Origin of the sequence: uncultured Sulfitobacter sp., assembly GCF_947502895.1 — a bacterium.
Lineage (GTDB): Bacteria > Pseudomonadota > Alphaproteobacteria > Rhodobacterales > Rhodobacteraceae > Sulfitobacter.
In genome coordinates this window covers 229,039-340,957 of sequence record NZ_CANNBM010000003.1, presented here as the reverse complement: position 1 = coordinate 340,957, position 111,919 = coordinate 229,039, and the positions used below count along the sequence as shown (strand labels likewise).

115 protein-coding genes (2 of these 115 running past the window's edge) are annotated in these 111,919 nt (G+C 58.6%); 72 read left to right on the top strand and 43 right to left on the bottom strand.

Annotation, left to right across the window (positions count from 1 at the left end; genetic code table 11):
- Nucleotides 1-1,213, top strand: the 3' portion of a protein-coding gene (locus tag Q0903_RS14705) for a chloride channel protein (protein ID WP_299416684.1). 479 nt of this gene lie to the left of the window's left edge; the window shows 1,213 of its 1,692 coding nt (coding positions 480-1,692); the start codon falls outside the window, past its left edge; it ends in the stop codon at nt 1,211-1,213.
- Between the two features lie 31 nt (nt 1,214-1,244).
- Here the strand turns inward: Q0903_RS14705 and Q0903_RS14700 are convergent, their stop codons facing one another.
- From Q0903_RS14700 to cobT, 3 genes are read right to left on the bottom strand one after another with little or no spacing between them, the layout of a single operon-like run.
- A complete protein-coding gene (locus Q0903_RS14700; RefSeq protein ID WP_299023867.1) occupies nt 1,245-1,589 on the bottom strand; it encodes a DUF427 domain-containing protein in 345 nt (114 codons plus the stop codon).
- Between the two features lie 36 nt (nt 1,590-1,625).
- Nucleotides 1,626-3,416, bottom strand: a complete 1,791-nt coding sequence (locus Q0903_RS14695) for an aminopeptidase P family protein (protein WP_299416681.1) — start codon at nt 3,414-3,416, stop codon at nt 1,626-1,628.
- A 46-nt stretch (nt 3,417-3,462) separates the two neighbouring features.
- Complete coding sequence (cobT, locus tag Q0903_RS14690; protein ID WP_299023865.1) at nt 3,463-5,337, bottom strand: cobaltochelatase subunit CobT; 1,875 nt, start codon at nt 5,335-5,337, stop codon at nt 3,463-3,465.
- A gap of 83 nt (nt 5,338-5,420) precedes the next feature.
- On the opposite strand from cobT, the gene Q0903_RS14685 reads away from it, so the two are divergent.
- Together Q0903_RS14685 and Q0903_RS14680 are read left to right on the top strand one after the other, a co-directional pair.
- Nucleotides 5,421-5,657: a hypothetical protein gene (locus Q0903_RS14685; RefSeq protein ID WP_299416679.1), complete on the top strand. Its 237-nt coding sequence runs from the start codon at nt 5,421-5,423 to the stop codon at nt 5,655-5,657.
- A gap of 1 nt (nt 5,658) precedes the next feature.
- Complete coding sequence (locus tag Q0903_RS14680; protein WP_299023864.1) at nt 5,659-5,916, top strand: hypothetical protein; 258 nt, start codon at nt 5,659-5,661, stop codon at nt 5,914-5,916.
- A 78-nt stretch (nt 5,917-5,994) separates the two neighbouring features.
- On the opposite strand, the gene cobS is transcribed toward Q0903_RS14680, so the two are convergent.
- Nucleotides 5,995-6,981, bottom strand: a complete 987-nt coding sequence (gene cobS / locus Q0903_RS14675) for a cobaltochelatase subunit CobS (protein WP_299023863.1) — start codon at nt 6,979-6,981, stop codon at nt 5,995-5,997.
- Between the two features lie 175 nt (nt 6,982-7,156).
- On the bottom strand, nt 7,157-7,783 hold the full coding sequence (locus Q0903_RS14670; RefSeq protein WP_299023862.1) for a J domain-containing protein: 627 nt from the start codon (nt 7,781-7,783) through the stop codon (nt 7,157-7,159).
- A gap of 94 nt (nt 7,784-7,877) precedes the next feature.
- Here Q0903_RS14670 and Q0903_RS14665 point away from each other — a divergent pair, with 94 nt between their 5' ends.
- Entirely contained in the window at nt 7,878-8,135 is a 258-nt protein-coding gene (locus Q0903_RS14665; RefSeq protein ID WP_299023861.1) for a BolA family protein, read from the top strand.
- Here Q0903_RS14665 and Q0903_RS14660 read toward each other — a convergent pair.
- The 4 genes from Q0903_RS14660 to Q0903_RS14645 all read right to left on the bottom strand — a co-directional run bounded on the left by Q0903_RS14660 (nt 8,132) and on the right by Q0903_RS14645 (nt 11,019).
- Complete coding sequence (locus Q0903_RS14660; RefSeq protein ID WP_299416676.1) at nt 8,132-8,641, bottom strand: hypothetical protein; 510 nt, start codon at nt 8,639-8,641, stop codon at nt 8,132-8,134. The genes Q0903_RS14665 and Q0903_RS14660 overlap by 4 nt on opposite strands.
- A 169-nt stretch (nt 8,642-8,810) precedes the next feature.
- Nucleotides 8,811-9,290 (bottom strand): thioesterase family protein, encoded by a 480-nt coding sequence (locus tag Q0903_RS14655; protein WP_299023859.1) that lies wholly within the window; start codon nt 9,288-9,290, stop codon nt 8,811-8,813.
- An 85-nt stretch (nt 9,291-9,375) separates the two neighbouring features.
- Nucleotides 9,376-10,179 carry a hypothetical protein gene (locus tag Q0903_RS14650; RefSeq protein WP_299416674.1) on the bottom strand — a complete coding sequence of 268 codons (804 nt, stop codon included), beginning with the start codon at nt 10,177-10,179 and terminating at the stop codon, nt 9,376-9,378.
- Between the two features lie 159 nt (nt 10,180-10,338).
- Nucleotides 10,339-11,019, bottom strand: coding sequence for a YafY family protein (locus Q0903_RS14645; RefSeq protein WP_299416672.1), 681 nt, complete (start codon nt 11,017-11,019; stop codon nt 10,339-10,341).
- A gap of 80 nt (nt 11,020-11,099) precedes the next feature.
- Here Q0903_RS14645 and Q0903_RS14640 point away from each other — a divergent pair, with 80 nt between their 5' ends.
- On the top strand, nt 11,100-11,561 hold the full coding sequence (locus Q0903_RS14640) for a hypothetical protein (protein WP_299416670.1): 462 nt from the start codon (nt 11,100-11,102) through the stop codon (nt 11,559-11,561).
- A 13-nt stretch (nt 11,562-11,574) separates the two neighbouring features.
- Here the strand turns inward: Q0903_RS14640 and Q0903_RS14635 are convergent, their stop codons facing one another.
- Nucleotides 11,575-12,318: a hypothetical protein gene (locus Q0903_RS14635; protein WP_299416668.1), complete on the bottom strand. Its 744-nt coding sequence runs from the start codon at nt 12,316-12,318 to the stop codon at nt 11,575-11,577.
- A 58-nt stretch (nt 12,319-12,376) separates the two neighbouring features.
- Nucleotides 12,377-13,888, bottom strand: a complete 1,512-nt coding sequence (gene gatB, locus Q0903_RS14630; protein ID WP_299416666.1) for an Asp-tRNA(Asn)/Glu-tRNA(Gln) amidotransferase subunit GatB — start codon at nt 13,886-13,888, stop codon at nt 12,377-12,379.
- Nucleotides 13,889-14,076: 188 nt separating this feature from the next.
- On the opposite strand from gatB, the gene Q0903_RS14625 reads away from it, so the two are divergent.
- Together Q0903_RS14625 and Q0903_RS14620 are read left to right on the top strand one after the other, a co-directional pair.
- Complete coding sequence (locus tag Q0903_RS14625; protein WP_299416664.1) at nt 14,077-15,207, top strand: twin-arginine translocation pathway signal protein; 1,131 nt, start codon at nt 14,077-14,079, stop codon at nt 15,205-15,207.
- 8 nt (nt 15,208-15,215) lie between these two features.
- Nucleotides 15,216-15,656 (top strand): MarR family transcriptional regulator, encoded by a 441-nt coding sequence (locus tag Q0903_RS14620; RefSeq protein WP_299416662.1) that lies wholly within the window; start codon nt 15,216-15,218, stop codon nt 15,654-15,656.
- Nucleotides 15,657-15,705: 49 nt separating this feature from the next.
- Here Q0903_RS14620 and Q0903_RS14615 read toward each other — a convergent pair whose 3' ends face one another.
- Nucleotides 15,706-17,259 carry an AMP-binding protein gene (locus Q0903_RS14615; RefSeq protein ID WP_299416660.1) on the bottom strand — a complete coding sequence of 518 codons (1,554 nt, stop codon included), beginning with the start codon at nt 17,257-17,259 and terminating at the stop codon, nt 15,706-15,708.
- 60 nt (nt 17,260-17,319) lie between these two features.
- On the bottom strand, nt 17,320-18,723 hold the full coding sequence (locus Q0903_RS14610; RefSeq protein WP_299416658.1) for a hypothetical protein: 1,404 nt from the start codon (nt 18,721-18,723) through the stop codon (nt 17,320-17,322).
- Between the two features lie 277 nt (nt 18,724-19,000).
- Between Q0903_RS14610 and Q0903_RS14605 the strand changes: the two genes are divergently transcribed.
- A complete protein-coding gene (locus Q0903_RS14605; protein ID WP_366141505.1) occupies nt 19,001-19,873 on the top strand; it encodes a transglycosylase SLT domain-containing protein in 873 nt (290 codons plus the stop codon).
- Between the two features lie 56 nt (nt 19,874-19,929).
- On the opposite strand, the gene Q0903_RS14600 is transcribed toward Q0903_RS14605, so the two are convergent.
- The 4 genes from Q0903_RS14600 to pepN are packed head-to-tail and all read right to left on the bottom strand — an operon-like array spanning nt 19,930 to nt 24,194.
- Entirely contained in the window at nt 19,930-20,364 is a 435-nt protein-coding gene (locus Q0903_RS14600; protein WP_299416656.1) for a hypothetical protein, read from the bottom strand.
- Nucleotides 20,361-20,891: a hypothetical protein gene (locus Q0903_RS14595; RefSeq protein WP_299023848.1), complete on the bottom strand. Its 531-nt coding sequence runs from the start codon at nt 20,889-20,891 to the stop codon at nt 20,361-20,363. Before Q0903_RS14595 ends, Q0903_RS14600 begins: the two co-directional genes overlap by 4 nt.
- 7 nt (nt 20,892-20,898) lie before the next feature.
- Nucleotides 20,899-21,636: an SDR family oxidoreductase gene (locus Q0903_RS14590; RefSeq protein WP_299416654.1), complete on the bottom strand. Its 738-nt coding sequence runs from the start codon at nt 21,634-21,636 to the stop codon at nt 20,899-20,901.
- Nucleotides 21,633-24,194 (bottom strand): aminopeptidase N, encoded by a 2,562-nt coding sequence (pepN, locus tag Q0903_RS14585; RefSeq protein WP_299416652.1) that lies wholly within the window; start codon nt 24,192-24,194, stop codon nt 21,633-21,635. Before pepN ends, Q0903_RS14590 begins: the two co-directional genes overlap by 4 nt.
- 97 nt (nt 24,195-24,291) lie before the next feature.
- Between pepN and Q0903_RS14580 the strand changes: the two genes are divergently transcribed.
- The 4 genes from Q0903_RS14580 to Q0903_RS14565 all read left to right on the top strand — a co-directional run bounded on the left by Q0903_RS14580 (nt 24,292) and on the right by Q0903_RS14565 (nt 26,311).
- A complete protein-coding gene (locus Q0903_RS14580; protein WP_299416650.1) occupies nt 24,292-24,540 on the top strand; it encodes a hypothetical protein in 249 nt (82 codons plus the stop codon).
- 86 nt (nt 24,541-24,626) lie between these two features.
- On the top strand, nt 24,627-24,779 hold the full coding sequence (locus Q0903_RS14575; protein ID WP_299416648.1) for a DUF2256 domain-containing protein: 153 nt from the start codon (nt 24,627-24,629) through the stop codon (nt 24,777-24,779).
- A 207-nt stretch (nt 24,780-24,986) separates the two neighbouring features.
- Complete coding sequence (locus Q0903_RS14570; RefSeq protein ID WP_299023843.1) at nt 24,987-25,412, top strand: heme-binding protein; 426 nt, start codon at nt 24,987-24,989, stop codon at nt 25,410-25,412.
- Nucleotides 25,413-25,531: 119 nt separating this feature from the next.
- Nucleotides 25,532-26,311: a gamma-glutamyl-gamma-aminobutyrate hydrolase family protein gene (locus Q0903_RS14565; protein WP_299023842.1), complete on the top strand. Its 780-nt coding sequence runs from the start codon at nt 25,532-25,534 to the stop codon at nt 26,309-26,311.
- A gap of 50 nt (nt 26,312-26,361) precedes the next feature.
- On the opposite strand, the gene Q0903_RS14560 is transcribed toward Q0903_RS14565, so the two are convergent.
- Nucleotides 26,362-27,114 carry an SDR family oxidoreductase gene (locus tag Q0903_RS14560; protein ID WP_299416645.1) on the bottom strand — a complete coding sequence of 251 codons (753 nt, stop codon included), beginning with the start codon at nt 27,112-27,114 and terminating at the stop codon, nt 26,362-26,364.
- Between the two features lie 329 nt (nt 27,115-27,443).
- Between Q0903_RS14560 and Q0903_RS14555 the strand changes: the two genes are divergently transcribed.
- From Q0903_RS14555 to Q0903_RS14540, 4 genes are all read left to right on the top strand, one after another.
- Complete coding sequence (locus Q0903_RS14555) at nt 27,444-29,021, top strand: Re/Si-specific NAD(P)(+) transhydrogenase subunit alpha (RefSeq protein WP_299023840.1); 1,578 nt, start codon at nt 27,444-27,446, stop codon at nt 29,019-29,021.
- A gap of 12 nt (nt 29,022-29,033) precedes the next feature.
- Complete coding sequence (locus tag Q0903_RS14550; protein ID WP_299023839.1) at nt 29,034-30,530, top strand: NAD(P)(+) transhydrogenase (Re/Si-specific) subunit beta; 1,497 nt, start codon at nt 29,034-29,036, stop codon at nt 30,528-30,530.
- A 213-nt stretch (nt 30,531-30,743) separates the two neighbouring features.
- Nucleotides 30,744-31,214, top strand: a complete 471-nt coding sequence (locus tag Q0903_RS14545) for a hypothetical protein (RefSeq protein WP_299416643.1) — start codon at nt 30,744-30,746, stop codon at nt 31,212-31,214.
- A 278-nt stretch (nt 31,215-31,492) separates the two neighbouring features.
- Nucleotides 31,493-32,782 carry a DUF3422 domain-containing protein gene (locus Q0903_RS14540; RefSeq protein ID WP_299023837.1) on the top strand — a complete coding sequence of 430 codons (1,290 nt, stop codon included), beginning with the start codon at nt 31,493-31,495 and terminating at the stop codon, nt 32,780-32,782.
- A gap of 144 nt (nt 32,783-32,926) precedes the next feature.
- On the opposite strand, the gene Q0903_RS14535 is transcribed toward Q0903_RS14540, so the two are convergent.
- The 3 genes from Q0903_RS14535 to Q0903_RS14525 form a co-directional block, all read right to left on the bottom strand.
- On the bottom strand, nt 32,927-33,907 hold the full coding sequence (locus Q0903_RS14535; RefSeq protein ID WP_299023836.1) for an ABC transporter permease: 981 nt from the start codon (nt 33,905-33,907) through the stop codon (nt 32,927-32,929).
- Complete coding sequence (locus Q0903_RS14530) at nt 33,900-34,967, bottom strand: ABC transporter permease (RefSeq protein ID WP_299023835.1); 1,068 nt, start codon at nt 34,965-34,967, stop codon at nt 33,900-33,902. The genes Q0903_RS14535 and Q0903_RS14530 overlap by 8 nt, the downstream gene beginning before the upstream one ends.
- A gap of 106 nt (nt 34,968-35,073) precedes the next feature.
- A complete protein-coding gene (locus tag Q0903_RS14525) occupies nt 35,074-36,795 on the bottom strand; it encodes a peptide ABC transporter substrate-binding protein (protein WP_299416640.1) in 1,722 nt (573 codons plus the stop codon).
- 352 nt (nt 36,796-37,147) lie between these two features.
- Here Q0903_RS14525 and Q0903_RS14520 point away from each other — a divergent pair, with 352 nt between their 5' ends.
- From Q0903_RS14520 to Q0903_RS14495, 6 genes are all read left to right on the top strand, one after another.
- The gene (locus Q0903_RS14520) at nt 37,148-38,983 is read left to right on the top strand and encodes an ABC transporter ATP-binding protein (protein ID WP_299023833.1); all 1,836 of its coding nucleotides are present in this window, start codon (nt 37,148-37,150) and stop codon (nt 38,981-38,983) included.
- A 2-nt stretch (nt 38,984-38,985) separates the two neighbouring features.
- On the top strand, nt 38,986-39,696 hold the full coding sequence (locus tag Q0903_RS14515; protein WP_299416638.1) for an SDR family oxidoreductase: 711 nt from the start codon (nt 38,986-38,988) through the stop codon (nt 39,694-39,696).
- Nucleotides 39,693-40,856: an acetylornithine deacetylase gene (gene argE, locus Q0903_RS14510; RefSeq protein WP_299416636.1), complete on the top strand. Its 1,164-nt coding sequence runs from the start codon at nt 39,693-39,695 to the stop codon at nt 40,854-40,856. The genes Q0903_RS14515 and argE overlap by 4 nt, the downstream gene beginning before the upstream one ends.
- Nucleotides 40,857-40,881: 25 nt before the next feature.
- Nucleotides 40,882-42,231, top strand: a complete 1,350-nt coding sequence (locus Q0903_RS14505) for an FAD-binding oxidoreductase (protein WP_299027590.1) — start codon at nt 40,882-40,884, stop codon at nt 42,229-42,231.
- Nucleotides 42,232-42,243: 12 nt separating this feature from the next.
- Nucleotides 42,244-43,410 (top strand): M20 aminoacylase family protein, encoded by a 1,167-nt coding sequence (locus tag Q0903_RS14500; RefSeq protein ID WP_299416634.1) that lies wholly within the window; start codon nt 42,244-42,246, stop codon nt 43,408-43,410.
- A gap of 68 nt (nt 43,411-43,478) precedes the next feature.
- A complete protein-coding gene (locus Q0903_RS14495) occupies nt 43,479-44,642 on the top strand; it encodes a M20 aminoacylase family protein (RefSeq protein ID WP_299416632.1) in 1,164 nt (387 codons plus the stop codon).
- Between the two features lie 132 nt (nt 44,643-44,774).
- On the opposite strand, the gene Q0903_RS14490 is transcribed toward Q0903_RS14495, so the two are convergent.
- Genes Q0903_RS14490 through moaA form a run of 3 tightly spaced genes read right to left on the bottom strand, consistent with a single transcriptional unit; the run spans nt 44,775 to nt 48,097 of the window.
- Nucleotides 44,775-45,809 (bottom strand): glycosyltransferase family 4 protein, encoded by a 1,035-nt coding sequence (locus Q0903_RS14490; protein WP_299023828.1) that lies wholly within the window; start codon nt 45,807-45,809, stop codon nt 44,775-44,777.
- The gene (locus Q0903_RS14485; RefSeq protein WP_299416629.1) at nt 45,806-47,083 is read right to left on the bottom strand and encodes a 3-deoxy-D-manno-octulosonic acid transferase; all 1,278 of its coding nucleotides are present in this window, start codon (nt 47,081-47,083) and stop codon (nt 45,806-45,808) included. The genes Q0903_RS14490 and Q0903_RS14485 overlap by 4 nt, the downstream gene beginning before the upstream one ends.
- Before the next feature lie 6 nt (nt 47,084-47,089).
- Nucleotides 47,090-48,097: a GTP 3',8-cyclase MoaA gene (moaA, locus tag Q0903_RS14480; RefSeq protein WP_299023826.1), complete on the bottom strand. Its 1,008-nt coding sequence runs from the start codon at nt 48,095-48,097 to the stop codon at nt 47,090-47,092.
- Between the two features lie 87 nt (nt 48,098-48,184).
- Here moaA and Q0903_RS14475 point away from each other — a divergent pair, with 87 nt between their 5' ends.
- Nucleotides 48,185-48,748 (top strand): hypothetical protein, encoded by a 564-nt coding sequence (locus tag Q0903_RS14475; protein ID WP_299416626.1) that lies wholly within the window; start codon nt 48,185-48,187, stop codon nt 48,746-48,748.
- 92 nt (nt 48,749-48,840) lie between these two features.
- Here Q0903_RS14475 and Q0903_RS14470 read toward each other — a convergent pair whose 3' ends face one another.
- Genes Q0903_RS14470 through glmU form a run of 4 tightly spaced genes read right to left on the bottom strand, consistent with a single transcriptional unit; the run spans nt 48,841 to nt 53,243 of the window.
- Nucleotides 48,841-49,518, bottom strand: a complete 678-nt coding sequence (locus tag Q0903_RS14470) for a DNA alkylation repair protein (RefSeq protein WP_299416623.1) — start codon at nt 49,516-49,518, stop codon at nt 48,841-48,843.
- The gene (locus tag Q0903_RS14465) at nt 49,511-50,068 is read right to left on the bottom strand and encodes a pyridoxamine 5'-phosphate oxidase family protein (protein ID WP_299023823.1); all 558 of its coding nucleotides are present in this window, start codon (nt 50,066-50,068) and stop codon (nt 49,511-49,513) included. The genes Q0903_RS14470 and Q0903_RS14465 overlap by 8 nt, the downstream gene beginning before the upstream one ends.
- Nucleotides 50,068-51,888: a glutamine--fructose-6-phosphate transaminase (isomerizing) gene (glmS, locus tag Q0903_RS14460; protein ID WP_299416619.1), complete on the bottom strand. Its 1,821-nt coding sequence runs from the start codon at nt 51,886-51,888 to the stop codon at nt 50,068-50,070. Before glmS ends, Q0903_RS14465 begins: the two co-directional genes overlap by 1 nt.
- A 2-nt stretch (nt 51,889-51,890) precedes the next feature.
- Complete coding sequence (gene glmU, locus Q0903_RS14455) at nt 51,891-53,243, bottom strand: bifunctional UDP-N-acetylglucosamine diphosphorylase/glucosamine-1-phosphate N-acetyltransferase GlmU (RefSeq protein ID WP_299416617.1); 1,353 nt, start codon at nt 53,241-53,243, stop codon at nt 51,891-51,893.
- Between the two features lie 145 nt (nt 53,244-53,388).
- Here glmU and Q0903_RS14450 point away from each other — a divergent pair, with 145 nt between their 5' ends.
- From Q0903_RS14450 to Q0903_RS14265, 38 genes are all read left to right on the top strand, one after another.
- Nucleotides 53,389-54,060 carry an HAD-IA family hydrolase gene (locus Q0903_RS14450; RefSeq protein WP_299416614.1) on the top strand — a complete coding sequence of 224 codons (672 nt, stop codon included), beginning with the start codon at nt 53,389-53,391 and terminating at the stop codon, nt 54,058-54,060.
- Nucleotides 54,061-54,063: 3 nt separating this feature from the next.
- Nucleotides 54,064-55,263 (top strand): DegT/DnrJ/EryC1/StrS family aminotransferase, encoded by a 1,200-nt coding sequence (locus tag Q0903_RS14445; protein WP_299023819.1) that lies wholly within the window; start codon nt 54,064-54,066, stop codon nt 55,261-55,263.
- A 178-nt stretch (nt 55,264-55,441) separates the two neighbouring features.
- Nucleotides 55,442-56,605: an acyl-CoA dehydrogenase family protein gene (locus Q0903_RS14440; RefSeq protein WP_299023817.1), complete on the top strand. Its 1,164-nt coding sequence runs from the start codon at nt 55,442-55,444 to the stop codon at nt 56,603-56,605.
- Between the two features lie 25 nt (nt 56,606-56,630).
- Complete coding sequence (locus Q0903_RS14435; protein WP_299416610.1) at nt 56,631-58,148, top strand: AMP-binding protein; 1,518 nt, start codon at nt 56,631-56,633, stop codon at nt 58,146-58,148.
- Entirely contained in the window at nt 58,145-58,588 is a 444-nt protein-coding gene (locus Q0903_RS14430) for a hypothetical protein (protein ID WP_299416607.1), read from the top strand. The genes Q0903_RS14435 and Q0903_RS14430 overlap by 4 nt, the downstream gene beginning before the upstream one ends.
- A complete protein-coding gene (locus tag Q0903_RS14425; RefSeq protein ID WP_299416604.1) occupies nt 58,585-60,189 on the top strand; it encodes a carboxyl transferase domain-containing protein in 1,605 nt (534 codons plus the stop codon). Before Q0903_RS14430 ends, Q0903_RS14425 begins: the two co-directional genes overlap by 4 nt.
- 75 nt (nt 60,190-60,264) lie before the next feature.
- Nucleotides 60,265-60,693 (top strand): ASCH domain-containing protein, encoded by a 429-nt coding sequence (locus Q0903_RS14420; RefSeq protein ID WP_299023810.1) that lies wholly within the window; start codon nt 60,265-60,267, stop codon nt 60,691-60,693.
- 76 nt (nt 60,694-60,769) lie between these two features.
- The gene (locus tag Q0903_RS14415) at nt 60,770-62,713 is read left to right on the top strand and encodes a biotin carboxylase N-terminal domain-containing protein (protein ID WP_299416601.1); all 1,944 of its coding nucleotides are present in this window, start codon (nt 60,770-60,772) and stop codon (nt 62,711-62,713) included.
- Nucleotides 62,710-63,366 carry a glutathione S-transferase family protein gene (locus Q0903_RS14410; protein ID WP_299416598.1) on the top strand — a complete coding sequence of 219 codons (657 nt, stop codon included), beginning with the start codon at nt 62,710-62,712 and terminating at the stop codon, nt 63,364-63,366. The genes Q0903_RS14415 and Q0903_RS14410 overlap by 4 nt, the downstream gene beginning before the upstream one ends.
- Before the next feature lie 87 nt (nt 63,367-63,453).
- The gene (locus Q0903_RS14405; protein ID WP_299023807.1) at nt 63,454-64,308 is read left to right on the top strand and encodes a hydroxymethylglutaryl-CoA lyase; all 855 of its coding nucleotides are present in this window, start codon (nt 63,454-63,456) and stop codon (nt 64,306-64,308) included.
- A gap of 58 nt (nt 64,309-64,366) precedes the next feature.
- Entirely contained in the window at nt 64,367-65,149 is a 783-nt protein-coding gene (locus tag Q0903_RS14400; protein WP_299416595.1) for a crotonase/enoyl-CoA hydratase family protein, read from the top strand.
- A gap of 120 nt (nt 65,150-65,269) precedes the next feature.
- The gene (locus Q0903_RS14395; protein WP_299416593.1) at nt 65,270-66,124 is read left to right on the top strand and encodes a class I SAM-dependent methyltransferase; all 855 of its coding nucleotides are present in this window, start codon (nt 65,270-65,272) and stop codon (nt 66,122-66,124) included.
- Between the two features lie 305 nt (nt 66,125-66,429).
- Nucleotides 66,430-66,795, top strand: a complete 366-nt coding sequence (locus Q0903_RS14390) for an NADH-quinone oxidoreductase subunit A (RefSeq protein ID WP_299023804.1) — start codon at nt 66,430-66,432, stop codon at nt 66,793-66,795.
- Nucleotides 66,786-67,325: an NADH-quinone oxidoreductase subunit B gene (locus Q0903_RS14385; protein ID WP_299023802.1), complete on the top strand. Its 540-nt coding sequence runs from the start codon at nt 66,786-66,788 to the stop codon at nt 67,323-67,325. Before Q0903_RS14390 ends, Q0903_RS14385 begins: the two co-directional genes overlap by 10 nt.
- A gap of 40 nt (nt 67,326-67,365) precedes the next feature.
- Entirely contained in the window at nt 67,366-67,974 is a 609-nt protein-coding gene (locus Q0903_RS14380; RefSeq protein WP_299023800.1) for an NADH-quinone oxidoreductase subunit C, read from the top strand.
- Nucleotides 67,975-68,074: 100 nt separating this feature from the next.
- A complete protein-coding gene (locus tag Q0903_RS14375) occupies nt 68,075-69,298 on the top strand; it encodes an NADH-quinone oxidoreductase subunit D (protein ID WP_299416589.1) in 1,224 nt (407 codons plus the stop codon).
- Entirely contained in the window at nt 69,295-69,555 is a 261-nt protein-coding gene (locus tag Q0903_RS14370) for a hypothetical protein (RefSeq protein ID WP_299023796.1), read from the top strand. Before Q0903_RS14375 ends, Q0903_RS14370 begins: the two co-directional genes overlap by 4 nt.
- Nucleotides 69,556-69,573: 18 nt before the next feature.
- Complete coding sequence (locus tag Q0903_RS14365) at nt 69,574-70,779, top strand: NADH-quinone oxidoreductase subunit E (RefSeq protein ID WP_299416586.1); 1,206 nt, start codon at nt 69,574-69,576, stop codon at nt 70,777-70,779.
- A gap of 34 nt (nt 70,780-70,813) precedes the next feature.
- Entirely contained in the window at nt 70,814-71,731 is a 918-nt protein-coding gene (locus Q0903_RS14360) for an endonuclease (RefSeq protein WP_299416584.1), read from the top strand.
- Between the two features lie 15 nt (nt 71,732-71,746).
- Nucleotides 71,747-71,971, top strand: a complete 225-nt coding sequence (locus Q0903_RS14355) for a DUF5337 family protein (RefSeq protein ID WP_299416582.1) — start codon at nt 71,747-71,749, stop codon at nt 71,969-71,971.
- Nucleotides 71,972-71,976: 5 nt separating this feature from the next.
- Nucleotides 71,977-73,275, top strand: a complete 1,299-nt coding sequence (gene nuoF, locus Q0903_RS14350) for an NADH-quinone oxidoreductase subunit NuoF (protein ID WP_299027588.1) — start codon at nt 71,977-71,979, stop codon at nt 73,273-73,275.
- Nucleotides 73,276-73,286: 11 nt separating this feature from the next.
- Complete coding sequence (locus tag Q0903_RS14345; protein WP_299023789.1) at nt 73,287-73,694, top strand: MAPEG family protein; 408 nt, start codon at nt 73,287-73,289, stop codon at nt 73,692-73,694.
- Nucleotides 73,695-73,780: 86 nt separating this feature from the next.
- Nucleotides 73,781-74,020: a hypothetical protein gene (locus Q0903_RS14340; protein WP_299023787.1), complete on the top strand. Its 240-nt coding sequence runs from the start codon at nt 73,781-73,783 to the stop codon at nt 74,018-74,020.
- Nucleotides 74,017-74,445 (top strand): hypothetical protein, encoded by a 429-nt coding sequence (locus Q0903_RS14335; RefSeq protein ID WP_299416580.1) that lies wholly within the window; start codon nt 74,017-74,019, stop codon nt 74,443-74,445. Before Q0903_RS14340 ends, Q0903_RS14335 begins: the two co-directional genes overlap by 4 nt.
- 113 nt (nt 74,446-74,558) lie before the next feature.
- A complete protein-coding gene (locus Q0903_RS14330; protein WP_299416578.1) occupies nt 74,559-74,960 on the top strand; it encodes a DUF5333 domain-containing protein in 402 nt (133 codons plus the stop codon).
- Nucleotides 74,961-74,964: 4 nt separating this feature from the next.
- Nucleotides 74,965-76,980, top strand: coding sequence for an NADH-quinone oxidoreductase subunit NuoG (nuoG, locus tag Q0903_RS14325; protein WP_299416575.1), 2,016 nt, complete (start codon nt 74,965-74,967; stop codon nt 76,978-76,980).
- A gap of 23 nt (nt 76,981-77,003) precedes the next feature.
- Nucleotides 77,004-77,360, top strand: a complete 357-nt coding sequence (locus Q0903_RS14320) for a hypothetical protein (protein WP_299416791.1) — start codon at nt 77,004-77,006, stop codon at nt 77,358-77,360.
- Between the two features lie 6 nt (nt 77,361-77,366).
- A complete protein-coding gene (nuoH, locus tag Q0903_RS14315; protein ID WP_299023780.1) occupies nt 77,367-78,407 on the top strand; it encodes an NADH-quinone oxidoreductase subunit NuoH in 1,041 nt (346 codons plus the stop codon).
- Between the two features lies 1 nt (nt 78,408).
- On the top strand, nt 78,409-78,897 hold the full coding sequence (gene nuoI, locus Q0903_RS14310; RefSeq protein ID WP_299023778.1) for an NADH-quinone oxidoreductase subunit NuoI: 489 nt from the start codon (nt 78,409-78,411) through the stop codon (nt 78,895-78,897).
- Nucleotides 78,894-79,307 carry a carboxymuconolactone decarboxylase family protein gene (locus tag Q0903_RS14305; protein ID WP_299023776.1) on the top strand — a complete coding sequence of 138 codons (414 nt, stop codon included), beginning with the start codon at nt 78,894-78,896 and terminating at the stop codon, nt 79,305-79,307. The genes nuoI and Q0903_RS14305 overlap by 4 nt, the downstream gene beginning before the upstream one ends.
- The gene (locus Q0903_RS14300; RefSeq protein ID WP_299023774.1) at nt 79,304-79,906 is read left to right on the top strand and encodes an NADH-quinone oxidoreductase subunit J; all 603 of its coding nucleotides are present in this window, start codon (nt 79,304-79,306) and stop codon (nt 79,904-79,906) included. Before Q0903_RS14305 ends, Q0903_RS14300 begins: the two co-directional genes overlap by 4 nt.
- 201 nt (nt 79,907-80,107) lie before the next feature.
- Nucleotides 80,108-80,419 (top strand): NADH-quinone oxidoreductase subunit NuoK, encoded by a 312-nt coding sequence (gene nuoK / locus Q0903_RS14295; protein ID WP_299023772.1) that lies wholly within the window; start codon nt 80,108-80,110, stop codon nt 80,417-80,419.
- A gap of 4 nt (nt 80,420-80,423) precedes the next feature.
- Nucleotides 80,424-82,538 (top strand): NADH-quinone oxidoreductase subunit L, encoded by a 2,115-nt coding sequence (gene nuoL, locus Q0903_RS14290; protein WP_299416571.1) that lies wholly within the window; start codon nt 80,424-80,426, stop codon nt 82,536-82,538.
- Complete coding sequence (locus Q0903_RS14285) at nt 82,538-84,100, top strand: NADH-quinone oxidoreductase subunit M (protein ID WP_299416568.1); 1,563 nt, start codon at nt 82,538-82,540, stop codon at nt 84,098-84,100. The genes nuoL and Q0903_RS14285 overlap by 1 nt, the downstream gene beginning before the upstream one ends.
- A 10-nt stretch (nt 84,101-84,110) precedes the next feature.
- Nucleotides 84,111-85,550, top strand: a complete 1,440-nt coding sequence (gene nuoN, locus Q0903_RS14280; RefSeq protein WP_299416565.1) for an NADH-quinone oxidoreductase subunit NuoN — start codon at nt 84,111-84,113, stop codon at nt 85,548-85,550.
- Between the two features lie 8 nt (nt 85,551-85,558).
- Entirely contained in the window at nt 85,559-86,293 is a 735-nt protein-coding gene (locus Q0903_RS14275) for a biotin--[acetyl-CoA-carboxylase] ligase (RefSeq protein WP_299416563.1), read from the top strand.
- Nucleotides 86,294-86,313: 20 nt separating this feature from the next.
- The gene (locus Q0903_RS14270; protein WP_299416561.1) at nt 86,314-87,087 is read left to right on the top strand and encodes a type III pantothenate kinase; all 774 of its coding nucleotides are present in this window, start codon (nt 86,314-86,316) and stop codon (nt 87,085-87,087) included.
- A 2-nt stretch (nt 87,088-87,089) separates the two neighbouring features.
- Complete coding sequence (locus Q0903_RS14265; protein ID WP_299416559.1) at nt 87,090-88,757, top strand: ribonuclease J; 1,668 nt, start codon at nt 87,090-87,092, stop codon at nt 88,755-88,757.
- A 119-nt stretch (nt 88,758-88,876) separates the two neighbouring features.
- Here Q0903_RS14265 and Q0903_RS14260 read toward each other — a convergent pair whose 3' ends face one another.
- The 4 genes from Q0903_RS14260 to Q0903_RS14245 form a co-directional block, all read right to left on the bottom strand.
- Entirely contained in the window at nt 88,877-90,541 is a 1,665-nt protein-coding gene (locus Q0903_RS14260; protein ID WP_299416557.1) for a DEAD/DEAH box helicase, read from the bottom strand.
- Between the two features lie 124 nt (nt 90,542-90,665).
- On the bottom strand, nt 90,666-91,616 hold the full coding sequence (locus Q0903_RS14255; protein WP_299416554.1) for a glycosyltransferase family 2 protein: 951 nt from the start codon (nt 91,614-91,616) through the stop codon (nt 90,666-90,668).
- Nucleotide 91,617: 1 nt separating this feature from the next.
- On the bottom strand, nt 91,618-93,237 hold the full coding sequence (locus Q0903_RS14250) for a peptide chain release factor 3 (protein WP_299416552.1): 1,620 nt from the start codon (nt 93,235-93,237) through the stop codon (nt 91,618-91,620).
- 102 nt (nt 93,238-93,339) lie between these two features.
- Entirely contained in the window at nt 93,340-94,347 is a 1,008-nt protein-coding gene (locus Q0903_RS14245) for a Hint domain-containing protein (protein ID WP_299416550.1), read from the bottom strand.
- A 147-nt stretch (nt 94,348-94,494) separates the two neighbouring features.
- On the opposite strand from Q0903_RS14245, the gene Q0903_RS14240 reads away from it, so the two are divergent.
- The 6 genes from Q0903_RS14240 to Q0903_RS14215 all read left to right on the top strand — a co-directional run bounded on the left by Q0903_RS14240 (nt 94,495) and on the right by Q0903_RS14215 (nt 99,684).
- A complete protein-coding gene (locus tag Q0903_RS14240; RefSeq protein WP_299416547.1) occupies nt 94,495-95,274 on the top strand; it encodes an SDR family oxidoreductase in 780 nt (259 codons plus the stop codon).
- Nucleotides 95,274-96,395, top strand: coding sequence for a hypothetical protein (locus tag Q0903_RS14235; RefSeq protein WP_299416544.1), 1,122 nt, complete (start codon nt 95,274-95,276; stop codon nt 96,393-96,395). Before Q0903_RS14240 ends, Q0903_RS14235 begins: the two co-directional genes overlap by 1 nt.
- 96 nt (nt 96,396-96,491) lie before the next feature.
- Nucleotides 96,492-97,847, top strand: a complete 1,356-nt coding sequence (locus Q0903_RS14230; protein WP_299416541.1) for a sodium:proline symporter — start codon at nt 96,492-96,494, stop codon at nt 97,845-97,847.
- Nucleotides 97,848-97,885: 38 nt separating this feature from the next.
- Nucleotides 97,886-98,971: an ABC transporter ATP-binding protein gene (locus Q0903_RS14225; protein WP_299416539.1), complete on the top strand. Its 1,086-nt coding sequence runs from the start codon at nt 97,886-97,888 to the stop codon at nt 98,969-98,971.
- 12 nt (nt 98,972-98,983) lie between these two features.
- Nucleotides 98,984-99,331, top strand: a complete 348-nt coding sequence (locus tag Q0903_RS14220; RefSeq protein ID WP_299416536.1) for a Lin0512 family protein — start codon at nt 98,984-98,986, stop codon at nt 99,329-99,331.
- On the top strand, nt 99,328-99,684 hold the full coding sequence (locus Q0903_RS14215; protein ID WP_299416533.1) for a Lin0512 family protein: 357 nt from the start codon (nt 99,328-99,330) through the stop codon (nt 99,682-99,684). The genes Q0903_RS14220 and Q0903_RS14215 overlap by 4 nt, the downstream gene beginning before the upstream one ends.
- On the opposite strand, the gene Q0903_RS14210 is transcribed toward Q0903_RS14215, so the two are convergent.
- Complete coding sequence (locus tag Q0903_RS14210) at nt 99,681-100,346, bottom strand: YafY family protein (RefSeq protein ID WP_299416531.1); 666 nt, start codon at nt 100,344-100,346, stop codon at nt 99,681-99,683. The genes Q0903_RS14215 and Q0903_RS14210 overlap by 4 nt on opposite strands.
- A 177-nt stretch (nt 100,347-100,523) precedes the next feature.
- Here Q0903_RS14210 and tatA point away from each other — a divergent pair, with 177 nt between their 5' ends.
- The 4 genes from tatA to Q0903_RS14190 are packed head-to-tail and all read left to right on the top strand — an operon-like array spanning nt 100,524 to nt 102,984.
- The gene (gene tatA / locus Q0903_RS14205) at nt 100,524-100,745 is read left to right on the top strand and encodes a twin-arginine translocase TatA/TatE family subunit (RefSeq protein WP_299023739.1); all 222 of its coding nucleotides are present in this window, start codon (nt 100,524-100,526) and stop codon (nt 100,743-100,745) included.
- Between the two features lie 6 nt (nt 100,746-100,751).
- The gene (gene tatB / locus Q0903_RS14200; RefSeq protein ID WP_299416528.1) at nt 100,752-101,219 is read left to right on the top strand and encodes a Sec-independent protein translocase protein TatB; all 468 of its coding nucleotides are present in this window, start codon (nt 100,752-100,754) and stop codon (nt 101,217-101,219) included.
- Nucleotides 101,216-102,142: a twin-arginine translocase subunit TatC gene (gene tatC / locus Q0903_RS14195; protein WP_299416525.1), complete on the top strand. Its 927-nt coding sequence runs from the start codon at nt 101,216-101,218 to the stop codon at nt 102,140-102,142. The genes tatB and tatC overlap by 4 nt, the downstream gene beginning before the upstream one ends.
- Complete coding sequence (locus Q0903_RS14190) at nt 102,139-102,984, top strand: ATP-binding protein (RefSeq protein WP_299416523.1); 846 nt, start codon at nt 102,139-102,141, stop codon at nt 102,982-102,984. The genes tatC and Q0903_RS14190 overlap by 4 nt, the downstream gene beginning before the upstream one ends.
- 78 nt (nt 102,985-103,062) lie before the next feature.
- Here the strand turns inward: Q0903_RS14190 and Q0903_RS14185 are convergent, their stop codons facing one another.
- The 10 genes from Q0903_RS14185 to radA form a co-directional block, all read right to left on the bottom strand.
- On the bottom strand, nt 103,063-104,313 hold the full coding sequence (locus Q0903_RS14185) for a LysM peptidoglycan-binding domain-containing protein (RefSeq protein WP_299416520.1): 1,251 nt from the start codon (nt 104,311-104,313) through the stop codon (nt 103,063-103,065).
- A 60-nt stretch (nt 104,314-104,373) separates the two neighbouring features.
- On the bottom strand, nt 104,374-105,036 hold the full coding sequence (locus Q0903_RS14180; RefSeq protein WP_299416516.1) for a protein-L-isoaspartate(D-aspartate) O-methyltransferase: 663 nt from the start codon (nt 105,034-105,036) through the stop codon (nt 104,374-104,376).
- On the bottom strand, nt 105,033-105,818 hold the full coding sequence (gene surE / locus Q0903_RS14175; protein WP_299416513.1) for a 5'/3'-nucleotidase SurE: 786 nt from the start codon (nt 105,816-105,818) through the stop codon (nt 105,033-105,035). Before surE ends, Q0903_RS14180 begins: the two co-directional genes overlap by 4 nt.
- A 60-nt stretch (nt 105,819-105,878) precedes the next feature.
- Nucleotides 105,879-106,523 carry an SDR family oxidoreductase gene (locus Q0903_RS14170; protein ID WP_299416511.1) on the bottom strand — a complete coding sequence of 215 codons (645 nt, stop codon included), beginning with the start codon at nt 106,521-106,523 and terminating at the stop codon, nt 105,879-105,881.
- Between the two features lie 42 nt (nt 106,524-106,565).
- Nucleotides 106,566-106,832: a type II secretion system protein N gene (locus Q0903_RS14165; RefSeq protein WP_299023720.1), complete on the bottom strand. Its 267-nt coding sequence runs from the start codon at nt 106,830-106,832 to the stop codon at nt 106,566-106,568.
- A 113-nt stretch (nt 106,833-106,945) separates the two neighbouring features.
- A complete protein-coding gene (locus Q0903_RS14160) occupies nt 106,946-107,338 on the bottom strand; it encodes a hypothetical protein (protein ID WP_299416508.1) in 393 nt (130 codons plus the stop codon).
- 44 nt (nt 107,339-107,382) lie between these two features.
- Nucleotides 107,383-107,919 carry a histidine phosphatase family protein gene (locus tag Q0903_RS14155; protein WP_299416505.1) on the bottom strand — a complete coding sequence of 179 codons (537 nt, stop codon included), beginning with the start codon at nt 107,917-107,919 and terminating at the stop codon, nt 107,383-107,385.
- Between the two features lie 41 nt (nt 107,920-107,960).
- The gene (gene purF, locus Q0903_RS14150; protein ID WP_299416790.1) at nt 107,961-109,445 is read right to left on the bottom strand and encodes an amidophosphoribosyltransferase; all 1,485 of its coding nucleotides are present in this window, start codon (nt 109,443-109,445) and stop codon (nt 107,961-107,963) included.
- 222 nt (nt 109,446-109,667) lie between these two features.
- Nucleotides 109,668-110,225: a CvpA family protein gene (locus tag Q0903_RS14145; protein WP_299023715.1), complete on the bottom strand. Its 558-nt coding sequence runs from the start codon at nt 110,223-110,225 to the stop codon at nt 109,668-109,670.
- 25 nt (nt 110,226-110,250) lie between these two features.
- Nucleotides 110,251-111,618 carry a DNA repair protein RadA gene (gene radA, locus Q0903_RS14140; RefSeq protein ID WP_299023714.1) on the bottom strand — a complete coding sequence of 456 codons (1,368 nt, stop codon included), beginning with the start codon at nt 111,616-111,618 and terminating at the stop codon, nt 110,251-110,253.
- A 61-nt stretch (nt 111,619-111,679) separates the two neighbouring features.
- Between radA and Q0903_RS14135 the strand changes: the two genes are divergently transcribed.
- Nucleotides 111,680-111,919 carry the 5' portion of an SH3 domain-containing protein gene (locus Q0903_RS14135; protein ID WP_299416502.1) on the top strand. It continues 225 nt past the right edge of the window, so the window shows 240 of its 465 coding nt (coding positions 1-240); it begins with the start codon at nt 111,680-111,682; its stop codon lies beyond the right edge, outside the window.

Sequence of the window (111,919 nt, the reverse complement as noted above, 5' to 3'; positions counted from 1 at the left end):
TGCTGCTGTGATCTCGACTTGGGTGAACAGGCGCATCAACGCAGACGGGATCACGGGCCGTGATCTGCTGGGCTGTGCAGTGGCTGCGGCAGTTTCGGCCAGCTTTAATGCGCCGATCGCGGGTGCGCTTTTCGCACTCGAAGTGGTACTGAGGCACTTTGCGGTTCATGCATTTGCGCCCATCGTGATTGCCAGCGCGGCGGGAACAGTGATCAACCGCATCGAATTCGGGGGTGTGACCGAATTCAAACTACCCACCCTGAACGAGCTTCAGTTCTATGTAGAGTTACCGGCATTTTTGCTTCTGGGTCTTACCTGCGGTGTGGTGGCAGTTGTTTTGATGCGGGCTGTGTTCTGGGCCGAGGATATTGGCAACCATTTGCAGTCCTTTCTGAAATTACCGCGCTATTTTCGCCCGATGGTCGCGGGCGCGCTGCTGGGTATCATAGCCCTTTGGTTTCCACATATTATTGGCGTGGGTTACGAGACGACCTCGCTGGCCTTAACCGGGGAATTGGCGCTGCACGAGGCCACGGTCTTTGCGGTGCTAAAGGTCCTTGCCGTTGCAATAACGCTGGGTGGCCGTATGGGCGGTGGCGTGTTCTCGCCCTCGCTGATGATCGGTGCGCTTGTGGGGCTCTCCTTCGGTCTGATTGCGACGGGCATTTTTCCCGAGGTTTCGGGGTCCACCTCACTCTATGCGCTTGCAGGGATGGGCGCAGTGGCAGCGGCTGTGCTCGGCGCGCCCATCTCGACGACATTGATTGTGTTTGAGCTGACGGGCGACTGGCAGACAGGTTTGGCCGTTATGGTGGCGGTCAGCATGTCAACGGCACTGGCTTCGCGTCTGGTCGACCGCAGCTTCTTTCTGACCCAGATTGAGCGGCGGGGCATTCACCTTGCCGCTGGGCCGCAGGCTTACCTTCTGGCGATGTTCACCGCCGCCAAAACCATGCGCACAGCAGATCATCCGCGCGCGGCAGATGATGAGAGATGTTGGGAAATGATTGGCGAAGGTCTCTACATTGATGGTGCAGCCACGCTTGAAACGGCGATCCCGATTTTCGAGAAAACGGGCGTGCAATTCCTGCCTGTTGTAACACTATCTGCAGATGCGGCCCCGCCCGAACTGTTGGGTGCGTTGTTCCATGTGGATGCTCTGCGTGCATACAACCGCGCATTGGCGGCCACCGCAGCAGAAGAGCACTCCTGAGCGGCTGACGCCAGCCTCGGGTTCGCTGCCCTTAGATTTTTTCGATTGTGACTTCTTCGACGCTGTGGAAGGCAAGGTGGTCTTTCAGCTGTGCAGCGGCATCATTCGGCGCCTCAAATGACCATACGACATTGTCGAGCGTTCTGCTTTTGGTCACCACACTGAAATACCGCGCATCGCCCTTGATAGGGCAGTGCGAAGTCTTGTCGCTGGGGTCAAGAAAGGCCATCGCGATGTCTTCGCGGGGGAAATAGACAACAGGCGCATTGTCGCCTTCGACCAGCTCCAGCGCATTGCTGCTTTCGCCCAAGACGGCGCCACCGGCACGGACGGTCCATGTATCCGCCGATGTATGGATTTTGATATTACCTATCATGGTGCGCTCCCCTTGAATGTCTTGCTCTGGTTGAGATCAAATTAGTGCAGTGGCGGCCAATAGCCACTCTTTCGCCGCGTCCGATACACGCGGGCCAATCTTTGCCGCAACCTCTGCGTGGTAGGTATTCAACCATGCACGCGCGTCAGGGTCCAGCATTTCGGGCACAATCAAGCGGCGGTCGATAGGCGCATAGGCCAGCGTACGCCATTCCAGCATGTCGCGGTGGGCATCACCGCCGTTCAGCGCGGGAGCGTCTTGCACGACCAGAAGGTTCTCCAGCCGGATGCCAAAAGCCCCTTCACGGTAATAACCTGGCTCATTGCTCAGGATCATGCCTGTTTCCAGCGGTACATGGCTGATGCGGCTCAACCGTTGGGGGCCTTCGTGGACGCTGAGATAGGCACCAACGCCATGACCCAACCCGTGGTCAAAGTCCTGTCCTGCCAGCCAGAGGGGCATACGCCCGATCGCTTCGATATGCGCACCGGCAAGACCGCGTGGCCAGCGCAGGCGGCTCATCGCGATCATGCCTGCTAAAACGCGGGTAAAGGCGGCGCAGGCTTCCGACGGGGGCGTGCCAATGGCAATTGTACGGGTGATATCAGTCGTGCCGTCCAGATACTGCCCGCCACTGTCGAGCACGATCAGGTGCCCGTCTTCCAGCGTCGTGTCTGTTTCCTCGGTCACGCGGTAGTGCATGATCGCCCCGTTGGGACCAGTGCCTGCGATTGTCTCAAAGCTTATATCCTGCAAGCCGTTGTCACGGCGGCGGAACTGCTCCAGTTGGCTGACCACTTGCGTTTCGGAAATGCTGCCAGGTGCTTGTGCATCCAACCAGCAAAGCATCTCGACCATAGCGGCGCCATCGCGCAGATGTGCTTGTGCAGCGCCTTCGATCTCTGCACCATTCTTGCACGCTTTGGGCAGCGCGCACGGCTCTGCGCCATGTGTTGCCCGCTCTCCCAGAGTGTCGGCAACAATTTGCGGCGCGGTCGATGCGTCGATGCGCACAGGCCCTTCCAATGCGCTCAGGGCTGACAAAAACGCCTCCTGAGGCTGCAGACGGACATCAGCGCCCAGATGCTCCTCCAACCCCTTGAACTTTTGCGGGGCGGCAAACAGATCAACCGAACCGTCGCTGTGCAATATGCCAAAACCCTGCAACACGGGGTTACGCTCTACATCGGCACCACGAATGTTGAGCAGCCAGCACAGGCTATCGGGCAGGGTGATAACCGCTGCACGCTCGCCTGCGTCGATCAGCGTCTGGGACAGGCGTGCGCGCTTGTCCTGATGACTTTCGCCCGCAAATTCTATGGGGTGAATTTTTGCAGGAGCCATGGGAGGAGCGGGCTGATCGTCCCAGATCGCATCGACTAGGTTGCTTGACTGGACCAGTTCGATCCCGCTGCCCGCCAGAGCGGCTGTGGTCTGGTTGATCTGGTCAACCGTATGTAGCCACGGGTCAAACCCGACCCGCCCGCCATCTGGCATCTGAGTGCGCAGCCATTGGGCCATAGAGATTTCGGGCCACGGAACAGGGGTAAATACATCAGCGACCTGCGCCTTAACCTGCGTACGGTAACGCCCGTCGATGAACACGCCCGCGATAGATGTCAGGACGACACAGAAACCCGCCGATCCGGTAAACCCGCTTAGCCACGCGAGCCGCGCATCACGCGCTGCAACGTATTCGCCTTGATGGGCATCTGCGCGCGGCACAATAAATCCGTCCAGCTTCGCCTGTGCAATCCCCGCCCGCAGCTGTTCCAGCCGCGGAGGGCCTTGCTCGGGTCGGGCCGTGACCTCAAATGACTGATACACCACGTCCCTCCTTCTTTATTTTTCTTTTAAACTCAATCCCGAACTCTCAGCTTGCGCGCTTCATTCCCAGAACACGCGCTCGCTTGCGCGGGTCACTGTCAAAGAGCGACGCAAGTTGTTCGGTCATCGCACCAGCGAGTTGCTCTACATCCGTAATCGTCACTGCGCGGTCGTAATAGCGGGTGACGTCATGGCCGATCCCGATCGCCAACAGCTCGACTGCCTTCTTCTTTTCAACCATCGCGATCACGTCGCGCAAATGCTTCTCCAGAAAGTTTGCGGGGTTCACCGACAAGGTGCTGTCGTCTACAGGGGCACCATCCGAGATCACCATGAGGATTTTGCGCGATTCCGAGCGGGCGGTCATGCGGCGGTGTGCCCATTCCAGCGCCTCGCCGTCGATGTTTTCTTTCAACAGGCCCTCTTTCATCATCAGCCCCAGATTGGGGCGGGCACGACGCCATGGGGCATCGGCGGATTTATAGATGATGTGTCGCAGATCGTTCAAACGGCCCGGACCGGTAGGGCGGCCATCGTTCAGCCATGCTTCACGCGCTTGGCCGCCTTTCCACGCGCGCGTGGTAAAGCCCAAGATTTCAACCTTCACATTGCAGCGCTCCAGCGTGCGGGCCAGTACATCGGCACAAATCGCAGCGATGGAAATCGGACGCCCGCGCATCGAACCCGAGTTGTCCAGCAACAGTGTCACAACAGTATCGCGGAACTCGGTATCCTTTTCGACCTTGAAGCTCAGCGGTGTCGTCGGGCTCGCCACAATCCGTGCCAGACGGCCGGCGTCCAGTGTGCCTTCCTCCAGATCGAACTCCCAGCTTCGGTTCTGTTGGGCTTGCAAGCGGCGTTGCAGTTTGTTGGCCAAGCGGCTTACCGCTCCTTTGAGTGGTTCAAGCTGCTGGTCCAGATAGGCACGCAGACGCTCAAGCTCAACAGGCTCGGCCAGCTCCTCGGCGCCTACGACCTCATCATGGTCCGCAAGATAAACGGTATAGTTCGGGTCCGCGTCCGAAACGGGTTGCGGGGCAGGCGGCTCCATCGGGGCTTCGCCTTCGGGCATTTCCGCCTCGTCGCCCATTTCCTGATCGGCCATCTCGTCCATCGAGACTTGCGCCTGTGAGGCATCCTGCTGCTCTTCCTGAGACTGCTCGGGAGAGGCGTCTGCGTCTTCCTCTTCCTGATCGTCGCTGCCTGTGCTGTCAGGATCATCCTGCTCTTCGCTGCCGTCTTCGGCCTCGTCTTCCTGATCTTCGTCCAGCCCGTCAGGATCATCGCCCAGCTGATCGGCATATCCCAGATCTGTGATGATCTGGCGGGCAAACTTGGCAAATGATGCCTGATCATCCAGCGCGTTTTCCAGATCATCCAGCGTGCCGCCGCACTGATCCTCGATATAGCCGCGCCACAGTTCCATTACGTTTTCCGCACCCGCTGGCATCTCCCGCCCAGTTGCCAGATGGCGGACGAGGTAGCCTGCTGCCACTGCCAGCGGTACATCCGATGCGGACTTCGCCTGATCATAGCCTTTGCGCAAGGCTTCGTGTTTGATCTTGGCGTCGATATTGCCTGCCGTGCCGGGCATGTCGCGGGCACCAACGGCCTCGCAGCGGGCCGTTTCCATTGCCTCGTAGAGATCGCGGGCCATCTCGCCTGTGGGTTGATAGCGCGCGTGCGTCTGACCGTTGTGATAGCGGCGGTTCAACGCCAGCGCATCAGCCGTGCCGCGTGCGAGCATCACCTCGTCGCGGGTCATGCGCCGGGTGACTTGCGGCAAACGCATGGCATCGCCCGACAGACCAGACGGATCGACCGAATAGCTAATCGTCAGATCGGGATCGTTCGCCATCACCTTTGAGGCTTCTGCTAGCGCCTTTTTGAACGCGTCTGCTGGATTGTCTGATGTGCTCATGGGGGGCCCTCGCGGCATAATTGTTGCATCACATTTCGCAGGTTTTGTAGGCAGGGTCAAAGGCCGGAGGAAAACAATCCGGAATGAATGCTGTCATGGGCAGTGTGCTTAGGCGCAAACAAGCGGTAGCTTCATCATGTGCTGCGGTGCAGAATAAGTTTCGGATTATTGAGTTGAATAAAAACAATAGCTTAAGCCAATGCGCCAGCCATTCGCCGAAAAAGATGGAACAGAAATGCGGTTGTCTTGTTGTGTATGCAGAGAGGGAAACGAAGCAGCAGTTGCTGAAGAGTTTTCCAAAAATTCCTAAAGGAGAGTAACATGACCGACCTTAAAATGAACACAGCCCGCGCAGTACTGATCGCAATGATTGCAGCAGCACCAATGTCCTTGGCCGCCCAGCCCGTAAGCGGTTCGCCCGAACAGTCTGTGCAAGAGCATCCTCGTGAAACAGCCGAGCCACGCGCGACGTTCAGTTCTTCCAATACCGAGCCGCTGTACGATTCCTTTGACAAAGCGGATGTCGTCGAGAGCCAGAAAGGCTCGCTGCATTCAGGCGATGCACGTAGCAAAGAATAAGCTGCTTTGATTACCAAAAAAGCCCCGGTTTTTACCGGGGCTTTTTATTTTGTACGGCCGCTTCATAGTCCGTTGGCTTTAGCCAAGACTGATACTTGCTGCGCTTTCTGGCAGCTCTTCATCAAACAGCCGCTGGTAGAACTCTGCTACCGTCTGGCGCTCAAGCTCATCACATTTGTTGAGGAAGCTAAGGCGGAAGGCATAGCCCACATTTTTGAAAATCTCGGCGTTTTGCGCCCATGCGATAACAGTACGCGGGGACATTACGGTAGAAAGATCACCGTTCATAAAGGCAGTGCGGGTCAGATCGGCCACTGTAACCATCTGTTTTACCGTCTTGCGCCCTTCGGCTGTGTTGAAATGCGGGTTCTTGGCCAGAACAATCGCGCTTTCTGCATCAATGCTGAGGTAGTTCAGCGTCGAGACAAGTGACCAGCGGTCCATCTGGCCTTGGTTGATCTGCTGGGTCCCGTGATACAGACCAGTTGTGTCGCCCAAGCCGACTGTGTTGGCTGTCGCAAAAATGCGGAAGTAAGGGTGCGGGGTGATCACTTTGTTCTGGTCCAGCAGTGTCAGCTTGCCGTCCACTTCCAGTACGCGCTGGATTACAAACATGACGTCTGCGCGGCCCGCGTCGTATTCATCGAATACAATTGCAGTCGGAGTGCGCAGCGCCCAAGGCAAAATACCCTCTTGAAAATCAGTAACTTGCTTGCCGTCGACCAGCTTGATTGCGTCTTTCCCGATCAGGTCGATCCGGCTGATGTGACTGTCGAGGTTTACGCGCACGGTGGGCCAGTTCAGGCGGCTTGCCACCTGTTCGATGTGCGTTGACTTGCCCGTACCGTGATAGCCCTGAACCATGACGCGGCGATTGTGCGAAAAGCCTGCGAGGATCGCAAGCGTGGTATCGGCGTCAAACTTATAAGTGCTGTCGAGTTCGGGGACACGGTCTGTGCGGTTCTCGAACCCTTTCACAGTCATGTCTGAATCGATGCCAAACACCTCACGGACAGAGATATCCTTTGTCGGGGTTGCGTTAAGGTCCAGTCCGCCGTCAGCCATGTGAAATCATCCTAAATCTATCTCTGCCCTTACGGGCGCATCTATCGCTCGGATGCAACATATAGCGGGGATGATCAAGGGGAAGGCCTAAAATGTGGCATCACATAAGGCCAGTTCAACAATCACCTGCTTTGTGCATTTCTCCATGTCGGCCCATGAAGGCCGCAGGGCATTTCTAATCCTTGAAATTCCGGCTGGATTTCAACTGGTCCCATGCCCAAACAACCTGCTGCAACTGCTCTTCCTGCGAGCGATCCCCGCCGTTCATGTCAGGATGAAGAACTTTGATCAAGCCTTTGTAAATCTTCCGGATTTCCGGCTTGGTCATATTGTCTTTCGCGTCCAGAATTTCTAGCGAGCGGCGCTCTGTTGGGGGCAGGCGGCGTCCTGCTTGGGGGCCTTTGCCTGGGTTCTGTGTTGCGTTGGCGCCCAGCACCTGATGCGGGTCCTCGATGCCCAGACGTGCCCATGCGCGGGCTTCGGGATCATTCATGGGTTTAGTGGGGCGGTCCCAGACTTTGTCCTCGGACAGCTTTGCATTCATCTCGGCTTCGGTGGTGCCGTGGAAGAAATTCCACTTGGTATTATACTCGCGCACGTGCGCCTGACAGAACCAGAAATAGTCGTCCAGCACATCGGGAGCCTTGGGCGCGCGGTACTTGCCCGCCTCTTCACACCCATCGTGATCGCACACGCGGGTCGACGTCTCAGAGGCACCGGACATGCCCCTGCGACCACGCGGATTTTTCTTCTTGGCGGAAGAGACAGACATATCAAAACCAAAGGGATCGTTTTTTTGCATGGGAACACCTTTCCGAGTCGAGGCGATCACTCTAAACGTGTGGCAGCGAGAGGGAAGGGGTGTGGCGAAAAAAAACGCCCCTGTTGGAGGGTTTATGGCTGTCAAAGACGAAATAGAGCAGGCGCTGAAGGCGGCGTTTGATGTAGAGATGCTGCGCGTGGAAGACGTGAGCGAAGCCCACCGCGGCCATGCAGGCTTTCGCGAAGGGGGCGAGACGCATTTTGATGTGGCGATCACTGCGCCCGATTTCGCGGGGCTGAGCCGTGTGGCAAAACACCGCGCCGTGCATAGCGCGTTGGGAGCCGAGCTTATCGGGCGAATCCACGCTCTGTCGCTGGATATAGCGCCTTAGGTCTTGGGGGGCTCTTCGGCAGTTTCTGCGTCGGGATCATCCTGATCGGGCGTTTCTGCGTCATGCTTGGCCGTCAGGTTACGGGCGCGGGCGAGGATACTTAGCGAAGCGCCGACAGAAGCATTTACCTGCGTGTCTTCAACGCCATTGTCAGCCAGTGGAGCGTTTGATGTATCATCAGTTTCATACGGCATTTCAATAGGTTGATCGTCGCTCTCTATCTGCTCGGCAGGGGCGGGCAGCAGCTCTGGCTGGAATTCGGAAGCGTCGCCTGCACGGGGGCGGCGAAAGACCAGAACATTGCGCCATTCGGTCGTGGAGCCTGCAATTCCCGAGCGTTCGAGCGAGGGCAAAGTCTCGGCGCGCTGGTACTCCCAACCATATCCGGCCATGCCGTTCATCAGCTCTTGCAAAGCATATGAAAACCGCGCCTCGGCACCGCGCACGCCTTTTCCCTTGATCCCTTTGGAGGGGGCGGGAACGACCTTGTATTCATAGCGGGGCATGGGCGGGCTCATCTGCTGGTTTGGGGTGTTCTAGCGTGCAGGACACTGAAAGGGAACAGGCGGAGTGCTGCGGATTTTATCGGGGGTGCTATGGGTACACCCTTTGTACACCCCCTGTGCACCGTGCGGTGTATCGGGGGCGGTTGCGCAGATGCGGACCAGGCGCAGGTTACTTTCGCACGATGCCAATCTTGCGGCCGGCACGTTCGGGCATTGGCAGATCTTTTTGCGTTTCTTTCATCGCTGCCAGTTTGCCCAGAATAGCCTCGGGCATGGGGGCCACTTTTGGTGTCTCGCCTGATTGGTCCACATGCAGTGTCAGCGCCTCGCCCGTCGCCGCACACCAGCCGTCCTCATGCCACAGCTCTTGAAAAATGTGAAATCGCTTGGCGTCAAAATCAATCAGATGGAAGGTGGAGGTGACGCGGTCGCCCTCGTGCAACTCGCGCAGGTAGCATATGTGGAATTCGGCCACATAGGTCGTACAGCCTGTGGCATCGCGGTAATCGGGACCAAACCCCAAAAGCGGATAGGCCTGATCGGCGCATTGATCCATCAGCACCGAATAATAGGCCATATTCAGGTGGCCGTTATAATCGATCCATTCAGGCAGAACTGTGAGGGTGGAGGAGCGGAAAATATTTGTCATCTCATTGGTCTATCATGTGATTTGAGGTTGGGCGAGATTGTATTCGCGCATCTGGCGCGCTGATTTCATTGAAAGGGCAGCACGGCTACCGTTCTGAAAAGACATGGCGATTGTCGGCAATTTCCTTGCGGAGCAGGTTTCTGGTTTTGTCGTCGATATCGGCCCCGTTGATGACGCGCATGGCGCGCACCATGCCTGACGACCAGCTTTTGTTGACGCTTTGCGGGATGGTGAACTGCGCCAACGCATCCGGGTCTATGCCACAATCCTGCACGATCTGCTGGGCTGGAAACAGCGGGGCCGATTCCATTGAATGGATGCGGATATCTTTGTCGGGGTGTGCTGATTGCAGGCCCGCCATATGTGCCGCGATGTCAAAATTGGCGGGCAGCGCATCTGTAAATATCTGGAGAGTATCGGTGTAACGGGTTTGTTTGACGGCCTGATTGTAAAGGCTTTTGACCCATTTTGAGGTGTCGCGTACAACAATGTGAAAGACGCATCTATGGGGTGCTAACACCTGCGCCAGCGCGTCCAGCGCATGGGGGAGTGCGGGAAACATGCCTGCATGTGCTGCAAATTGGCCCGGATGGGGGCCAGACAGGCCTTCGTCGGTGATCAGGACCGGCGTGTCGCTGCTGAGTGTGGCGAGGGGTTCTTCCAGTGCGGTTTCCAGATGTTGGCCCAAAACTGCCAGATCAATTCCTGTAAGGTAGTTCTGGCGGATGTAGCCATGCGCACGCATCAGCCCCTTGCGCTGTGGCCCGAAGGACATGCGGTTTATGACACGGACATGGGGCGATAGCCTGCTGTGGTTTAGCTCCAACGCTTTTTGAAAGGTGGTCGAGCCTGTTTTGGGCAGGCCGATGTGCACATGGAATGTTGCCATATCCGTCTCCTGACTGGTGCAACGCAGCTGTCGCAATCGGGTCGCACAATCAGGTTTGGTGGTCTGTTTGGGCGGGTTCACGGTAGACCAATTCGGACGGTGGATACAATCGGGCCTGCGGCGGCGCGTGGCATCAGCGCCACAGCCGCCGACGCGATGCTAGAACATTTTTTCTGCCGAGACTGCGGCGGCCTTTTCATGGGTTTCCCACTGCTCCAGCAGTGCGGCACCTTGGCCTGTGAATGTCGTGTCATGATCCCTGCAGCTGTTCATGCGGTCCAGCCTGAAATGCCGCAGCGCGTCGCGGAAGGTACACCACGCGGCCAGCATTGTATTATCGGCATAATAGATCACGGCGAGGGGCCAGATGATGCGGGTGCTGGTTTGCCCCGTGCCGTCTGTATACGTGATTTGCAAGGCGCGCTCGGCCTTGATGGCATCGCGGACAAGCGGTGTTGTGGGGTCGGGCGGCGTCCCCCAGTTGGAGACGACCAGTTGCTTGGTGCCGGGTGCGATGGCGCGCAACTTGCGTGCGGCGCGGCGGGCAGCCTGCAAAAGCGCGGGATCGCCTGTGCGCGCGATCATGGCGAGGCCAAGGGCGACTGCGTCCGCCTCGTCGGTATCAAGGTTGAGCGGCGGCAAATCGTAGCCTGCCCGCATGACATAGCCCACGCCAGCCTCGCCCAGAATGGGAATCTGGCGCGCTTGCAGGCTGGCAATGTCGCGGTAGATGGTGCGGGCAGAGACTTCGAGTGTTTCGGCGATCTGGGCCGCACGCAGGGGGGATTTTGCGTGGCGCAACATCTGGATGATCTCGAAGTAGCGGTTCGATTTTGACACGAGTTTCTATCCCTGCTGACATGCTGCTGTCAGTAGGGATGCGCTAGGTGAGGGCTCGTGTCAAATGAGGAGAGCATGAGATGACAGAGCTGGAGACGATTAACAGGGCCTTGGATACCTGCCGGTTCGAGACGGCATGGGCAGTGCGTGTCGAGTTGGCGGACCGCGATGATGCACGTGTGCGCGAAGCGGTGACAGCTGCGGTGGGCCTGCGGTATGGTGATTATCAGGGTGTGGCCTTTGAAGGCGCTACGGGCATGCAGTTTTTCCAGCCGCTAGAAGGGTCGGTGATGGGAGAGCAGCCCCACTATGACGGCGAGATGTGGGATTTCACGCGCACCGTTGAGATGCCTGTGCGGGTGCTGACTTTTTCAGTGCCGCGTGATGCGGCGCTGCTGGCCCGCGCGGTTGAGGCTGTGCGCCACAGCCACTCCTACGAGGAGCCTGTGATTACGGTGTCAGAGGTAATGGTCTGTCGTGCCGATGACAGCAATCAGCGTGATAACCCGAACCGATGGTGGAACCGCGGGTTCACTGAATAGGATTTAATGGCAGTCACAGCTGGATGTGAATGTGATCGTCATGGCGCGCTGCACGGCATCCTTGAAATCTGATCTTGTTTATCTGCGGCGCAAAGCGCTGCTTTAGATGTGGCTCGATAAAGAGTTTGCCGACCCGCGGATCGGCAGCAAGAAGGCGCAGGGAGGTCTCCATGCGTTGTGGGTCAAGCGCGAGGTCGGGCCAGAGCGGTTGCAGCCACGCCATATCCCAACGCAGCGTGAGCCTGTTGTCAGGGCAGGTGGTGGGGCCGTCCTGAAACGCGAAATAGCCAAGTGGCGCGCGTGTGGTCCGGTCAAGATAGCCTGCCTCATTGCGGTAATAAAAGGCGATGTCGGCCTTGCGGCCATCATGGTGTGACAGATGGGGGAGCAGGGGATACCCGTTGACGAAGGGAAAGTTCGCATCGAGGACAAGGGTCGTTGTGCCGTCAAACCGGCGGTTCATCTGCGACGCGTAATCGGTGAGAACCTCGGCCAGTTCCGGCGTGACATAGTGGCGGTTGAGCGCGCAATAGAGCGGTGATTGCATTTGAAGCGCCCCGCCCGCGAGGCACGGCAAAGGCACGCGACCTGTAAGGGGGGCGACCCACACCGCGCCCAGTGACAGGGCGAGGTAGGCCGCGCAAAACGCCAAAAAACGACGGCGAAACAACAGGGCTGCCAGCCATGCCAGCCCGCCCAGCTGCGTGATGAGCGTGAGCAGGATGATTGCCGTAAAGTGGCCTGCGATGCGGATCATGGGCAAGCGGAGAACGCGTCACGGCAGGGCAAGGATGCTGCTGCCGTGACGGGTGTCATCACTCGGCCAGTTTTTGCGCAACCAGCTGGTTCACGGCCTTGGGGTTGGCCTTGCCGCCTGTCGCTTTCATCACCTGACCGACAAACCAGCCAGCGAGTTTGGGATTCTCGCGGGCTTTGGCAACTTGGTCGGGGTTGGCGGCGATGATCTCGTCCACCGCAGCCTCGATTGCGCCTGTGTCGGTGACCTGTTTGAGGCCCTCGGTCTCGACGATCTCGGCGGGGTCGCGGCCTGTGGTGTAGGTGATCTCGAATACATCTTTGGCGATCTTGCCGCTGATGGCGTCCGATGCGATCAAATCGACGATGCCGCCCAGTTGTGCAGGCGTGACGGGCGAGGCAGAGATGTCTTTTTCGTCTTTCTTGAGACGGCCGAACAGCTCGTTAATCACCCAGTTGGCGGTCATTTTGCCGTCGCGCCCTTGGGCTGTTTCCTCAAAGTAGCTGGAGCTGTCCAGATCGGCGGTCAGCACGGATGCGTCATAGTCGGACAGGCCGAAATCATTGATGAAGCGTGCCTTTTTGGCGTCGGGCAGCTCGGGCAGGGTGGCCTGAATTTCGTCCACCCATGCTTGCTCAATCACCAGCGGCAGCAGGTCGGGATCGGGGAAGTAGCGGTAGTCATGCGCCTCTTCCTTGGAGCGCATGGAGCGTGTTTCCTGTTTGTCGGGGTCGAACAGGCGTGTTTCCTGCGTGACTTCACCGCCCCCTTCAACGATGGCGATCTGGCGCTTTGCCTCTACCTCGATCGCCTGCTGGATAAAGCGCATGGAGTTCATGTTCTTGATCTCGCAGCGGGTGCCGAGGTGGGAGAAGTCGCCTGTGGCTGCGTATTTCTCATACTGGCCGGGCGCGCAGATGGAGACGTTTACATCGGCGCGCATCGCACCCGACTGCATGTCGCCGTTGCACGTGCCCAGATAGCGCAGGATCTGGCGCAGTTTGCCGAGGTAGGCTGCCGCTTCTTCGGGACCACGAATGTCGGGACGGCTGACAATCTCCATCAGGGCGACGCCTGTGCGGTTCAGGTCAACAAAAGACATATTAGGGTCCATGTCGTGGATGGATTTACCTGCGTCCTGCTCGAGGTGGATACGCTCGACACCGACCAGACGTGCCGTGCCATCGCCCATTTCCACCAGCACTTCGCCTTCACCTACGATGGGGTGGTAAAGCTGGCTGATCTGGTAGCCCTGCGGCAGGTCGGGGTAGAAATAGTTTTTGCGGTCAAAAGCGGACCACAGGTTGATCTGCGCCTTGAGGCCAAGGCCCGTGCGCACAGCCTGTTCAACGCAGAATTCGTTGATAGTGGGCAGCATGCCGGGCATGGCCGCGTCCACAAATGCCACGTTGCTGTTCGGCTCCGCGCCGAATTTGGTGGAGGCGGCGGAGAAAAGCTTGGCGTTGGAGGAGACCTGCGCGTGGACCTCCATACCGATCACCAGTTCCCAGTCTTGCTTGGCCCCCGCAATCGTGCGGACTTTTGGAGTGTCATAGGTGAGGTCGAGCATGGGAACGCCTTTCGCTGGATGTTGGACAGGGTTTAGCGGGGCGGGTGGCGCGGTTCAAGAGGTGGTGTTGTCGTGCGATTTTGGGAGCGTGTCTGCAGAGCGTTCGATTGGTTTGTAGAATTCGGGTATTGACTTCGTTCGATCTCGAACGATATATAGTTCGATATCGAACGAAATGGAGGTATATCATGAAACGCAGACAGTTTTTGGGACTTATCGGGGGCGGAACGATTGTCGCTGCGGCGGGGGCGATCGGCATGGTTGCCACGCGCAGCACGCGCACGGCGCTTTTGCCGTGGGAAGCGGCTGGCGCGCAATATACGGACCTGCGCAAGCGTGCGCTGTCATGGGCGATCCTTGCACCTAACCCGCATAACCGTCAGCCGTGGCTGGTTGATCTGTCTGTCGCGGATCAGGCCACGCTGTATGTGGATACGGAAAAGATGTTGCCGCACACTGACCCGTTCAACCGCCAGATCACTATCGGGCTGGGTTGTTTCATCGAGATGGCGCGGCTTGCGGCGGCACAGGACGGCATTGCCATGACGGCAGAGCTGTTCCCCGAAGGATCGGACGCGGCGGCGCTGGACAATCGTCCTGTGGCAATCATGCGGTTTGAGGGAAAGGCCGAGGCGGACCCGCTATTTGTACAAGTGTTGACGCGCCGTTCGGTCAAGGAGCCATATGATACAGAAAGAACAGTACCGTCCGATGCCTTGCAAGCGGTGCTTGCCGCTGCTCGGCAGACCCGCGTTGACGGAAATATCGACCCTGACCACATCGTTGATATGCGGGCGTTGACCCGCGAGGCGCTGCGCATCGAGATCGAGACACCGCGCACCTATATAGAGAGTGTTGATCTGTTCCGTGTTGGCGCCAAAGAGGTAGACGCAAGCCCTGATGGCATTGATTTCACCGGCCCTATTTTTGAGTTGCTCAATGCAGCAGGGCAGATGAGCCGCGAAGCGCTGCTGGACACGTCCTCGGCTGCGTTTCGCGAGGGGCTGAAGGCGGTTTATGCCAATACGGACACGGCCATGGGGCATTTGTGGCAGGTGACGCGCGGCAATACCCGCGAGGATCAGATCGCCGCGGGGGCGGATTGGCTGCGCATCCATCTGGCGGCCACGGCGCAGGGGCTTGCGATGCAACCGCTGAGCCAAGCCTTGCAGGAATATCCCGAAATGGCAGAGATTTATGCCGATGTGCATGATCGGTTCGCGGCGGGCGGAGGAACGGTTCAAATGCTGGCGAGAATAGGTTATGCAGCTCCTGTCGCCCCAAGCCCGCGCTGGCCACTGGAGGCGAAACTTATCTGAGGTTCCAATTGGAAGATCGCCGCCCGCCCATTTTTCGCGTCTTTAACGAGATCGGTATTATCAGCCAGCTGTCGAACGCTGCGCTGGCGCGGCGGCTTCCGGATGGATTGCACCCCTCGCAGTTTGCCCTGTTGAGCAATCTGACGCGGTTGGGGGATGGCAAAACCCCCGCTGATCTGGCCCGAGCGTTTCAGGTGCCTAAAGCATCCATGACCAATACGCTGATGCAGTTGGAAAAGCGGGGTTTCATTACGGTGAATACCCATCCTGATGATATGCGTAAAAAGCAGGTTTTTGTGACGGAGGCGGGCCGCGCCGTGTTTTTGGAGGTCGTCTCCAAATCGGCGGGGCCGCTGATGGAGCTGACCAGTGATATTGAGGGACTGGAAGAGATTTTGCCCGTGCTGGAGGCTTTGCGCAAAAAACTGGACGAGAACCGCAACCTCTAGGGCGGGGTTGCCCGCGCGGCGCAAAGGCCACGCGGGGGAGGGAGCACCCTCAGCCCATCGCTTGGGCTTTGAGCACGCGGCGCAGGATTTTGCCGCTGGCGGATTTCGGGATTTCATCCACGAAGTTTACTTTGTGCACCTGTTTGTAGGACGACAGTGTTTTGGCGAGATGGGCCTTGATTTCATCCTCGCTGGGGGCGGGATCGGCCGCGACGACAAAGGCCACGGGCAATTCACCCGCCTCGTCATCGGGCAGGCCGATCACAGCGGCGTCAACAATACCGTCATGGGTGACGAGGGTGGCCTCAAGTTCCGCAGGGGCGACTTGGAAGCCTTTGAATTTGATCAATTCCTTGAGGCGATCAACGATATACATATAGCCTTCGTCGTCGATATAGGCGATGTCACCTGTCTTGAGCCAGCCGTCCGGCGTTAGCGTCTCGGCGGTGGCTTTCTCGTTGTTGAGATAGCCCTTCATCACTTGCGGCCCTTTGATCCAAAGCTCCCCCTCGGAGCCTGCGGGCAAGTCCTCGCCGCTGTCCGGGTCGACGATGCGGCATTGGGTGTTGGGAAGGGCCACGCCAGACGAGCCTGATTTGGGCTTCTCGAAGGGGGTCGTGTGGGACACGGGGCTGAGTTCGGTCATACCGAAGCCTTGCAGCGACGCGCAGTTGAGGCGTTTTGCCACGGCGTCCGCGATTTCGCCGCCCAAAGGCGCCGCGCCCGAGAAGATCTGTTCGATTGATGACAAATCATAGGTGTCGACGATGGGGTGTTTGGCCAGCGCAAGGGCCACAGGCGGGACGATCCACATCCGTCGCGCCTTGTGGTCTTGTGAGATCTTCAGGAAAAGCTCCAGATCAAAGCGCGGCATGGTAACCAGCGCGCCACCGCCAGCAAGGTGGACATTCATCAGCACGTTCATGCCGTAGATGTGGAAGAAGGGCAGGAAGGCGGCGGCGACTTCACCGTCGCGCAGATCGCCGCCGATGATGACCTGATCGACGTTCACAACCAGATTGCGGTGCGACAGCATCACGCCTTTGGGCAGACCTGTAGTGCCAGAGGAATAGGGCAGTACGACTGCGTGCTCGTCCAGATCAACGGGGACCTGTGTCTCGATCGGTGCGCCGTAATAGGCGCTGAGGGGTTCGGCCCCCTCGGCTGCGTCGCCCATAACCACCACGGGCTGGCCTGCCGCATCGGCTGCGGCGGCTTGTGCAGTGTCCAGAAACATCGGCACGGTAATCAGGATATCTGCCGCGCTGTCACGCAGCTGGTGGGCGACTTCGGATGCGGTATAGGTGGGATTGATTGTGGTGATCGTGCCGCCAGCCCATGCCACCGCATGAAACACCACGCAGTAGTGCGGAATGTTCGGCGACATCAGTGCTACGGTCTTGCCCGCGCCCATGCCGCGTGCCGTCAGCCCGCCTGCAAGGGATTTGACCTGCGTCATAAACTCGGCTGCGGTCATGGCATCGCCCGTCAGCCCGTCCGTCAGGACGACCGCGTCGGGGCGGGTAGTCAGATTTTCAAAAACGCGCTCGGTAATGGATTGGTCGCGCAGGGCAATATCTGCGGCGGCTGTGGGGTATGTCATGGTGGCTCCTCTCCCTGAGCGTGTGAACTTAGGCAGAGGGGGCGGGGGTGTCCAGAGCGGTCAGGAGGCTGTTGCGACCGGGCCTTGATCGGTAAATACGATCCGCTTGCCCTCGGAGATTTCGCGTTTGAACAGGCCTGCGATGATGCGCAGGGCATCGTCATATCCCGCAGCGGCAAAACGCTGGGCCGAGGCTACGCGCAGATTGTTGGCAAAGCCCTGTGCGGCATGTGCCCAGATCATCGGATGCAGCTCTGTCAGGTGTTCGCGTACGATCCAGTCGGCACAGGCAGCGATTTGGGCGCGGTTGGCATCGGCAGCGTCATCGCCCGAAAAGGCCTGACCCATGGTATTGGCGCAATAGGCGGCCAGCAGGTTGACGGTATGCGGCTCGGGGCGGTGGGTGACGATGTCGCGCAGGCCTTCGATAAAGAACGGCAGATCGAGACGGGCGCAGGCTGTATCATCAGCAGTTATCGCGTCGAACATCACCCATGTATAGCCACCAGCGCCCCAGATATGCTGGGTGCGCGCAGCGGTGCGGCGGGCTTCCAGCTCTAGCCCCTGATAGGTGCCATACCAGCGCGGCAGCATATGGGTGCCAAGTGCGCGCAGGGGGGCCGTGTTTTCAGGGTTGAGATCAATCAGCGCCTCGTACCTGTCGGCGACTGTTTGTGAATGGCCATCGGCGCTGCACAGCAACGCACATGTCGTTGAGGCCAGCAGGGCAGATCTGGCAGGCACACCGTCAAAGGTGCTGACGATTTCGCGGGCGCGCGAAAAATGCGCTTCAAAAGCCTCGCGGTTGCGGGGGGCAATCTCGACGTCCCAGCCTACACCGCGCCATGCCCACGCCATATCAATATGGGCCTGTGCGACAATACAGCCGATCACGTAGTCGTTTGCGTGCTCTGCCAGCACATATTCCAGGGCTTCGATCCCGCGCATCAGGGGCGCGTCCTGTGCCGGGACACGGTCCAGCAGGGCATGCTCGGCTGCGAGAACGACATCGGCGCGCGCGCCAAAGGTCATTAATTCGGCCACGCACATGCCACCGGGGGTCATCTGGTTGTTTGTATCTGCCGCCTTTACCAGCGCAGACAGTTCCTGCCAGTCTTCCTGACGGACCAGACGCAGGGCGCGGTTTTGGTGTTTGTCGCGTGTGCGTTCCTCACGCGTGGGATCAGGGCAGGGAATGGACAAGCTGGCGGACTTTGGTGCGCTGCTGAACGCCGCCGTGCGGCCATGGGAGTGTTGTTTGGATCGCGGCTGCGGCCTGTTCGCGGCGGGCGTGGCCAGCACGTTGGCCTGAGCGTCGTGCTGCGCAAGCTGTGGCACAATGGCTGGCGCATTTAGGGCTGCCGTTACCGGCGTATCTACATCGGGGCGGCTGTCTGGTTGCGCAGCGCGGACAGTTCGGCCAAGGCCGGGCAGTTTGCGAAACAGAGTGGACAGGTGTGTCATAGCGATCAATCCAATGTAGAATCCACAGGGGCTCAGTTCGGCTAATGTGCTGCGGCAATAGGGCGCGATCATGGCGCGCAGTGGGTGAAGTCGCGAATTTCGACAGGCTTCTGGCGCTGTAAACTGATTGAAATGCGGCGGATTGTTGCGTGTTCCAAGGGAATCTGGCGTTGATTGGCCCAGTGTGTCCGATTGCGTGACAATGGCCGGTGGGGGGCCAGCGATCGCATCTTGTCAGATGCGGCAGATCACGGTCATACTGCGAGCTATGACGGGGATGTTTACACAACTGCGCGCGGCGCAGATGGGTTTTGTTTGCGCGGCAGCACTGCTGGCGGGCACCACAGTCTATGCGCAGTCGACGCAAAGCGGCAGCATCGCCGCCCCTTTCGTTAGTGCGCCCGATACGCCTTTGGTGCCGAAAGATGGCGCCTTGACCAATGCGCCCGATGCGATTGCGCCTGATGCAAATACCGCGCTCGTACCTGATGCACCTGAAACGATTGCACCCGGCTTGGACAGTACGAGAGTTGCCTTGCTGACCCCTACGCCGGGTATTCCATTGCTGGATGGTTCAGCCTTTGACGTGCGCCCGCCTGCGCGGCGGGCAAATGTACCGCGTACAAGATGGCAGCACATGCAAGGTCATACGCTGTGGACCCGCGCGGCCCTGTCTGCGCTCAAGGATCACGGGAAGCCGCTGGTGGAGATGGTGCCGCGCGATATTGCCGATTGGTGCCCTGCCTATCCATCCAATGAGCCAAGCCAGCGGCGGGCGTTCTGGGTGGGATATATGTCGGCCTTGGCCAAGCACGAAAGTACTTACAAACCGTGGGCTGTCGGGGGCGGTGGCAAATGGTACGGGCTGCTGCAAATCCTGCCTGCGACGGCGCGGGGATACAAATGTAATGTCGGCACAGGTGAGGCGCTGAAAAACGGCGCGGCGAACCTGAGCTGTGGTGTACGGATTATGACCTACACGGTTCAGCGTGATGGCGTGATCCACGGCCGTGATCGCAAGTGGCGCGGTGTGAGTGCGGACTGGGGCCCGATGCGCAACCCTGCCAAGCGGCGCGATATGGCGGGTTGGCTCAAACGGCAGAGTTATTGCCAGCTTGTCGGCAACACGCGGCCGCGCGCACGGCCCTAGTAGGCGGGTCGCTTTCTGGCGCGTGCGGTTTGGGCATACGACAGCCTGTCTGCAGATTATCCCAGCAGCGAAAAGTGGTGGCGTCTGGTGGTCAGGCCTGCAGTGCGCGCGGCAGGTTCGAACTCGGTATGGGGGGGTGTTGCCGGATAAGGCACGCGAATTTTCACGCCTGAAGGGCGCACCACAGTCAGGCGTACCGACAGGTCCAGACGTGTGTCAAACCGCAGGTGGTCAATCTCGCTGATGGCGATATCGGCCTGCTGGCGGGGCGTTTGCCAGCGCATGTGGGTCGCATCCAGCGTAAAGGTCGCGCGCGGGTTCGTGACATAGTCATAGAGCGCGGGCAGGGTGAAAAGGCCTACCAGTGTCAGGATCACGGGCGAGGCTTCAACCAGCAGATAAGCGGTGAGCAGCAGCGCCCAGATGCCCGACAGCACAAGTGCAGTGGCAGGGCGGCGGCCTTGGCTTGTGTAGCTATAGGGATCGCTCATGCAGTGCGGAAAATGCGGGCCAGCGCGCCCATGGCATCGGCCTGTGCCGCACTTGGCATACCTTTCGTGCCTTGGGCGGTTATGTCACCCAGCACCGACATCATCTTTCCGAAGTACGGTCCGTGATCGAGCTGTTTGAGCCGCTTTGTCAGCCGTTCGAAAGCGGGCGTGGGGCCGCCGCCCTGATCCACCAGCCACGGGGCCAGAGCGCAATAATCAGCGACCCGCTGGTCGTCCAGCCCGAGATGTTTGCGCATGGACTGCTGGAGTGTGGCGTGGGGGTGTTCGGTATGTTCGTCCATCCGCGCAAAGGCGACGGCCATCGCTGCGAGACAAAGCTCGGGCGTGTGGATGCTGACGATGGAGTGGACATTGGGCTGGGCATGAAAGCCCACGCGTTTTGCAGCTGCGCGCACGGGGGCAGGTGCCTCTATCATTCCGCCAATCAGATAGGCACCGCGCTGAAGGCGGCGGTAGAGCAAAAAGCCAGCAAGCGCGGTTGCGGCCAGCAAAAGTATCGTAAGCATGCCGTGTCTACCTTCCGCCAGTCACATCAAGGGTCGAGCCTGTGACATAGCTTGCCTGATCGGACATGAGCCATAAGACGGCTTGGGCGACTTCGTCGGCACTGCCCGTGCGCTGCATGGGAACATTGGAGGCAAGGCGCGCGGCGCGATCGGGATCGCCGCCCTTGGCGTGGATTTGTGTATCAATCAGTCCCGGTGCAATGCCCATGACGCGCAGACCTGCTGCGGCAACTTCGTCGGACAGACCTTTGGTAAAGATATCCATCGCGGCTTTGGTGGCGGCATAATCGACGTATTGGTTGGCCGAGCCCAGCCGTGCGGCGGCGGAGGTGACGTTGATAATCACGCCCGAGCCGCGCGGCTCCATCCGCCGGACGGCGGCGGCGGCGACCAGCATTGCACCAATGACGTTCACATCAAACATCTCGCGCAGGCGCGCATGGGTCAAGTCGGCCACGCGGGTGGCAGGGGCCACGATGCCTGCGTTGTTGATTAGTGCGGCTAGCGGTCCTGTGGCGTCAACCCGCGCAAACACGGTTTCGATGGCCTTTGGATCGGCCACATCGGCCTGAATGATCTGCGCGCGCGCGCCGTGACCTATGCAAGCATTGGCGACGGCCTGCGCGCCTGCGGCATCGCTGTTGTAGGTCAGGATCAAGTCATAGCCGCGCTGGGCGGCGAGCGTGGCGCAAGCAGCGCCAATGCCGGCGGAAGCGCCGGTGATAAGGCAGAGGGGGCGTGTCATGGGGCAGCTATTCTCGTTAGCATTTCGGTTGTGTCGCGGCTTAGGTCGGGTGTGGAGAGGATACGCTGCACTTGTGTCAATATCATGTCACGGCGGGCGGGGTCATAGCGTTTCCATGTCTGGAAGGCGCTGCACATGCGCGCGGTGGTCTGCGGGTTCACGGGATCAAGTCTGATCAGCCAGTCGGCCAGCAGTTCGTAGCCCGCACCCGAGGCGTGGTGGAACCCTGCATGGTGCATGGCAAGACTGCCAAATACCGCGCGGAAACGGTTGGGGTTTTTCCAGTTGAAATCGGGGTGTTTGGTGAGGGTGGCGGCGACCTCGTGGGCATCCTCGGGATCGGCCTCGTTCACTTGCAGGCCGAACCATTTGTCCATCACCAGACGGTCGTCTTTCCACTGGGCCTCAAACGCCTTGAGGGCTGCCTCACCGCGTCCTGCGCGGATCAGATTGGCGAGGGCGGCGAGCTGTTGGGTCATGTTGTCGGCGTGGTCGTACTGCTCGGCGGCCAGTTTGCCCCCATCGACGCGGGTGAGCAGCGACAAGGCGGCATTTCCTAGCGCCCGCATGCCCGATTGTTCGGCATTGGGGGCATAAGCCTCGGTGACGAGATTGTCTTCATAAAGCTGCGGCAGCACATCCTGAAACTGCTGCACCATGGCGTCGCGCAGGGCTTCTAGCGTTGCATAGATGATATCGGGCTCTGGCACATGGCCTGCGTCATGCAGGGCGGTCGCAAGTTCCGACTGGGTGGGCAGGGCCATCATCAGGCGGCGGTAAGCCGGATCAAGGCTGGTATCATCGAGTACGCTTTGCAGTCCGCGCAGATAGGCAGGATCAGGGCGGGTGCCGTTGAGCATCATGTCTATCAGTGTGTTGCGGGCTAGCGTGCGCCCCGCCTCCCAACGGTTGAAGGGATCGGTGTCATAGGCCAGCAGATGCGCGTGATCGGCAGCGTGATCGAGCACCACAGGGGCAGAAAAGCCCCGCAGTATGGAGGCGGTGGGGCGCGCGGACAGACCCGTGAAGGTAAAGCTCTGGGTGGCTTGGGTCATCTCTAGAATGGTTGTGGGCGCAACCTCGCTGCCGTCTTTGCCCAGCAGACCCACGGCTATGGGGATGACATAGGGTTGCGGGGCGGGTGTGGCCGCGCTGGGCGGTGTGTGCTGCGTGAAGGTGAGCGTGAGCGTGTCACCTGCCCACGTCTCTTCGGCTTTCAGGCGGGGTGTGCCAGCTTGGGAGTACCAGCGTTTGAACTGTGTGAGGTCGCGGCCTGTAGTGTCCTCGAAGACCTTGAGCCAGTCCTCGATGGTTGCTGCATCGCCGTCATGGCGGTCGAAGTACAGTGTCACGGCCTGCGCATAGGCATCATCGCCGACGAGGGTTTTGAGCATACGGATGACTTCCGCGCCCTTCTCGTAGATGGTGGCGGTGTAGAAGTTGTTGATCTCCTGAAAACTCTCGGGGCGCACAGGGTGGGCCAGCGGGCCTTGGTCTTCGGCAAACTGGCGGCCGCGCAGATCAATCACATCGCCGATGCGTTTTACGGGGGCGCTGCGCATGTCGGAGGTGAACTGGCTGTCGCGGAAAACGGTCAACCCTTCCTTGAGGCACAGCTGGAACCAGTCACGGCAGGTGATGCGGTTGCCTGTCCAGTTGTGGAAGTATTCATGTGCAATGATCGCCTCGATCCGCTCGAAATTCGTATCGGTGGAGGTGGCCTGCGAAGCAAGTACGGCGGAGGAGTTGAAGATGTTAAGGCCCTTGTTCTCCATCGCGCCCATGTTGAAGTCATCGACGGCGACGATGTTGAACAGATCCAGATCGTATTCACGGCCGTATACGTCCTCGTCCCACTTCATACTGTCTTTGAGCGCCTGCATGCCAAATGCGCATTTTCCCTCGTCACCGGGGCGCACATAGAGGTTGAGCGCGACATCGCGCCCCGACATGGTGGTGAAACTGTCTGAATGGGCAACCAGATCTCCAGCGACCAGCGCAAAGAGGTAGGCGGGTTTGGGCCACGGGTCATGCCATTTGGCGAGATGCTTTTGCGTGACGACGGGATTACCATTGGAGAGCAAAACGGGATGGGGCCCTTCGATGGTGACGGTAAACACGCTCATCACATCGGGGCGGTCGGGATAGAAGGTGATCTTGCGAAAGCCCTCGGCCTCGCATTGGGTGCAATACATGCCGTTCGACATATAGAGCCCTTCGAGGGCTGTATTGTTTGCGGGGTCAATCTCGACCTCGGCCTCCCATGTGAAGGGGCCGTCGGGTACGGCGGTGCGCAGGCCCGTGGCGGTTACTTCGGGATCAACGGGCGTTTTGTCAATTTGTGCCCAGATCAGTTTCACGTTTTCGCCGTGCAGGAACATGGTTGGCACGGGTTCGTCGGGGTCTTTGACATAGGCAGGGTTTGGCACAAATCGGATGGTCGAGCGGACCCGCGTGGCATGGGGGTCGAGCGTGAAGTGCAACTCGACGCTTTCTACCGTCCAGGGAAATGGCGTGTAGTCGGAGAGGTAAACCGTTTGGGGGGCTGCGTCGCGCATCATTTCGCCTTTTTATGGAACCAATCTGGATAGCGGCACGTTAAGTCTGCAACAGCCCGCCTGCAAGCGGGGAGCAACGGATAAAGGAGAACAGATCATGTCTGCACCCGACACAAATATCGGTATTCAAGAGAAGCGTCACCGTCCCGCCCTGCTGGGGATCAAGGGTGCGATGCTGTTCGGCGCGCTTATGGTGATCGGTCTGCTAGGTCTAAATATGATGAACGCAGGCGATCCTGATGCCGTAACCAACACCGATCAGGCGGGAACGGCCGCCACTGCGGCGCAGACCGATGTTTATGAGCCCGGAACAAATTCATCCGCAACACCGCTCGCGACGGATTGATCGGTCAACACAGAAATTTCGATTTATCGGGGCGTCCTGCTGGGGCGCCCCTTTTTTGTGCGCGCAGCGGGGCTACGTAGGGCAAAATGGGAAAGCATGTAAAAAAGGGTGATTTGCCGCAGAAAGTCTGTGCGACCTGTGGCAAACCGTTTAGCTGGCGCAAGAAATGGGCGGCGGTTTGGGACGAGGTGCGCTATTGCTCGCAGCGATGCAAACGTGCGCGCGGCGCAGCGCAATAGCAGCTGTCTGTTGCCAGTGGCGCTGCTGCGTTGTTTAAGGTGCGCACGGTTTGGCAGGCGTTGTCTTTTCTATTCCAGAGAGTCGCGCCTGTTGACGGTGGTAAAGCCGAGGGGCCAGCCTTTCGGATAAAATGTAGAATTTGAGCCAGCAGAACAGGCAAACGTGCGTTTGTGCGGATGTCGTGCGGAATTGTAGAGGAAGAAAAGATGAGTGTTTCATTGAGAAAAGCGCGGTCGGTGATCCGTAAGACCTTGGAAAAAGGTGCCGAGCTGGAGCTTAAGCCGCTGTCGGTTGTTGTGCTGGATGCGGGCGGGCATGTGATCGCATTCGAGCGGCAGGACGGGGCAGCGCCCGGACGTTTTGCTATCGCGCATGGCAAGGCATACGGCGCTGTGATGCTAGGCATGGCAGGCACTGCACAGATGGCGCGTGCCGAGGCGCAGGCTTATTTTATGCAGTCGGTAAATGGCGTGTTCGGCGGGCAGGTCGTACCTGTGCCTGGGGGTGTTTTGCTGCGCACCGCCAAGGGGGCCGTGATCGGCGCTGTTGGCGTAACGGGTGATACCTCCGACAACGATGCGATTGCGGCCATGGCGGGCATCGAAGGCGCAGGCCTGATTGGTGAAATCTAAAGATTTGCCTGTTTAATATGCGTGCAGGCCCCAGCGGCGGGCCTGCATTACTTTGGGGTGTTGAGGCTGGGGCCGCTGCGCGCTAGCATCCACCCATCAATTTGTCGGGGAGTAGTGTAATGGGTCGGCCTGTGATTGGCATTATCGGCAACAGCTATCTGTTGAACGACCAGTATCCTGTGCATGCGGGCGGGGTCATGAACTCTACCGCTGTGGCGGAGGTGTCGGGCTGTATGCCGATGTTGGTGCCGTCGTGCCCTGATTTGGTGTCCGTCGGCGAGTTGATGGACTGTTGTGACGGTTTTCTGCTGACAGGTGGTCGGCCCAATGTGCATCCCGAGGAATACGGCGAGGCAGAAACGCCTGCACACGGCGAGTTTGACCGTGCGCGCGACAAGGTTGTGTTGGAACTGGTGCGCGCCTGTGTGGCAGTGGGCCAGCCCGTATTCGGCATTTGCCGCGGATTTCAGGAAGTGAATGTTGCCATGGGCGGCACGCTGTACCCCGAAATCCGCGATCTGCCAGGCCGGATGAACCACCGCATGCCACCCGATGGGACGATGGAAGAGAAATTCGAGCTGCGCCACGATGTACGATTTACAAAAGGCGGTGTGTTCCATGGTGTGATGGGCGCCGAGGTTGTGCGGACCAATACGTTGCATGGCCAAGGCATCAAAACCGCAGGCCAACGCATTGTTGTCGACGGCCATGCGGAGGACGGCACGCCAGAGGCGATTTATGTCGAGGGGGCTGCGGGTTTCACCCTCGCTGTGCAGTGGCACCCTGAATACGAGGCGGCGAAAGATCCTGTGTCGCGCCCGTTGTTCGAGGCATTCGGTGCTGCGGCACGCGACTGGGCCGCTGGCGCACGCCCTACGGCGGTAGCCCGCGCAGTATAGAGAGCAAAGCGGCGTGGGATGACCCCGCCGCTCTGCTGTGCGCTGGGCAGCTACATCATGCCGCCTGCGATTTCGATGCTTTGACCATTGATACTGCCCGAGCCTTCGCCAACCAGCCAAGCAGCAGCGGCCGAAACTTCATCCACTGTAATCAGGCGCTTGTGGCGGTTTGCCTTGACCATCATGTTACGCGCGTCTTCTTCGGAAATGCCTGCACGTTCCGAAATGGATTTGGTGTTGCGGGTCACGATAGGGGTGTCCACGTATCCGGGGCAGAGCGAATTAAAGGTATAGGGCTTGCCCATGTACTCCTCGCTTAGTGACCGGATGAGGCCGATCATCCCGTGTTTTGAGGCCGAATAACACGCAGCCCCCGGCAACCCTTTGAGCCCTGCCATGGAGGACACGGCAATCACGCGGCCCCAATCGGTGGTCTGCATGGATTTCAGGCTTTCGCGGATTGTAAGGAACGCGCCATCGAGATTGGTCGCCATCATGTCGCGCCAGAATGTCATGTCGGTTTTGTGCGCGGCTTTGCCTGTGGCGAGGCCCGCGTTCGGTACACAAATCTGGATCGGGCCATGCGCCTCGACGGCGGCCGCGATTTTGGCAATCACGTCTGCTTCGTTCTGCACATCCATCGCCAAGGGCGTCATTCCGTCTGTGGCCACCTCGTCGAGAACCTCTTGTCGGCGCCCAGTGATGGTGACGTGCGCGCCGCGCGCAACCAGCATTTGCGCGATAGCAAGGCCGATGCCTGTGCCGCCGCCCGTAATCAGTGCGTGTTTTTCCTGCAGTGTCATTTGTCTCTCTCCCTTATTTTAGAGTGTGAGTGTAGGCAGGGTGCTGGGCGGCGGATAGAGGGCGCGGTTTTAACGTCACGGCAGAGCGGGTGATTCTGTTTTGCGTGTGCGATGCAATGTTGCGTATGGAGTGGCGCGCGTGAAATATTGTTTCGATGCATTAAAGTGCATTAAATATAAGTTGTTTTCGTCGCATTGGTCAAAAAAGCTGCACAAGACTGCGCATTATGCAGGTGCAGCGCTTGTTTGTCGGGGACCTGCGCGCTAGGTCCAAGCATTATCTGCGACACGCCAGTTTCGGCACCAAACGCAATTTTGGGAGATTTTGAGTGAAGATCGGGACACCTAAAGAGGTATTCGAAGGCGAGCGCCGCGTGGCGATGACGCCTGACAGTGCGCTACAACTACAAAAACTGGGGCATGAGTGCCTGATCGAAGCGGGAGCGGGACATGCCTCCGGTTTTGATGATGCGGCCTATGCTGCGGCAGGCGTGGAGGTGGTGAAAACCGCCGCTGCCCTGTGGAAAGCGGCGGATGTGGTTGCCAAAGTGCGCGCCCCTGACGCTGGCGAGATGAAAAAGCTGCGCGAAGGCCAGACGCTTATCTCGTTCTTCAGCCCTGTTGCGGATGAAGCGCACATGCAGGCGGCTGCCAAAAAGGGCGCCACTGTTGTCGCGATGGAGATGATCCCGCGTATTTCGCGCGCGCAGAAAATGGACGCGCTGTCGTCGATGGCCAATATCGCAGGCTACCGCGCTGTTATTGAAGCTGGTAACAACTTTGGCCGTTTCTTTACGGGTCAGATTACGGCAGCGGGTAAAGTTCCGCCTGCAAAAGTGCTGGTGATCGGTGCGGGTGTTGCAGGTCTGGCAGCGATTGGTACGTCTACCTCGCTGGGCGCGATCACGCTGGCGTTTGACGTGCGCCCCGAAGTGGCCGAGCAGGTCGAAAGCATGGGTGCCGAATTCGTTTACCTCGATTTCGAGGAAGAGCAGCAGGACGGTGCGGTAACAGGCGGCTATGCCTCTGTGTCCTCTCCTGAATTCCGCGAGGCGCAGCTGGCCAAATTCCGCGAGTTGGCCCCGGAAGTCGATATCGTGATTTGTACCGCGTTGATCCCGAACCGCGAGGCACCAGAGCTGTGGACCGAAGATATGGTTGCGGCGATGAAATCCGGCTCGGTGATTGTGGATCTGGCGGCAGAGAAGGGTGGTAACTGTAAGCAGACGGTCATGGACGAAAAGATCGTCACCAAGAATGGTGTAACGATCATCGGTTATACCGATTTCCCCAGCCGGATGGGCGCGCAGGCCTCAACGCTGTACGCAACCAATATCCGTCATTTGATGACCGATCTGACACCTGAAAAAGACGGTGTTATAAACCACAACATGGAAGACGACGTCATCCGCGGGGCGACGATTGCCCACGCGAAAGAAGTCACCTTCCCGCCGCCACCCCCCAAGGTGAACGCGATTGCGCAGCAGAAAAACAAACCTGCCGCGCCCAAAGAGCTGACGCCGGAAGAAAAGCGCGCGGCCGAGACAGCTGCGTTTAAGGCACAGACGAAAAATCAAGTGATCCTGCTGGCTGTTGGTGGCGCGTTGCTGCTGTCGGTCGGGCTGATCGCACCAGCCAGCTTTATGCAGCACTTTATCGTGTTCATCCTGTCGGTGTTTATCGGATTTCAGGTCATCTGGGGCGTTGCGCACAGCCTGCACACTCCGCTGATGGCGGTGACCAATGCGATTTCGTCTATCGTTATCCTTGGCGCGCTGATCCAGATCGGGTCGAGTTCGTTTCTGATCACGCTGCTGGCGGCGCTGGGCATTTTCATGGCTTCCATCAACATCTTTGGCGGCTTCCTCGTGACACGGCGCATGCTCGCCATGTTCCAGAAATCTTAAAGGACAGGTCACATGGAATACGGATTTACAATTGCGGCCTATGCGGTTGCGGCGGTTCTTTTCATTTTGTCACTGGGCGGGCTTAGCGGTCAGGAAAGTGCAAAGCGTGCTGTTTGGTACGGTATCGTGGGCATGGCCATTGCGGTTGTCGCCACGCTGATCGGGCCTGGTCAGGGGTTGTGGCTGCTGTCGCTGATCCTGATCGCGGCGGGCGCGGCTGTTGGCTATCAGTTGGCCACCAAAGTGCAAATGACGCAGATGCCTGAACTGGTGGCAATTATGCACAGCCTTGTTGGTCTGGCTGCGGTATTTGTCGGGTTCAACGCGGATCTGATGATCAACGATATTGCAGGGCTTTACGAAGAGGCGGGTCAGGTCTTTGGCGCAGTCGGGCCGAATGGCTACACTGCCGTCGGTCTGCCTGCGGCGACCTATGAGGGATTGTCCTCGTTCGGGCAGCTCATCGCCAAGAAAACCGGGGTCGAGATCGGCATTTTGCGGGTCGAGCTGGTGCTGGGCATCTGGATTGGTGCTGTGACCTTTACGGGGTCCATCATCGCCTATGGCAAGCTGGCGGGTAAGGTAGACACATCGGCAGCCAAGCTGCCGGGTGGGCATCTGCTGAATGCCGGTGCTGCGGGTCTGTCGCTGCTGTTTGCGATTATGTATCTTTCGGGTGCAGGCAGCTGGACGCTGGTACTGCTGACACTGCTGGCGCTGTTTATCGGTTATCACCTGATCATGGGCATCGGCGGCGCGGATATGCCGGTGGTTGTATCCATGCTTAACAGCTATTCTGGCTGGGCTGCGGCGGCGATTGGTTTCAGCCTTGGCAACGATCTGTTGATCGTGGTTGGTGCGTTGGTCGGCTCGTCCGGTGCGATCCTGTCCTACATCATGTGTAAGGCGATGAACCGTTCGTTTGTCTCGGTCATTCTGGGTGGCTTTGGTGGCCCAGCAGGCGAGCAGATGGCCGTTGAGGGCGAGCAGATCGCCATCGAGGCCGATGGTGTGGCGCAGGCCTTGAACGAGGCCGATAGTGTCATCATCATCCCTGGCTATGGTATGGCTGTGGCGCAGGCGCAGTCAGCCGTCAGCGATCTGGTCAAAAAGCTGCGGGCGCAGGGCAAGAATGTGCGGTTTGCCATTCACCCTGTTGCGGGCCGTTTGCCTGGACACATGAACGTGCTGCTGGCCGAAGCCAAGGTGCCCTATGACATCGTGATGGAGATGGACGAGATCAACGATGACTTCCCCACCACCGACGTGGCGATTGTAATCGGGTCCAATGACATCGTGAACCCTGCCGCACAGGATGATCCTAACAGCCCCATCGCCGGCATGCCGGTTCTGGAGTGCTGGAAGGCCAAGCAGGTGTTCGTGTCCAAGCGCGGGCAGGGTACGGGATATTCCGGTATCGAGAACCCGCTATTCTTTAAAGAGAACACGCGCATGTTCTATGGGGATGCAAAAGCGTCGCTGGATAAGCTGCTGCCGATGATCGATTGATCTGCCATCGGGGCGATGCCCCGCCAAGGCATATGCAACGCAAGCGCCCTGCCAGAAATGGTGGGGCGTTTTGCATTTGTACGGGTGTTATTGGCGCTTCGTGAATGGCGTCTGCGCGCGAGGTTGGGCGTTCACGTATTGTGGCTGGTGAAGGCAGGGTGGCGCATGGCGTGGTGGTGACATCGATTCCATGCATATGAAGGACTGCATCACATGACACAAATTCTCACCAGTATCCCTGTCTGGGTTCCTCTCTTGTTTATTGGCCTTTTGGTTCTGGGACTGCGCGCACGGCACCGTCGCGTGATGCCTGTGATTGCAATGTATATGTTGCCGTTTCTGAGCCTGCTCAGTCTCGCCAGTATCGCCGCACTCCCTGCAGGAGGATGGATATGGGGGGTGTTTGCTATCGCGTTTTGTGCAGGAGGATGGTCGGGCTTTAACTGGCAGGGCAACTGGACTTTGTCGCGGGAGGGCAGCCGCATCGAAGTCGCGGGGGAGCCTGTGACCCTGTTTTTGTTAATGACCGTATTTCTGAGCAATTTTGTGCTGCGGTTTCTGGCTCAGGTTGCGCCTGCGGTTTTGGCGGCGTCGGCGTTTCAGGGGGTTTTTGGTTTCATTATCGGGTTTGTGTCGGGCGTTTTTCTGGGGCGGGCGTTGTGCGTTTACCGCACACAGGTTTGAAAATGCGTTTACCGCACACAGGTTTGAAAATGCGTGTACCGCACACGGGTACGCAAATTCAGGCTGCTGCTGTCGGGCCTGCGCGCGGTGCCAGCGGATCAAGGAGCAGAGGGTGGTCAGGGCGGTGGCTGATACAATTTTTGATGCGGGGCATTTCCGATAGGTGGAAAAGTATACCTGCGTACCCGTAACTTGTTTTCAACGCGGGCTATTCTACGTTGTGCAGCGGCTCGGTATTGGGCCAAAGAGGGGCAGGACGCCCGCAAAGGACAAGAGACATGGCCCCCATCACCGATCACCCGTTGCGTTATGCCCTGACGGGGGAATTACACGCCCGACCGTTTCCCAACATCAGATCACCGCAAGTCGTTTCGTTTCTGGCGATCAAACAGGCGGGGGATGCGGCGGCGCGGGACCGTGACCGCGGCGCGGACATGGAGCATCTGGTGGCATTGCTCAAGCATTATGGCGCGCCTTTACCGGACCGCGATGCAACGCATTATTACGGCGAGATGGGCAAATTCCATCTCAAATGGGAGCAGCACACCGAGTTTGTGACTTACACGGCCTTTAGCAGTGAATTGAGCGGACGACCGTTTGATCCTGCGGAGTTTGATGTTTTTCCGGCCCATTGGCTGGATGCGGCGCCGGGACAGCGGCTTACGTCGAGCTTGCTGCGCCTGATGCCGATGGCGCGCAAGTCCGAACCGATGCTGGAGCAACTGCGCGAATGGTTTGTTCCGGAGAGCCTAGCGGTGGGTCAGGTGCTGGACGGTGCCGCAGTGGTGGCCAGTGATTTCAGAATTGATCCTGCGGGGCACACGCGGTTTGCAGTCTTTGTGCCCGAGCAGACGGGCACGCGGCGCGTAGGGCGCATCATTCAGCGTCTTCTGGAGATCGAGACTTACAAGACAATGTCGATGCTGGGGTTTGCCCTGACGCGCGAGATTGGCGGGCAGGTCGGCGAAATGGATCGCCGGATCAGTGACCTGATGGCGAAGATGAGTGCGCAGGAGATGCGCCCCGAAGAAACGCTGAACGCGTTGTTGGACGTCTCGGTGGAATTGGAAAATGTGGTCGCCCAGACGTCGTTCCGGTTTGCGGGAACGGCGGCCTACAAGGCAATTGTGGACGAGCGGATTGCGGCGCTGCGCGAAGAGCGGTTCGAGGGGCGGCAGGGGTTTGGAGAGTTCATGATGCGCCGGTATGAGCCTGCAATGCGGACCGTGATTTCGATGGAGCGGCGTTTGGAGCGGATGTCGGCACGTGCGTTGCGGGCGTCAGACTTGTTGCGGACGCGTGTGGATGTGGAGCGATCGGCGCAGAACCAGTCGATCCTTGAGAGTATGGACACGCGGGCGGATTTGCAGCTGCGGCTGCAAAAGACGGTTGAGGGGTTGTCGGTGGTGGCGATCAGCTATTACGCTGTCTCGCTGGCGGGGTATTTGTTGTACCCGCTGGGCGAGGTCATGGGGGTGAGCAAGGGGCTGTTGACAGCTTTTGTGACACTTCCCGTTGTGCTGCTGGTGTGGGCGGCTGTGCGGCGATTGCGCCAGCACATTGAATAGTGGCTCCTCGCTGCCCTTCGGGCGCTCCTCGCTGTGCTGCGGCACTATTGTAGCTGCTTGCCTGCGGGGCTGCTGTGGGATTGAGTTTATTGGAAAAATAAAGAAAGGGACCGCGCGGCAAATGCTGCGCGGTCCGATTGTTTTTTAGCGTCCGCGGATGCGGGGGTCTAGCGCGTCACGCAGGCCGTCGCCGAGGTAATTCACGCTGAGCACGGTGAGCGAAATCAGGATGCCCGGTAGCAAGACCCGCTCGGGGTATTCCTGCATGCGGTCCACCGCGTCTGACAGCAGTTTGCCCCATGTGGGGAAATCCGACGGGAAGCCAACGCCCAGAAAGCTGAGAGCGGATTCTGTGATGATTGCGGTGGCGAGGCCCAGCGTCGCGGAGACCATGATAGGCGAGATCACGTTGGGCAACAGGTGACGGCGGATGATTTTGCCGCTGGTTGATCCGATGGAGCGGGCGGCGAGGATGAACTCGCGTTCTTTGAGCGCCAGAATATCGCCGCGCACGATGCGGGCCGTTTGCATCCATGAGGTGAGGGCGATCACCGACACGATGAGCACAAACATGCCTGCCTCGGGGGAGCCGAAGAATTTGGTGAGCGGTTGACGGAACAGGGTCACAGCCAGCAGCACCAGCGGCAGGATTGGCAGGGACAGAACCAGATCGGTAAAGCGCATCAGGATGAAATCGGCGCGCTTGAAGTAGCCTGCAGCGACACCGACAGCTGTTCCGATGAGCAAGGCGAGGATCATTGCAGACCAACCAACCGCCATCGAGACGCGGCCCCCGTATATCATTTGGGCAAGAATATCACGGCCCAGCTGGTCGGTCCCGAAGGGGTGTGCCCAGCCAGCCTTGACGCTATCATCCCAGAGCAATGTGTAGATCGGGCGCCAGTTTTTGTTGCGGATATCCAGTTTGGTCGGCTCTATATCCCACAGGTAGGGGCCCAGCAGGACACCCAATGTGATGAACATGAGGAAGCCGCCACCAAAGACTGCGCCTTTGTGTTTGCGGAACTGGTCCCAGACATCGCGCCATTGGCTGCGCGGTGGTTTGGAGGGTTCTTTGTCTTTGAGTGCGCCGAAAACTTCGACCTCGGAGGCTTGATCAGTCATAGCGGATCCTTGGGTCAAGCACGCCGTAGAGGATATCGGCGATGAGGTTGAACAGAACGATGAGGATGGCAAAGATGAAAGTGAGGGTCATCACCATCGGAAGATCGTTTGCAAACAGGGCAGTGAGCAGCAATTGGCCGATGCCGTTCACCTTGAACACGTTTTCAGTGATGATCGCGCCACCAAAGATGGCGGGCATTCCGAGGGCGATCACCGTCACAACAGGAATCATGGAGTTGCGCAGCACATGCACCATGACAACCACGCTTTCCTTGAGGCCTTTGGCGCGTGCGGTGCGGACGTAGTCCTGATTGAGGTTGTCGAGCATGGCAGAGCGCATGTAGCGGCTGATCTGGGCGGTGGTTTGCAGGGCCAGCACCATCACCGGCATGATCATTTGCAAGAATTGCGTTTTGAATGTCTCCCAGCTGTTGACGACCAGTGTGGTGTCATAGATCGACGGGAGCCAGCCCAGTGTGACGGAGAAGATAACGATGAGCAGGGGGCCTGTGAAAAAAGGCGGGATGGAGAAGCCGACCATCGTGATGAACGTGCCTGCCTGATCGAAAACCGAATAGTGGCGGTAGGCCGAATAGATGCCGATGGGAATAGCAATGAGGATACCGACCACATAGCTGAGGCCCACGACCCAGAGGGTTTGTGGCATGCGCTGGATCACGATATCCATCACCGGGCTACGGGTTTGCCAGCTGATGACGCGCTGGGTTTGCTCCAGTTGGCCTGTGACTGGATCAATGCTCATTGAAAGCTGGGTGTCGGGCAGCCAGCCGAACAGGAAGCTGTTGGCAGTCAGGTGGTCGATAAACACTGACGGCTCGACGATAAAGAACTGGTAGAGCCATTTGAGGTATTGGACGTGCACGGGTGCGCCGAGGCCGAGAGCCTCGCGCATTTTCTGCTTTACCTCCGGCGGAACCGTCAGCGGCACCTGCGCCATCGGATCACCGGGGGCGAGTTGCAGCAGCATAAAGATCACGAGGCTGATGAATAAAAGCGTCGGAACGGAGAGGACCAGTCGTCGGATGGTGAAATTCAGCATCTAGCGGCGCCTTTAGTTATCAGTCTGACAGAGAGGGAGTGGGCGGGGGGATGTACCCCCGCCCGCGTAGAACATCGGAGGGGCGGGGAGACCCCCGCCGCACCCTTTATTCCTTCATGCGGTACCAGTCGGCTGCATTCCACAGCTCGGAGTCCCATACGTTCAGCACAACGCCACCAAGGCTGTTGGAATGTGCGGAGACGCGGGCACGGTTGACCAGCGGCACGATTGTCATCGTGTCTTTTGTGATCATATCGTTCAGCTTACGGCCGATTTCGCCGCGCTTTTCGATGTCACCTGTTGCTGCCAGCTCGTCGAGCAGGGCGTCATAGGCTGGATCACAGAAGCGGTTGATGTTCTCACCCTGCCACTGGCTGGATGGCTTTGGCTCGTTGCCACAACGGTAGGCCGACAGATACGCCTGCGGGTCTGTGCCGTTGAAGGTGTTCGCATACATTTCTACGTCTGCGTAGAACTTCTGGAACGTATCGGGCGAACCTGGGTCACCGCCAAAGAACACGGAACCGTCGAGGTTGCGCAGCTCTGTCTCTACGCCGATCTGCTCCCACCAGTCTTTGATGAGCGCCTGGAAATCCTGACGTACAGCGTTTGTGGATGTCTGGTAGAGGATGGAGAGCTTGACGCCGTCTTTGTCGCGTACGCCGTCGCCATCGCTGTCAACCCAGCCAGCCTCGTCCAGCAGTGCTTTTGCACCGTCGAGGTCCTGTGTCAGGCACTCTGTATTGTCGGAGTTATAGAGTGCGGGTGCGGGCACGAGGTTACAGGTGGGCTTACCTGCTTTGCCGTAGCCTACTTCGGTCAGCAATTCACGGTCGATGGCCATCGACAATGCTTTGCGCACGTTGAAGTCGGAGAGGAAGGGGTGAGGCTCGGCCACGGTGGAGCGTGTCTCTGGTGGCAGATCGGGTGACGGGTTGGTCAGGTTCATTTCCAAACGCTCGACCAGCGGGCCGAAACCTGCAATCGCGACACCTTTGCCTGCTTCTTCCATTTTGGCGATTACGTCGGGCGCCAGCTGGAGGTTCCAAGCATAGTCAAACTCGCCTGTTTCCAGAACCGCACGGCCCGCAGCAGCCGCATCGCCGCCGCCTTTGAACGTCATCGTGGCGAAGGCAGGCTTGCCTTCATGGCGGAAGTTTTCGTTTGCAGCCAGCGTGATTACGTCATTCGGACGGAACTCGACAACCTTGAACGGGCCTGTGCCGACGGGGTTGAAGTTGGCGTCAGTACACTCGGGCGCGCGCGCGCCGAGGCATTCTGCGAACTGAGCGGCCTGAATGATGGGGCTTTCACCGCCAACGAAGGGGCCGTAGGGGTTTGGCTTGGGGCTGTCGAATGTGACTTTGACGGTCAGATCGTCAATCGCCTCAACGCTTTCAACACCGTCAAACTTGGCGCCCTGTGCGCAACCGCCTTCGGGGTGCATACAGTATTCGGCCGTGAATTTAACGTCAGCGGAGGTGAAAGGCGTGCCGTCAGACCATGTCAGGCCTTCGGAAATCTTCCATGTGATGCTGGTCAGATCCTCGGACACGCCGCCATTGGCGACTGTGGGGACTTCGTCAACCAGCCAAGGCACCATGGCACCTGTTTCGGTGTAGCGCGCGAGCGGCTCGATAATGAGCGAGGAGGATTCGACATCCTTGGTACCGCCCGACAGGAACGGGTTGAGGATGGAGGGCGCCTGCCAATACAGCACTTTTACATCGCCGTCGCGACCGCGTTCGCCGGAATGGCCATCCGCGAATGCAACGGGGGCAAATGCGCTAGTCGCAATCGCACCCATCAATAGGGTTCTCATTTTCATATCATACTCCTTGTTGGACACACTTTGCGGTGCCACGTGTTGGGTTGGGCTGTGCCCAGCCTCTTTTGTCGTTTCGGGATTTCGGAAATGTCGCCCACCGTTTCAACGCGTGGTTGCATACATCAGACAGCCTATCCGCACCCCCAAAGCGCATGTCCTTATCGAAACAGGTTTCTGGGGAAATGCAAGCCTGTTGAGCCTAGTTTTGTGCTGAAAATTCACCCGCTGTACTTTTTATCGGGGTGTGCTGTGACATCGGGCATCGGTCAGCGTTTGACGCGGCTGATGCTTGCGCATAGCCTGACGTCTGAGCCTGCCATGCGGTGGTAGGCTGGCACCTGAAAGGACCGTCATGCTTGATCATTCCACCAAAGCGCCCATTGCCCGTATTGATGGCCTGCGCGTTGAATTTCAGACAAAAGACGGCCCCGTTGTGGGGGTCGAGGATGTATCGTTCAACATCCACCCCGGAGAGACAGTCTGCGTGGTCGGGGAATCAGGCTCGGGCAAGTCGGTGTCGTCGTTGTCGCTGATGCGATTGGTGGAATTTGGTGGCGGCGAGATTGCGGCAGGCAAGCTGATGTTTGATCGCGGGCAGGGGGCTGCGGCAATTGATCTGGCTGACACAACCCAAGACGATATGCGCGGCATCCGCGGCAACGAGATCGGGATGATCTTTCAGGAGCCGATGACGGCGTTGAACCCTGTGTTCACCGTCGGCAAGCAGCTGACCGAAGGGTTGCGCCTGCACAAAAACATGAGCAAGGCCGATGCCGAGGCGCGTGCGCTGGAACTGATGACGCAGGTGCGTATTCCAGAGCCGAAAAAGCGCCTGACGCAATACCCGCACGAATTGTCCGGCGGGATGCGCCAGCGTGTGGTGATTGCCATGGCGCTGGCCTGTGAGCCGCGTCTGCTGATCGCGGACGAGCCGACAACGGCGCTGGACGTGACTATTCAGGCTGAAATTCTGGCGCTGATGGACCGTCTCAAGCGTGAGACAGGCACGGCGGTGATGTTCATCACGCATGACATGGCTGTGGTGGCACAGATGGCGGACCGTGTGGTCGTTATGTTCCGCGGTAACAAAGTAGAAGAAGGCACGGTTGAGGAAATCTTCGAGAATCCGCAGCACCCCTATACCAAGGCGCTGCTGGCCGCCGTGCCGAAACTGGGTGAGATGACGGGCAAGGACTATCCCGAACCGATGAAGCTGCTGGGCAGCGAGGACAAGCCCATTGTGCCGATCAAAGGCACAGAAGAGGTTCTGTTGACGGTCAACCACCTGACCACGCGTTTTGCCGTTACGGGCGGCTTGCTGCGCCGTACTGTGGCCAATGTTCATGCCGTGGAAGATTTGTCGTTTACCATCAACAAGGGCCAAACGCTTAGCCTTGTTGGCGAGAGTGGTTGCGGCAAATCCACGGCAGGGCGCTCCATCTTGCGCTTGGTAGAGCCAATGAGCGGTGAAGTGAATGTCGGCGGCAAAGATATCATGGCGCTGAACACCCAAGATCTGCGGACGGCACGTCTGGACATGCAGATGATCTTTCAAGATCCCTTTGCCTCCCTCAACCCGCAGATGAACCTGTCGGATCAGGTGGCCGAGCCTATCCACAACTACCAGACGCTCAAAGGCGCTGCTGTGGCCGAGCGGGTCGAGATGCTGTTTGACCGTGTGGAGTTGCCGCGTAGCTTTATGCGCCGCTTCCCGCATGAGCTGTCTGGCGGGCAGCGTCAGCGTGTGGCGATTGCGCGCGCGCTTGCGCTGAACCCCAAGCTGATCATCGCGGACGAAGCGGTGAGCGCGCTGGATGTGTCGGTGCAGGCGCAGGTGCTGAACCTGATGATGGAATTGCAGGCCGAGATGGAGCTTAGCTTTCTGTTTATCAGCCACGATATGGCTGTGGTGGAGCGGGTGAGCCATTATGTCGGCGTCATGTATCTGGGCCGCATCGTGGAGCTGGGGCCGCGCCGCGAGGTGTTCGAGAACCCCGCGCACCCTTACACCCAAGCCTTGATGAAGGCTGTGCCGATTGCCGATCCGCGCAAGCGCAAGGCGGAGAAGGATTTGAACTTCAAACCCATCCCGTCACCGATCCACCCCATCAGCTATGTGGCTGAGCCAAGCGTTTATCGCGATTTGGGCAAAGGGCATAAAGTGTTGATTACCGACAGCGGGTACTAGGCGTGACGCAAAGCGCGTCCAGAAAAGTTGCTCTTGTGACGGGTGCTGCGCGCGGCATCGGGCGCGCGATTGCAGCATCACTGTCTGCCGACTACGATGTAGCGATTACGCATCGAACAACCACGCCCGAGGCGCTATCGGATGGTATGATGGCGATCGAGGCTGATCTGCGCGATCCGCAAAGCTATGAGCGCATCATCAATGCTGTTATTGCGCGGTATGGCCGTCTTGATCTGATAGTGAACAACGCGGGCATCATCGCAGGCTCGCCAGTGGACAGCTTTGACCATGATGCTTTGCGCGCCAATTTCGACGTGAACGTGCTTGCCCCGCATGGGGTGTTGGCGGCGGCATTGCCACATCTGGGGCGCGGTGCCTGCGTGATCGGGATATCCTCGGTCAACGCTGTGTTGCCACCGAAAGGGGCGGCTATGTACGGGGCCAGCAAGGCAGCGCTTGATCTGTGGACCCGCGCGATGGCCAAGGAGTTGGGGCCGTGCGGTATTCGGGTAAATGCGGTAGCGCCAGGGGCGGTGAACATCCCCGAAGCGCCCCGCGATGCGGCCCTGACCCAAGCGTTTTTGGACATGACGGCCCTTGGCCAACTGGCCGAGCCATCAGATATTGCCGATGCCGTTTCATTTCTGGCAAGCGACAAAGCACGCGCCATTACCGGTGAAGTTCTCACCGTTTCAGGAGGATACCGACTGTGACCGACCGAATGACCCCGCTGGAATTGATGACCAAACTCATCAGCTTTCCCACTGTGTCGCGGGATACCAACATACCGCTGATCGACTGGGTTGAGGAATATCTGAACAGCCACGGCATTGCCGCGCACCGCTATGTCGATCCCGACCAGCCCAAGCATGCGCTCTTTGCCCATGTCGGGCCAGAGGTGGAAGGCGCGATTGTGCTGTCAGGCCATACGGATGTGGTGCCCGTGGACGGCCAGCCGTGGGACACCGACCCTTACGAGGTGGTCGAGAAAGACGGCAAATACTACGGGCGCGGCACCTGTGATATGAAAGGCTTTGACGCGCTGGCGCTTTGGGCGCTGGTGGAGGCGCATTATGCGGGTGTGAAACGCCCCTTGCAGATCGCGCTGAGCTTTGACGAGGAAGTAGGCTGCACCGGTGCACCACCGATGATTGCTGCGATGCAGGGTGTGGTGCCGAAAGGCAGTGCCGTTATCGTGGGCGAGCCGTCGGATATGCAGGCGGTGACTGGTCACAAGGGCGGCAGCGGCTTTCACACCCATGTTATCGGGTACGAGGTCCATTCCTCGCTGCTGCACACGGGTGTCAATGCGATCATGGCGGGGGCCAAGTTGATTGAATGGGCCAACGAGCAGAACACGCTGAACATGGCCGCCAAGCCCACAGACGTGGCCGCAATGTTCGATCCGCCCTTTACCACGGTGCATGTGGGCATGATCGAGGGTGGAACCGCCCATAACATCACCGCCAAGGATTGCATTTTCGGCATGGATTTCCGCGTGGTCCCGGGGGAGGACAAGGAAAAGTGGAAGATCGCCTATCTGGAGAAAGTGCGTGAGGTTGAAGCAGCGATGCAATCGGTAGTGGCTGATACGCGGATCGAGATTACGCCCAAGTTCGATGTGCCGCCCTTGCAGCCCGAGCAGGACGGCGAGGCAGAAACGCTGGTGCGCCAGATCACAGGCGACAATGCAAGCCACAAGGTCAGCTATGGCACCGAGGCGGGGCAGTTTCAGGATGCGGGGTACAGCGCCGTGATCTGTGGTCCGGGCAGTATTGCACAGGCGCACCAGCCTAACGAGTTCATTGAGATATCGCAGTTCAACGCCGGCCATGATTTCATGCGAAAACTGGTGGAGCGCCTGTCTTTGTGAGGACTGTACTGCGAGCATCGAGGCTATGATGAGCCGCGGATTTCCCATCAGCGTCGCCCAAGCGCCACGTTATCAAAGCGTGCTGCCCGAGGCCGCTGATCTGGTGGTGATAGGCGGCGGGATCATTGGTATTTGTACTGGGCTTTATGCCGCGCGTGGTGGTGCGCGTGTGGTGGTGCTGGAAAAAGGGCTGGTCGCAGCAGAGCAATCAAGCCGCAATTGGGGCTGGATACGCCAACAGGGGCGCGACCCTGCGGAGATGCCCATTATGGCAGAGGCGCAGCGCCTTTGGCAGGAGTTGTCACGCGAGACCAACGAAGAGATTGGCCTGACCCAAGCGGGTGTAACCTATCTGGCCCAGACCCCCGCCAAGCTGGAGAGTTTCGAGCGATGGTTGCCCCATGCCGCCGCCAACGGCGTCAACAGCCGGATGCTGAGCCAAGCCGAGATTGCCGTGATGTATCCCGGTCTGACGGATGCGCCCTTGGGCGCGCTGCATACCGCCAGCGATTATCGCGCAGAGCCTTGGGTGGCGGTGCCAGCCATGGCAGAAATTGCCGAGCGTGCGGGTGTGCAGATTATCGAGCATTGCGCGGTGCGCTGTCTGGATATTACGGATGGCAAAGTTGCAGGTGTTGTGACCGAAAAGGGGCGCATTGCCGCGCCGCGTGTGGTGCTGGCGGGCGGGGCGTGGTCGGCGCTGTTCTTGCGCAATCATGGCGTGGCGATGCCGCAGTTGTCCGTGCGCAGTCAGGTCGCCGCGACCGAGCCTGTGGCGGATGTGGGCCAAGCGGCGGGATCGGCCAAGCGTCTGGCCTTTCGGCGGCGCAGTGACGGGGGCTATACGCTGGCTCCTTCGGGTGCGCCTGATCTGTATGTCGGGCCTGATGCGTTTCGGGCGTTTCCGAAATACCTCAACCAGTTGAAGGCTGATCCGCTGGGCTGCATGCTGTATCCTGCCGCGCCCAAAGACTATCCCGATGCGTGGGGAACTGCGCGGCGCTGGCAGGCCGATGATGTTACCCCGTTTGAGCGGATGCGCGTGCTGGACCCCAAGCCAAGCCCCCAGCGGATTGCTAAACTGGCGCGCGATTTTGCCGCTATGTTCCCGCAGTTGGGACGGGTCAGGATCAAGGCTGCGTGGGCGGGGATGATAGATACCATGCCCGACATCGTGCCTGTGGTAGATTACGCGCCCATCGACGGCTTGATTATTGGCACAGGGATGAGCGGGCATGGCTTTGGCATCGGTCCTGCGATGGGCCGTGTGCTGGCGGATATGGCGGCAGGGCGCGGTGCGGGTTATGACCTGTCGCGCTTTCGACTGGGCCGATTTGCCGATGGAACAGAAATGGTCCCCGGACCGAACGTATAGGGAATGGAATAAATGCCGATCAAAAACCGTTTTGCCGAAATGCATCCCGAGATCACCGGATGGCGGCGGCACCTGCATCAATATCCCGAGCTGCAATTCGACGTGCATGAGACGGCGAAATTCGTAGAAGACAAGCTGCGCGGTTTTGGCATCACGGATATTACGACGGGTATCGGCCAGACGGGTGTTGTTGCCGTGATCGAGGGGCGGACAAATACATCGGGGCGCACCGTAGGTCTGCGTGCTGATATGGATGCTCTGCCGATTGAGGAGGCGACGGGGCTGGAGTATGCCTCCAAGAACCCCGGCAAGATGCACGCCTGCGGCCATGACGGGCATACGGCGATCCTGCTGGGCGCGGCGCAATATCTGGCAGAGACGCGCAATTTTGACGGGCGCGTTGTGCTGATCTTTCAACCCGCCGAAGAGGGCGGGGGTGGCGGTCTTGAAATGTGCAAGGACGGCCTGATGGAGCGTTGGAGCATCGACGAGGTCTACGGGCTGCACAATATGCCTGGTGCGGAGGTGGGCAGCTTTCACATCCGCGAGGGCGCGCTGCTTGCGGCCACGGATGAATTCGAGATCATCATTACAGGGCAGGGCGGCCATGCGGCGGCCCCGCATGAGGCGATTGACCCCAATCTGGCAGCTGCCCATGTGATCGTCGCCTTGCAGTCGATTGCATCGCGCAATGTGGACCCGTTGGCGCAGGTTGTTGTGTCGGTCTGTGTGCTGCGGTCGGACAGTGAGGCGTTCAACATCATTCCGCACCGTGTGACCATGCGTGGTACGGTGCGCACATTGGACAAGACTGTGCGCGATCTGGCGCAAAAACGGCTGGAAGAAATCGTTGATCTGACGGCCCGTGCCCATGGGTGTGTGGCGAAGGTGGATTATGATCGCGGCTATCCCGTAACCGTCAACCACGCGGACGAGACAGTCTATGCAGCCGATGCCGCCGAGGTGGTCAGCCCCGGTGTTGATCGCGCCACACCGCCCATAATGGCAGGTGAGGATTTTTCCTACATGCTCGAAGAGCGCCCTGGTGCCTATATCATGCTGGGCAATGGCGCCGGTGCGACCGTTCATCACCCCGAGTATAATTTCAACGACGACGCGATCCCTGCGGGATGTTCGTGGTTTGCCGAAGTGGTCGAGCGGCGGATGCCCACCGCGTAATGCCGCTTGGATATTGGCAGGCAATGCCCTAAATCCCTGTTATAAATGTTGCTTTTGAAGGAACGACAATGCCCGTAAAGAACCGATTTGCCGAATTGCACAGCGATATCACCGCATGGCGGCGCGACCTGCATGAACACCCCGAGATCTTGTTCGAGACGCACCGCACCTCTGCCACTGTAGCTGAAAAGCTGCGCTCGTTCGGCTGTGACGAAGTGGTCGAGGGGATTGGCCGTACCGGTGTTGTGGGGGTGATCAAGGGGGGCAGCGTGGCCTCTGGCAAGGTCGTGGGGCTGCGCGCGGATATGGATGCGCTGCCGATCCATGAGGAAACAGGGGTGGAATATGCCTCCAAGACCGATGGTGCGATGCATGCCTGCGGCCATGACGGGCACACGGCCATGCTGCTGGGGGCTGCGCAGTATCTGGCGGAGACGCGAAATTTTGACGGCACGGCTGTGGTGATTTTCCAGCCCGCCGAAGAAGGCGGCGGCGGCGGCAAAGAGATGTGTGATGACGGGATGATGGACCGTTGGGGCATTCAGGAAGTCTACGGCATGCACAATTGGCCCGGCATGTCCGAGGGCAGCTTTGCCATCCGCCCCGGCCCGTTTTTTGCCGCGACAGACCTGCTGGACATCGAGATCGAGGGATTGGGCGGCCATGCGGCCAAGCCCAACGAGACCGTCGATACCACTGTGATCGCCAGCCAGATTGTGACAGCCTTGCAGACCATAGTGAGCCGTAATGCCGATCCAGTGGGCAATATCGTGGTGTCGATCACCTCGTTCGAGACATCTTCCAACGCATATAATGTGATCCCGCAAAAGGTGCATCTGAAGGGCACTGTGCGGACGATGTCGCTGGAGCTGCGTGATCTGGCAGACAAGCGGGTGAACGAGATTTGCAGCGGCATTGCCGCAGCGATGGGGGCGGTGGCGCGGGTGACGTATCACCGCAACTACCCTGTGATGGTTAACCACGAAGAGCAGACGGAATTTGCCGCCGAAGTCGCGCGCTCGGTTTCTGGTGATTGTGCCGAGGCACCTTTGGTGATGGGGGGCGAGGATTTCGCCTTTATGCTGGAGGCGCGTCCGGGGGCCTATATCCTTGTAGGCAATGGCGACACGGCGATGGTGCATCACCCGTTGTATAACTTTAACGACGATGTGATTCCTGCGGGATGCAGCTGGTGGGCCGGGATTGTGGAACAGCGGATGCCTGCGGGCTGACGGGATGGTCCTGAACTTGCAACTGCTGCGCTGTTTGGTGCTTGCAGGATTGAGTTTATAGGAAAAATAAAGAAGCCGGTTGGAGAGGGTGGTGCATGATGCGCTGCCCTTTTCGCTTGTGTTGGTGTGGGGTTAGTCGAGCAGTTTGCGGTAGAGATCTATGAGGCTTTGGGCCTCGCGTTCTATCGAAAAGTGTTCAGTTACATGGGGCCGGGCGTTTTTGGCCCATTGTTCGATTGGGTGGGGTGGCTCGAAGGCTTCGCATATTGCGTCCATCAGTTTGGCGGAGTCGTCGGGGTCGACGAGCATACCTGTATCCGGTGTGACGATCTGCTCGAACGCGCCGACGCGGGTGGCGACGACGGGGACACCGCAGGCCATGGCCTCGATCGGGGTGAGGCCGAAGCCCTCGGAGCGTTGGGGTGCTACATAGAGATCAAGGACACGGTACCAGTCGGCCATATTTTCGACCGGCACTTCGGGCAGGAAATGGAAGCGTTCTGCAAAGTCGGTTTCGGCCACGCCGTCCTTGATCCATTGCAGGAACTTTTGGTCCTTTTGAACCGCGCGGCCCATGATGAGGGCGTGGGCGGGGAAGCATTTGTTGACACCCGCCATGGCAGCATAAAACAGATCTGTGCCTTTGGAGCGGCGGATGCGCCCGTAGCAACCGATCAGCAGGCCGTCTGCCGGCAGCCCGAGTTTTGTGCGCAGAGCGGCGCGATCTGCTGGCGGGGAGTACCCCTCCAGATCAATGCCGTGCATGATGACTTTTGCGGGGTTTTCCAGATAGCTGGCGGTTTTTTCGGAGGTCGCTACAACAGCATCCATGCGGCGGATCAGCCAGCGGGTGAGGCCTGTCTGTTTGCGCTGGGAGGCGGAGGTGAACACCAGCTTGAGCCGTTTGCCCAACAGGTATTTCAGGGCCAGTCCGCCGATCATTTCAACATTCCGGCGCGCATGCCAGACACGGGTAGGGTGGCGCGGCATGGTGATTAATGCACGCAGGGGAATTTGCGGGACATGGGGTGGCATCACGGGGCCGGTGGCCACGATACCGATGTCGCGGGCCTGAACAGGGACAAGCCTTACGATGGTGGCTGTGACCCCAGACAGACGGCGTTTGAAATTTGGCGCAATCACCTGAATGTTGGAAAAATCGGTCATGACAGCCTCAGCGCGTTGATCAGGCAGGTTGCAATTGTATCGAGTTTTGCAGTTTCGGCGGTGGCGAAGGTCTGCGCGGCGGCGACGGCCTTTGCGCGTGCCTGCGGGTCGCGCAGCAAGGTGTCGATCTGGGCGGCGAGATCATCCGCGTCTGCCACGATTCGCGCGGCGCCTGCTGCCTCCATTGCGGAAAACGTCTCGGCAAAGTTGAACACATGGTTGCCCGACAGCACCATGGACCCCGATTGTGCCACCTCGAAAGGGTTATGCCCGCCAATGGGCAGCAGCGAGCCGCCGAGGAATACGATATCGCTGAGCGCGAACCAATTGCCAAGCTCGCCCAATGTATCGGCCAGATAGACTGCACCGCCGGGCAGTTCGCCACGGCTGCGGCGGGAATATTCCAGCCCCGCATCGGCGATGCGTTGCAGCACTTCTGCGCCACGTTCGGGGTGGCGGGGCACAAGGATCAAGTGGAGATCGGGATGGGTTTCGCGCAGCCGCTTATGTGCTGCCAGAACGATCTGTTCTTCGCCTGCATGGGTGGAGGCGGCGACCCAAACGGGGCGGTGGCCCAAAACGGCACGCGCCTCGAAGATCAGGTCTTCGTCGCTGGGCAGCGGGCCTGCGAAAGACTTGAGGTTCTGGCCACGCGCCACGCGGGGGGCAGGGGCATGCATGCGCACCATCGCTTCGGCCATGGCATCGTTTTGGGTCAGGATAAGATCAAATACTTCTAGCAAGTAGGCAGCAAGGCGGGGGCGTTTGGCCCAGGCTGCAACGGATTTCTCTGACAGGCGGGCATTGACCAGCGCCATTGTGGCGCCGGTGGCATGGGTGCGGCGCAGCATTTGGGGCCAAAGCTCGCTTTCGACAAAGACGGCGGCATCGGGTCGCCAGTGTTTCAGAAACCGTTTGAGCGGGCCTGCGGAATCCAGCGGGGCGAATTGATGCATGCAGCGCGGCGGCATGCGTTGTGCGATCAGTGTGGCAGAGGTGGCGGTGCCAGAGGTGATGAGGAAATGCGCATTTGGCAGGGCTGCACCCATGCGGGTGATCAATGCCAGTACAGACAGGCTTTCGCCTACACTGGCGGCATGAAACCAGATCAACGTGCCTTGAGGGCGGTCGTGGGTTGCGTGGCCGAGCCGTTCATGGGCGCGGTGGGCGGGCATTCCGGCTTTGCGCAGTTTGGCCGTTGTACTGCGGGCAACAAACGGTATCAGCGCCATGCCAAGCACAACGTAGAGGTGATAGAGCAATGGGGTACGCATGGGGCGTCAGCCGCCTGTATGGCTCATGTGGCGGGGCATCTGACCGCCAGCAGTCTGGCGCGAATAGTCAAAATCGTGGCCCTTGGGTTTCAGGCCGATTGCCGCGCGTATGGCTTCTTCAAGCGGGCGATCGTCATCAGGGTGGGCACGAAGAGGCGCGCGCAGATCGGCACTGTCTTCCTGACCAAGACAGAGGTAAATCTCGCCTGTGCAGGTCAGACGCACACGGTTGCAGCTTTCGCAGAAGTTATGGCTGAGCGGTGTGATGAACCCGATCTTCTGACCGGTTTCTTCAAGGCGCACGTACCGCGCAGGGCCGCCTGTCTGCTCGGCCAGATCCGTGACGGTGTAGTGTTCGGCATATTTGGCGCGCACATCTTTGAGCGACCAATATTGATCCAGGCGGTCTTCGTTGCCGATATCGCCCATCGGCATGACCTCGATCCACGTCAAATCCATGTCGCGCGCAGCGCACCATTCGGTGATTTGCGCCAGCTCGGGCTCGTTGAACCCTTTCAACGCCACAGCGTTGATTTTCACCCGAAGGCCAGCGGCCTGTGCAGCGTCGATCCCGCGCAACACTTGTGGCAGGCGGCCCCATCGGGTGACTTCGGCAAATTTCGCCTCGTCCAGCGTATCGAGCGAGATATTCACGCGGCGCACACCGGCAGCATAGAGGTCGGCTGCGTATTTCTCCAGCTGGCTGCCATTGGTGGTTAGTGTCAGCTCTTTGAGGGTTCCCGCATCCAGATGCCGTTTCATCCCGTCAAAGAACGTCATGATCCCACGACGGACAAGCGGCTCTCCGCCGGTGATGCGCAGCTTTTGCACGCCCAGCCCGATGAAGGTGGAACACATGCGGTCCAGCTCCTCCAGCGTGAGCAATTCGCGCTTGGGCAGGAAGGTCATATTCTCGGACATGCAGTAAACACAGCGGAAATCGCAGCGATCTGTCACTGAGACGCGCAGGTATGTGATGGCACGGGCGAAAGGATCAATCAGCGGAGCATTCATGCCACAAGTGGTATAGAGCGTGCCGATAAGGAGCAAGCGCGATTTGAGGGGGTTGGACCCAGGGCCAAGCTGAATTACTGATAGGGCATGATCCGCATTACACATCCCCTTACCGCAATCGCCGCCGCCCTATTTGTTAGCGGGTGTGCACAGCTTGGGCTGGGCCAGCCCGAGGATACAGGTGCGCCTGCGCCGACAGCTACACAGACAGGTGAGGCAGCAGCGACACCCGATCTGCCGCAAGCAACGGATGCTGATGTGGCAGCGGTAAAGCCTGACCCTGTCCTCACTGCCGCCCCGCCGCCCCCCAAAGCGGCCAAGACCCAAGAGGCGCTGGACACGACAACCAAAGAACAGCGCGCCAAGGCTGCTGCACCCGCAGCGCCTGCGCAGACATCCAAACTGCTGGGCACAACCGTCGCCAGCCTCGGCAGCCCGACCGAGCCGGGGTTCTGGTTGAAAACACCTTTGGTCAAGACCGAAACAAGCGGGCGGGTCACCAACAAGGCCAATGGCAAATCCTCTGCCGTAACACTGATCCCTATTGACGGGCCAGCTAACGGCGGCAGCCGTTTGTCGTTGCCCGCCATGCGCCTGATCGAAGCATCCCTTACAGAATTGACCGAACTGGACGTGACGCTGGACGGATAGCACCCCCGCCAGCGATCTACGCGACATGTCCGCTTCTTTATTTTTCCTGTAAACTCAATCCCGCAGCCAACCAAAGGCGCAGGCAGTAGCGTTTATTTCAGCAGCCGCTGGGCTTCCTTGCGGGCAAAGGGCTTCATCTTGTCACCGTGTGCTGCCAGAAATGCGCGCACTCGCTCAGGGTCGCGTTTGCCAAGGTCGCGCAGCCACCATGCAACTGATTTCTGGATAAACCATTGGGGATCAGCGGTATATGTCGCGGCCCAGCCAAGAATACGCTCGCGGGCGGCAAGCTCTTCTGTCTTTGGATTGTTCTGTTTGGTCCATGGCAGGGTGATGACCAGTGCAGCGCGTCGCGTCCACATGTGCTCGGATCGGGTCCAACCCTCGATACGGTCCAACCTTGAGGGATCGGCGACCAGTCGCTTTTGGCCTGCCATGCAGGCGTGATCAGCAATGGCCCAGCTGTCAAAATCGCGGTGCCATCCCGCAATCAGTTGCCATGCGGCGTGATCGTCGGGGCGCAGACGTGCTTGGGTCAGCAGCTTGGCGGCGGCCACGCGCGCCTCGAAGATATCAGTGCGCCACAAACCGGTAGCCAGTGCGATGCGGTCGGGCAATTCAAGCGCTGCGCGCCATTCCTGCACCAGATTGTTAATCTGGGGATTGGTCAGACCCAGATAGGTGCGGTCGACTTTATGATAGCTGCGCATGCCTGCGGCGCGCTCGGGGTCGGCCAATGCCTGCAGGGCCGTCAGGAAGGGTTCATGCATCCGTGGTGTCAGGCAGGATATGCGTTGGCATCCCGTCGATTGTGGTGCGGTTACGCGTGTCCCAATAGGAAGCGATACCATCTTCGCCTTTGTCGATGCTCCAGTTCTTCAACACCTCTCGCGGGCCCTTGTGCTCATAGAATGGCACAGCAAATCCGCAGCTGGATTGCATCATCTCAACGCTCACATCATAGATTTGCCGCGCGCCCAAATCGGGCGGAAACTGTGCGTTCAGGGCTTCAAACTCAGCGTCGCGGGGATGCAGGGTGCGCGCTGTGCCATAGGCGCGCAGGATCATCGGCCGTGTCTCGAACCCGCACCACATAAGGGTGATACGGTTGATGCGCGCAAGATGACCGGCGGTTTCGTTGCCCGACCCTGTCAAGTTGCGCCAGATGATGCGGTTAGGCCCCAGTACCCTCAGACTGTCCATCCCCTTGGGCGAGATATTGACCCGCCCGTCCTGCGCGGCAGAGCCGCAAAAGAACATTTGCTGCGCCGCGATGAAGGCACGGTGATCATCGCTGATATGATCAAACTGCTTGGCCATTACTCAACCGTCACGGATTTGGCGAGGTTGCGGGGTTGGTCCACATCCGTGCCCTTGGCGACAGCCGTGTGATAGGCCAGCAGCTGTGCAGGGATCGCATAGAGGATGGGCGCAACAGCGTCGGAGACTTCGGGCATCTCAATGGTGTCCCAGACCCCGATGCTTGCCTCGGCCAGACCTTTGCGATCCGAAATGAGGATGACCTTGCCCTTGCGTGCCATCACTTCTTGCATGTTGCTGACTGTCTTGTCGAACAGGGTGTCGCGCGGGGCCATAACGACCACCGGCATGTCTTCATCGATCAGCGCGATGGGGCCGTGTTTCAGTTCGCCTGATGCGTAAGCTTCGGCATGTATATAGCTGATTTCTTTTAATTTAAGCGCGCCTTCATGGGCCAGCGGGTAGAGTGGGCCGCGCCCGAGGAACAGCACATCACGGGCAGATGCCAGCTTGCGTGCAGTTTCGCGGATTTTATCATTCTGCTCCAACGCTTCGGAGATCAGCGCCGGCAGTCGGCGCAGCTGGGCGAGGTGGTCCTGGCGCTGCTCGTCGGTGATTTCGCCACGGTCTGACGCAGCTTTGAGCGCGAGCACAAAAAGTACTGTCAGCTGACATGTGAACGCTTTGGTGGAAGCCACACCGATCTCGACGCCTGCGTGGATGGGCAAGACCAGATCACTTTCGCGCGCGATGGAGCTTTCGGGGACGTTGACCACGGATACGATTTTGTCGGCTTTGCCCGCGCAGTAACGCAATGCTGCGAGGGTGTCTGCGGTTTCGCCCGACTGGCTGACAAACAGTGCGACATTGCGCGCAGGGATCGGCGGTTCGCGGTAACGGAATTCGGATGCTACATCGACTTCGACGGGGATGCGGGCGATTTGTTCAAACCAGTATTTCGCTGTGAGGCAGGCCAGAAATGCGGTGCCGCAAGCGACCATTGTAATGCGGTCTACATTCGCAAAGTCGACCTGCGGGTCGGGCAGGCGGATTTCGCCTGATTTGCTAAGATAGTGGCCCAACGCCTCGGCAATGACAGTTGGTTGCTCGGCGATTTCTTTGGCCATGAAGTGTTTATGGCCACCTTTGTCGATCCGCGTGGCACTGATCTCGATTTTGCGGATTTCGCGGTTGGCTGGCACGCCAGCGGCAGTGAACACAGAGGCACCTGCGCGGGTCAGGATCGCGTAGTCGCCTTCCTCAAGATAGCTGATGCGGTCGGTCATGGGCGACAGTGCAATCGCGTCAGAGCCTACGAACATTTCGCCATCGCCATAGCCAATGGCCAGTGGTGAGCCTTTGCGCGCAGCTACGATCAGGTCTTCTTCGCCGTCAAACAGGAATGCCAGCGCGAATGCACCATGCAGTTTGCCCAGTGTTTGAATGGCTGCTTCTGTTGGCGACAGGCCTTGTGACATGAAGTGTTGGGCCAGCATTGCGACGGTTTCAGTGTCGGTATCGGTGGCGGGGGTCAGCCCGTGCTCGGCCAGTTCGGCACGCAATTCGCGGAAATTCTCGATGATGCCGTTATGCACCACGGCAACGGGGCCAGCGCGATGGGGGTGGGCATTGTTTGCGTTCGGCTCGCCGTGGGTGGCCCAGCGGGTGTGGCCAATGCCTGATTTGCCTGCCAGCGGCTCGTGCACGAGAAGATCACCAAGGTTGACCAGCTTGCCCACCGCGCGGCGGCGCTCGAGCGTGCCGTTGTTTACGGTAGCGATGCCCGCGCTGTCATAGCCGCGATATTCCAGACGCTTAAGCGCCTCTACCAGAATGGGCGCTGCTTCGTGATTGCCCAAGACCCCTACAATTCCGCACATAATTAACTGCTCCGCTGTAATTTGGCCTTTTTGGCCTTAAGTATTTCAAATAATTTTCGCGCCATGCCGGGCTTTTCCACCTGCGGTGCGCGGGCGAGAGCCAATGCATCCGGCTCGACATCCGACGTGATGACCGATCCTGAACCCGTCATCGCCCCCTCGCCAATATGCACAGGAGCCACCAGCATCGTGTTGGACCCGATAAATGCGCCTGATCCGATGTGGGTGTGGTGTTTCATTACGCCGTCATAGTTGCAAGTGATGGTGCCAGCGCCGATGTTTGCATGGCTACCGATGAAAGCATCACCAATATAGCTGAGGTGGTTTACCTTGGCCCCTTCGGCGACGACTGCGTTTTTGACCTCTACGAAATTGCCGATGCGGGCGTTTTCCTGAATTTCTGCGTTAGGCCGCAGGCGGGCATACGGGCCGATCACCGCACCGCGCGCTACGTGGCAGCCTTCCAGATGGCTAAAGGCGCGGAGTCGGGCGCCGCTTTCTACCGTGACACCGGGGCCGAAAAAGACGTTCGGCTCGATATAGGTGTCGCGGCCGATAACTGTGTCGCGGGCCAGAAAGACGGTCTCGGGCGCTTGCAATGTCACACCGTCTTCGAGAAGGCGGTCGCGGGCGCGGGTCTGGAATGCCGCCTCGGCCTCGGCCAGTTGCGCACGGGAGTTGACGCCCAGTGTCTCGGCCTCGGGGCAGGTGACGGCAGTGGCCGACAAGCCGCGTGTACGGGCCAGTGCGATGATGTCGGTGAGATAATATTCGCCTGCTGCATTGTCGTTGCCCACGTGCGAGATAAGGTCAAACAACAGGGATGATTTGCACGCGATGACGCCGCTGTTGCACAGGGTCACAGCAAGCTCGGCCTCGTTTGCATCCTTGAACTCTACAATACGCTCAAGCGAGAGCCCGTCCATGATCAGGCGGCCGTAGCGCCCGGGATCGGCGGCTTGGAAACCCAGTACGACAATATCGGCACCCTCGGCGGCGCTCATCATGTCCTCCAGCGTTTCGGGCGAGACGAAAGGCGTGTCGCCGTACAGAACGATTGCGGTGCCGTCAAAATCTGCCAGTGCGTCCTTGGCCTGATCTACAGCATGGGCGGTGCCCAGCTGTTCTGACTGCACAACGACGGTCGCAGTCTCGTCAAACTCTTGCGCGGCGGCGGTGACTGCGGCAGCGCCATGGCCGGCAACGACTATGGTATGGTCGGGGCCAAGTGTCGCGCCAGCGGCCATGGCGTGGACCAGCATCGGATCACCTGCGATCGGGTGCAGTACCTTGGGCAAGTCCGAGTTCATTCGCGTGCCCATGCCTGCGGCAAGGATAATCAGGCTGGTGTTCATTTGCTGTCCTGTCTGCTCTTTTTGTTTTTTCCTGTTTAACCTATGGCACCGTCCGCGCAAGGTGGCTGTGGATCACCAAAGGTTGCGGCTTGCAACAACGCGGAGCGGCGGCTAGGCCGAGGGGGCAGATTTTTAGGGGGCGGCGATGAAAACAGTAGTGTTCGATCTGGACGGCACATTGGCAGATACCAGCGGCGATCTGATCGCGGCGGCCAATGCGTGTTTTCGCGACATGGGCGCGGGTGATCTGTTGGACCCCGCCAAGGATGCCGGCACGGCCCTGCGCGGTGGGCGGGCAATGCTGCGCCTTGGCATGTCGCGGATGGAGCGGACAGCGGATGACCCGTTGATCGACCAGTACTATCATGCACTTCTGGATCATTACGCGCGTGATATCGACACGCATACATGGCTCTATGACGGAGCGATGGATGCGGTGGAGGTCTTGAAGACGCGGGGCTACCGGGTTGCGATTTGTACCAACAAGCCCGAAGGGCTGGCGCGCGAATTGCTGACGCGGCTGGGCATACTCGATCAGTTTGCTGCCATGCTGGGTGCCGACAGTCTGGATGTGCGCAAGCCCGACCCCGAGCATTTGTTCGAGACTGTGCGCCGTGCGGGGGGCGATCCTGCGCAAAGCCTGCTGGTGGGCGATAGCGATACGGACCGCAACACAAGCCGCAATGCAGGCGTGCCCTCAATCCTTGTGACCTTCGGGCCTGCGGGGGGGGATATGGCGGCGCTTGCGCCAGAAGCGTTGCTGGAGCGCTATAGCGACCTGCCTGATATGGTCGAGCGGCTTTTGGGAAGGGTCTGAGGTATGGGCAGTGAAGTGTTCAAGGGCAGCTTTACCCAGCAAGAGCCGATCCCCGAAGCGGGGATAGAGGCGGCAGTGGCGGTCATGCGGCAGGGGCGTTTGCACCGCTATAACACAGCGGCGGGCGAGACGGCCGAAACGGTATTGCTGGAGCAGGAATTTGCCGCCAGCGTTGGTGCCAAATATTGCCTTGCGGTCGCGTCGGGGGGGTATGCGATGGCGACAGCTTTGCGCGCAGTTGGGGTCAAGGCGGGGGCGCGTGTGCTGACCAATGCCTTTACGCTGGCCCCCGTGCCCGGTGCGATTGCTGCTGTAGGCGCTGTGCCTGTGTTTGTTGGTGTGACGCGGGATCTGGTGCTGGATCTGGATGATCTTGCCGCGAAAAGCGACCGTGCCGATGTGCTGTTGTTGAGCCATATGCGGGGGCATATCTGCGATATGGAGCGGTTGATGAAAATTTGCGATGACGCAGGTATTACCGTGATCGAGGATTGCGCCCATACGATGGGCGCTGCGTGGAACGGCAAACCCTCTGGGACCTGGGGGGCTGTCGGGTGCTATTCATGTCAGACCTATAAGCACGTTAATTCGGGTGAGGGCGGATTGCTTGTCACCGATCACGAGGAAATCGCCGCACGGGCGATCATGTATTCGGGCAGCTATATGCTGTACGAAACCCATCTGGCCGGACCACCTGCGGAAGTGTTCGAGACGATCCGCTATGAGACGCCTAATATTTCGGGGCGGATGGACAACCTGCGTGCGGCCATTCTACGCCCGCAGCTTGCCGATCTGGCCACGCAATGCGACCGCTGGAACGCGCGGTACTACGCGCTGGAGGCAGGGTTGCGCGACACACCCGGTCTGCGCGTGATTGATCGGCCCGAGCAAGAGAGCATCGTCGGGTCTTCCATCCAGTTTTTGCTGGAGGGGTGGGCAGGTGATGCTGTGCAAGACCTGCTGGTACGCTGTAAAGCGCGCGGTGTTGAGTTGAAGTGGTTTGGCAATGCGGAGCCTGTAGGCTTTACCAGCCGGTACGACAGCTGGCGCTATGTGGACGCGCCGCCCATGCCGCAGAGTGACCGCGTACTTGCAGGAATTGTGGATATGCGTGTTCCACTCACCCTGACGCTGGAAGATTGCGCACTGATTGCACGGATCATCCGCGACGAGGTCGGTCGGGTTTACCAGTCAGCGATCTGAATTGATCTGAATGTGCGCTGACGCGCTTTCCATTTTTCATGTTACGCTCAGTGGGACTGTTGTGGTCCGCAATCGCTGCGTGCACGTGGAGCTACTGGTGCAGGGTGCTTGACCTGTGGGCATTGTTCTGCAAGTAATGAACAAGTGTTCAATAAATTCGGATCACGGGAGAGTTTCCATGTTCAACGCAACTATGAATTTTGATCTGGGCGAAGATGTCGGTGCGTTGCGCGAAATGGTGCATCGCTGGGCGCAGGAGCGCTTGCGCCCGATGGCGAAGGGTATCGATGAAGCCAATCTATTTCCTGCAGAACTGTGGGAAGAAATGGGTGAGCTCGGTCTTCTCGGTGTGACCGTGGACGAAAAATATGGTGGCAGTGGTATGGGCTATCTTGCCCATACGGTAGCGGTGGAGGAGATTGCGCGTGCCAGCGCATCGGTCTCCTTGTCTTACGGGGCGCATTCGAACCTATGCGTGAACCAGATCAGTTTAAACGGCACTGATGCCCAGAAGGCGAAGTACCTGCCTGATTTATGTGCAGGAAGGCATGTAGGCTCTCTGGCCATGTCGGAGACCGGAGCTGGATCGGACGTTGTTTCGATGAAGCTGGCGGCGGAAAAGCGCAACGACCACTACCGACTGAACGGGAATAAATACTGGATCACCAATGGGTGTGACGCCGAAACGCTGGTGGTTTATGCCAAGACTGATCCATATGCGGGGTCCAAGGGCATCACGGCATTTTTGATCGAAAAGAGCATGGCAGGTTTCACGACCAGCCCGCATTTTGACAAGTTGGGGATGCGCGGATCAAACACTGCCGAGCTTATCTTTGACGATTGCGAAGTGCCGTTCGAGAATGTTTTGGGCGAGGAGGGCCGCGGTGTGGCCGTGCTTATGTCCGGTCTGGACTATGAACGCGTTGTGCTGGCGGGCATTGGTCTGGGGATCATGGCGGCCTGTCTGGACGAGATCATGCCCTATATGGCGGAGCGAAAACAGTTCGGTCAACCTGTTGGCAGCTTTCAGCTGATGCAGGGAAAGATGGCGGATATGTATACGGCCATGAACTCGGCACGCGCCTATGTGTACGAAGTGGCTAAGGCGTGTGACCGCGGGGATGTTACCCGTGCGGACGCGGCGGCCTGCTGTCTTTATGCCTCCGAGCAGGCGATGGTGCAGGCGCATCAGGCAGTGCAGGCGATGGGCGGTGCAGGCTATCTGAGCGACAACCCCGTCGCGCGTATTTTCCGCGATGCCAAGTTGATGGAGATCGGGGCGGGAACGTCCGAGATCCGGCGGATGCTGGTGGGACGCGAAATGATGGCGGCGATGTCGTGACGCGGGCGCGCGCGGAGATAACATAATGGCACATTTGCCGGGCCTTGTTGGGGAGGGGCGCTGGGACATTCCTGCGCAGCTCAACATGGCACGGCAATGTCTCAACCAGCCGTCGGACGATGTTGCGGTGATCGATCTGACAGGGAAGGCACGGCGCGACGTGACCCATGCCATGCTGGGCGATATGGTTGACGGTTTGGCACGTGCACTACAGGCTCAGGTCGGTACAGGTGACCGTGTCGGCGTGTTGTTGAGCCAGTCGCCGTGGTGTCTGGCAGCGCATCTGGCAATCTGGAAAATTGGCGCAATTTCAGTGCCTTTGTTCAAGCTGTTCAAGCATGATGCACTGGCTTCGCGGGTCGGGGATGCTGGCGCGCGCATTGTCCTGACAGACGCAGAGGGGGCTAGGCTGCTTGGCGATCTGGCGCAGCCTTGGATCGCGGATCAAGCGGGGATCGACGGTGGACCTGTAGCATTTGCGGAGACTGGCCCTGATGATCCTGCCGTTCTGATCTATACCTCTGGCACAACGGGCGCACCCAAAGGGGCGCTGCACGGACATCGCGTTCTGACAGGTCATCTGCCCGGTGTCGCGATGAGCCATGATTATCTGGGTCAGGAGGGTGATTGTCTTTGGACCCCCGCTGACTGGGCATGGATCGGTGGGCTGTTTGACGTGGCAATGCCTGCGCTGGCGCTGGGTGTGCCAGTGGTGGCGGCGCGGATGGCGAAATTTGATGTGCCGGAGTGTCAGCGTATCGTCGCTCAAGGCGCTGTACGTAATGTGTTTTTTCCGCCGACGGCTCTGCGCATGCTAAAAGCAGCGAGTGCGCGGATTGATGGTCTGCGCTCTGTCGCTAGCGGTGGAGAGCCGCTGGGCGCACAGATGCTTGCGTGGGGGCGCGAGGCGCTGGGCGTGGAGATCAACGAGTTCTATGGCCAGACCGAATGCAACATGATGGCAAGCAGTTGTGGCGCTGCGTTTGAGGCGCGTGCAGGCTGCATTGGCAAGGCGGTGTCGGGGTTCGATATTGCTGTGCTGGACGGGGAGGCGCCCACGGACGGCGAGGGCGATGTGGCCGTTCGGCGCGGGGCTGCGTCAATGATGCTGGAATATTGGCGGCGGCCCGAGGAGACGGCGGCAAAGTTTCGCGGCGACTGGATGCTGACGGGGGATCGCGGCGTTTGGGAGGGCGATTTCCTGCGCTTTGTGGGGCGCGAGGATGATGTGATTACCTCCAGTGGCTACCGCATTGGACCAGCCGAGATCGAGGATTGTTTGCTGACTCATCCGTGCGTGGCGACGGTGGGGGTTGTGGGCAAACCTGATGCGCTGCGCACGGAAATTGTGAAGGCTTATGTGGTCCTGAAGGAGGGCGCGGATGTGAGTGCTTCCGTGCTTCAGAAATGGGTTAAGGAGCGGCTGGCAAGCTATTCTTATCCAAGAGAAATCGAATTTTTAGAGGCGTTGCCAATGACGGTGACGGGTAAGGTGATCCGGCGGGAATTGAAAGCGCGGGCAGCGGCGGAGGGGGCGATATGAATTTGCCAACGCGTCAAAGCGGGAGCGACCGGTTTGTTGCGCGGTTCGCTTGGCTGGGAGACGTTGCCCGTTGGTTTGTAAACTTGTTCAAGGGCCAGTGTCCGGACTGCGGCGCGGCGATGCCGATAGGGAAGTTGTTTCGGATCAATCTGCGCAGTGAAAAACCGGCGGCTTGCTCTGCCTGCGGTGCGCTATGGGTGCCGCGCAACGGCGCAGTGATGCTCATGGCCAAGTTTTTCGTTATCGGTGTCCCGATCATTTTTATCTCGGTCGGTGTCATGTCACTGATTTTGGAACGGATCCCATTTTTTCAAAACCCTGATCCGGTTGGTACCAATGATGGGCTATTGTTCCGTGCATTTCCTATTTTAGCCTTTGTCTTCTATGCTGCAGCGGCATTTTTCTTTCGCCGCCTACCCTTAAAGAGAGTGACCACATGAAACTACTTTCCCAAGCACTCCCGTCTTCGGAAGCGTTCAAAGCCAACACAGCCGCCCATCTAGAGGCCTTGGCGCATGTGCGCGAGGCGGCGCAGGCGGCGGCCTTTGGCGGTGGTGAGAAATCGCGGGGCCGTCATGTAAGCCGTGGCAAGATGCTGCCGCGAGAACGGGTGGCGAATTTGCTGGATGCGGGTAGCCCGTTTTTGGAAGTGGGCGCTGTTGCGGCGCATGGGCTTTATGGTGGTGCTGCGCCCTGTGCAGGGGTGATTGCGGGTGTCGGCACGGTGCAGGGCCAAGAGGTGATGGTGATCTGCAATGATGCTACGGTTAAGGGAGGCACATACTACCCGATGACCGTAAAGAAACATTTAAGAGCGCAGGAAATAGCCGAAGAAAACAATCTACCCTGTATTTATCTGGTCGATAGTGGCGGGGCGAACCTGCCCAATCAGGATGAGGTCTTTCCCGACCGTGACCACTTTGGCCGGATTTTCTATAACCAAGCGCGGATGAGTGCCAAGGGTATCCCGCAGATCGCGGTGGTGATGGGGTCTTGTACGGCGGGGGGCGCTTATGTGCCTGCCATGTCGGATGTGACGATTATTGTGAAAGAACAAGGGACTATCTTTCTTGCGGGGCCGCCTTTGGTAAAGGCTGCGACGGGAGAAGTGGTCACGGCGGAGGATTTGGGCGGCGGAGATGTGCATACGCGGCTGAGCGGCGTAGCGGACTATCTGGCGGAAGATGATGCCCATGCGCTGGCGCTTGCGCGGCGCGCTGTGGGCTATCTTAACCGCGCAAAGCCCGCCACTGTGCAGTGGGAGAGCGTGGAAGAACCTGCGTACGATCCAGACGAAATCCTTGGCGTGGTGCCTGCGGATTTGCGCACGCCTTACGACATTCGTGAGGTGATAGCGCGCACGGTGGATGGCAGCCGGTTTGATGAGTTCAAGCCGCGTTTTGGCGAGACCTTGGTGACGGGGTTTGCCCATGTAAAGGGCTGTCCTGTGGGCATTATCGCCAATAATGGCGTGTTGTTTTCCGAGGCCGCACAAAAGGGCGCGCATTTTGTCGAATTGTGTTCGGCGCGTAATATCCCATTGGTATTCTTGCAAAACATCACCGGCTTTATGGTGGGGCGGAAATACGAGAATGAGGGGATCGCGCGGCACGGGGCCAAGATGGTCACGGCTGTCGCCTGTACCAACGTGCCAAAGATCACCATGCTGGTGGGCGGCTCGTTCGGGGCGGGGAACTATGGTATGGCGGGGCGGGCTTACTCTCCGCGTTTCCTCTGGACGTGGCCCAATAGCCGCATTTCAGTCATGGGCGGTGCACAGGCTGCGGGCGTTCTGGCCACGGTCAAGCGCGACGCGATCGAGCGGGGCGGCGGCACATGGTCGGCCGAGGAGGAGGCCGCGTTCAAGCAGCCCACGGTGGATATGTTCGAGGAGCAGTCGCATCCGCTCTATGCCAGCGCGCGGCTTTGGGATGACGGGATCATCGACCCGCGCAAGACCCGTGACACACTGTTTTTGAGCCTGTCCGCTGCGCTGAATGCGCCCATCGAGGAGACGAAGTTTGGCATATTCCGTATGTAATTTTTGCGGGGGTGCTTTGCGTACACCCCGCATACACCGCCCGTACACCCCCCTGTGCATCTTAAGGGGGCAGTCATGATTGATCTTGATGCTATTCGCGCGCGCTATCCGGAGGCGGATTGGTACAGTTTTGGCGACGGGGCCAAGCTCAACCGTGAAATACTGGCGCTGGTGCGCAGCGGGACAAAAACAGTGAGTTGTGATGCGGTGGCGAATTTTATCGCGCGGGGCGAGGCGCTGCCGCAGGCAGGCAAAATTGATATTGCGACAGATTGGTTAGGGGCGCCGCAACTGGCGGTGCGCACGGTCGAGGTGATGCAGATCCCGTTCGACCAGATGACAGCGGAGCTGATCCCGCCCCAGGCAGAGTTCCGCGATCTGGACCACTGGCGGGAAGGATACCGCGCCTATCTGACCCGCGCGGGGGTGTTTGCGCCTAATGTGATCATGCTGGTGGAGCGGTTCGAAGTGGTTGAGGATTTTTGCGACGATTTGCTGGCGTGATCGCGGGTGGCGATGTCGGATTGAGTTTATTGGAAAAATAAAGAAGGGCCGCAGGGCCGAACTGGGAAGGGATGACATGTTTGATACGATCCTGATTGCGAACCGTGGCGAGATTGCTTGCCGCGTGATGGAGACGGCGCAGGCAATGGGTGTGCGGTGTGTTGCCGTCTATTCTGACGCGGACAGCAGTGCCAGGCATGTAGCGATGGCGGATGTGGCGGTGCACATCGGGGGATCGGCCCCTGCGGACAGTTACTTGCGCGGCGATGTGATTATTCAGGCGGCTTTGGACACGGGGGCGCAGGCGGTGCATCCGGGGTACGGGTTTTTGTCGGAGAATCCCGAGTTTGTGGATGCCGTGGAAGCGGCAGGGCTGGTATTTATCGGGCCATCGGCGGATGCGATCCGCGCGATGGGTCTCAAGGATGCGGCCAAGGCGTTGATGATCCGTGCGGGAGTGCCCGTTGTGCCAGGCTATCATGGCAGCGACCAGTCCGATGATCTGCTGGCGGCCGAGGCAGACAAGATGGGGTATCCGGTGTTGATCAAGGCCGTGGCGGGCGGCGGTGGCAAGGGGATGCGTATGGTTGAGGCGGCTTCGGGGTTTGCCGAGGCGCTTGCTTCGGCGCGGGCGGAGGCGAAAACGGCCTTTGGCAACGCCGATGTGCTGGTCGAGAAATTTGTGAGCCAGCCGCGCCATATCGAGGTGCAGGTGTTTGGGGACGGTAAGACGGCTGTGCATTTGTTCGAGCGCGATTGCTCGCTTCAGCGGCGGCACCAGAAGGTGATAGAGGAAGCGCCTGCGCCTGACATGCCGCGCAATGTGCGCGCGGCCATGGGGGCGGCAGCGGTCAAGGCGGCGGAGGCGATTGGCTATAAGGGGGCTGGCACGGTCGAGTTTATCGTGGACGGCTCGGACGGGTTGCGCGCCGACGGGTTCTTTTTCATGGAGATGAACACGCGCTTGCAAGTCGAGCATCCTGTGACGGAGGCGATCACGGGCGTTGATCTGGTGGACTGGCAACTGCGGGTGGCCGCGGGCGAGGATCTGCCCAAAGGGCAGGAAGATCTTGTGATCGAGGGCCACGCCTTTGAGGCGCGGCTTTATGCCGAGGATGTGCCTGCGGGGTTTCTGCCTGCGACAGGCACGCTGACGGATTTGGCGTTTCCTGCGGGGGTGCGGGCGGATTCCGGTGTGCGGGCGGGCGATGCGATTTCGCCCTTTTATGATCCGATGATTGCCAAGGTCATTGTGCACGGGGCCACGCGGGACGTGGCGCTATCCAAGTTGCGCGCGGCGCTTGGCGGCTGTCACGTGGGCGGGACGGTGACCAATCTGGCGTTTCTGGGTGCGCTTGCGGGGCATGAAGGGTTCCGGCGTGGGGAGGTTGATACCGGCCTGATTGCGCGGGATATCGATGCGTTGACGGTGCCGCCTGTGGTCGAGGCGCGGCATGTGGCCTTGGCGGGGATGGCGGCGCTGGACCTGCTGGAGCCGCGCCGCGAGACGGGCTTTGCGCTGTGGGACGCGCTGGTGAGGTCGGTCGTCTTGCGGTTTGGGGGTGTCGATCATCTGGTGCGCGTGCGTGTCATCAGTGCCGCGCGGCAGATTTGGACCTTTGGTGAACATGAAGTGGAGGCTGTGCTGCGGGGCGCGCATTGGATCATCGGCGGGCAGCGGGCAGCACCTGTCGCCGTTGCTGGCGATGTGGTGACGGTCTTCGAGAACTATGGCCTTTCTTTTGAGGTGGTGGACCCGCTGGCGCAGGCGGCAGGCGCGCAGGGGGATGGCAACCTGATTGAGGCACCGATGCCCGGTCTGGTGCGCGAGGTCTTTGCGCAAGTGGGGCAGCACGTGGCGCAGGGTGACAAGCTGGCCGTTCTGGAAGCCATGAAGATGGAGCACAGTCTGCTGGCCGCGCGGGACGGCATTGTGGCCGAAGTGCTGGCCACGGCAGGAGATCAGGTGGAGGCGGGGGCCGCACTTGTGCGGCTGGAGCAGGAGGCGGATGCGGCATGATTACGCTACACCATTGTCCGCAAACCCGTTCCATGCGCAGCCTGTGGTTGCTGCACGAATTGGACGTTGAGTTCAGCGTAGAGACTTATCCTTTTGATAAAACACTCCGCTCACCTGCCTATCTGGAGAAAAGCCCTGCGGGTCGGGTGCCGGCACTTGAGCTGGACGGGGAGGCGATATTCGAGACGGGGGCGATCACGCAAGTGCTGTGCGAGCGGTTTTCGCCCGACGTGCTGGGCCGATCTGCGGGCCACCCCGAGCGGGCGCAATGGCTGGTCTGGGTGCATTTCGCAGAGACGATCAGCCAGCATACTGCCGCGCTGACGCAGCAGCATGTGGCATTGCGCGAGGATGCAATGCGCAGCCCGATTGTAATGAAGCTGGAGGCGGCACGGATTGCCAAATGCTATGCCGCCCTTGAGGCGCGGCTGGCAGGGCGGGAGTATTTGTTGGATGGCGGTTTTTCCGCGGCAGATATTTCGGTCGGGCAGGCCGTCTATATGGCGCGGTATTTTGCGCATCTGGACGGGTTTGACGCTTTGGCCGCGTGGTATGTTCGGGTGACGGATCGCGCCGGATTTCAGGTGTCTTTGCCGCAGGGTGATGCGCTGTTCGGGGATGAATTCTTTGCGCCTTGGCCGCTGCCGGAGTGATGGCTGTGCATTTGCAGGCGGGAAAGTGCTGTGCATGGCCGCTGTTTCGATGCAGGTTGGGGTATTGATAACATTTGGGAGGATGCGATGGGTTTGGGACCGTGTGAGATATTCGAGGTAGGCCCGCGAGATGGCTTGCAGAACGAAGCGCGCGACATTCCGGTGTCCGAAAAGATCGCATTGATCGACAAGCTGAGTGCGGCGGGGTTCAGCCGGATCGAATGTGCCAGCTTTGTCTCGCCCAAATGGGTGCCGCAGATGGCAGGCTCGGCCGAGGTGCTGGCGGGGATAACCCGCCACGATGGCATCCGCTATGCGGCACTGACGCCCAATATGCGCGGCTATGGTGATGCGGTGGCGGCGGGCGCGGACGAGATTGCGGTTTTTGCAAGTGCGTCCGAAGGGTTCAGCCAAAAGAACATCAACGCTTCCATCGCGGAAAGCATCGCGCGGTTTGCGCCTATACTTGAGGAAGCGCGGCACATCGATTTGCCTGTGCGGGGGTATGTCTCGTGCGTGGTGGATTGCCCCTATGACGGTGCGGTGGACCCTGCGGCGGTGGCCGAAGTGGCCGACAAGTTGTTTGCGATGGGCTGCTACGAGGTCTCGCTGGGCGATACAACGGGGGCAGGAACACCTGACAGCATCGCGCGGATGTTGCTGGCGGTGCGTGATGTGGTGCCGGTGGGGCGACTGGCGGGCCATTACCATGATACAGGCGGGCGGGCGATGGACAACATCGACGCCTCGCTGTCGCTGGGTCTGCGGGTGTTTGACGCCGCTGTTGGTGGCTTGGGGGGCTGTCCCTATGCCCCGGGTGCTTCGGGGAATGTTGCGACGGAAGCTGTTGCCGCGCATCTCGCGGCTTTGGGTTATGAAACCGGATTGGATCTGGATGTGATCGGGCAGGCGGCACAGATGGCGCAAGCGATGCGGGGCTGATCGGAATTTTCCAAAATTCCGGCCTGAAGTTGTAAGAAAATTTCGATTAGGGACGCAGATGTTCGACACGATTAAAATTGAGACCGACAGTCGCGGTGTCGCGACCCTTACCCTTGACCGTGCCGAGAAGCACAACGCCATGTCCGCGCAGATGCTGGCAGAGCTCACGCAAGCTGCAGCTATACTGGCGGCGGATGATGGAGTTCGGGTGGTCATCCTTGCCGCGCAAGGCAAGACATTCTGCGCGGGTGGTGATCTGGGCTGGATGCAAGAGCAGATGGGCATGGACGCGCAAACCCGCGCAGCCGAAGCGGGCAAACTGGCGACGATGCTGGGGGCGCTCAACCGTTTGCCAAAGCCGTTGATCGGGCGGCTGCACGGGAATGCCTTTGGTGGGGGTGTTGGTATGGCGGCAGTTTGTGATGTGGCGATTGGTGCCGATCATTTGAAAATGGCCCTGACCGAAACCAAGCTGGGCATCATCCCTGCCACCATCGGCCCTTATGTGGTCGCGCGGATGGGAGAGGGGCGCGCGCGGCGGGTGTTCATGTCGGGGCGTGTGTTTGGCGCGGATGAAGCTGTTGAGTTGGGGCTTTTGTCGCGAGCCGTGCCTGAGGCGGAGCTGGATGCGGCCATTGAGCGGGAAGTTGTACCGTATCTAGCCTGCGCACCCGGTGCTGTGGCAGCAGCGAAAAAGCTGGCGCAGGATTTGGGCGGTGCTGCAACAGAGCAGGCTGTGGCCATGTCGATTGCCGCACTGGCCGCGCGCTGGGAGACGGAAGAGGCTGCCGAGGGCATCGGCGCGTTCTTCGAGAAGCGTAAGGCTGCTTGGGTTGTGTGATGGTTGAATTTTGCAGTGCCTTGTTCAGCCGCCGGTGCCAAATTTTTGCACTGTAGCGATTGCCTGACATCATGTGCGCATCAGATACCTTCAACACCTGCTTGAGTTCGGAGTGGGTTTTTGCAGGTTTTGAAGGCCCGCGAAGTGGACAGGGCCAAGGCATTTACGCCATCTGCGAATGCTGGTGTTTCAAATTTTGTACAGGTGGTATTAAAGGAGCAGCATCTTGGAATAGGGCCATACACCATGCGGGATCCGAATGAGAATGGATGGGAAGCCTCTGCGGCATCTTGGATAGAACGATCTGGTGATGATGGCGATTTTAGCCGTAAGCACGTGCTCGACGCGCCGATGCTTGGTCGTGTGAACACACTCAGTCCGTCCAAGGCCTTGGATGTCGGCTGTGGCGAGGGTCGCTTTTGCAGAAAACTGGCACAATTGGGATGGGGCGCGCACGGTATTGACCCTGTGTACGCAATGGTGTCTGCGGCCAGCAGCAAGCATCCCGAGGGGACCTACAACTTGGGATTTGCGGAAGAGCTACCTTTTGAAGACGGCTCTTTCGATCTTGTTGTCTCATACCTTTCCTTGATCGACATTGACGGTGTGGAAGATGCAATTTCGGAAATGGCGAGGGTTCTTAGACCAAAGGGCCGGTTGTTGATTGCAAACTTGTCCAGTTTTTCAACTTCTAGCGCGGCTGTTGGACGGCGATATTGCAAAGATACGGGTGAAGAGTTGCGGCCTTTGGGGCAATACCTGAAGGAAGGGAAACGGTGGTTCGAGTGGGATGGTCTGCGCGTTCAAAATTGGCATCGGCCCTTATCCCAATATATGAACCTTCTATTGAGCCAGAATTTAACGCTCACGTACTTTGATGAGCCTGCACCTGACGGAGGCCCCGAAGACAGGATCAAAGCATATGATAAAATGCCCTATCTCATGATGATGGAATGGGAAAAGCGTGAATTCTGACAAAGCCGATCGTCTATACTCTTGCTTGTCCTCCTCGAAATCACCGTTTTGAACGGCGCACACAACCGAGCGTTCAGAAGTGTCGTGATTTTGTAAATAGTCCGCTGTGGTTTTTGATGTGAGGCGTGTCGGGAGTATATGGGTGCGCAGGGTGGAGGCGGTTAATACGGTTGCAAGGGCTTGAACGCTAGGCTGAGGGACGAATCCGCCCTTCCTCCCGTTGACCCCACGCGCCCACAGGGCTAAACCCAACCAAAGCGTCGCGCGGGGTGTTGCCCCCCAGCCATCCAAGAAAGGAGCCACCCTTGGACGATATGCTTAGGGAATACCTGCCCATCCTCATTTTTCTGGGCGTTGCCATAGGGTTGGGGCTTGCTCTTATCCTTGCTGCCGTTGTTTTGGCGGTGCGCAATCCTGACCCTGAAAAGGTGTCGGCCTATGAGTGCGGGTTCAACGCGTTTGACGATGCGCGGATGAAATTCGATGTGCGATTCTACCTCGTCTCGATCCTGTTCATTATTTTCGATCTGGAGATTGCGTTCCTGTTCCCTTGGGCTGTGGCGTTTGGCGACATTTCGATGACGGCGTTCTGGTCTATGATGATCTTCCTTGCGGTGCTGACCGCAGGCTTTGCTTATGAATGGAAGAAAGGGGCGCTCGAATGGCAGTAACGTCTACGAATTCGACGGCGACGGCGGGGATGGACCGCGATGTGGCCACGCAAAACCTCAATGCTTCGTTGCAGGACAAGGGCTTTTTGCTGACCTCGACCGAGGATTTGATCAACTGGGCGCGCACAGGCTCGTTGCACTGGATGACCTTTGGTCTGGCCTGTTGCGCGGTCGAGATGATGCACACGTCCATGCCGCGCTATGATCTTGAGCGGTTTGGCACAGCGCCACGTGCCTCCCCGCGCCAGTCGGACCTGATGATCGTGGCCGGTACGCTGACCAACAAAATGGCGCCCGCGCTGCGTAAGGTCTACGACCAAATGCCAGAGCCGCGCTATGTGATCTCGATGGGGTCCTGTGCGAATGGTGGCGGATATTACCACTATAGCTACAGTGTTGTGCGCGGCTGTGACCGGATTGTGCCTGTAGATATCTATGTGCCCGGCTGCCCGCCCACGGCGGAGGCGCTGTTGTACGGCATCATGCAGCTTCAGCGTAAGATGCGCCGGACAGGGACGATCGTGCGATGAGTGGTCCTGCCATGAACCGCACTCTTGAAAGGACTCAAAGATGAGCGATGCACTGACGGAACTGGGTGGGTATATCGAAGCCAAACGCCCTGATTGTGTGTTGGGATGGGATATAGCCCACGGAGAGTTGAACCTTGACGTGACGCTGGCGAATATTGCGGGTCTGGTCGAGTTTCTGAAGTCGGACGCGACCTGCCGCTTCTCTTCGCTCGTTGATATCACAGCAGTAGATTACACGGGCCGCGCCAAGCGGTTTGATGTCGTCTACCATTTCCTGTCGATGTACCAGAACCAGCGCATCCGCATTCGTGTGGCCGTGCGTGAGGAGGACATGGTCCCCTCGCTGGTGGCGATCCACCCCTCGGCCAACTGGTTCGAGCGTGAAGTGTTCGACATGTTCGGCATCCTGTTTTCGGGTCACCCCGATTTACGCCGCTTGCTGACGGATTACGGTTTCCGCGGTTATCCGCTGCGCAAGGATTTCCCGACCACAGGTTACACCGAAGTGCGCTATGATGAGGCGGAAAAGCGGGTTGTGTATGAACCTGTGAGCCTTGTTCAGGAATACCGCCAGTTTGATTTCATGTCACCGTGGGAAGGGGCCGAGTATATCCTGCCCGGTGACGAGAAGACCGAGGCGGCGAAGTGAAGATAATTTTGCGCGCAGTAGAGCTTGCAGTATTGGGGCCGTTTGCGGTGCCGGTCTGGATGGTGCGTAAAGCACGTAAAACAAATTTGGAGCAGATCTGATGGACGGCACCAAAGGTTTCGAAGACGCCCTGACGGGCGAACAGAAAATCCGCAATTTCAACATCAACTTTGGCCCGCAGCACCCTGCGGCCCACGGCGTTTTGCGTCTGGTGCTGGAATTGGACGGCGAGATTGTGGAGCGGTGTGACCCGCACATCGGCTTGCTGCACCGTGGTACAGAAAAGCTCATGGAGAGCCGGACGTACCTGCAAAACCTGCCGTATTTCGATCGGTTGGATTATGTGGCCCCGATGAACCAAGAGCATGCTTGGTGCTTGGCTATTGAACGCCTGACGGGTGTTGAAGTGCCGCGCCGCGCTTCGCTGATCCGTGTGCTTTACTCCGAGATCGGGCGTATTCTGTCGCACCTGCTGAACGTGACTACGCAGGCGATGGACGTCGGCGCGCTGACCCCGCCGCTATGGGGTTTTGAAGAGCGTGAAGATTTGATGATCTTCTATGAGCGTGCCTGTGGTGCGCGTCTGCACGCGGCCTATTTCCGTCCCGGTGGTGTGCATCAGGACCTGCCCGAAGCGCTGCTCAACGATATCGAGACTTGGACACATAAATTCCTGAGCGGGTTTATGGTCGATATCGACACGCTGCTTACGGAGAACCGTATTTTCAAACAGCGTAACGTCGATATTGGTGTGGTATCCGAGCAGGACATTCAGGACTGGGGTTTCTCTGGTGTGATGGTCCGCGGCTCTGGCCTTGCGTGGGATTTGCGCCGTGCGCAGCCCTATGAGTGCTATGACGAGTTTGACTTCCAGATCCCGACAGGCGTGAACGGCGATTGCTATGACCGCTATCTGGTGCGCATGGAAGAAATGCGCCAGTCGGCCAGCATCATGTTGCAGGCGATTGAAAAGTTGCGCGCACCCGAAGGGAAGGGCGATATCCTTGCCCGTGGCAAGATCACGCCGCCCAAGCGCACGGACATGAAGCAAAACATGGAAAGCCTGATCCACCATTTCAAGCTCTACACCGAAGGGTTCCACGTCCCTGCAGGGGAGGTTTACGCCGCTGTGGAAGCGCCCAAGGGCGAGTTCGGGGTGTATCTGGTGGCCGATGGTACAAACAAACCATATCGCGCCAAGCTGCGTGCACCGGGTTATCTGCACTTGCAAGCGATGGATTATCTGGCCAAGGGCCACCAGCTGGCCGATGTGGCGGCAATCATCGGCACGATGGATATCGTGTTTGGTGAGGTGGACAGGTGATCCGGCTCGCGGCGCTTGTGGTTCTGATGTCCGCGCCCATGGCGTTGGCATCTGATAAGAAGGCTGCGTTGATTGAAGCGATGAACGCCAACGGATGTATGATGACCTCGGCCCAAGCCGAAGTTCAGATGCCCGCGTTGGAGATAGATCGGGCGACAGCGATAGCGCTGTCGCGGGAAATGATGGCGGAAGGCATTGCCAAATTCGCCGCTGATGAAGAAACGCTGCTGCTGCTGCCCCCTGCGTGCAAAAGCTAAGGCGACAAGGACAAATTTATGCTGCGTAGACTGCACCCCGACCAACCCGAAGCCTTTGCCTTTACCCCTGCCAATCAGGCATGGGCCGAAGCGCAGATTACCAAATATCCGGAAGGGCGTCAGGCCAGCGCGATTATCCCGCTGCTGTGGCGCGCCCAAGAGCAAGAGGGCTGGTTGTCCCGTCCTGCGATCGAGCATGTCAGCGAGATGCTGGGTCTGGCCTATATTCGTGGGCTGGAAGTGGCGACATTCTACTTTATGTTTCAGCTGCAACCCGTTGGATCCGTTGCGCATATTCAGGTCTGCGGCACGACGTCCTGCATGATTTGCGGTGCGGAAGACCTGATCGGGGTGTGCAAAGAGAAAATCGCGAAGAACCCGCATGAAATCTCGGCTGATGGCAAGTTTTCCTGGGAAGAGGTTGAATGTCTGGGGGCGTGTTCCAACGCGCCGATGGCACAGATCGGCAAGGATTATTACGAAGACCTCACAGCAGAGCGTTTCACGGCCATGCTGGACGAGCTGGCGCGTGGCGAGGTGCCCACGCCCGGGCCCCAAAATGGTCGCTATGCCTCGGAGCCGTTGAGCGGCCTTACGTCGCTGACCGAATATGATAGCGGTAAGACCCGATTCAACGCGAGCGCCCAGTTGGCGACAGATATTGGAGATACGGTTAAGCGGATTGACGGGACCGAAGTGCCGCTGCTTGCACCGTGGCAAGGCAAGTCAGGGCAAGGAAAAGCGGCTAATACCGGTAAAAAACCTGCCAAGTCCGCCGCGGCGCGGGGCAGGGGTGTTGCCTCTGACAAAGTGTCGGAAGTAGCAGGTGAAGCCCCCGAGGTCGTGGCCAAAGCAAAACCAGCGCGCGGCACAGTGGCCCCGAAGGCCGCAACTGCCAGCCCTGCGCCTGCCAAGGAAGCCGTTGCAGGCAAAGGGAAAAAGCCGCGCACAATGAGCGCGCCTCGCAAGTCGGGTGCGGATGATCTCAAGCTAATCAAGGGAATTGGTCCCAAGCTTGAAAAGACGGTGAATTCTTTGGGTTTTTTCCATTTTGACCAAATTGCAAAATGGGGGCAAGATGAGCTTGCTTGGGTTGATCAGAACCTCGAAGGGTTTAAGGGCCGCGCATCGCGCGACAATTGGGTTGAACAGGCAGGAAAGCTGGCACGCGGAGAGGCGACTGAATTCTCCGCGAAGGCGAGCAAAGACGGTCGTTACGACTAACGCCCGAAACAATCCATGGGGGATAGACTAGGATATGGCTTCGAAAAATAACAACATGGAATGCATGATCACCTGTTGGGGGATCGCGGCATTCGTGGGCTTTTTGGCGATGGTGCTGCTGTACTGGATGGCCGATTTTGGTGCACTTCAGGCGATCTTCACAGGTGGTTTGATCGGTACTGTGTTGGGTTTGGTGCTGAGTTTGACGGTATGTCGCACGCAGACTGCCGCCGCTGATCTGGCATCGGAAGACAAGCCTGCCACGCGGTATGCGGCGGAAGCGGCGGAGCGTAAGGCCGCCCGTGTTGCATCAACACTGGGAACAGCTGCCGCTGCGCCTGCTTCGGCGGCTGCCGCTGCCGCTGCACCTGCCGCGTCAACAACCACTGCTTCGGCTGATAGTGCGAACACGACACCTTCGACGGCGTTTAGTGTTCAGCCATCCAAGCCGCTTGCGGGTCAGGAAGAACTGGCAAGCCGCAAGGGCGAGTGGAAGTACGAGGGCGACGCGGCTGTTGAAGGCAATGCGGCGCCTGCTGCAAAAGCGGCACCTGCCAAAAAAGCCTCTGCACCGGCGAAGGGCGCTGATCCGGCGCCTGCTGCGAAGGCGGCACCTGCCAAAAAAGCTTCTGCAAAGGCGAAGGCCGCTGATCCAGCGTCTGCTGCTGCCGGCGGTGATGAGACGCCCGCACTGATGCTGAGTGCCGCACGGCCCGAAGGCAAGGATGATCTGAAATTGATAAGCGGTGTCGGCCCTAAGCTGGAAGGCACGCTGAACGATCTGGGCATCTACCACTTTGATCAAGTGGCCAAGTTCCAGAAAGCAGACATCGAATGGGTCGATGCGCGTCTGCGCTTCAAGGGCCGGATCGAGCGGGATGACTGGATGTCCCAGGCCAAAATTCTGGCTGAAGGCGGAGAGACAGAGTTCTCGAAGAAGAAGAAAACCTGAAGTTAGGGGCCGTCCGTGACGCAGAATGACGACAAACTGTCACGTGACGGGCGGCGCCTAGCACTGGTAAGTGTAGTGGCGGCCATCGCCTTTATCGGGATTGAGGCCGCTGGGACCATCTATGGATGGTCCAATCAGACAATGGGCCTGCTGGAGCTTGGCATTGCTGCCGTGTTTTTGTGGGTCTTTATACAAGCGTATCGAATGTGGCGTGCGCGCCAATCGGAAAGAGACGGATGAGCAGCATGTTGCAGGACAAAGACCGTATTTTCACCAACATCTACGGGATGCATGACCGCACCCTGAAGGGCGCGCAACAGCGCGGCCATTGGGATGGAACGGCGGCAATCATCAAAAAGGGCCGCGACTGGATCATCGACGAGATGAAGGCAAGCGGACTGCGCGGGCGCGGGGGCGCGGGTTTCCCGACAGGGCTCAAGTGGTCGTTTATGCCCAAGGAGTCCGATGGTCGCCCCAGCTATCTGGTGGTCAACGCGGATGAATCCGAACCCGGTACCTGCAAAGACCGCGAAATCATGCGCCATGATCCGCACACGCTTATCGAGGGCTGCCTGATTGCCAGCTTCGCGATGAATGCCAATGCTTGCTATATTTATATCCGCGGTGAGTACATCCGCGAGAAAGAGGCCCTGCAAGCCGCGATTGACGAGGCATATGACGCGGGTTTGGTCGGTAAAAACGCGGCCAAGTCGGGATGGGATTTCGACATTTACCTGCACCATGGGGCAGGGGCGTATATTTGCGGCGAAGAGACGGCGCTGCTGGAATCGCTGGAAGGTAAAAAGGGTATGCCGCGGATGAAGCCGCCGTTCCCTGCGGGGGCCGGCCTGTACGGCTGTCCGACAACCGTGAACAACGTGGAATCAATTGCCGTTGTGCCGACAATTCTGCGCCGTGGCGGTGGATGGTTTGCAGGCTTTGGTCGTCCGAACAATGCGGGCACCAAGCTGTTTGCGATTTCGGGCCATGTGAACAACCCTTGCGTTGTCGAAGAGGCGATGAGCATCTCGTTCGAGGAGCTGATCGAGAAACACTGCGGCGGTATTCGTGGCGGCTGGGACAACCTCAAGGCTGTGATCCCGGGTGGATCGTCCGTGCCGATGGTGCCGGGCAAAGCGATGCGCGAAGCGACGATGGATTTCGACTATCTGCGCAATGAATTGCAGTCGGGCCTTGGCACGGCTGCGGTGATTGTGATGGATCAGCAGACAGACGTGATCAAAGCGATCTGGCGTCTGGCGAAATTCTACAAGCACGAATCTTGCGGCCAGTGCACGCCCTGCCGCGAAGGCACGGGCTGGATGATGCGTGTCATGGACCGTCTGGTCAAAGGCGATGCGGAGCCAGAAGAAATCGACATGCTGCTGGATGTGACCAAGCAGGTTGAGGGCCATACGATTTGCGCGCTCGGCGATGCGGCGGCTTGGCCTATTCAGGGTCTTATCCGCCATTTCCGTGGCGATATTGAAGAACGCATTGCCCACAAACGGGGCGGCACCGTAACGCCCGTTGCAGCAGAGTAGAGTAGTCCAGAATGGAAATTTTTGACCCTTACGCCCACGCACTGGCTGCCTTGGCACTTTGGGCTGTTTTGGTTTGTGTCTTGTCGATGCTATCGACGGTCGGGCGCACAGCCGAGGCACGCTGCGAGTGTGGCAAGCCCAAGCGTGACTACAGCGATCCCGTCTACCGGCGCGAGCGGGCGTTCATGAACGCGGTTGAAGGGGGCGGACCATTTGTTGCGGTTACGCTGGCTGCGATCCTGAGCGGTGCATCGCCCTTCATGGTGAACCTGTTCGCCAGCGTCTACCTGCTGGCGCGGATCGGCATGGCCTTTGTGCATATCAAAACCGAGAACCAGCCCGCGCGTTCGGTGTTTTTTCTGATCGGGTTGATCAGTATTCTGGGGCTGGTCATTAGCGTCCTTCGGGCTGTTTTCTGATTGCGGATCGGGTGCATCCGTAGTGCGCTGTGTTCGGCGTACGGGCATTCATGCCAAGGCAGTATGCAGTCGGGACGGGGGGAATCATGGGATTCTTTAAGAACATCTGGGACGGCCTGCTCAGCTTTGGTGCATGCCTTTTGACGATTGGTGTCTTTGCGGCACCCGCTTGGGCGACCTATGCGGCGGTGACATACGGGATTGTAACCCCGTGGATATATCTTCCGACGTTGGGCATGGTTTATGTTGGTGCGAATCTGGCGATTGCGTTTCTGCGCAAGGCTTTGGACGGGGTAGCGCCCTTGCGGATGCGCAAACGCGGATGACGCAAGAAGCACTGGCCCTGACCGATGAATTGCGCAATAACGGGGCAAAGACGCGTAATGAGCCGCGCTATCGCGTGTGCATGGAGACGGTAATGAAGAATTGGACAGGGATTGTGCTGTGCGCGGGGCTGCTGGGTGCCTGCACCTCGGCAGAGGACCGGATCTTCTTTGATGGCCAGTTCTATAATGCGAAACTACGCAAAGTTGAACGGCAGTTGGACCAGTTCACGGTAACGGTGCGGCCTGTATCAAAGTCGCTGACAGGTGCGCGCGAGGCTGGTCGGTACGAAGCAGTTGTTCATTGCGTGAATTTGTTCGGCAGTTCCGACATCATCTGGACGGCCGGACCGGACGCGCCCGAGGGGCAATTGAATATCGAAAATGATACACTGACACTGGCAGGGCGTTGCCCTGCCTCAAGATAGCGAAAAGGCAGCGCAAATCCTCGCCAGACTGCGCTGTTATTGCATAACATAGGGAACAGACCCCAAGTGCGATCATGGGTTTATGCGCCCATATGCATCTGAGGAGAAAACACATGCGCCATTTGTTTCTAGTTTTGGGTATTGTCGTGTTGTCGGCGGGATCGGTTGCGGCACAGCAAAAGCTGCGCGATGTGAAATCGATAGATGACGCGGTGTTTGACGTGGCGGTGGCTGACAAGATCCGTAAGGAGTGTCCTGAAATCTCTGCACGGGTGGTCAGGGCGCTGAACCTCTACCGAAAGACCCGTGCCGAGGCGAAGGCGCTGGGGTTTACCGATGCCGAGATCAAAGCCTATGGCGACTCGGAGGCCGAGAAGGCGCGAATGCGTGCCAAAGGCGAGGCATATTTGCGCCGTCATGGGGTTGTGGCATCTGACCCGCAGAGTTATTGCGCGGTAGGGCGCAAAGAGATTCAAAAATCGAGCCGCATCGGCTCGTTGTTGAGAGAAAAGTGACATCATGAGCGATATCCGGAAGATCATCATCGACGGTAAAGAAGTTGAAGCCGAGGGGGCGATGACGCTCATTCAGGCATGTGAGCAGGCGGGCGTGGAAGTGCCGCGGTTTTGCTATCACGAGCGGCTGACGATTGCTGGCAACTGCCGGATGTGTCTTGTGGAAGTAGTGGGCGGCCCGCCCAAGCCTGCCGCGAGCTGTGCGATGCAGGTGCGCGACCTGCGTCCTGGTCCTGAGGGGCAGCCGCCGGTTGTTAAGACGAATTCGCCCATGGTTAAGAAAGCCCGCGAAGGCGTGATGGAATTCTTGCTGATCAATCACCCGCTGGATTGCCCGATTTGCGATCAGGGTGGGGAGTGTGACCTGCAGGATCAGGCCATGGCGTACGGTGTTGATTTTTCGCGTTACCGCGAGCCAAAGCGCGCAACAGAAGATCTTGATCTGGGGCCACTGGTCGAGACGCATATGACCCGCTGCATTTCGTGCACACGCTGCGTTCGCTTCACAACCGAGGTCGCCGGTATCACGCAAATGGGCCAGACAGGGCGCGGCGAAGACGCCGAGATTACCGCCTATCTAGGCGAGACACTGGACAGCAACCTGCAAGGCAACATCATTGATCTGTGCCCCGTGGGTGCGCTGGTGTCCAAGCCCTATGCATTTACGGCGCGGCCTTGGGAGCTGAACAAGACTGAGTCGATTGACGTAATGGATGCGCTGGGGTCCAACATCCGCGTAGACACGAAGGGACGCGAAGTAATGCGTTTCTTGCCGCTGAACCATGACGGCGTAAACGAGGAGTGGATTTCGGACAAAACACGTTTTGTCTGGGACGGTTTGCGCAAACAACGTCTGGACACACCTTATATTCGTGAGAACGGCAAGCTGCGCCGTGCCGAGTGGCCCGAAGCACTGGCGGCTGCGGCTGCGGCGATGAAAGGCAAAAAGCCGGGCGGTCTCGTCGGCGATCTGGTTTCCACCGAAGCTGCGTTTGCGCTCAAGCAATTGATCGAGGGGCAGGGCGGTGTTGTTGAATGTCGCACCGACGGGGCGAAGCTGCCTGCGGGCAACCGCTCGGGTTATGTGGGGACTGCTGCGATTGAAGACATCGACACGGCGGATAAAATTCTGCTTGTAGGGACCAACCCTGCCGTTGAAGCACCGGTTCTGAATGCGCGAATTCGCAAGGCATGGTCCAAGGGCTGTGATGTGACGGTTGTCGGCGAAGCCGTTGATCTGACCTATGAGTATGAGCATATGGGTACGGATCGTGCGGCGCTGGCGCATGTGCTTGATCTTGATATGACCGACCTTGCCGAAAAGAACTGCATCGTGATTGTGGGTCAGGGCGCGTTGGCGGCTGATGACGGCGCGGCTGTTCTGGCGACAGTTCAGGCAATAAACGAAAAATCAGGCGGCAAAATGCTGGTGCTGCACACCGCCGCTGGTCGTGTGGGCGCAATGGACGTAGGTGCCACAGCCGAAGGCGGCATCGCTGACGTTTTGGCAGCCGAGGTTATTTACAACCTTGGCGCGGACGAGGGCGACATTCCTGCGGGTCCTTTTGTGATTTATCAAGGCAGCCACGGCGACCGTGGTGCCCACCGTGCCGATATCATTCTACCTGCTGCGGCCTATACCGAAGAGGGTGGTCTGTTCGTCAATACCGAAGGGCGGCCACAGCTTGCACAACGCGCCAGTTTTGCCCCTGGTCAGGCGAAGGAAAACTGGGCGATTCTGCGCGCGCTGAGTGCCGAGTTGGGTGCCACGTTGCCGTTTGATTCGCTGGCCGAACTGCGCACTGCAATGGTTGCGGCGCATCCGCATCTTGGCCGCGTTGACGAAGTGGCCGAGAATAGCTGGACAGCAGAGCCGATGGGCAAGATGTCTGATGCGAAGATTTCCTATGCAATCGCTGATTTTTATCTGACCAACCCGATTGCACGCGCCTCCAGCTTGATGGCTGAACTATCCGCGAATGCAAAAGCGCGCCGCACGGAGGCGATGGCAGCAGAGTGAAACGGGTAGGGTTGATAGGGTTTATGGCGCTGGCCGCTTGTGAACCTGCCACCCCCACAGCAGAGGATTTCATCCCCGAATACAAAGGGGTGGAGACTGTGCTGCTGGACGGTGATCTGGTGCAGTTTAATGTTGCTATGACCAAGGCGCTTGCCTCAGAAAATGTCGCGGCTTACGCGGAATGTGCTGCAGCGCAGTATACGTTAATCCGAGGTTATGGTTTTGCACGTCATGTACGCACAAATGTGGCAATTGAGGGTGGCATTTGGCGTGCTGATGCTGTTTACACAATCTCGCCGAGCCTGCCTAAAGGCTTGAAGACTATTGATGCCGAGGTGGTGACGCAAAGCTGCCGCGAAAAAGGCATCCCGACGGTGTGAGGACCTATGGCTGACTTCTTTTTTAACACCACGCTGGGGATGATCCTGCTGATCGTTGGTCAGATTTTCCTTGTGGTGATTCCATTGCTTCTGGCGTTGGCATTCCTGATGTACGCAGATCGCAAGATTTGGGCCTCGGTCCAGTTGCGGCGCGGCCCGAACGTCGTGGGGGTTTACGGCCTTCTGCAATCGTTCGCGGATTTTGGAAAATACATCGTCAAAGAGATTGTTGTGCCTGCGGGCGCGGACCGCCCTGTTTTCTTCCTCGCGCCGATGGTGTCGCTGGTGATGGCGCTGGTCGCTTGGGCCGTGATCCCGTTTAACGATGGTTGGGTCCTGTCGGACATCAACGTCGCGATCCTGTTTGTTTTCGCGGTTTCCTCGCTTGAGGTATATGGCGTGATTATGGGGGGGTGGGCGTCCAACTCGAAATACCCTTTCCTTGGCTCGCTGCGATCTGCCGCGCAGATGATCTCTTATGAGGTGTCTATCGGTCTGATCATCATCGGTGTGATTATCTCGACCGGCTCCATGAACTTTAGCGGTATCGTCGCCGCACAGGACAGCGACTATGGCTTGCTGAGTTGGTATTGGTTGCCGCATTTCCCGATGTTGATCCTGTTCTTTATTTCGGCCTTGGCCGAAACCAACCGCCCACCGTTCGATTTGCCAGAAGCTGAATCAGAACTGGTTGCTGGTTATCAGGTTGAATATTCTTCCACGCCCTTCTTGCTGTTCATGATTGGTGAGCTGGTGGCAGTGGTGCTGATGTGCGCGCTGATCTCTTTGATGTTCTTTGGCGGTTGGCTGTCCCCGATCCCGGGTTTGCCTGATGGTATCTTCTGGATGATCGCCAAAATGGGTCTGGTGTTCTTTTTCTTCTCGCTGATCAAAGCGATTACACCGCGCTACCGCTATGACCAGTTGATGCGTCTGGGTTGGAAAGTGTTCCTGCCGTTCTCGCTGTTCTGGGTCGTGTTCGTGGCATTCGCGGCGAAGTTCGAATGGTTCTGGGGCATCTATGCCCGCTATACGGTAGGAGGCTGATATGACTGACTATACCCGCCACGCGAAGTATTTCCTGCTTCAGGATTTCTACCAAGGCATGAAGCTGGGCATCAAATATATGTTCAAGCCGAAGGCGACGCTGAATTACCCGCATGAAAAGGGGCCACTGTCGCCTCGTTTCCGTGGGGAGCATGCGCTGCGCCGCTACGCGAACGGCGAAGAACGTTGCATTGCATGTAAACTGTGCGAGGCCGTTTGCCCCGCGCAGGCCATTACCATTGATGCCGAGCCGCGCGATGACGGCAGCCGTCGCACCACGCGTTATGACATCGACATGACGAAATGCATTTACTGCGGCTTCTGTCAGGAAGCATGCCCTGTGGATGCAATTGTCGAAGGGCCAAACTTCGAGTTCAGCACTGAGACACGCGAGGAGCTGTACTACGATAAGGAAAAACTCTTGGACAACGGCGCGCGCTGGGAAGCCGAGATTGCGCGCAACCTCGAGATGGATGCGCCCTACCGATGACCGATAAAAACCCTTGGGAAGAAATGATGAAGCAGGCGCAGGAAATGGCAAAGACCTTTCCGGCGATGGATGCGTTTTCGCCCAAAGGGTTCGAGGCCATGATGGGGCTGATGCCCAAGGATATGATGGAGACCTTCTTTGGCAACAAGCTGAATCCCGACGGATTGGATGCTAAAACAAGGTTGTTACTGACGCTGGCGGGACTGACCATGCAGGGCGCCCAGAACGACGTGGCTGTACGCCAGACTGTGCGCCACGCTGTCGAAGCAGGCGCGCACAAGCAGCAGATAATAGATACGATCGGCCAGATGTCGGCTTTTGCGGGTATCCCTGCGATGCAGCGCGCGATGGCGCTGGCACAAGAAGTGCTGGACGATGGCACGGCCAAGAATACGGAAGGTGACGCATGAGCGTTTTTGCATTTTATCTTTTTGCGGTCTGCGTGGTCGCGGGTGGGCTTTTCACTGTGATCAGCCGCAATCCCGTACACTCGGTCCTTTGGTTGATCCTGTCTTTCCTATCGGCGGCGGGGCTATTCGTGCTGCTGGGCGCTGAATTTGTAGCGATGCTGCTTATCATCGTCTACGTGGGCGCGGTTGCCGTGTTGTTCTTGTTTGTTGTCATGATGCTCGACATCGACTTTGCCGAGCTGAAGGCGGAGATGGCGAAATACATGCCGCTGGCGCTGCTGATCGGCGTCGTGATCCTGATGCAGTTCGTTATTGCCTTTGGCGCTTGGGAGTCCAACGCGGCGGCAGACGGTTTGCGCGCGCAGGTTCCTGCGGAGGATGTGACGAACACGGCTGCTTTGGGATTGATCCTGTATGACGAGTATTTCCTGCTGTTCCAGCTGTCGGGTCTGATCCTGCTGGTTGCGATGATTGGCGCGATTGTGCTGACCCTGCGCCACCGTGGCGATGTGAAACGTCAGGATGTTGTTGCGCAGATGATGCGCGATCCGGCCAAGGCGATGAAGCTGACAGACGTAAAGCCGGGGCAGGGCCTTTGAATTAGAGAGTTCCGCGCGGGGCCAGCGCGGAATTTTTGAAAAATTCCGGACCGTTTTCTTTGAAGAAAACGACTACCGGTGCAAACGACAGACTGGGTGAACCGAAGCTTGCGCTCGGGGATACTCGTGAATACGGCACACCGGAAAGCCACCGGCGCCAAAAATACTATCCCCGCAAACGGGGGGAAACTGAGGGACGACATGATCGGACTGGAACACTATCTGACAGTAGCGGCGACGCTGTTTGTCATTGGCATTTTTGGCCTTTTTCTAAACCGAAAGAACGTGATTGTTCTGCTGATGAGCATTGAATTGATGCTGCTGGCGGTGAACATCAATCTGGTCGCCTTCTCTAGCTACCTTGGCCTGAATGACATGGTGGGGCAGGTGTTTACACTGTTTGTCCTGACGGTTGCTGCCGCAGAGGCGGCGATTGGTCTGGCCATTCTGGTCTGTTTCTTCAGAACCCGCGGCACCATCGCCGTGGAAGACGTCAACGTGATGAAGGGCTGAGGACATGGAAATTACACTCCTTTTTGCCCCGCTGGTTGGTGCGTTGCTTTGTGGCTTTGGCTGGAAAATTATTGGCGAGAACGCCGCGTGCTGGATTGCGACGGGGGGCTTGTTCCTCTCCGCGATTCTCAGCTGGATCGTGTTCCTGACGTTTGATGGCACCACCGACACCATTCAAATCCTTCGCTTTATCGAAAGCGGCAGCCTGAGCACCGATTGGTCGATCCGTCTGGACCGTCTGACAGCGATTATGCTGATCGTAATCACGACTGTGTCCAGCCTCGTACACCTTTATTCCTTTGGCTACATGGCCCATGACGAGCATTTCGGCGAAGGGGTCAGCTATAAGGCGCGCTTCTTTGCGTATCTGTCATTCTTTACGTTTGCGATGTTGATGCTGGTAACGTCTGATAACCTTGTGCAGATGTTCTTTGGTTGGGAAGGGGTGGGCGTTGCCTCGTACCTGCTCATCGGGTTCTACTACAAGAAACCCTCGGCCAATGCCGCCGCGATCAAGGCCTTTGTGGTCAACCGTGTGGGTGACTTTGGCTTTGCGCTGGGTATCTTTGGGTTGTTTCTGCTGACAGACAGCATCAAATTCGACGATATTTTTGCCGCCGCGCCCGAGCTGGCTGAGACCACATTGAGCTTTTTGTGGGGAGAGTGGAACGCCGCCAATCTGATTGCTGTGCTGCTCTTTATCGGTGCTATGGGTAAGTCGGCGCAACTGCTGCTGCACACTTGGCTGCCAGACGCGATGGAAGGGCCTACGCCTGTGTCCGCGCTGATCCACGCAGCGACCATGGTTACAGCGGGTGTTTTCCTTGTCTGCCGCATGTCGCCGCTGATGGAATTTGCCCCCGAGGCGATGGCATTTGTCACTATTCTGGGTGCTACGACGGCGTTTGTTGCAGCCACGATCGGTCTGGTGCAGACAGATATCAAACGGGTGATTGCCTATTCGACCATGTCACAGCTGGGGTATATGTTTGTGGCCGCTGGCGTTGGCATGTACTCGGCCGCGATGTTCCACCTGCTGACGCATGCCTTCTTCAAGGCGATGCTGTTCTTGGGTGCAGGCTCGGTCATTCATGCGATGCACCATGAGCAGGACATGATGAACTATGGCGGTCTGCGCAAGAAAATCCCCTATACCTTCTGGGCGATGATGATCGGTACGCTTGCGATTACCGGTGTTGGTATCCCTGTGTGGATTATTACGCTGGGTGAAATCCCGATCGGGTTTGCGGGCTTCCAGTCCAAGGACGCGATTGTAGAAAGTGCGTTTGCCGCTGGCTCCATGTACGGCTTCTGGATGCTGGTGATTGCCGCCTTGTTCACCAGCTTCTACAGCTGGCGCCTGATGTTCCTTACGTTTTACGGCACACCGCGCGGCGACAAGCACACGCATGAGCATGCCCATGAAAGCCCTGTTGTCATGCTGGTGCCTTTGGGTGTGCTAGCGCTTGGCGCGGCTCTGTCCGGCATGGTCTGGTACGGGTCGTTCTTTGGCCACACTGATCAGGTCGCAAAGTTCTACGGTATTCCCTATGCCGAAGAAGCGGCCCACGGCGAAGAGAAGGTCGACGGTGCCGAGACATCCCACGGCGCGGCTGATGGCAAGGGCGGCAAAGCCGAGCATCACTATGTCTTTGCGGGCCAGCCGGGTGAGGGGGCGCTGTATATCGCACCTGACAACACGCTGCTGGATGACGCGCACAAGGTGCCTTATTGGGTCAAGACCTCTCCCTTTGCGGCGATGTTGATTGGCTTCCTGTTTGCCTATTGGTTTTACATCAAGAACCCGTCGCTGCCGGGCCGTTTGGCCGAGAACCAAAAGCACCTTTACCAGTTCTTGCTGAACAAATGGTACTTTGACGAAATCTACGATTTCATCTTTGTGCAGCCTGCCAAGATGATCGGCCGTTTCTTGTGGAAGCAGGGCGACGGGCGTGTGATTGACGGTGGTTTGAACGGGCTGGCATTGGGGATCATTCCCTTCTTCACCCGCCTCGCTGGCCGTGCGCAGTCCGGCTATATCTTTACCTATGCCTTCGCCATGGTGATCGGGATCGCGGTTCTGGTAACGTGGATGACGATGACCGGAGGAGCAAACTGATGGAAAATAACTTGCTCTCCATTGTGACGTTCATGCCCGCGTTTGCGGCGCTTATTCTGGCCGTGTTCCTGCGGGGCGAAGACGAGGCGGCGCAGCGCAATGCCAAATGGCTGGCGCTGATAACGACCACGGTTACATTTATTGTTTCGATCTTTGTCTATCTCGAGTTTGACCCGGCCAATACGGGCTTTCAAATGGTAGACGAGGCCGAATGGTTGCTGGGCCTGAATTACCGCGTAGGCGTGGACGGGATTTCGATCCTGTTTGTGATGCTGACCACCTTCATGATGCCGCTGGTGATTGCGGCATCCTGGGATGTGCATACGCGGGTCAAGGAATACATGATCGCTTTCCTGATCCTAGAGACGCTGATGATCGGTGTTTTTGTCTCGCTCGATCTGATCCTGTTCTATCTGTTCTTTGAGGCGAGCCTGATCCCGATGTTCCTGATTATCGGGATATGGGGCGGTGCGAACCGCATCTACGCGAGCTTCAAGTTCTTCCTCTACACCTTCTTCGGGTCGGTTCTGATGCTGATCGCGATGGTGGCGATGTTTGCGGAGGCAGGCACGACCTGTATCGGCGGTTGCGATATCAGCTTGCTGACGCATACCTTCGGCTCCGAGACATTCAGCTTGATGGGCTGGCAGGTTGTTGGCGGGATGCAGACGCTGATGTTCCTTGCGTTCTTTGCCAGCTTCGCGGTGAAAATGCCGATGTGGCCTGTGCACACATGGTTGCCTGACGCGCACGTGCAAGCCCCGACTGCGGGTTCTGTCGTGCTGGCCGCGATCCTGCTTAAAATGGGCGGCTACGGTTTCTTGCGCTTTTCACTGCCGATGTTCCCCGTAGGGGCCGAGGTGGTTGGCCCGCTGATCTTGTGGATGTCGGCGATTGCGATTGTCTACACCTCGCTGGTGGCGCTGGTGCAAGAAGACATGAAAAAGCTGATTGCCTATTCATCGGTGGCCCACATGGGTTTTGTGACCATGGGTATCTTCTCGACCAACCAGCAGGGGCTGGACGGCGCGATTTTCCAGATGATCAGCCACGGCTTTATTTCGGGCGCGCTGTTTTTGGCAGTGGGTGTGATCTATGACCGGATGCACACGCGCGAGATTGACGCCTATGGCGGGTTGGTGAACCGGATGCCGGTTTATGCGCTGATCTTTATGCTGTTCACCATGGCCAACGTCGGCCTGCCAGGCACCTCCGGTTTTGTCGGGGAATTCCTGACATTGATGGCGGTGTTTCAGGTGAATACATGGGTGGCTGCGGTTGCAACCACCGGCGTGATTTTTTCAGCGGCCTATGCGCTGTGGCTGTACCGCCGTGTGGTGATGGGTGATCTGATAAAGGAAAGCCTGAAAGCGATCACCGATATGAACGCTCGTGAGAAGTGGATTTTTGCGCCCTTGGTCGTGATGACGCTGCTTCTGGGGATCTACCCTGCATTGATACTGGATGTGATTGGCCCGTCGGTGACGGCGCTGGTGACGCAATATGATACGGCAGTTGCCGCAGCCGAGGCTGTGATGCGTACCGCCGAAGCCCTGAATTGAGGCGAAAGACATGACGAACGATATCCTCTTGATCCTGCCTGAAATTATTCTGGCGCTTTTTGCCATCGCGGGCCTAATGGCCGGTGCTTATGGCGGTAAGGATGCGATCGCGCGTCCGCTACTGTGGGCCACTGCGGCGGTTTTTGTGATCGTGGCAGGGCTGGTTGCGACATCCTCGGCCACCACGGTTGAGGCATTTGGCGGGATGTTCATCAATGACGGTTTTGCCCGCTTTGCCAAAGTGGTGATCCTGCTGTCGGCGGCCAGTGTGCTGATCATGTCCGAAGGGTATATGCGTGCGCGTGATCTGCTGCGGTTCGAATATCCTGTTCTTGTCTCGCTGAGTGTTGTCGGCATGATGATGATGGTCTCTGCTGGCGATCTCATGGCGCTTTACATGGGGCTTGAGCTGCAATCGCTTGCTCTTTACGTTGTGGCATCCCTGCGCCGCGACAGTGCGAAATCAACAGAAGCGGGTCTGAAGTACTTTGTGCTGGGCGCGTTGTCATCGGGACTGCTGCTGTATGGTGCATCGCTGGTTTATGGGTATTCAGGCACTACGCTGTTCTCGGGCATCATCACTACGGCGCAAGCGGGTGAGACATCGCTGGGTCTGTTGTTCGGTATCGTTTTCCTGATCTCGGGTCTGGCATTCAAGGTATCGGCTGTGCCGTTCCACATGTGGACCCCTGACGTTTATGAAGGGTCGCCCACGCCGATCACAGCCTTCTTTGCCACGGCCCCGAAAGTGGCGGCGATGGCGTTGTTTGCGCGGGTGCTGCACGATGCCTTTGGCAACGCGGTGAGTGATTGGCAGCAGATCGTGGCACTTTTGTCGGTGCTGTCGATGTTCCTCGGCGCGGTTGCGGCGATTGGTCAGACCAACATCAAACGTCTGATGGCCTTTTCCTCTATCGCGCATATGGGTTATGCCCTGATGGGCCTTGCGGCGGGGACGGCTTTTGGCGTGCAGGCGATGCTGGTCTATATGGCGATCTATGTGACGATGAATGTCGGTATCTTTGCCTTTATCCTGTTGATGGAGAAAGACGGCCAGCCTGTGGCGGACATTGGTGCGCTCAACATGTATTCAAAGGCGCAACCCGGTCGTGCACTGGCGCTGCTGGTGCTGATGTTCAGCCTTGCAGGTGTGCCGCCTTTCCTCGGCTTCTTTGGTAAGCTCTACGTGCTACGCGCAGCATATGACGGTGGGCTTGCGTGGCTGGCGATTGCGGGTGTGATTGCTTCGGTGATCGGCGCGTTCTACTATCTGCGGATCGTGTTCTACATGTACTTTGGCGACGATAAATCGGATGCGCTGGACCAGAACCGTGGCGGTATTCTCGGGGGCTTCCTGATGGCCTCTGCGATCATCATGGTTGTCGGCATTATCAACATGTTCGGCATCGAAGGTGCCGCAGCATTGGCGGCTGATACGCTTGTCAAATAGGCAAGCCCATGGGTGAGTGGCCGAAGGGTTATACGCGCCACGTCTTCGATACGCTCGATTCGACCCTATCTGAAGCTGCGCGCATGGCACCGACGCTTGCTGGCCCTGCGTGGCTGCTCGCGCATGAGCAGACGGCCGCACGCGGACGGCGGGGGCGGGCATGGTCCACCCCGCGCGGGAATTTCGCGGGTACACTGATTATGCCGCGCACAGGCTCGCCTGCGGATGCGGCGTTGCGCAGCTTTGTTACCAGTCTTGCCTTGTATGACGCATTTGTTGCCACGACTGGGCAGGCGGATGCCTTTGCGTTGAAGTGGCCCAATGATGTTTTGCTGAATGGCGGTAAGGTGGCGGGTATCCTGCTGGAGAGCCTTGGCGATCATCTGGTGATCGGGATAGGTGTGAACCTTGCCCATGCGCCCACCCCCGATCAGGTCGAAGCGCGGGCGGTCACGCCCGTTAGCCTGTTGCAAGGTACAGGCGTTGCCGTAGAGGCCGAGACGTTTCTGAACGCGCTGGCCCGCGCATTTGCGCAATACGAAACCCAGTTTTTGACCTATGGGTTTGCGCCAATTCGCACAGCATGGCTGGCGCGGGCGGCGCGGATCGGCGAGGTTGTCACAGCACGCACGATGCGGGATGAAACCGTTGGTGTGTTTGAGGATGTGGACGGGCAGGGTAATCTCATCCTGAAGACGGCAAAAGGTCGCGTGGCGATCACGGCGGCGGATGTCTATTTCTAACACTGTAAGGAGGGCGTGCGATGCTCTTGGCGATTGATTGCGGCAATACCAACACCGTGTTTTCCATCTGGGACGGGTCCGAGTTTATTGCCACATGGCGCACGGCCACCGAATGGCAGCGCACAGCCGATCAGTACTATGTCTGGCTGAGCAGCCTGTTAAAGTTGCAAAACATCGACGCTGAAATCACCGATATGATAATCTCGTCCACTGTGCCGCGTGTGGTGTGGAACCTGCGGGTGCTGGCGGACCGCTATTTCAACACGCGCCCTATCGTTGTGGGAAAACCCGAATGTGCGCTGCCCATCGAAGTGCGGGTAGATATTGGTACAGCCGTTGGGCCGGACCGGTTGGTGAATACTGTTGCGGGGTTTGATTTGCACGGTGGTGATCTGATCATAGTCGATTTTGGCACCGCCACGACATTTGATGTCTCTGATACCGATGGTGCCTATATCGGCGGTGTTATTGCCCCAGGTGTGAACCTGAGCCTTGAGGCGTTGCACAATGCAGCCGCCGCTTTGCCCCATATCGATATCACCCAGCCTACTCAGGTAGTGGGTACGAATACTGTGGCTTGTATGCAATCTGGCGTTTTTTGGGGTTATATTGGCCTCGTTCGTGAGATATGTGCGCGAATAAAGGCGGAGCGCGGGCGTGACATGCGCGTAATCTCCACCGGCGGGCTCGCGCCGCTGTTCCAGCAGGCCGAGGACCTCTTTGACGAATATCATGATGATTTGACGATGCACGGCCTGACCGTGATACATAAATATAACAAGGAAAATGCTTAAAAATGAGCAGTGAAAGATTGATCTACCTTCCCCTCGGCGGGGCAGGTGAAATTGGCATGAATGCCTATGTGTATGGCTATGGCAAGCCGAACGAAGAGCGGCTGATTGTCGTGGATATTGGTGTGGCTTTTCCAGATATGGACACAAGCCCCGGTGTTGACCTGATCATCGCCGATATCGAATGGCTGGTAGAGCGTAAGGACCGCATCGAGGCGGTGTTTGTGACCCACGCCCATGAGGACCACGTAGGCGGCATTGCCCATACCTATGACCGCCTGCAAGCGCCAATTTTTGCGCGCAAGTTCACCGCCAATATCGCACGCCGCAAGATGGCTGAATACAACCACCCCGATGATGCCGTGACAATTGTCGGCACCTTCCCGCATCAGGTAGATGCAGGACCGTTCAAGGTAGGGTTTCAGCCGATCTCCCACTCCATCCCCGAAAGCTCGGCTTTGGTGATCGACACGCCTGCGGGCCGCATTGTGCATTCGGGTGATTTCAAAGTGGATCTGACCCCTGGAGTGGGCGAGCCGTTTGACCCTGCCGCGTTTGAAGAAATTGCCAAAGACGGCATCAAAGCGTTGGTTTGTGACAGTACCAATGTGTTCAGCCCCGAGGCGGGCCGCTCAGAGGCGACCTTGCCCGAAGCGATTACCGAGCTTGTCTCGGGCGCGAAGGGCATGGTTGTGGCGACGACATTCGCCTCCAACGTGGCGCGTGTGAAGACGCTGGCTGTTGCAGGGCAAAAGGCGGGACGCTCTGTCGTGCTGCTGGGCCGTGCGATGAAGCGGATGGTCGAGGCCTCGGTCGAGGCGGGCGTGCTGAAAGATTTTCCGCCCACGATCAGCCCCGAACAGGCCCGCGATGTGCCGCGTGAAAACCTGTTGCTGCTGGTGACAGGATCGCAAGGCGAGCGCCGTGCGGCCAGCGCGCAGTTGGCGCGGGGCAAATACATGGGTTTGACGATGCAGGAAGGGGACATGTTCCTTTTCTCGTCCAAGACCATTCCGGGTAATGAAAAAGGCGTTATTCGCATTATCAACCAGTTCTCTGAAATGGGTGTGGATGTTGTGGATGACAGCACGGGCAAATACCACGTGTCGGGCCACGCCAACCGCCCCGATCTGGAAACGCTGCATGATCTGTTGAAGCCGCAGGTATTGATCCCCATGCACGGCGAGCATCGCCATTTGCGCGAGCACGTCAAAATTGCCGACGGCAAGGGCATCACGGGTGTTCTGGCTGTTAACGGTATGATGATTGATCTGTCCGGAAATGCGCCCAAGGTGGCCGAGTATGTCGAGACAGGCCGCACCTATATCGACGGTTCGGTTCAGGTCGGCGCGCTGGACGGTGTGGTGCGCGACCGTATCCGTATGGCGCTGAATGGTCATATGACCATCACCGTTTTGATGGACGAACAAGACGAGCCACTGGGCGATCCTTGGGTCGATGCGATGGGCCTGCCGGAAATGGGCATAAGCAAAGCACCGTTGGTTGATGTGGTCGAACAGGACCTAAGCCAGTGGTTGGGTCGCGCCGGGGTGAAAACGCTGCGAGATGACAAAGCGCTGGATGATGGCCTGCGCAAAGTAGCGCGTCAGTCTTCGCAAAACGAGATCGGCAAAAAGCCCGAAGTGACTGTAGTTGTCAGCCGCCTGAGCTAGAGGCCTGCACAAAAAGCCTGTGCCAGACCTGTTTTGGGTCTGGCGATTTTGACCGGATACGAAAAAGCCCCGCAGGTTATGACCTGCGGGGCTTTTTTTTATGTTGTGTCCCAGAGTGTCTAGTCTTTGGGACGGTCGGCAAAGCTCAACTCGATGAAGGTGGGCGTGTGATCACCCAGACCGACCACGCGGTTGTTGTTGTTGCCGCGATCATTATTGTCGCCCGACTTGCGACCACCGCGTGAGCGGGAATTGCGCCGCTCTGACGCGGAATCTGATTTTGTTTGTTTTGAACTGTCGCGCTCTGGCTGGTTCCGCTCAGGCTTTGCATCATCCGACTCGGTGTCTGACGCTTTTGCGGCCTGTGGGGCGGGGGTGTCCTGCGCTGGGGTGGCATCGTCAGCGGGGGCTACCATTGCACGCGAATTTGATTTGGGGGGCGCTTTTTTCGGGGCCTTGCTTTGTGGTGCGTCGGCTACCTCGGCAGGTGCGTCTGTCTGCGGTGCCGCTGCCTCTTCGGACTTTGGCGCATCAGACTTGCGGCTGCGCGAACGGGTGCGCTTGGGCTTGTCGGTCTTTGCCTCTTCGCCCGCCTTCGCCTGTTCACCAGATTTGGCCTCGGATTTAGGCGTGGTTCCCAACGGGTTCTCGAGACGCGGAATCTCTTTTTGAACCAGTCGTTCAACATCTTCAAAGTTCTTCTCGTCGCGCGGCGTGCAGATCATGATGGCTTTGCCATCGCGCCCTGCGCGGCCCGTACGGCCGATGCGGTGCACGTAGTCTTCGGCGTGGCTGGGCACGTCAAAGTTAAAGACGTGGCTGACTGCTGGCACATCAAGACCACGTGCGGCCACATCAGAGGCGACAAGGAAACGCAGATCACCTGCGCGGAACCCGTCGAGTGTTTTTGTACGCTGGCTTTGATCGAGATCGCCGTGAATAGGCGCTGCGTCATAGCCGTATTTTTTCAACGACTTGGCAACAGCGTCCACATCCATCTTTCGGTTACAAAAGATGATCGCGTTGGTGCATTTGTCGCCTTCGGCGTCGATCAGTGCGCGCAGCAGCTTGCGCTTTTCTGTCGCTTCGCGGTCTTTGCGCGAGGCTTTGAACATCAGAACACCCTGTTCGATCGTCTCGGATGTGGTGGCCTGACGGGCCATTTCCACACGGAACGGGTTACTGAGGAAGGTGTTTGTGATCCGCTCGATCTCGGGCGCCATTGTGGCGGAGAAAAACAGTGTTTGGCGGGTGAAGGGGGTGAGACCGAAGATCCGCTCGATGTCAGGGATAAAGCCCATATCAAGCATGCGGTCTGCTTCGTCCACAACCATGACTTTAACGTCAGTCAGGATCAGTTTACCGCGCTCATGGTGATCCAGCAGGCGACCAGGTGTGGCGATCAGAACGTCAACGCCTTTGTCGATCAGCTTGTCCTGTTCTTTGAACGAAACACCACCGATCAGCAGTGCCTTGGTCAGTTTGGTGTATTTGGCGTAGGTGTCGAAATTCTCGGCCACCTGTGCGGCCAGTTCGCGCGTGGGGCACAGAACAAGGCTGCGTGGCATGCGTGCGCGGGCGCGCCCACGGGCCAGTTGTGTAATCATCGGCAGCGTAAAGCTGGCCGTCTTGCCCGTACCTGTCTGGGCGATGCCAAGAACGTCGCGCCCTTCGAGGGCGGGGGGGATCGCGCCAGCCTGAATCGGTGTTGGCGTATCGTACCCTGCTTCGGCGATTGCCTTGAGGACCTTAGGGTTCAGGTTCAATTCAGAGAATTTTATCATGTGTATCCGTTAGTTGCGGACACTCATTTGGCCCGCGGCAGCATCTGTATCGGCCCGCATGGCCCAAGGGGCGGCACCTGCCGCGACACATCTGCACCGCGCATAGCAAGTTGCGCGGGAGGCGTCAAATATTTGCGAAGTCTGGGAAATGTTTGGCAAGGGCTGTGTCAAATGGGAAGCGGGTGATGTGCAGACAATTGTACTGTTCCAGCCGTGCGCGCAGGGCAGGCGTATCGGCGCAGACTTCGTCAAAAAATGCGCGCAGGCCTGCATCGCCATTCTCGTCATGGATGAGCGCGAAAAGCTCGTGCATGGTAATCCCGCCGCGATCACGGCTGCGGGCCGGTCCCAGATCGGCGCGATAGGAGCCTGCATCATGGCGGTAGGCGAAATGGGCGTGCCAAGTGTCCCAATCTGTTGCGTGGAAATGGGCGAGCCTGATGCCGTCCATCTCTACGTGGTTTGGGTTCGTCTCACCGTTCAGAAAGGCGTTATGGATGCGGAATTTGATGCCCTCTATGCCCGTTCGGACAAATATCTTGCCTGCAATATGGCTCAGAAACCCGCCCTTTAGGTGTGGGCCGTAGGTCGGGTAGAGTGCGCTGACAGTTTGTTCGCGGGCTTTGCCTGCGGGGATAAAGGTTTTGAAGGCGGCCTCGGTCTGTGGATCGCCACCTGCCAGCAGCTCCATCGGGCGGGCACGGGCGCATTGCACGCGATCGGGTTGGGCGGCCAAATGGGCGGCGATCTGGCCATTGCCGACCAGAAATTCATCCACATCCATATGGATCAGCCAGTCCACCTCGGTCGCGCGCTTATAAGCGCGGGTCGCGTTGAAGGTCTGGCGCGGCTGGTGCATCTCGGGGCGGGTGCCGTTGTGTCGGTTCCAATAGCCATCATCACAGCGCACAACGCGCGTTTTAGGATGGTCGCGCAAGGCCGCTTGGGCCTGTGGGTTGGGCGCGTCGAGGTAGACGTAGATGCGGTGCGCGCCCAATTCCAGATGGTAGGAGACAAAGCGCAGGATCGCGGAAGTGTCCGCTTTGATCGTTGCTACGATGCCCCATGTCGCCATGTCAGACCATCATCTCTTTGGTGGCGGTCAGTTTGACCTCAGGGTAGTCGCGGTCGACGCGGTCTATGTCCCACTGGAGGCGGGTGAGGTAGACGATATCGCCGTCATTGTCGGTGGCGATGTGCTGCTTGTTGGCCTCGGTAAACTTGTCTACGGCGGCCTTGTCGCCAGTGACCCAGCGGGCAGAAGTGAACTGCGACGGCTCAAACCGTACGGGAAGGCCGTATTCAAGCTCGATCCGTGAGGCCAGTACTTCGAATTGCAACTGGCCGACAACGCCGACAACAAAACCCGACCCGATAGAGGGTTTGAACACTTTCGCGGCGCCTTCCTCTGCAAATTGCATCAGGGCTTTCTCAAGGTGTTTGGACTTTAGCGGATCGCCTGCGCGGACCCCTTGGAGCAATTCGGGCGCGAAGGAGGGGATGCCTGTAACGCGGATAGCCTCACCTTCGGTCAGGGTGTCGCCGATGCGCAGCTGGCCGTGGTTGGGGATGCCGATGATGTCGCCCGCCCATGCTTCCTCTGCCAATTCGCGGTCGGCAGCGAGGAACATGACAGGGCTGGCGATGGTCATGACCTTTTTGCTGCGTACATGGGTGAGTTTCATACCCCGCTCAAAGTGGCCGGAGGCGAGGCGTACAAAGGCGACGCGGTCGCGGTGTTTGGGGTCCATGTTGGCTTGGACTTTGAAAACAAAGCCCGAGACGTTCTTTTCTTCGGGCAAAATCTCGCGGGGTTGGGCCTTTTGGATCTGTGGTTCTGGCCCGAACATGGCGATGCCGTCCATCAGCTCCTTGACGCCGAAAGAGTTGATAGCGGAGCCGAACCAGATCGGGGTGAGGGAGCCTTCGGCCATCAGCGCCGCATCCAGTGGTGGCATCAGCTCGCGCACCATCTCAAGGTCTTCCTTGAGCTTTTCCAGCAGCTCGACTGGGACATGCTCGGCCAGTTTGGGATCGTCGAGACCCTCGATCTTGATGGACTCAGACACTTTGTTGCGGTCGGCGCGGTCCATCAACTCCAAACGGTCGCGCAGGATGTCATAACAGCCGACAAAATCGCGGCCCACGCCGATGGGCCAGCTGGCTGGCGTCACGTCAATGGCGAGGTTTTGCTGGATTTCGTCGATGATCTCGAACACATCGCGGCTCTCGCGGTCCATCTTGTTACAAAAGGTCAGGATCGGCAGGTCGCGCATGCGGCAAACTTCGAACAGCTTTTGTGTCTGGCTCTCGACGCCCTTTGCGCCGTCGATCACCATTACGGCCGCATCCACCGCAGTGAGTGTGCGATATGTGTCTTCGGAGAAGTCGGAGTGGCCGGGCGTGTCGACCAGATTGAAGCGAAAGTTTGTGTCGCGCCCCTGATAATCAAACGACATGGCAGAGGCGGAGACGGAAATGCCACGGTCTTTTTCCATCGCCATAAAATCCGAGCGGGTGCGGCGTGCCTCGCCTTTGGCGCGGACTTGGCCCGCCATCTGGATCGCCCCACCGAACAACAGGAACTTTTCGGTCAGCGTGGTTTTGCCCGCATCTGGGTGGCTGATGATCGCAAAAGTCCGGCGGCGCGCTATCTCAGGCGGTAGATCGGGGCGATTTGTGTTTTTGTCCAGCATCTTGCGGCATGTTCCTGATGTAGATTAGGGCAGCTGCATTGATGGCGGCGCACCTTGTGTTTTCCCCCGTACACATACCTGACACGCCCCCAGAGGCAAGCCTCAGCGGCTAGAGGCTTTTTTCAGCAGATCGGCGGCGTTCGGGCCTAGCAACCCTTCGGGTGCATCCAGCCCCGCGTGGGGCAGATCGGAATGACCTTTGACATGTTTGCCAAGGCTGTCCGACAGATCGGAGGGCAATACGGGACGCGTGCGACTGTCGATCAGCATGCTTTCTGCGGCGATGCCTTCGGCATAGATAATCTGGTGACTGTCGAAAAGCAGTTGGAAGTAGTCAACAAAGCCGCCCTCGGAGATGGTGACAGTATCGCCGTTAACCAGATGCCGCGCCTTGACCAGCAGTTCTGAGCGGCCTGCGCCCAACTCGTCCGTGCGCTGGTAGATGAACAGGCGGTGATCGGGGCTGACCAGCAGATCGCCATCGTTGTTGAGTGTGCCTGAAGTGATGCGGATCGGGGCGAACTCACCCACTGCGCGGGTGGTGGAGGTGCCGATCCAGCGCAAGGTTTGCACGCCATCATCACGGGTCAGCACACGGTCGCCCACGACCAGATCCTCAACCGCGCGCTGCGCACCCGAGGCCAGCGTGATATGGGTGCCACGGGTAAAGCTGACGCAAGCGACCTGCGCGAATTTGCTGTGGGCAGCGTCACGGTCAATGCCGACAAGGCGGTATTCGACCTTTGAGCTGAGCGCGCTAAAGGGCAGCAGATAGACCCCGTCGACGTTGCCGTCGGTGTCGACCTCTACCAGCAGCAGTGCATCGGATGTGACCCCGTCAGGCGACATAAAGGTAAGTGCGCAATCCAGATAGATCGCCGCACCTGGCGTGCCGACACTGGTATCGTGGCCCACGAAAAAGCTGGCGTCATCGCGTGCGACCAAAGACAGGCGCGCTGGCTCGGACGCGTACTCAAGCTCATAGACGTCATCAAGGATCAGCTCGGAGGCGAAGGAAATGGGATCGCCCATATTTGCGCCATCGGTCGCCATGACCTGCGCGGCCAGAAAGACCGGAACGCTTTGGGAAGAGAGGGAGCCTGTGGACATATGCCGGTGCCTTTTCAAGGTCTGCGTTGCGCGTGGGATAGACTAGGATTATGGCGTGACGGGGTCAATGAAAGGGTGTTTTGCTGGCGCACCGTTCAGCACTGCGGTAGCAGTGAGGCCAACTACATAAAGCAAGGGAGAGACGGGATGGATCTGGGGATCAAAGGAAAGAAAGCACTGGTCTGTGCTTCGTCCAAGGGATTGGGCCTTGGCTGTGCAGAGGCCTTGGCCGCAGCGGGTGTTGATCTGATAATGAATGCGCGTGGTGAGGAGGCGCTGGAGGCTGCGGCAGAGCGGTTGCGCAAAGACTATGGTGTGGCTGTTGTGACTGTAGCTGCTGATGTGGCCACGCAAGAGGGACAAGCAGCGGTTATCAAGGCCGCGCAAGGCGTTGATATACTAGTCAATAATGCAGGTGGTCCCCCTCCGGGCATGTGGACGGATTGGGACCGTGAGGATTTCATCAAAGCACTGGATGCCAATATGCTGGCGCCCATCGCGCTAATCAAAGCCTTGGTGCCTGATATGATGGACCGTGGCTGGGGCCGTGTCGTCAACATTACATCGCAATCGGTGCGCGCGCCTATTGGTGTGCTGGGGCTCAGCAATTCTGCCCGCACTGGCCTGACAGGATATGTCGCTGGCACCAGCCGTCAGGTGGCAGGCAAAGGGGTGACGATCAACAACCTGCTGCCCGGTATTCATGCGACGGACCGGGCGGATGCGCTTGATGGTGCTGTGGTGGCACAACGCAATATCTCGCTTGAGCAGGCGCGCGAGGAACGCGCGTCCAGCATTCCGGCGGGGCGCTATGGCACCCGGCACGAGTTTGGCGCAGCCTGTGCCTTTTTGTGCTCGACCCATGCGGGGTTCATTGTGGGGCAGTCGATCTTGCTGGACGGTGGTGCCACCAATATCACGATGTAATGGCGGCCCAAGCACCTTTGAAAGACCAGCTTTTCAACGCGCAAAGCGTGGGGCAGCTCGCAGCGGAATATGCTGCGGCTGTCCCGTCATTTGACGCCGAACGCTTTGCTGCGGATGCGCTGGCGGGGTTTGAGCCGCGCGAGCTGATGGCGCGGCTGGAGTGGTTGGCCGATTGTATAGAAGATCAGTTGGCGGATGATTTTCCGACGATGGCCGACCAGTTGCACGCAGCCCTGCCGCCGCGTCTTGACCCTGCGAGGAGCGACGATGATTTCGGTGATTTCATTCATGCCGTTCCCGGCATACTGGCGGCGCGTCACGGGCTGGAGGCGCACCGCATCCGTGCGATGGATTTGCTGTACGAGGCGACGCAGCGGTTCACGATGGAGTTCTATATCCGTCCCTTTCTGATCCGTTGGCCTGACGAGACATTGGCACTGTTGGCAACATGGGCGCGTGACCCTAATTATCACGTGCGCCGTCTGGTGAGCGAAGGAACCCGCCCGCGTTTGCCTTGGGCCAAAAATGTGGGGCTGATGCCTGCACAGACCTTTCCATTGCTGGACGTTTTGCACAGCGATCCTACGCGGTATGTGACGCGCTCGGTCGCGAACCACCTCAACGATCTGAGCAAAATCGAACCGGATGCCGTGCTGGCGCGTCTGGCGCTCTGGAAAAAGGCAGGCAAGCAGGATGATAAGGAGCTAGCGTGGATGACGCGCCATGCCTTGCGCACGTTGATCAAGCAAGGTCACACAGGGGCGATGGCGGCCTTGGGCTATGATGCCACAGTGCCCGTTACCGCACAGATCACGCTGGACCGTGATCGCCTGTCCATCGGCGAAGCGTTGCGATTTGAGATCGTTTTGCAAGCAGATGTGGCGCTGCCTGTTTTGGTTGACTATCGCCTGACCTTTGCGCGGCCTAACGGAAAGATCGCGCATAAGGTTTTCAAGCTCAAGGCTGCGCAGTTGGGGGCTAATGTGCCATTGCAGCTGGGAAAAACACATAAGTTCAAAGGCGATGCGACGACATTTGCACTGCATGCAGGGGCGCATGGCATCACTGCGCAGGTCAATGGCCGTGATGTGGCCGAGGTATGGTTTGATCTGACGGAATAGCGCGTTCACATTTACGTTGTACTTGGCTTTTGGCGCTGGTCTCGCTCGGCCCATTCGCTTAGCCCTGCGCGCAGTTGTTTGTGTGAAAGGTCCGCCATGAGCCACGTTGTCCTGATTGCCGCCTTTGGCGCTATTGTTGCACTGTCCCTGCTGGCCGCGCCACGGCGCGCCAGTGTCGAGGGGTTTTTCGGCGGGGCAGGTGCGCAGGGGCGCGCACCGGGTCTTTGGGTTTTGGTGTTGAGCCAAGTCACCACATGGATATTTGCACGCAGTCTGATGAACGCGGCAATTCTAGGCTACTATTACGGCATGGCGGGAACGCTGGCTTATGCCGGCTATTACGTCTCGTTTCTGACGGGCGGTTTCATTGTCGGGCGTCTGCGCGAAGGGCAGGCGGGTTCGGTGCAAGACTGGCTGGGGGCGCGTTTCGGGAGCCTTGGGACGGGGTGCTACAACGCAGTTATTGCCCTGCGGCTTTTGTCGGAGGTGTTCGCCAATCTGATCGTTGTCGGGCTGATCTTTAACGCAGTGCTGGCGGGCAGTGGTACGGCGGCGATCTGGGCTGTGGCAGTGCTGGGGCTGGCCTATTCCGCATGGGGCGGGCTGAGCGCGGCGCTGCGCACGGATGTGGTACAGATGATTGTCTTTCTGGTTGTGTTTGGCGTGGCCTTTGTGGCGCTGGTGACGGGGCCTGCGTTTGACTTGGCAGCAGTGGTGACAGCACAGGGCACGGCGGGCAGCTATAACGGATGGGTACTGCTGGCGGTGGCGGCTTTGCAGGTGTTCAGCTATCCTGCGCATGATCCGGTGATGATGGACCGCGGGTTCATCGCTGATCGCGCCACCACGCGCGCCTCTTTTTTGCATGCCTTCTGGATCAGCACACTTTGCATTATCGGGTTTGGTTTTTTCGGTATTCAGGCCGCATTGGTGGGCGCTGCGTATGAGGGGGAGCTGATCGGCACTTGGGGTGTGATGTTTCCACCATGGATTTTTGCGTTGCTGATGATCTCGCTGCTCGTGTCTGCACTCAGCACGCTCGACAGTGCGCTGTCATCCGCTGCACGGCTGGTGGTGGAAGAGACAGGGCTGCCGCGCACTTTGGCCGCCGGACGCTGGGTGATGGTGGCCTTTATGCTGGCGGGTACGCTGCTGACCCTGTGGGGCAATGCCACGCTGTTTGATGCGGTGGCGGTCAGCGGGACTGCCTCGATGTTTCTGACGCCTGTTCTGATTGTGGGGCTGGTGATGGGGCGTGCGATTGCGCTGTGGTCCTATCTGGTGGCCTTTGCAGCGGCAATTGGTGGCGCGTTCATCTATTTCGCGCGCGGATGGGACATGGTCAGCCCATGGCTGATGGCAGGCCATAAATACGAGCAGCTTTTGCTGATCTGTGTTTGTGTTCTGTGCATTGGGTTTGCGGCGGTGCTTGCAGGCGCGCGGCGGCGCTGATACCTGCTATCCGACAGAAATGATCGGATAAGCCCGCCGTGAAGCCCCAGACACCGCGCCTCGAGATTCGTAACCTGCGTCGCAGCTTTGAAGGCCGTGCGGTTGTCGATGATGTGAGCCTGCAAATTATGCCCGGTCAGGTGACATGTTTGCTAGGACCATCGGGCTGCGGCAAATCCACAACGCTGCGCATGATCGCGGGCGTTGAGATGCAGGACAGCGGGACCATCCACGTGGATGGCAAGCTGATCTGTGACACGGTGTTTCGCGTGCCCCCCGAGCGGCGCGAGATTGGGCTGATGTTTCAGGACTTTGCCCTGTTTCCGCACCTGAGTGTAGCGGGCAATGTGGCCTATGGTTTGCGCGGGACACGCGCCGAAAACCGTGCGCGGGTGGAAGAACTGTTGGAGCGGGTGGACCTTGCGCGCTTTATCGACGGCTATCCGCACCAGTTGTCCGGCGGCGAGCAGCAGCGCGTGGCGCTTGCACGTGCGCTGGCGCCGCGCCCGCGCATCATGTTGATGGACGAGCCGTTCAGCGGGCTTGATAACCGCCTGCGGGATGGTATCCGCGATGAGACGCTGAGCATCTTGAAAGAAGAAGACACCGCCGTACTGCTGGTCACACACGAGCCGGACGAGGCGATGCGCATGGCTGACGAGATTGCCCTGATGCGCGATGGCAAGATCGTCCAGCAGGGCGCGCCCTATAATGTCTATACCCGTCCGCTGGACCGTGCGGCAGTCTCGTTCTTCTCGGACGCGAATGTACTGCGCGCCGAAGTATCGGGTGCTTTGGCGCATACACCCTTTGGCCGGTTCCTTGCTCCGGGTGTGCCTGATGGCACCGCCGTTGATATTGTGTTCCGACCCCAGCATGTGCGGATCGACTTTGACCGCGCGGGCAAAGGCCCGTTGCCTACCGCCGCCGATGGCACACCCGTGCGCGCCATTGTTGAGCGCGCGCGGTTTATGGGCAACGAGAGCCTTGTCGAGTTTCGGACGGACCATGACGGTACTGTGCTAAAGGCGACGGTGCCGAACGTGTTTATGCCCGGTATCGGGACAGTCATGTGGCTGACAATAAGGCGCGACAAGTGCTTTGTCTTTGCCGTGGACAGCTAGGGGGAGAATGTCATGCAAAAACTGCTGATCGAATTTGGAATGGGAACATCGCTGCGCCGGGGCGATTATACCCAAGCGGCAAAGCGCGCGGTGCAGGACGCGCTTTGGCACAATTCCATCAATCTGGCAGAGCTGTTCGGGTTTGATAAAACCGACATGCAGATCACGCTGGATGTTGGCGTGCAGCAGCCTGACCAAGTAGACGCAGCGGCGCTGCGTGAGGTGTTTCCGTATGGCAATGTGACGGTCAATGTGACCAAAGGCGGGCTGGATGTGCCGCGCCCCGAAGGTGACGGCAACCCGACAATCATGGCAAATGTGGCCATGTCTGTCGGCTTTGACATGGAGAAGCGGGCATGAGCGAACAGCGTGTGATTATAGAAATGGGCATGGGCAATGACCTGCACGGCATGGATTATACCAAAGCTGCCAAGCGCGCTATTGAGGACGCGTTTCGCCATTCGTCCCTGCCATTGTTCGGCGTGCTGGAACTGCCCCACGATGCCATGCGTGTGCAGGTTACTGTCGCCGTGCAAGAACCTGATGCGCTGGATCTGGACGCGTTGCGCGCAACGCTGCCGCGCGGGCGCGCAGAAGTGCGTGCCGTGCACGGCGGTTTGAACGTGCCTTCAGGCGACGAGACGATCGTAATCGCCCAAGCCAGCGTCGAGGCGTTTTTGCCCCCGCAGAAAGACTGGATACTCAAGACCTAAGGCTTGAAATCGGCAAGACGCTTGCCTGCCTCGTCATGGAACAGGGTGGGCAAGGCCTCGGCGGTGCTGATGAGATCAAGGCGAAAGACCTGATGTGTGCCTTGCGTTTCGCACCATGCTGTCAGGGTCCAGACGCGACTGAAGTATTCAAGCTGAAGCGGGTGGATTATGCGCGAGGTCACGCTGCCATCAGGCGCGGTATACGTGATCCGCAGTTTCTGGCGCGCCTTGATCGCTGCCCGCAGTAGGGGCATCTGGGCAAACCCGCGCGCCACATCGGCAAAAGGCGAAGCGCCAAATTTCCAAGCATCGGCTTCGGCCACTGCCGTTTGCGGCAGCACTGCATCCAATTTGTCGCCGAGGCTGCTGGCAGCGGCCTTCAGGTCCGGGTCTGCCAGTTCGGCCGCGATGGCAAGACCAAGGTTCAGGGCTTCAAGCTCGGGCTGTGTCAGGGTGAGAGGGGGAAGAGTGACTACGTCAGGCAAGCGGTAGCCCGTGCCACGAGTACCTTTGAGCGGGACGCCCGACGCACAGAGTGTTTCCATATCGCGGTAGAGGGTGCGCTGGCTAACGCCTGTATGGTCAGCCAGTTCTTGTGCGGTATGAAGTTCACCATCCCGCAGGACTTGCAATATCGTAAAGAGACGGTCTGATCTGGCCATGCAACTGACATAAACCTGTCAGTTGTTTCCGGCAAGGATGAAATCCTGCGGGAATTACCGCGTGGTTCGCGGCCCCGATACAGATTGGCGTTTTTGCAGCGCAGCAAGTTTGATACGTAGTGTGGGAATACATCGCCCTGTGGGGTGGTTTGAAGTGTTTTGGATAGGAGACATGAAATGTTGAATAATATTGGTTTGCCAGGCTTGCTGCTGATCGCAGTTGTTGTGCTGGTTCTTTTTGGTCGCGGCAAAATCTCCTCGCTGATGGGCGAAGTGGGCAAAGGCATCACCAGCTTTAAAAAGGGGATCAATGAGGGCGAGCAGCAGTTGAAAGACGAGACTGCCGATGATGTGGCCGAGATTCCACAGCCCGAAGTCGAGACCAAGGACAAGGTGTAAGCGCCGATGTTCGATCTTGGCATGACCGAAATGCTGGTGGTGGGGGTTGTGGCGTTGATCGTCGTGGGCCCCAAAGATCTGCCGGTGATGTTTCGCCGCGTAGGCCAGTTTGTCGGTAAGGCCAAAGGCATGGCGCGGGAATTTTCCAGCGCGATGAACGATGCAGCTGACCAATCGGGCGTGCGCGATGTGACACAGGGGCTGAACACCTCGCTCAAGGCTGCGACGAATCCGATCGGAACTGCGATGGACGGCGTGAAAGAGGCGGTTTCCTCCATTACCGATCTGGACCCTGATAGCGAGACAGGCAAGCTGGCTGCCAAGCGCGCCGAGGATGTGAAACGCATTCAGGCAGGCACTGCCCGCGCTGCGGCAGAGCGTAAAGCACGCGAGGCCGCCGAAGCGATGGCGAAAGCAGAAGAGCTGGAAGCAACGCTGCAAGAGAGCCTTGCGGCCAAGAAAGCAGACACATGAGCGCGACGGACAATGACATCGACGACAGTGCCGCGCCGCTGATCGAGCATTTGGCAGAGCTGCGTACGCGGCTGATCCGCTCGGTTCTGGCGTTTATAGTAGGCATGGTCATCTGCTTTTCATTTGGCAGCATGATTCTTGATTTTCTGCTGGTGCCGATCGAGAAAACCATGCGCAATCTGGGTAATCCAAACCCTGTGATGCAATACACCGCCCCGCAGGAGTATTTCTTCACCTTGATCCGCATCTCGATGGTGGGGGGGCTTGCGATCAGCTTTCCGGTAATCGCGACCCAGCTGTGGCGCTTTGTGGCGCCTGGTCTGTACAAGAACGAAAAGAACGCGTTTTTGCCGTTTCTGATCGCCTCGCCTGTGTTGTTCCTGATGGGCGCTGCTTTTGCGCATTATGTGGTTGTGCCACTGGCGATGCAGTTCTTCCTCGGGTTTTCGGATGCTGCGAGCTACCTGTCTGCGTTGATTGCGACGGGGGAGGCAACGACATCGGGCATCGACATCGTGTTTAACGGTAAGGTGAACGAGAGCCTTGATATCACGTTGAAAATGATCGTGGCCTTTGGCCTGTGTTTTCAGTTGCCTGTTCTACTGACGCTGATGGGCAAGGCGGGGCTGGTGAATGCCGAAGGGCTGCGCAATGTGCGTAAATACGCACTGGTCGGTATTTTGCTATTGGCTGCGCTGGTGACGCCGCCGGATGTTGTCACGCAGCTGATCCTGTTTGTGGTGGTCTACGGCCTATACGAAGTATCAATCTTCCTCGTGAGCCGTGTTGACGCAAAGCGCGAAAAGCAGCTGCGCGAAGACGGGTACTATGACGAAGAGGACGAGGCCGATTTCGATGCGATGGCCGACGAGATGGAGCGTGAAGATCCGATCGTCGAGGAGACGAAGGACGACCTGAAATGACCCTCGATCCGATAGACCGGATTGCACAGGCGTTGGAGCGAATGGCTCCGGCGCCTGTTGTCGCACCGGACTTTGGCGTTGCATCGGCGTTCGTTTGGCACACGGGGCCTGACCGGCTGGAGCCGGTGATGCAGGTGAGCCGCGTAGACATTGACCTGCTGTTGGGGGTTGAACGATCTCGCGATACGCTGTTGCAGAACACAACCCAGTTCGCTGCCGGATTACCTGCCAATAACGCGCTTTTATGGGGTGCGCGGGGTATGGGAAAATCAAGCCTTGTCAAAGCAGTGCATGGCGCACTTCAAGTGGATTACCCCGATCTCAAGATGGTCGAGTTGCAGCGCGAGGACCTGCCGTCTGTGGGGCGTTTGCTGAATATGCTGCGCGGTGTTCAGGCGCGGTTTATTCTGTTTTGCGATGACCTCAGTTTTGGGCATGATGACGCGCACTACAAATCGCTCAAGGCGGTTCTGGACGGCGGGATCGAGGGGCGGCCCGAGAATGTTGTACTTTATGCCACGTCAAACCGCCGCCACCTGATGCCCCGTGACATGATCGAGAACGAGCGCGGATCAGCGATCAATCCTGCCGAAGCTGTGGAAGAGAAAGTGTCGCTGTCAGACCGCTTTGGCCTTTGGCTGGGGTTCCATGCCTGCGATCAGGATCAGTATCTGGCGATGATCCGCGGGTATTGTGATGCTCATGGCGTGGCGATCAGCGACGCAGACCTGCGCGCGGAAGCTATTGAGTGGCAAGCGACGCGCGGCAGCCGGTCAGGACGTGTGGCGTGGCAGTATTTCACTGATTTGGCGGGACGGCGCGGTGTTGCCATCGGAGGATAGGGGCGCTGCCCCGTCTGCCGCTTGCGCGGCAGACCCCCCGGAGGATTTATGGCCAGAAAAAATAGGTAGTCTGGTTTTTTAGTTCAGGAAGGGGTTGGGATCGACGCTGTCGAAGCCTTTGCGAACTTCGAAGTGGACGAAGGAATCTGACCCGCCGCGTAGTTTTGCAATGCTTTGGCCGCGCGAAACGCTGTCGCCCTTTTTCACGGCAACATCTGTTACATTCGCATAAACCGTCAGTAAATTGCCGCTGTGGCGCACCACGACAATCGGGATGCCATCGGCGCTTTTGGTGATGGCTGCGACAGTGCCGGTGTCAGCGGCTTTTACCGACGTACCCGGGGCCGCTTTGATGTTGATGCCTTCATTCTTGCCTTTGGCATATTCGCGAATAATGGTCCCGTTGACAGGGCGCACGAGCTTGCCTGTGGCGGCAGGTTTGGTGGTTTTGCCAACGTCAGCCACAGGTTTCGGCGGCGCGGCGGCAGGTTTTGGGCTGGCCGCTGCAACAGCTGTTGGTGCGGCTTCTGCCGCAGGTGCGATTTTCTCGGCTGGAAGCGGTTTGGTCGCCGAAGGTGGTGTTGGTGTGTTGGAACCTTCGCCAGGCAAGGGCGTGGCAGCCGCGGCGGTACGTGCGGGTGCTGCTTTTGGCGGGTTTTGTGACGGGACCGGGATCAGCAGGAACTGACCGGCGCGGATCGCAAAGTCGGCCCCGAGGCCGTTCCATTCAGCCAGATCCTTGACTGGAACCGAATAAAGCCGTGCCACGGTAAAGGCAGTCTCGCCCCGCTCGACTTTGTGGCGGATGGGTTCCTTGCCAGTTTGTGCCGCTGGTGTTTCGGCGGTGGCCAGTGTGGTCGTTTGTACACCGGGAGTGGCGGGCGCGCGGTCAATTGCGCCGCCTGCGACAGAAGAGATATCGACGGGTTTGATCGGGCCGGTTGTTGCGGCACCCGTTGCTGGCGAAGGTTCGGCCACGCGGGTGGGCAGGGCGATGATTTCGTCCTTGCGCAGGGTCACGTTCGGATCGATGCCGTTGAACTTGGCGAGTGTTGCGGGGTTCAGGCCCACACGGTTGGCCACATCTGTAAGGGTGTCACCACGCCGCGCCACAGCGACCTGATAGTTCGGATACGAGATAACACCGCGATCATCGGGTTTTGGCCGATCCGCCAGTGCGCCCTGTGCTGCATTAGCTGTTGTGAAGCCGCCACCGAGACCGCGCAGATCGAAATCCAGCGGCTCGGAGCAGCCAGCAAGCGTGAGGCAAGCGGCGCCTGCGAGAAGCGTCAGGCGCGTTGTTGCACCCTTGGTATTGGAGAAAGTCATCACTGTGGTCCTTGTCACTGCCCGTCCCGTGTGCCCGAGATTTTGCGTAACTCTACCAGATTAAGTGTCCTTGCCCAACCCTTCGAGGAGCGGAACAAAGCGAACTGCGCGCATTTCGTCATACTCCAGCCCTTGAGCGGTTTTCCGCACACGGATCAGGTGCTGCACCGTGTCGGATTGGCCCACAGGCAGCACCATAATGCCACCTTCTTTGAGTTGGGCCAGCAGCGGGCCGGGGGGGTCTTCCGCCGCGGCAGTTACGATAATGCGGTCAAAGGGTGCTTGTTCGGGCAGACCGTGGCTGCCATCTGCGGTAATTGCGGTGATATTTGTGAGATCCAGCGCGTCAAAAACCACGCGAGCCTCGTGGACAAGGCGGCGGTGGCGGTCGATGGTATAGACGCGGCGCGCCAGTTTGGACAGGATCGCGGCCTGATAGCCGGAGCCTGTGCCGATTTCCAGCACCTTGTCACGGGGCGTCAGTTCCAGCGCTTGGGTCATCAGGCCAACGACCGAGGGTTGGCTGATGGTCTGGCCACAGGCGATGGGCAGGGGCATGTCTTCATATGCACGTTCGGCAAAGAGGCCACGGATGAACGGGCCACGATCAACGGCCTCCATCGCGCCAAGGACCAGTTTTTCCGTCACCCCCTTGGAGCGCAGCGCATAGAGAAATTGCATTTTGCGTTCGGCACTTGCGTCCGCGTCCATGCCGTCTGTCATGTATCGAGGCCTGCAAGATCGGGAAAGGCATCATGGGCCGTCAGATCGGCACGCATCGGCGTGACGGAGATGTAGCCCTCCAGATTAACGGCAGCGTCAGAGCCTGCGGCGGGAGCAACCTGTTGGTTGCCGCCCGTGATCCACAAAAAACGCCTGCCATTGGGGGCGTCATGTGGGACGGTGGAGAAGTTCACACCCGGCCTGCGGCCTTGGGGCGCGACGCGGATCCCTTTTACATCGGCAGCTGGCACAGGTGGGAAATTCACGTTCCAGAACACGCTATAGCCGTTTGAATCTGGTGTTTTCTGTTCAAGAATACGGCGGCAGACATCGGCACCGTGGGCTACTGCCGCTTCAAACGGATCGTCCAGATCGCGGTTGGCGGGGCCGTAGAACTGCGACAACGCTATAGAGGGGACGCCTTGCAACGCGCCTTCGATTGCAGCACCGATGGTGCCGGAATACAGCGTGTTTTCTGCGGCGTTGTTGCCACGGTTGACGCCCGACAGGATCAAATCGGGTTTTGCATCCTTCATGGGGTCGTAGAGGGCGGAAAGCACGCAATCGGCGGGGCTGCCCTCAATCATATATCGGCGTGGCGACAATTGGGTAATAAGCGTGGGTTTGGTGTAGTTGATGCAATGGCCGACGCCCGATTGCTCGAACGCGGGCGCCACTGTCCAGCATTCGCCCTGCGGGCCTGCAAGCGTGGCGGCAATGCCTTCCAGAACGTGCAGTCCGGGGGCATTGATGCCATCGTCGTTGGTGATGAGAATACGCATATGTTTGCCCCTTTTCGCCTTGATAGGCGAGCGCGGTCATACGGGCAAGCGAGCGTGGATTTATTTCTGGAGTGTTGCCAAGAGGCGCGCGGCCTCGGCGTGGATGTCATGCAGGGCGGCACGGTCCTCACCAGGGAAGAAACGCGCGCGGGTTGCTGTGGGCATGGGCTGCGGCGTTACGATATCAACACGAGGTCCGATGCTGGCGGTTTCAGCCTGCCAACTACGGGCGAGGGCAATCTGGGCCGCTTTGGTTGCACCATAAGTCCCATAGAATTTTTGGCCCGCAATTGGATCATCAAAAAACACGGCATGACCTGATTGGCCCAACAGAGGGGCCACATAGTTGATCAGGGTCGCTGTGGCGGTAATGTTGCCAGTGATTGATTTATCGAGGTCTTTAGCATCGATATGCGGCCCCGGCGTAAGCGGGGCTGCGTGAATGGCGGTGTGCAACCAAAGATCAAGGCTGCCCCAACGGTCATAAATGCCGCGACACAGGGTTTGCATGGCAGCAGGGTCGGTGACGTTCATGGGGGCCAACGTGGTGCTGCCGCCTTTGGCCTTTATGCGGTCATCCAGTTCTTCCAGCGCGCCGACGGTGCGGCCCACAGCGATGATGTGATGGGTGGGGGCCAGCGCCTCGGCCAGCGCCGCGCCGAGGCCGCGCGATGCGCCTGTGATCAATGCAGTTTTCTGTGTCATGAAAGGGATATGCGCGGGGGACCGCGTGGCGTCAAGGGGGGCTTAGCCCTGTGGCATTGTGAGGATTTGGGTATTTCCCATGCGGAGCAGTACAATACGGTCGCTATCAATAGCCTCTACTGTGCCGCCGGCGATTTCGTCCCCGAGGGTGACGGTTTGGGTATTTCCGCGCGGAAGACGGACCAGCGCGCTGGGTGCGCTTGCCGCGCCGAAAGTGCCAAGCAGGACAATGCGGCCCAAGCGGACTTTTTGTGTGGCATTGGATTCGACGATTGGGGGTGTTGGGGTGCCGTCGTATTGCGTGGCCATGATCGCTCCTGAATTACTGTTCAGGGGGCAGCTATGCGTTGTTCGGCGTAAGGAGAAGGGCGCGCTCAATGGCTCGGCGAAGCCTCGCCAGAGCCTCGGCAAAAGGGCGCCGGTCAGGTTTTGCGGTGATAGGTGAAAGCCATGCGGGCGAGGTGGTCGATGGCCTGTTCGGGCAGTGGTTCGCCCAGTTTCAGCCGCAGGCCACGGTTGGATTCGTAATGGAAATCAGTGGGGTAAATCTCCCGCATGGTCGCACTCAGAGTGGTTTGGCAGCCAACGAACAACGCGATCGTGCTGGGCAAGTTCGCGTGCCAGTTCAGGCGGAGAGTCGTTCCTTGTTTGGCGCGTTTGGGCCGCCAGCTGGGTTCACGCCATTTGAGGCTTTCTTCGATCGGGCCGACATCAGCCTGTGCCCCCGCGTTCAGAATCAGCGCGCGCATTTCATGAAACTGTGCTTGTGCGTTTTCGGGCCAAGCGGCGAGGGTGGATGCAAATGGATCTGTCATGCGGTGAGGGTAGCACATATCACCTGTCAATTCATGTCAGTAGTCTAGGGGTCAATCATGATGCGGCCCAAAATCTCGGTCCCGTCAGGGGTCAGGCGAAAAACGATGATCTCGCCCGAGCTTGTCCCCGTGCCGGTAAGTGCCGATATATTGACCTGATGCGTCACCCAGATGTTCAGCCCCTCGGTGCGTTCCAGTTGCGCGCGCAGATCGCGCGTCTGCGGGACGCGCAGTGCAGGTTTGCCAAAAAACGAATTGAGTGCGGGAGCCTCGCGCGGTGATCCATATTCCAACAGGCGTGCAGTTTCGGACGTGCGGCACCATTGGCTGGTATAGACCATATCGAAGGTGATTTTTTGTGTGCGTAGCGCCTGCCCGATGCGGCGGGCCTGCGCGCGTCCTTGATCGCTGAGGTTGCGCTGTGTGGTGCAATCGCCAATCGTGTGGTTGGTAGGATCACCGCCACCAGGGGCAAGAGCATGGCGCATGATAGCGATGGCACCTGGTGCGCGCAGGGCGTCCCAGTTGTTTGCCCAAAGGCCAGTTGGCAAACACAAAACAAGTGCAATTATGTATCTCATGAGGCGTGAGATAGGGCCGCCTCATGCTCTGGCAACTTTGACTATTCGGCGGCGGGCTTCATGACAAAGCCGCTTTCGACGCGGTCTGACGGGATGACGGGGTATTCGCCAGAGAAACAGGCGTCGCAGTATTGCGGGCAGGATTTCTTGCGGCCCTCTGCTTCGCCCACGGCGCGGTAGAGACCATCGAGCGAGATGAACTTGAGGCTGTCGACGCCTAGATGCTCGCGCATTTCATCCTCGGACATGGTTGCGGCCAGCAGTTTATCGCGGTCGGGCGTGTCCACGCCGTAAAAGCAAGGCCAAGCGGTGGGAGGGCTCGCGATGCGGAAGTGGACCTCGGCTGCACCGGCATCGAGGATCATTTCCTTGATTTTGCGGCTGGTGGTACCGCGCACCACAGAATCATCGACCAGAATGATGCGCTTGCCACGCACCAAGGCGCGGTTCACGTTCAGCTTGAGGCGCACACCCATGTTGCGGATGCTCTCTGTCGGCTCAATAAACGTGCGGCCCATGTATTGGTTGCGGATGATGCCCATGGCGTAGGGGATACCGCTCTCAAGACTATAGCCGATTGCGGCGGGTGTGCCAGAATCGGGCACCGGGCAGACAAGATCGGCGTCTACGGGGTTTTCCTTGGCCAATTCACGGCCAATGGCCTCGCGTGTTTCATAGACCGAGCGGCCGCCGAGGATGCTGTCGGGGCGTGAGAAGTAAACATGCTCGAAAATGCAGAACTTTGACGGTTGCGGACGGAAGGGGAAATGGCTCTGCACGCCTGCTTCTGTGATCACGACCATCTCGCCCGGTTTGATCTCGCGCACGAACTCCGCACCGATGATGTCGAGGGCGCATGTCTCGGAGCTGAGGGCATAGCCATCGCCGAGTTTGCCCAGCACCAAGGGACGCACGCCGAGCGGGTCGCGGACACCGATGAGTTTTGTGCGCGTCATTGCGACGATAGAGAAGGCACCTTCGACACGGCGCAGGGCGTCTTCCATCCGCTCGGGGATGTTGCGCTGCAAGGACCGTGCCATCAGGTGAATAATACATTCGCTGTCGCTGGAGGACTGGAAAATCGAGCCGCGCTCGATCAGCTCACGGCGCAGTGCATTGGCGTTTGTGATGTTGCCGTTGTGGGCAATAGCAGCACCGCCCATAGCGAATTCGCCAAAGAACGGCTGAACATCGCGGATCGCTGTCTGACCCTTGGATCCCGCAGTGGAGTAGCGCACGTGGCCGATGCCGAGGCTGCCGGGCAGGGTTTCCATAACTTTCTGACTGGTGAAATTGTCACGGACATAACCAAAGCGGCGGGCGGACTGAAATCCGGCCTCTGCGTCATGGGTAACGATTCCGCCAGCTTCTTGTCCGCGGTGTTGCAAGGCGTGCAATCCGAGGGCGACAAAATTAGCCGCATCCGTGACACCGACGACGCCGAAAATACCGCATTCTTCCTTTAGTTTATCGCCGTCAGCATCATCTGACAGATAGGACGTATCAAAGGGATGTGCGGGAGGCATCTTCTTGGGCGGGGTATGGGACAAGGGAGCGCTCCTGAAGCCGACAAAGGATGGGGAGGGTGTACGAAACTCCGACGCGAGAGTCACGATATGATTGCGTGCAATCGACGTCTTGGGAGAAACAGTTTTATGGCAAGGTGATTTAGGATCGGAAGAATGTAAAAAAGGCTCCTGCCGCTGGGGGAGGAGCCTTTGATATGATTTGTGTTTACGTGCAGAGGATCAGCTTTCGGAACAGCTTGAGACCAGCTCTTCGTATTTGCCGGTGATCCACCCAAGGGCCTGATCGGGATCGGAATTCTGGATGTCGTCGGTAAAGCGGCCAAAGACCTGCGCGGAGCGGCTGTCGTCTACGATGGTAAACTGCTGGCCCGTGATAACTGTCGAATAGACAAAAAAGGCAATCGCCACCAGCAAGATACCGCGCGCCACGCCAAATATGAACCCGAGCGCCTGATCGAACCCGCCCAGAAACGAGCGCTGCACCAGCGAAGAGAACAGCGGCGTAAACAGGGAGACCACGACAAGAGTGATCGCAAGGACAAGTGTAAAAGCACCGATGATCGACAATTCACAACTGTCGGCAAGAAATTCACCGACGACAGGTATCTCACGCACCAGCGGTTCGACTTGCGGGGCAAATAGATAGGCCAGAACAGTAGCAGCGATCCAGCCGACAATGGCCATCAACTCGCGTACAAAACCACGACCATAGGCCAGCAGCGCCGACATCACGATGACAAGTGCAACAACACCGTCAATGATGGTAAAACCTTCCATACTCGTAGAGCCTTTCTGTCTGACGCTATCCTGCGCCGAATATTTCGCCCACAAACGCGGTCAGATCGGTCATGGGGCGCATGGTGATGCCGTCCACAACCACAGGTTTGCCGCCTTTGGGTGCTATTGCGGAGGTAAAACCAAGTTTTTGCGCCTCTTTCAACCTGTTTTCGGTCTGCGTGGCGGGCCGCAGCGCGCCTGACAGGCTAAGTTCCCCGAAAACCACGGTTTCAGCGGGCAGGGCGGTATCCTCTCGGGCGCTTAGAAGTGCGCAGGCTACGGCCAGATCGGCAGCGGGCTCGGATATTTTCATGCCACCCGCCACGTTGAGATAGACATCAAGCCCCGCAAAGGGAATCCCGCAGCGTGCCTCCAGCACGGCCAAAATCATTGCCAATCGTCCGCCATCCCAGCCGACAACCGTGCGGCGGGCTTGGCTATGGGGGGATGGCGCGACGAGAGCCTGAATTTCGACCAGCACAGGGCGGGTGCCTTCGATTCCCGCAAAAACGACGGAACCGGCAGAGGGCTGGCCGCGCTCGGAGAGGAACAGGGCAGAAGGGTTGGTGACTTCGGCAAGGCCACGGCCTGTCATTTCGAAAACGCCGATCTCGTCGGCGGGGCCAAATCGGTTTTTCACAGAGCGCAGAATGCGGAAGGGGTGGCCGCGCTCCCCCTCGAAATACAGCACGGTGTCAACCATGTGTTCGACCACGCGGGGGCCAGCGATCTGGCCTTCTTTGGTGACGTGGCCCACCAGAACAACGGAAGTGCCTGTGCGCTTGGCAAATGACGTCAGCTCATGCGAGGCGGCGCGGACTTGGGATACTGACCCGGGCGCACTCTCTACGTTATCCGCCCACATGGTCTGTATGGAATCGATGATCGCAAGGGCAGGACGCTCCTTGTCCAGTGTGGTCAGGATATCGCGCAGGTTTGTCTCGGCGCCCAGTTTGACAGAGGCATCCGACAGGCCAAGGCGCTGTGCGCGCATCCGCACCTGTGCCGAGGCTTCCTCACCAGAGATATACACAACGTGCAAACCCTTGTTTGCAAAGGCGGCGGCAGCTTGCAACAGCAGCGTCGATTTACCGATGCCCGGATCGCCACCGACCAGAATAGCAGAGGCGGCGACCAGACCGCCGCCCAACACGCGATCCAACTCACCCAGTCCTGACAGAGTGCGCGGCGGCGGCGCTTCCTCGGTGGCGAGATCCATCAGCTCCATCGAGGAGCCGCGCCGCGCGCCCAGTGATTTGGACGGCGGGCCTGCACTGATGCCTTTATCTTCTTGAATAGAGTTCCATTCGCCGCAATTATCGCAGCGACCAGACCATTTCGGGTAGGTTGCAGCACACTTGCTGCACGAGAAATTCTTGATCGGTTTTGCCATGGCGCTGTAGTGCCGCGTGTGGCGCGCAGGATCAATGGGAAACAATGACGGAGACAGCAAGATGATCAGAAGACTTGCGCTTGTACTGGCCTTTTTGTTTGCAACAACGGCCGCCCTCGCACAGAGCTATACCCCGCATGGCATGTCGGATGGCTATCTGAACATGCGCGCGGGTCCTGGAACATCGCATGGTATCATCAAGCGCCTGTATCCAGGGGACGAGCTGACGCCGATGTCAAAACGCGGAGGTTGGCTTCAGGTGCGATTGTTGCGGACGGGTGAAAAGGGATGGGTTTCGCAG

Excerpts from the sequence above, each read along its gene's own strand:
- Q0903_RS14700 (WP_299023867.1), bottom strand. The coding sequence starts at position 1,589 with ATGATAGGTAATATCAAAATCCATACATCGGCGGATACATGGACCGTC.
- cobT (WP_299023865.1), bottom strand. The coding sequence starts at position 5,337 with ATGAGCACATCAGACAATCCAGCAGACGCGTTCAAAAAGGCGCTAGCA.
- Q0903_RS14685 (WP_299416679.1), top strand. The coding sequence starts at position 5,421 with ATGAATGCTGTCATGGGCAGTGTGCTTAGGCGCAAACAAGCGGTAGCT.
- Q0903_RS14680 (WP_299023864.1), top strand. The coding sequence starts at position 5,659 with ATGACCGACCTTAAAATGAACACAGCCCGCGCAGTACTGATCGCAATG.
- cobS (WP_299023863.1), bottom strand. The coding sequence starts at position 6,981 with ATGGCTGACGGCGGACTGGACCTTAACGCAACCCCGACAAAGGATATC.
- Q0903_RS14670 (WP_299023862.1), bottom strand. The coding sequence starts at position 7,783 with ATGCAAAAAAACGATCCCTTTGGTTTTGATATGTCTGTCTCTTCCGCC.
- Q0903_RS14665 (WP_299023861.1), top strand. The coding sequence starts at position 7,878 with ATGGCTGTCAAAGACGAAATAGAGCAGGCGCTGAAGGCGGCGTTTGAT.
- Q0903_RS14660 (WP_299416676.1), bottom strand. The coding sequence starts at position 8,641 with ATGCCCCGCTATGAATACAAGGTCGTTCCCGCCCCCTCCAAAGGGATC.
- Q0903_RS14655 (WP_299023859.1), bottom strand. The coding sequence starts at position 9,290 with ATGACAAATATTTTCCGCTCCTCCACCCTCACAGTTCTGCCTGAATGG.
- Q0903_RS14650 (WP_299416674.1), bottom strand. The coding sequence starts at position 10,179 with ATGGCAACATTCCATGTGCACATCGGCCTGCCCAAAACAGGCTCGACC.
- Q0903_RS14640 (WP_299416670.1), top strand. The coding sequence starts at position 11,100 with ATGACAGAGCTGGAGACGATTAACAGGGCCTTGGATACCTGCCGGTTC.
- Q0903_RS14635 (WP_299416668.1), bottom strand. The coding sequence starts at position 12,318 with ATGATCCGCATCGCAGGCCACTTTACGGCAATCATCCTGCTCACGCTC.
- gatB (WP_299416666.1), bottom strand. The coding sequence starts at position 13,888 with ATGCTCGACCTCACCTATGACACTCCAAAAGTCCGCACGATTGCGGGG.
- Q0903_RS14625 (WP_299416664.1), top strand. The coding sequence starts at position 14,077 with ATGAAACGCAGACAGTTTTTGGGACTTATCGGGGGCGGAACGATTGTC.
- Q0903_RS14615 (WP_299416660.1), bottom strand. The coding sequence starts at position 17,259 with ATGACATACCCCACAGCCGCCGCAGATATTGCCCTGCGCGACCAATCC.
- Q0903_RS14610 (WP_299416658.1), bottom strand. The coding sequence starts at position 18,723 with ATGACACACCTGTCCACTCTGTTTCGCAAACTGCCCGGCCTTGGCCGA.
- Q0903_RS14605 (WP_366141505.1), top strand. The coding sequence starts at position 19,001 with ATGTTTACACAACTGCGCGCGGCGCAGATGGGTTTTGTTTGCGCGGCA.
- Q0903_RS14600 (WP_299416656.1), bottom strand. The coding sequence starts at position 20,364 with ATGAGCGATCCCTATAGCTACACAAGCCAAGGCCGCCGCCCTGCCACT.
- Q0903_RS14595 (WP_299023848.1), bottom strand. The coding sequence starts at position 20,891 with ATGCTTACGATACTTTTGCTGGCCGCAACCGCGCTTGCTGGCTTTTTG.
- Q0903_RS14590 (WP_299416654.1), bottom strand. The coding sequence starts at position 21,636 with ATGACACGCCCCCTCTGCCTTATCACCGGCGCTTCCGCCGGCATTGGC.
- pepN (WP_299416652.1), bottom strand. The coding sequence starts at position 24,194 with ATGCGCGACGCAGCCCCCCAAACGGTTTACCTCTCCGACTACACGCCA.
- Q0903_RS14580 (WP_299416650.1), top strand. The coding sequence starts at position 24,292 with ATGTCTGCACCCGACACAAATATCGGTATTCAAGAGAAGCGTCACCGT.
- Q0903_RS14575 (WP_299416648.1), top strand. The coding sequence starts at position 24,627 with ATGGGAAAGCATGTAAAAAAGGGTGATTTGCCGCAGAAAGTCTGTGCG.
- Q0903_RS14570 (WP_299023843.1), top strand. The coding sequence starts at position 24,987 with ATGAGTGTTTCATTGAGAAAAGCGCGGTCGGTGATCCGTAAGACCTTG.
- Q0903_RS14565 (WP_299023842.1), top strand. The coding sequence starts at position 25,532 with ATGGGTCGGCCTGTGATTGGCATTATCGGCAACAGCTATCTGTTGAAC.
- Q0903_RS14560 (WP_299416645.1), bottom strand. The coding sequence starts at position 27,114 with ATGACACTGCAGGAAAAACACGCACTGATTACGGGCGGCGGCACAGGC.
- Q0903_RS14550 (WP_299023839.1), top strand. The coding sequence starts at position 29,034 with ATGGAATACGGATTTACAATTGCGGCCTATGCGGTTGCGGCGGTTCTT.
- Q0903_RS14545 (WP_299416643.1), top strand. The coding sequence starts at position 30,744 with ATGACACAAATTCTCACCAGTATCCCTGTCTGGGTTCCTCTCTTGTTT.
- Q0903_RS14540 (WP_299023837.1), top strand. The coding sequence starts at position 31,493 with ATGGCCCCCATCACCGATCACCCGTTGCGTTATGCCCTGACGGGGGAA.
- Q0903_RS14535 (WP_299023836.1), bottom strand. The coding sequence starts at position 33,907 with ATGACTGATCAAGCCTCCGAGGTCGAAGTTTTCGGCGCACTCAAAGAC.
- Q0903_RS14530 (WP_299023835.1), bottom strand. The coding sequence starts at position 34,967 with ATGCTGAATTTCACCATCCGACGACTGGTCCTCTCCGTTCCGACGCTT.
- Q0903_RS14525 (WP_299416640.1), bottom strand. The coding sequence starts at position 36,795 with ATGAAAATGAGAACCCTATTGATGGGTGCGATTGCGACTAGCGCATTT.
- Q0903_RS14520 (WP_299023833.1), top strand. The coding sequence starts at position 37,148 with ATGCTTGATCATTCCACCAAAGCGCCCATTGCCCGTATTGATGGCCTG.
- Q0903_RS14505 (WP_299027590.1), top strand. The coding sequence starts at position 40,882 with ATGATGAGCCGCGGATTTCCCATCAGCGTCGCCCAAGCGCCACGTTAT.
- Q0903_RS14500 (WP_299416634.1), top strand. The coding sequence starts at position 42,244 with ATGCCGATCAAAAACCGTTTTGCCGAAATGCATCCCGAGATCACCGGA.
- Q0903_RS14495 (WP_299416632.1), top strand. The coding sequence starts at position 43,479 with ATGCCCGTAAAGAACCGATTTGCCGAATTGCACAGCGATATCACCGCA.
- Q0903_RS14490 (WP_299023828.1), bottom strand. The coding sequence starts at position 45,809 with ATGACCGATTTTTCCAACATTCAGGTGATTGCGCCAAATTTCAAACGC.
- Q0903_RS14485 (WP_299416629.1), bottom strand. The coding sequence starts at position 47,083 with ATGCGTACCCCATTGCTCTATCACCTCTACGTTGTGCTTGGCATGGCG.
- moaA (WP_299023826.1), bottom strand. The coding sequence starts at position 48,097 with ATGAATGCTCCGCTGATTGATCCTTTCGCCCGTGCCATCACATACCTG.
- Q0903_RS14475 (WP_299416626.1), top strand. The coding sequence starts at position 48,185 with ATGATCCGCATTACACATCCCCTTACCGCAATCGCCGCCGCCCTATTT.
- Q0903_RS14470 (WP_299416623.1), bottom strand. The coding sequence starts at position 49,518 with ATGCATGAACCCTTCCTGACGGCCCTGCAGGCATTGGCCGACCCCGAG.
- Q0903_RS14465 (WP_299023823.1), bottom strand. The coding sequence starts at position 50,068 with ATGGCCAAGCAGTTTGATCATATCAGCGATGATCACCGTGCCTTCATC.
- glmS (WP_299416619.1), bottom strand. The coding sequence starts at position 51,888 with ATGTGCGGAATTGTAGGGGTCTTGGGCAATCACGAAGCAGCGCCCATT.
- glmU (WP_299416617.1), bottom strand. The coding sequence starts at position 53,243 with ATGAACACCAGCCTGATTATCCTTGCCGCAGGCATGGGCACGCGAATG.
- Q0903_RS14450 (WP_299416614.1), top strand. The coding sequence starts at position 53,389 with ATGAAAACAGTAGTGTTCGATCTGGACGGCACATTGGCAGATACCAGC.
- Q0903_RS14445 (WP_299023819.1), top strand. The coding sequence starts at position 54,064 with ATGGGCAGTGAAGTGTTCAAGGGCAGCTTTACCCAGCAAGAGCCGATC.
- Q0903_RS14440 (WP_299023817.1), top strand. The coding sequence starts at position 55,442 with ATGTTCAACGCAACTATGAATTTTGATCTGGGCGAAGATGTCGGTGCG.
- Q0903_RS14435 (WP_299416610.1), top strand. The coding sequence starts at position 56,631 with ATGGCACATTTGCCGGGCCTTGTTGGGGAGGGGCGCTGGGACATTCCT.
- Q0903_RS14430 (WP_299416607.1), top strand. The coding sequence starts at position 58,145 with ATGAATTTGCCAACGCGTCAAAGCGGGAGCGACCGGTTTGTTGCGCGG.
- Q0903_RS14425 (WP_299416604.1), top strand. The coding sequence starts at position 58,585 with ATGAAACTACTTTCCCAAGCACTCCCGTCTTCGGAAGCGTTCAAAGCC.
- Q0903_RS14420 (WP_299023810.1), top strand. The coding sequence starts at position 60,265 with ATGATTGATCTTGATGCTATTCGCGCGCGCTATCCGGAGGCGGATTGG.
- Q0903_RS14415 (WP_299416601.1), top strand. The coding sequence starts at position 60,770 with ATGTTTGATACGATCCTGATTGCGAACCGTGGCGAGATTGCTTGCCGC.
- Q0903_RS14410 (WP_299416598.1), top strand. The coding sequence starts at position 62,710 with ATGATTACGCTACACCATTGTCCGCAAACCCGTTCCATGCGCAGCCTG.
- Q0903_RS14405 (WP_299023807.1), top strand. The coding sequence starts at position 63,454 with ATGGGTTTGGGACCGTGTGAGATATTCGAGGTAGGCCCGCGAGATGGC.
- Q0903_RS14400 (WP_299416595.1), top strand. The coding sequence starts at position 64,367 with ATGTTCGACACGATTAAAATTGAGACCGACAGTCGCGGTGTCGCGACC.
- Q0903_RS14385 (WP_299023802.1), top strand. The coding sequence starts at position 66,786 with ATGGCAGTAACGTCTACGAATTCGACGGCGACGGCGGGGATGGACCGC.
- Q0903_RS14380 (WP_299023800.1), top strand. The coding sequence starts at position 67,366 with ATGAGCGATGCACTGACGGAACTGGGTGGGTATATCGAAGCCAAACGC.
- Q0903_RS14375 (WP_299416589.1), top strand. The coding sequence starts at position 68,075 with ATGGACGGCACCAAAGGTTTCGAAGACGCCCTGACGGGCGAACAGAAA.
- Q0903_RS14365 (WP_299416586.1), top strand. The coding sequence starts at position 69,574 with ATGCTGCGTAGACTGCACCCCGACCAACCCGAAGCCTTTGCCTTTACC.
- Q0903_RS14360 (WP_299416584.1), top strand. The coding sequence starts at position 70,814 with ATGGCTTCGAAAAATAACAACATGGAATGCATGATCACCTGTTGGGGG.
- nuoF (WP_299027588.1), top strand. The coding sequence starts at position 71,977 with ATGTTGCAGGACAAAGACCGTATTTTCACCAACATCTACGGGATGCAT.
- Q0903_RS14345 (WP_299023789.1), top strand. The coding sequence starts at position 73,287 with ATGGAAATTTTTGACCCTTACGCCCACGCACTGGCTGCCTTGGCACTT.
- Q0903_RS14340 (WP_299023787.1), top strand. The coding sequence starts at position 73,781 with ATGGGATTCTTTAAGAACATCTGGGACGGCCTGCTCAGCTTTGGTGCA.
- Q0903_RS14335 (WP_299416580.1), top strand. The coding sequence starts at position 74,017 with ATGACGCAAGAAGCACTGGCCCTGACCGATGAATTGCGCAATAACGGG.
- Q0903_RS14330 (WP_299416578.1), top strand. The coding sequence starts at position 74,559 with ATGCGCCATTTGTTTCTAGTTTTGGGTATTGTCGTGTTGTCGGCGGGA.
- nuoG (WP_299416575.1), top strand. The coding sequence starts at position 74,965 with ATGAGCGATATCCGGAAGATCATCATCGACGGTAAAGAAGTTGAAGCC.
- Q0903_RS14320 (WP_299416791.1), top strand. The coding sequence starts at position 77,004 with ATGGCGCTGGCCGCTTGTGAACCTGCCACCCCCACAGCAGAGGATTTC.
- nuoH (WP_299023780.1), top strand. The coding sequence starts at position 77,367 with ATGGCTGACTTCTTTTTTAACACCACGCTGGGGATGATCCTGCTGATC.
- nuoI (WP_299023778.1), top strand. The coding sequence starts at position 78,409 with ATGACTGACTATACCCGCCACGCGAAGTATTTCCTGCTTCAGGATTTC.
- Q0903_RS14305 (WP_299023776.1), top strand. The coding sequence starts at position 78,894 with ATGACCGATAAAAACCCTTGGGAAGAAATGATGAAGCAGGCGCAGGAA.
- Q0903_RS14300 (WP_299023774.1), top strand. The coding sequence starts at position 79,304 with ATGAGCGTTTTTGCATTTTATCTTTTTGCGGTCTGCGTGGTCGCGGGT.
- nuoK (WP_299023772.1), top strand. The coding sequence starts at position 80,108 with ATGATCGGACTGGAACACTATCTGACAGTAGCGGCGACGCTGTTTGTC.
- nuoL (WP_299416571.1), top strand. The coding sequence starts at position 80,424 with ATGGAAATTACACTCCTTTTTGCCCCGCTGGTTGGTGCGTTGCTTTGT.
- Q0903_RS14285 (WP_299416568.1), top strand. The coding sequence starts at position 82,538 with ATGGAAAATAACTTGCTCTCCATTGTGACGTTCATGCCCGCGTTTGCG.
- nuoN (WP_299416565.1), top strand. The coding sequence starts at position 84,111 with ATGACGAACGATATCCTCTTGATCCTGCCTGAAATTATTCTGGCGCTT.
- Q0903_RS14275 (WP_299416563.1), top strand. The coding sequence starts at position 85,559 with ATGGGTGAGTGGCCGAAGGGTTATACGCGCCACGTCTTCGATACGCTC.
- Q0903_RS14270 (WP_299416561.1), top strand. The coding sequence starts at position 86,314 with ATGCTCTTGGCGATTGATTGCGGCAATACCAACACCGTGTTTTCCATC.
- Q0903_RS14265 (WP_299416559.1), top strand. The coding sequence starts at position 87,090 with ATGAGCAGTGAAAGATTGATCTACCTTCCCCTCGGCGGGGCAGGTGAA.
- Q0903_RS14260 (WP_299416557.1), bottom strand. The coding sequence starts at position 90,541 with ATGATAAAATTCTCTGAATTGAACCTGAACCCTAAGGTCCTCAAGGCA.
- Q0903_RS14255 (WP_299416554.1), bottom strand. The coding sequence starts at position 91,616 with ATGGCGACATGGGGCATCGTAGCAACGATCAAAGCGGACACTTCCGCG.
- Q0903_RS14250 (WP_299416552.1), bottom strand. The coding sequence starts at position 93,237 with ATGCTGGACAAAAACACAAATCGCCCCGATCTACCGCCTGAGATAGCG.
- Q0903_RS14245 (WP_299416550.1), bottom strand. The coding sequence starts at position 94,347 with ATGTCCACAGGCTCCCTCTCTTCCCAAAGCGTTCCGGTCTTTCTGGCC.
- Q0903_RS14240 (WP_299416547.1), top strand. The coding sequence starts at position 94,495 with ATGGATCTGGGGATCAAAGGAAAGAAAGCACTGGTCTGTGCTTCGTCC.
- Q0903_RS14235 (WP_299416544.1), top strand. The coding sequence starts at position 95,274 with ATGGCGGCCCAAGCACCTTTGAAAGACCAGCTTTTCAACGCGCAAAGC.
- Q0903_RS14230 (WP_299416541.1), top strand. The coding sequence starts at position 96,492 with ATGAGCCACGTTGTCCTGATTGCCGCCTTTGGCGCTATTGTTGCACTG.
- Q0903_RS14220 (WP_299416536.1), top strand. The coding sequence starts at position 98,984 with ATGCAAAAACTGCTGATCGAATTTGGAATGGGAACATCGCTGCGCCGG.
- Q0903_RS14215 (WP_299416533.1), top strand. The coding sequence starts at position 99,328 with ATGAGCGAACAGCGTGTGATTATAGAAATGGGCATGGGCAATGACCTG.
- Q0903_RS14210 (WP_299416531.1), bottom strand. The coding sequence starts at position 100,346 with ATGGCCAGATCAGACCGTCTCTTTACGATATTGCAAGTCCTGCGGGAT.
- tatA (WP_299023739.1), top strand. The coding sequence starts at position 100,524 with ATGTTGAATAATATTGGTTTGCCAGGCTTGCTGCTGATCGCAGTTGTT.
- tatB (WP_299416528.1), top strand. The coding sequence starts at position 100,752 with ATGTTCGATCTTGGCATGACCGAAATGCTGGTGGTGGGGGTTGTGGCG.
- tatC (WP_299416525.1), top strand. The coding sequence starts at position 101,216 with ATGAGCGCGACGGACAATGACATCGACGACAGTGCCGCGCCGCTGATC.
- Q0903_RS14190 (WP_299416523.1), top strand. The coding sequence starts at position 102,139 with ATGACCCTCGATCCGATAGACCGGATTGCACAGGCGTTGGAGCGAATG.
- Q0903_RS14185 (WP_299416520.1), bottom strand. The coding sequence starts at position 104,313 with ATGACTTTCTCCAATACCAAGGGTGCAACAACGCGCCTGACGCTTCTC.
- Q0903_RS14180 (WP_299416516.1), bottom strand. The coding sequence starts at position 105,036 with ATGACAGACGGCATGGACGCGGACGCAAGTGCCGAACGCAAAATGCAA.
- surE (WP_299416513.1), bottom strand. The coding sequence starts at position 105,818 with ATGCGTATTCTCATCACCAACGACGATGGCATCAATGCCCCCGGACTG.
- Q0903_RS14170 (WP_299416511.1), bottom strand. The coding sequence starts at position 106,523 with ATGACACAGAAAACTGCATTGATCACAGGCGCATCGCGCGGCCTCGGC.
- Q0903_RS14165 (WP_299023720.1), bottom strand. The coding sequence starts at position 106,832 with ATGGCCACGCAATACGACGGCACCCCAACACCCCCAATCGTCGAATCC.
- Q0903_RS14160 (WP_299416508.1), bottom strand. The coding sequence starts at position 107,338 with ATGACAGATCCATTTGCATCCACCCTCGCCGCTTGGCCCGAAAACGCA.
- Q0903_RS14155 (WP_299416505.1), bottom strand. The coding sequence starts at position 107,919 with ATGAGATACATAATTGCACTTGTTTTGTGTTTGCCAACTGGCCTTTGG.
- purF (WP_299416790.1), bottom strand. The coding sequence starts at position 109,445 with ATGCCTCCCGCACATCCCTTTGATACGTCCTATCTGTCAGATGATGCT.
- Q0903_RS14145 (WP_299023715.1), bottom strand. The coding sequence starts at position 110,225 with ATGGAAGGTTTTACCATCATTGACGGTGTTGTTGCACTTGTCATCGTG.
- radA (WP_299023714.1), bottom strand. The coding sequence starts at position 111,618 with ATGGCAAAACCGATCAAGAATTTCTCGTGCAGCAAGTGTGCTGCAACC.